Here is a 115,343-nt window from a genome sequence, read left to right as displayed (position 1 = left end):
CTCCTGTTAGTCCTGCCTGCGCTCGCCATTGATTGGGTCTATCGTCGTTGGAACGAAAAACCTTTCTCCCTCTGGCTCTTGGCGGGCGCGCTCGCCGCAGTCTATCTCGCAATAATCCTGCCCGTGCAATGGAACTTCTCCGCCTTCCTCATCAGCCCGGCAGCGGAAAATTCTTTCTTCTCCGGCAACCGCCAGTGGACCTACTACAGCACAGCGGGTGATTGGAAATATCAGTTCTGGGATTTGGACAAACACTCGATCACATTGGTCGTCCTCATCAAATGCTTCGCCCTCGCCTACCTCTCTACCCGCATGGGCCTCGGCGTGGGCGGATGGATGACCAAGGTTCGCCGCTGAAACAATCGCCATGCTGAAGTCCTTACGCGCATTCCTGCTTATAGTTTCGTTGGGCTGGTTGGCGATTAGCAACGCCTCCGCCCACGTCGGCAGCCCAAATCTTTTCTACGAAGGCACCGCCGCTGGTGTGCCCGTGCGCGTGATTATCAAGCCACCTGGCGTCATCCCCGGCCTCGCCGAAGTGACCGTGCGCACCGAAGGCGCGAGCGTGCAAAAAGTCACCATGACGCCCGTGTATTGGGAGACCGGCAAAAAAGGCTCTCCCGCCCCTGAAGATGTTCCCCTTGTCCGCGGTGAAACGAACCTTTACTCCTCCGGTGTGTGGTTCATGAAGCTCGGTGCCTACAGCATGCACATCGGCATCGAGACCGCGAATGGCAAAGGCGAAGTCGTCGTGCCCGTGAACTCCCTTGCCACCGTGCGCAATCCCATGCCCTCCGGACTCGGCATCGCGCTCATCTGCCTTGGTCTCTTTCTCTTCGCCAGCTTCATCACCATCATCGGTGCCGCCGCAGCGGAGAGCACACACACTCCTGGCGAAGCCCTCACCCAGCTGCTCCTGCGCAAGCGTCGCATCTGGACCATCGGTGCCGCCATATTCATGATCGCCGCCGTCGCCAAAGGCAAACAGTGGTGGGCCTCCGAAGACAGCGAGTATTATGCGAAGCGCATCTCCCGCACCTGGCCTTCCAAGGCCGATGTGAAACTGCAAGACGATCGTCCCGTCCTCAATTTCTCCTTCGAAGTCCCGGACAGTCATAAGCGCGAATGGTCCCCGCTCATCCTCGATCACGGCAAGTGGAGCCACTTCTTCCTCGTGCGCGAACCGAAGCAGGACGTCCTTGTCCATCTGCACCCTTACAAGCAAGGAGATCGTAAACTCGCCGCCGTGTTGCCGCCCTTGCCTGAGGGCACTTATCACCTCTACGCCGATCTCTCGCACGAGAACGGCCTCTACCGTACACTTCACACCGAGGTAAAAATCCCCGCTGCACCTGAGGAATGGTCCAAACGCTGGACCCGCGCGAGCGGCAATCCCAACGACCCTTTCTGCAGCACCATCATCAGCACGAACACCACGGACGTCACCCGCCGCGATCTCGATATGGACGACGCTTGGCACATCGAAGCGAGCGCGCCATCAGCATCGGCCAGCGAAGCCGCCACCATGAACGGCCTCAAATTGAAATGGGATCGCCCCGCCAAGCTGATTGTGAATCAAGATGTCTCCCTCCGCTTCAACCTGCGCGATACCCAAGACCAGCCCGCCGCCTTGGAACCCTACCTCGGCATGAACGGTCACCTCGTCGTGCGTTGCACCGATGGCAGCGTCTTCATCCATGTGCATCCCGTGGGAAACATCTCCATGGCCAGCCAGGCCATCCTCACCGCCCGTAGTGAAAATCCGAAAGGAAAGAAGGAAGAATTGCTCACCGCCTCCACGAATTACCTGCACAAAGCCAACACCACCCTCGGCAACGAAGTGAGCTTCCCCTACGCTTTTCCCCAAGCAGGCACTTATCGCCTCTGGGTGCAATTCAAACACCAAGGCCAGATCCTCACCGGAAGTTATCTCGCGGAAGTGACCGAGAAGTGATTGGAGCGCGAGTCTCCGACTCGCAGCAACTCCCCTAAGCAAAGTTGGACGTAAAAAAGTTCACCGACACTGCGCGCCTAAATCCCGGCCTACCCTGCCCTCATTCGCCTGACCCCATTCGGTTGAAAATCTTTCCCAAAAAACTACGGCACAAACCGCAGATGGAAAAACCGCTTCGCCTCCGTCGCACTGAAATCCTTCAGCATCTCTCCCACTGCCATCGCAGAAGCACCTGACACCATGCTCCATGAACCGCTGTTCAACGTGGTGCTCTCCCAGAGCGAAGCGTTGTAGAAATATGCCGGATACGTCACCCGCACTTGATTGCTCTGGTGTGAGATCCTCAAGCGCATCTCCGGTGGGGCGAGCAACATCGTAAACGCATTCAAGCTCGCATGCCCTGTCGCCAACGTCTGGCCGTTATGCTTCAAGCTCGTTGTCGAAAGACCGGCCAGCGCCAGCCCATCCCCTGAAGTTGCCACCATATCCAACAACCCCGTGTACCCTGCGCTAGATACCGTCGCTACTCCCGCAAGTTCGCCGCTGTCCAGATAACTCGCCACGAACACAGACGGCTGGCCATCCGGCGGAGAAACCGTGGTGCTGCCCAAATTCACGTCACCAGAAAAATTCGCCGCCACCTGCAACACGCCGCGTTTGCTCTCCGCCAATCCTCCCAGCAGCACGCCGTTGACCGCCAGTCTTGAAGTATAGGCCCCGCTCTCACTGATTCGTGCGAGGCGCATCCCATCCGCTATCAAAGGCAGGCTCTGCGAACCGCTGGCATCCGTGATCTGGCCCTGCCCATCGGAATCTTCTGACACATTCATTCCCAGCAGATATCCTCCCGCAGTGCTGCTCACCAAGCTGATGGCCTCGTCGAAATCCGAACCGCCCCCCGTGATCACCCATTGCAGAGCACCCGCGGAATCGTAAGCAGCCACAAAAACATCATAAGAGCCGTTGCTGTTACGCATAGTGGGGAAAAATGCCAGCCCGGAAAACTTTCCCGCCACGATCCTTTGCCCGCTGGATTGCACGACCATCCGTTCAGGTTGAATGCTTGCCGAAGAAACCACATACGTTTCGGCCTGCGGGACACCATCCGCATTCGCCCGGATCAAGAACATGTTCTCACTCCCGCTGGCAGGCTGGAATGAAGTCTCTCCCCAGGCCGCTGTTGAATTATAGCGCCCGCACGCATGAATGCCGTCTGCCGCCACCTTGATATCCATCACAGACTCCTGTCCTGTCCCACCGATTTGCCTCACCCATACAAACGTCCCGTCCCCCTCATAGCAGGCGATAAAACCATCACTGGCCGCTACTGCCGTAAGGTTTGTGCTGCCAAAAACCGCGCTTCCCTCAAACTGTCCGCCCACATAAACCCTGCCTGAGACAGCATCCACCGCCACACACTCGGCACGTTCCGTGGATGTCCCGCCCATCCTCAACAACCAGGCCGTGCTGCCATCCGGTAAAAGTTTCGTCAGAAAAACATCCACCAGCCCGCCATTGTTTGAAGTGATGCTCCCCGATGATCCCGAGATGCTTCCAATGAATGTCCCCGCGAAATAAGCTGACCCGCCTGGCCCAGCCGCAACCGCTTGTGAAGAATCTACTCCCGTTCCGGCGAACAAACTGCTGGCTTGCAGAGTATAAAACGAAGTATCCGCCGCTTTAAGTCCTGGCAACATCAGCAAAAAAAGCAGCACCATCACTCCCCCTATCCAGCCTGGCAGAGATTTCATTCCGGCTTTGAATGACATGTCGCCTTTCATCTGCACCTTGAACATAGTGGTCAATGCGGTGATTGGCCACAGATTCCTGCTACTGCTGTCCCGCGAATGACAACGCCTCATCCAGCCACGTATCGTATTTCAGCACATTCGCACGCTGCTTGAACGCATGACGCTGGGCGTTTCCCTGAGCCTGTTTCCACGCCGTCTTCGCCAGCACTTCCGCCCCGGGCGATCCATTTTTCGCCGCCGAACGTACGATGTCCCGGAAGGAATGCCGCAGATGCTTTCGCAACAGCTCGTCATCAAAACTCACAAACGCCTGCGCCCAGCCCGGATCACCCTGACGGCCCGCGCGACCGAACAACTGCCGGTCCACGCGCTCGGATTCATGGCGCTCTGTGGCGATGACGTGCAACCCGCCCCGCTCCGCCATGCCCGGTCCCAAGCGGATGTCCGTGCCGCGACCCGCCATGTTCGTGGCGATGGTGATCTCGCCCTTTTCACCCGCGCGCGAGATGATCGCCGCTTCCTCCGCGTGGCGGGATGCGTTCAAAACCTTGTGCGGCACGCCTGCTTCAAAGAGCTTGTGCGAGAGCAGTTCGCTGTTCTTCACGCTGCGAGTACCCACCAGCACCGGGCAGCCCAGTTCCTTGATGCGCTTGATCTCCGCCACCACGGCATCCCACTTCTCCTCTTCCGTAGCGAAGATGCGGTCAGGCATATGCACCCGTTTGCACGGCCTGTGCGTGGGGATGCGCACCACCGGCAGATGATAGATGCGCCAGAATTCATCTGCTGCTTCCCAAGCGGTACCCGTCATGCCCGAGAGCTTCGGGAACAGACGGAAGAAGCGTTGAAAGCTCATGCGTGCCATCGTCTCCGATGGATCGCTCATGGGAATGCCTTCCTTCGCCTCGATCGCCTGGTGCAGACCTTCGCGCCAACTGCGGTTCGGCATCGCGCGGCCCGTGAACTCATCCACGATGGAGACTTTACCCTCGGTGATGATGTATTGCTTGTTCAGATGGAACAGCTCCCGCGCGACCAGAGCCTGTTTGAGAAGTTCTTCACGGCGCAGCTTGCCGCGCCAGAAGGGCGGAAGGATGCCGGATTCTTGTTCAACGCGCTCCACCCCTTCCTCAGTGAAATCGATATCGCCGTAACGCGCATCCACTTTGTAGTGAACCTCCGCCTTGAGCTTTGATGCCAATCCGGCCGCCAGCTCCACCGCCTGCTTCAGGGCTTCATTCACTCGTGGTGAGGAGATGAGCAGCGGCGTCACCGCTTCATCGATCAATACGCTGTCCGCCTCGTCCACGATGGCTGTGTGCAGACCGCGCAAGACCAATCCGGCTTCCGGGGCGCGCAAGGGATTCATCACCTGCCGGATCATCCAGCGTTCGGGATTATGCTGGTCCTTCAGGCGCAAACGATCGCGGAGAAAATCAGCCAGCAATTCCTTGCTCGTCACATAGACGACATCCGCAGCGTAGGCTTTCTGCCGTTCGGATGGATTGAGCTTTGCGGTGACGGGCGCGACTTTCAGGCCGCACATGCGATAGAGAGCCTCCATGCCGCCGGCATCGCGTTCCACCAGGTAATCATTCACCGTGATGACGTGACAGGGCCGTCCCAGCCATCCGGCGAGCACTGCTGCCAGACCCGCCGTCAGCGTCTTGCCCTCACCGGTCGCCATCTCCGTCAGGCAACCATCATTAAGGGCAAGCGCCCCGGCGATCTGCTCCACATACGGATTCAGTTTCGTGCAGCGCTTGGCTGCTTCCCGCACCGAGGCCATGGCTTCCACCAAGTTCTCCGCCATCGCATCGCCACCGCGCCGGAAGATTTCTTTGTACTTCAGCAGGGCTGCTTTGAGATCCTCATCGGAAAACGCCGCATACTTCTCCGCCAGCCGATCCACTTCTCCCGCCTTGGCGAGCAGTTCCTCCGCCGTTTTGCCCCTCCGCTTCCACGAACCCATCCAGCCATGGACCAGCGCGTCCAGCCCTTCGTGAAACTTGCGGGCTGGCGGCGGCGCGATGCGCCGGTAGATGTCACTGGGCGTTTTCAAAACTGAAAGCGCTTTTGCAGCAATTGGCCGAGGCGCCGTATCCAGCGCGGCACCAGGGGCTCATTCTCCAGTTTAAACCGGATCTTGCCCGTCTGGCCGTGCAGTAGCGCGATCTCCGGAGTCTCGGAGAATTCACCTGTCACGGCGAAGAACGGTTCAGCCGCCATGCGGCCGGAACGTTCCTGCGTGTTGATGGCCACATCACCGCCACCCTGCCACCCGAGGGCCGGAGTCGGCAGATTCATTTGTTCGCCCGGGATGGCGCGGAGCTTGCCCACACCCAACGGCATTTCCGCAGTGCCGGGCAGCCGCACTTCAGCCTGAGGAATTTCCGGACGGAAAATACGGTCCACATCCTCTTGCAAGACTGTGACGGAGAACTCGAAGGATTTCGGATTCACCAGCAGTCCCAGCGGGGAACCGCGCTTGACCATGCGTTGCTGGATGTCCTCCACACCGGGAGCCACCCATATGCCATCGTGACGCGCACGCACGGTGAGATTCTGCTGTTCCTTGCGGATACGCTCGACGAACTTGTTCATCGAGTCGAGCCGCTTCTTCAACGCCTCCACCGCCGTCAGATCACGTTGCATCGCATTGCGTATGCGGGCTTCCACTTCCTGCTGTTTGGCCTGGGCTTGCGCCAGTTGGATGTCCAGTTCCGGGTTTTCCAGACGGATGATCGGCTGGCCTTTCTTGATCGGCTGGCCTGGTTTCGCGAGCACTTCCACGACTTCACCCGGCGCTTCGGCGATGATCTGGCTCCATTCCTTGGCCTGCACCACGCCTGAGGCGCGGAAGTAATGCGGGAACGGGATCACCGCCAGCAACAGGATGAGCACTGCCGCCGTGACCGCAACCACACCGACGGCCTGCGCGCGCGTCCGCTCCAGTTTCGGGCTGCTCGCCAGATACTTGATGAATTTGTAAGTCGGCACCACCAGCCAGGTGAAGAGGCATACCGCCGCCATGATCAGGCCCAACAGCAACCATTTATCCGCCAGGAACCAGACGATGCCTGCGAAGACGATGGTGCGATAGATCAATGAGCTGATACCGTAAAGTGTCAGCCAGCCTGCCTCACTCCTGGTGTGGGCCTGGCTTTGTGCCGTCTTGATGCCGAATGCATGACGCTCCACACCATAGATCAACTGCATCATGGAACGCTGGTTCAGGTTCGGGATCTCCAGCAGATCGGACATGATATAGTAACCGTCAAAACGCATCAGGGGGTTCAGATTGAACAGCAGCGTGGAGACGGAGGCGATGAACATCATGTTGAACGCCACACTGTTGATGATATCGCCTTTCTGCGTGTTCGCCCAAACCATCGCCGCGATGGCCGCCACGAACAGTTCCACGATCATGCCCGCACATCCTACCAGCACACGTTGCTTGCGGCTGCGGAAACCCCAGCTCGCGGTGGCATCCACGAACGGCACCGGCGTGAAGATCATGAGCATCACACCCATGACATGTACTTCACCGCCGAACTTCCGGCAGAAATAAGCGTGGCCGAATTCATGGATGGTCTTGATGATGACCATGCCCAGGTACAGCCAAAGAATATTGGAAGGTGCGAGCACGCCTTGCGTGTGGTCCAGCAGCGCAGTGGAATTGTCCATCGCCGTCTTCACCCCGAGTCCCACCACCACGAGCCATAAGAGAATGCCGATCGGGCCGATCAACCAATTCACATACGGCAGGGTCTTGACGAGAAAACGGTCTGGGTCCAGGAGCGGGAAGCGCATGAACATGATGTTCAGCCACTTCAACCCTAACTCTTGTTGCTGACGCTTGCGTTGTCTTTGGAAAAGCTGCTCGGCATCCGGCGCCAGTTCATATTGAAGCAGGTTCGCGTGATAAAGCTGCGCGAGCAGTTGTACCACCGCTTCCTGCCCGGGGGCCGTATCGGGGAAACGATCGAGGCACTCCTGCCAGACTTCCTCCACCGTCTTGTCCGGGCACAGGCGCGAGACAAACTCATAAGCCTCCGGACGCAACCGGAAGAACTGGTTGGCCAGCGGGTTTTGCAACACGATCCAGCGCTCCCCGCGGAACTGCTGGCGCTGCACCTGTACACCGGGGCGGAGCTGGATCTTCTGACCAGCCACCCGGTGCCACGATTCACTGAATGTGCGTCCTTGTTCCATGCTGTTTTCAGCTTACCACCAGAACCACATCCTCAAGAAATCCACTGTGCGATGAGTGATGATCCACATCAGGCTGCGATTTCCCACGTTCAATTTGCAAACACCGCTCATGCCCGGTCTCCACCACTCTTCCGGAGCTCCTTCAAACTGGCAGCGTACGAGGAATACGTTTTTACCATCCTTCGGCGTGGCCGCCGGTTCCAGGCGTTCCACTTTGATGGGAAACCGTTTGTGTGGCTGGCTCACGAACGCGATCTCGCCCGTCTCCTTGTTCAGTATCTCGTGCACATCACGCTCATTCACCTCGGCCTCCACGTAGAGTTTGTCCGTACGGGCCAGACGGAACATGGCTTCTCCCAGCTCCACCGGTGCGCCGAGGCGGTTGCGCAAGTCGCCTTCCACCACGACCGCATCAAATGGTGCCTTGATCTCCGAACGTGCGAGGCGGTATTTCACCAGGCTCAACCGCGCCTTGGCCTCTTCATATTGGGACAGCGCCACGCGCATCTCCGCCAGTTGACCACCCGCGCGGGCCTTCTCCGATTCGCGATGGTAGCGGCTCATCTCCGCGGCAGCGCTCGCTTCCTCCAGCAACAAATCGTCGCGATTCAGACGCAAGATGACCTGTCCCGCCTTCACGGTGTCACCAGGCCTCACCAGCACGTCTTCCAGATAACCGTTGAATGGCGCGGCGACATATCGGACCTCTTCGCTGCGGAGGATGTAATTTGCCTCCACCCGATAGTTCGGCCGCACCAGGAACAGGATCACCAGCACGAGCGCGATGGCGATTCCCGTCGCCTTCATCCACGTATGCTCCGGCCCCATGAACCCGGCCAGCTTCTCCCGCACATCTTCCGCAAGTCGCGCACCCATCCAGCGGTCGCGGCGCTTCAGATCCGCGAGCCGGTTCACCACTTGATCCGCCACCAGCCGCAACTGCTGCAACTCCGTGAGCGCAAATTCGCCTTCCGCACGCTCCAGAGTAAGAACGCCTGCGACTTTGCCCGCCTGCCGTAACGGAATGGAGCAGACCGCGCTGCTGCCGTTCTCCTTCGCAAAGGCACTATGATCCCGGTTCACCAAAGCGTAGTGCTCGGGTGATGGCCACAATATCTCGTCATCCTGGTCCAGGGCCTCTTCCATCGTCTTCTCGATGGCGACCACGGCTTCCATCTTCGGGTCAAACCGCTCCGTGCGGCTGATGGCTTGCAGTTTGATGAAACCGTTTTCGAACCATCCCAGGCTCACGCGCTGGCATTGGAGACGCGAGGCCAGGCTGTTGCACAGGGCCAGCGCCGCCGCCGTATAGCGTGTCTGTGCATTCACCTCCGCCAACGTATCCAGCACGATAGCGAGCTTCTCGGCATCCGCGCGGGATTGGCGCGTCTGGCCCAGTTCCTGATAGGATTTGGGGATATCCGCCACTAGCTGCAAGCGCATGGCCACAGAATCCAGCTCGGCCACTGAAACATTCGGCAGGAACAGGGCCACCAGGCAGACATCCTGGGCAGAAGCCAGCACCAAACGCACCGCCACACCGGCGGGAAAAGTCGGGCCGGGTTTGGCATCCGCAGCCAGCACCCGTTTGGAGACGCCTGCCGCGCCGCATTCATCCGCCATCGAAAGCAAGGCATTGCGGAACAGGGCCAAGCCTGCGGCAGAAGCCTCCGGCAAGGACCATTCGGACAACTGTTTCCAACGTCCGTCCGTGCTGTCCTTGCGGATCAAGACCGCTCGCGCAGCTCCGCCCATCTCGCCGCAGAGCTTCAGGTACGCAGGCCAAAACTCCTGTGGGGTTCCGCTGAACTGCCGCAGCTTCGCGGCTTCATCTGCGAAGGTGGACGGCGCTGGCGCAGGATTGATTGAACTCATGTTATTGCGCGTTGATTTGCATCGTGCCCGCCACGCCCGGTTTGATCTGGCCGTTGGCATTCTCGCACAACACTTTGACCCGCAGCAATCCGCTCGCCGCATCCACCACGGGTGAAACGAAGCTGACCTTGCCCGTCACCGGCACCATCTTGCTGCCTGCCTCGATCTGGAGCTGTACCGTGTCTCCGTTTTTCAGATTGTAACCTGCCTTGGCATCCACATTGGCCACGAAATAAAATTGGCGCGTGTCCACTACGCGCATGAGCGGCTCCTGTGCTTTGCAATCCTCACCCACTTCGCGATAAATATCCACGGCATAGCCCGTCAGAGGTGATATGATCGAACGATCTTTCAGCAATTGAGCCGCCATCTCCGCCTCCAGCGCCTCGCGATCCTCGGTTACTTTCAAGCGCTCCGCTTCTGCTACAGAGAGTTGATATTCCAGCTCCTTCTTGTCCAGATCGTCTTTGCTGACGGATTTGGTCGCGGCAAACAGCTTGCGGGTGGATTCCAAGTCTGTCTTTGACGTCTTCACCCGCGCTTCCGCACCCTGCAACTCTGCCTTGCTTTCGGCGATCATCTTGCGGCGTTTGACTTCCAGCTCTTCCTGTTTGCTCTTCAATCCGATGAGCACCTGCCCCGCCTTGATCGGCTCCCCCTCCTTCACCAGCCGCTTCTCCACCGTCCCCGCTACCGGTGCGCTCAGCAGCACATCCAGAAACGGTTCGGTGACGCCGGACACGGTTGTTTGGGCTTGTGCGGTCACACAAACGGCGCACGCCAGCAGGACGGCAAAAATTCCCGCCCTTACTTTGGCTTCACAGTTTTGATTCGGCAGATACATGGCTTTGGAAAATAGCTGATTGAAGGGGCAGAAGTCGCAACTCAGGGGGTTCGGATGATCGGCGGACGACGTTTGTCATACTCCATCTGCATCGTCTTGAGAAACTCATTGTACTTTTCAGTCGTGATGGCGCCATTCACCAGCACGGAGGTGCTCTCCTGCAATTGTTGCTGGGTGAAATCCAAGTTACGCTCCTTCAGCATCGTGCCTGTGATGATGTCCAGCTCCAGCAGCGCTTTTTGATAGCGCACCTGCGTCTCCAATGCCGCCAGACGTGCGCGGAACACATCCTCCTCCGCATCCAACACCTCCCGGCTGTCCACCTTGCCGGCGTCCAGGCGGGCGACTTGCGTGTTGAAGACCTCCTCGTTCGCCTTCAATGCCTGCCCGTAAAGCTCCACGCTGCTCCGATGGCTCTCCACCGTGAAAACAGAAGATCGCAATGTGTTGGCCAGATTGATGCCCATGCCGTTCAAGGCACGCGCCGTGGCTTCGCGACGCAACTCCGCCGCCCTCAATTCATGACGGCTCTTCACCCCACCACCTAATGGCACACGAAATTCCACGCCCAGCGACCAGCTCGGGAAATCCTGATCCTGCGCTGCATTCCACGAATCACCCGGATTCTTCGCCAACCCGCTGAAACCATAACCACCCTTGAGGTCCAAGTTAGGCATGCGTTGATTTTTGGCCACCTTCACCCGCAGTCCTTCCAGTTCCGCCTGCTTCACCAAAGACGCATACGCCGGGTTCTGCTCAAAGGCCGCCTGCGTCATCTTCATCACGTCATAATCCTGCTTGGCAAGATTGGGGACATCGGCGGCGACCATGTTTAACGCCATGGACGACCACGAATCCGAAAGCAACGTCGCCGCTTTGCTGCGCGCAGTCTGCAAACGCTGCTGCGCTTCATTCACGATCGCGATACGCTCCGATATCGCCGCTTCAGACACCTTCATCTCGATCTCAGCACCTTTGCCGAGTTCAAAACGCTTCTTGTTGTCCGCATGAAGTGTTTCCGCTATCCGCAACGACTCCTTCGCCACCGCAAGCTGCTGCTGCGTCTGATAGAGATCCCAATAGGCGGCTTCCGCCTGTCCGATGATCTCCATGATGTTCTTGCGGTAATCTTGAAAGGAGATCTCCGAGGTGATCGCCGCCGCACGGATGCCAGCGGTCGTGACCGTCACACCGCCGTTCTTGAGCAACGGCTGAGTCAGCGTTAATCCCACGGTCGTGATCCATTCACCATGCGGATTCGCTGCCGCGTTCACATTGTTCTCAAACGTCTGCAACGTATAACCCAACCGGACCTTTGCACCCGTCGGCGCTGTAGACTCAATCCCGCTCGTAAAGGTCTTGTTACGCTCGTTGTAAACGCTCGGACCACCGCCGAAGATGCCGCCCAAGTTACGCCGTTGCTCCTCCGTGTTAGCACGCCTGCGGTCCACTGCATCCGCACCCATCACCAGCTCAGGCTCGAAAAGTCCTTTCTCGGCCTTGTACCGTTCATCCGCGATGGCAGACTCCAAGATACGGATCTGCAATGATTCGTTTCTCACCCAAACTTGCTTGAGAAAATCCTCCAGCTTCACCGGCACCCCTGCCACCTCGTTCGTTGCCGCATTAAGCGGAAGGCAGCAAAGAACGGGGGTGCAGGCGATAATGGCTTTTCTGATCAGCGATTTAAGGCAATACGCTTTCTCGTGACTAAGCGACTTAAAGGTCATGTGTCTCGTGCGAAAATATAAGCGCACAGTAAAGACATCCCGTCCTAGGTCAAGATAGCTAAGCAACAATACGGCAAACTTCTTACAACAGATTTTGCCATATCCCCATATCGTCTAATAATTGCCCTGCTCTTCCTCGCATTTAGCATAACGCCGCCCTCTCCCTTTGCACCTTTTGTTACAAACCATGCATTTTTCACTTCGCCAGCCACTGTACCGCATCGATCACCACAAACCCATCCGTCCCCTCATTCGTCACCACTACCGCACCCGTCTCCGCGAACTCAAATTCCCCCAGCGAGATGAACGCTCCCTCGATCGTCGGTGCCTGCTTCTGATTCACCGTGATCGTCTTTTTCCCGCCCGCATATTCCACCGTCACCGGTACTTTGCTCGAGCGATTCCCATTCACCGGATACGCGAACCGCACCTCGTACTTGCCCGCCTTCGGCAACTTCGCCTCGAACCGCGCGCTGAACTTCCCATCCTTCGCATTGCCATCGTGCTGATAACCGTGCCCCACGAACGTCTTGCCCGCTGCGCTATCCGTCCAATGCCCCGTCGTCTTCGCCTGCGCATCATCCACCACGATGCCACCCAGCTTCGCCGCTTCCAGACCACCCTTGCCTTCGGGTGCATTGCTCGCACCTTCCGGCGATTTGTATTCCAGGATCTGCCCCTGCTTCAGCAACAGCTCGCGCAACTTCGCATACGGCACATCTTGCACTGCCAAGTTCCCATCGATCGCCAGCACCGCCGCCGTCGCCGCCGATTCCGCCAAGATCATGAACACCGGTTCCATGCGGATGGACCCGAAGGCGATGTGCGAGCTCGACACGCACACCGGCACGAACAAATTGTCCGCCTGCCCCTTTTTCGGCACCAATGAACCATACGCGATCTCATACGGCCCCTTCGTCGCCACACCGATGTCACCTTCGTTCTGCACAAAACCTTCCGGCGTGATGTAACGCTGCACGTTGTGCGAATCGATCGTGTAGGAACCCATGCCCACCGATTCCGGTGTCGGACGCTTTTTCAGCAATTCATTCTCCGTCATCACATACTTGCCGATCATCCGGCGCGCCTCGCGGATGTAGAGCTGGAACGACCAGTTGCCGTTGTCCTTGAACTCATCCTTTGGCAAGCCCCACTTCTTCATCGCCGCCTGCACGTCCTTTGGTACTCGCGGATCATTCGCGATGAAATACAGCCAGCCCTTCTGATAAGTTTCATGCTCCTTGATGATCTCCTTGCGCTTCTCATACGAAGCTTCTGGATAATCATAGTTCATTCCGATGTTATCCGTGCTCATCGGCCCGTGATTGTTCGTATCCGTCTTCTTGTTCGGAATGTCATCAAACTTGCCGAACGTCTCCTTCCAACCCGCCGCATACACGCGCAACAGCAATTCATACTGGTTCGGGTCATAACCCTCCGGCTTCGGGAACGGAATCATGTTCTCCGGATGATCTGTCAGGCACATGCGGAAGCAGTAAGCCTGCACGCGCTTGTCACCCGCACCGAAAGGCCCCGGCGGCTCCTTGCTCACACGCGGGATCACGCCGCTCTTCGGATCACCAGGCACCACATAGGGGCTGATGCCGTCCTTCAACACACCGAAATGATGGCGATGATGCAACACACCCGTCTGGATGCCATTCCACTTCTCATCATAAACACTCGTCGCCTCGCGCCCCACGTGATACTCCACACCCGCCGCCGCCATCAGATCGCCTTCATACGTCGTATCAATGAACATCTTCCCCGTGTAAGTCTTCCCGCTCAACGTCGTGATGGACTTGATTCGGTTGCCCTCTTTCTTCACACCCTTCGCCCGATCCAACCACTCATCGCGATCCACCTTGATCTCGTAATCCTTGATGAAACTCTCGAACACCTTCTCCGCCGCATGCGGTTCAAATATCCACATCGTCCGCTCTGCGCCGTCAATGGCTGGCGTGCCTTGGCCCTTACCACCGTATTGCTCCTTCTTCTGCCACTTCCACGCATCCGCCTGGTCGTAATGCTTCCAGATGCGATGATAAAATTCGCGCGACAACCCGCCGATCACCGCCTTGTTACCCGTATCCGTGAAACCCAAGCCGCCGCTGGAGAGACCGCCCAAGTGCTTGTCCGGCGAGACGATGATCGTCGTCTTCCCCATCTTCTTCGCCTGCACCGCCGCGATCACGGCTGCGGACGTGCCGCCATACACCACCACATCATACTCCGCAGCCTGCGCCTTCACGCAAAACGCCGTCGCCAAAGCCAAAGAAGCTACAATTCGGAACAAGTGCATAAACGCTTTATACTTTTTGCCAGAAGCCCATGTCGAGCCAGCAATCCACCCGCCAGCACACGACACCCGGCCCAAGCCAAACAATTGATTCAATAACCAAGTCTCAGTACCAACCTTTTGGACACTATATCTTTTCATAATCGTTCTCGTCGTCGTCCTCGTCCTCGAAACCTGTAGCAGCCGACATAAGTCGGCTCTAACATCCCCCCTCTCGATGTTCAGAGTTCGATGTTGGATGTTCGATGTTTCCCCTCCTCATTCTTCATTCCCGTGGGACACGCCTGCTCAACCGCCCGCCGCATCTGCCCAAACCACCAGTTGGCTTGACTCACCTTCCGATACCGCCGCGACACCGGCCTGCATCCCGTTTCCAACTTCAATTCACTCTGTTCCGTCAGCTTCATAATGAACCTTTCTGCGTCCACTATGCCGAGGGGGGTAGGACATTGACTGTCCTACCCCCCTCCTTTTCTAAAAATATTTTCAAACCACCTAACCTGCTTTAAATCAGCCACTTAAAACAAAAACACTCCTCAGAACTACAAATTTCCTCTCCCCAATTCGCGCCAATTAGCGAAATTCGCGTCAACCCTCGCCACAACGACCGTAAGCCCACCCCCCAGTTACCCATCACGAATTTCGCATCCACATCCTGTTCATCTTGTAAATCCTGTCAAAAGTCTTCCCCTTTACGCCTCCCTCCTCAATCACCCGTTTCCCACCTCGGCACATGCACATAAGTGCCGATGTATTCTACCAATTCTCCTCGCACCCCGCTCCTCTGAACGCAGCCGAGGTCACGAAGCTCTAACCCCACCTTTGGAGTGCGGAGGCTCGACTCCGCTTCTCGCCCCGTGCCCGGAGGTCGGGGTCCGCCCGACGCGGCTTGACGCGTCGTCTCCCTCATAAGTCACAAAACCTGAATGACGAAACATGGTACCCCGTGCTGCCGGATTCCAGCCGGCAGTCCGCGACGCCCGCCGCAGCCTGTTCGCCCGCCTCGAACAATACAATCGCGAGACAACATCCAGACCGCCAAAAGGCTGGTAAGGATCGGTTCCACCCGGTCCCAAACCAAGGCCTTCACCACCGCCCTATCGCTATTTAACATGTCTCCCAAACTCCATAATACGATATCGCTTCTCGGCCTCACTTTAGTCTCGGCTTTCTCGCTCTTTAGTTTTGCCATTTGACCCGCGCCCCGCTTCCTTCGATATTGCCCTAAATGAGTGTTCCCTGTTCCCCATCGCTTGATCGCAAATTTCAACCATGACAACTTCATTTCCCTAACCAGTGAACCAAGACGAGCCTCAATCAACAAAACCGGCACTGTCCCTCGCCGAAGCGGTGAAACGTTTTCGCGCCTGGGCCGCTGAGGACCATGAAGGCGAAGGTATCGGCGAATGGGAGTGTGATTACGAACACTGGTCGGAAATCTATGACGCGTTCAACCCGGCATTAGATGCTCCCCTATCGCCCGGAGCTATTGAAGATATTCTTTACGCAATAGCTCGCGACAATGAGGTTGAAGTTCTCCGAGAACGCTTGACCACCCGTCCCGAGATTTTGATCGCCTTGGCTCCCGCCGCGCTTGTTTACTCCGAGTTTCATGCCCGCTGGCAAATTGCAGTCAGTCTAGGTGAGGTTGGCAGTCCAGCCGCCTTGGAGATACTTCGCAAATTTATTGATGATCCCCAAGAATATGTTCGCCGCCGTGCACTGATAGCTTACGCCCCTCATCGTTCCGCTGAATCCGAACCGATCGCTTGGGCATGGCTTTCCTCAGAAGAACCATACTCCCGCTTGGCTGCCTTGCATGTTTTACGCGACGTTCATTCGTCACGATGGCCCGATGCAGTTGAGATGCTACAAGGCGATCCATGCGAATTTGTCCGTCAAAGAGCGATCGAGTTCGCTGCCTATCTGGACGAAAAGCACGGTCGCGCACCCGGCGAAGTGTATCCGGATACTACACTGGGCATCTATGACGTCATCTTTTGGGAAGGTGATGGCCAGCCGGACTCCATCTACACTGTGGTTGCTCCCACCTATCTTGAAGCAGTGAAATTGGCCGAGCACCATCGTTCCGAACACACCTTGCCCGGCTCTGACGTTTCACTTCAGGCCAATACCGTTAGTTTGCTCGGCCCGTCGGCCCTGGGAGATGTGCCCAAAATTCTTCACGGCCCCATTCGTGAAACCGGCTACACCCACGGCGACACTTGGCTTTTCAATACAGAGACAAGCAAATGGTTGCGGCAAGAGGACAATCGTAAACCGCAGCAGCAACACGCTCATGGCGCAGCAACGAATGATTCCAGTTCATCTAAAGAAGATATTCACATCACCCAATCCCTCGCCCAGCTCACCGGCGTCGATTGGGGCGCTCCCCCGCCGAGCGTCAGTTCCGTAGTCCAAGAGCGGCACACTCTTCGTCGCACTCCGTTGCAGGAGTTATCCTTGGATGCCCTCAAACGCTTGCTCGCGCTCGATTTCGAAGAAGACCACCTCCACCTCATCCCTTATTGCCTGCAAAGAATCGATAAAGCCCTGAACGCCCAAGACGACGACTACCTGCGCTATTGCAATCTGTTACTCGCCGTGCTGGCGAATGAAAAATACGACTGGCTCGCAAAACCCGAGTTGGTCCATCAAACCAGAAATTTGGTCAATCGTGCCTGTCACGAGCTCTATCGCGACAGTGATGCTGCTGAAGGAACTAATGATTCGCTAGCATACTACCGTGTGCTGCAAGCCAACATACAGATGCAAGCAGCCCTCTACGAAAAACTGGCCCGGTTCGAACAACGATTTTCCAAAATCGGCCAATGAGCGCCCTCGCCTCCATCCGAGCCAAAGACATGGTCGCCCACATCTTTGGTCATACACTCGGCGAAATCCGCAAAGAACGCTCCCACCTTGGACTGCCCGCCGAATTTGAATTTCTCTGTCTTATAAAAGGCCACTCAGCCTCCTCCAAGACCACCGATCAAATCAGGCTGGGCTTCATCGCCGGACAATCCATCACCTCGCTTAAAGAACTCCTGCCTGCCCCCGGACACAAACGCCCGCACGCTGGAAAAACCATCGCCCTCGTCCAACACCAAGAACCGCTACAACAAATTTTCGAAGCCCTCTTCACCCGCGGCGAACACGACACTACTTGGAGTGGCTACCACCGTCCCGATGCCACTCTGCTCGACATCTACAACGTCCACTGCCAGCGATAACGACTCACCCATTCCCTAGATATTGGCCGTATGGAAAAAGCTCGGCAGTCATCATGCTGGCCAGTTTGACAAGCAAACCCTTCTATGTCCTACTAAATATGTAACCCAAGGCGTTTATGCAAAAACTTTGGCTCATCCTCTTCCTTATGAGTGGCATCTTCACCTGGGCCTTTCTATTCGCCGCGATGATCGGCTTTCAAGTCAGCTTGAATGACGAGAATGACCAAAGTCCAAAATTAAAAACATGGCGCGTTTTTGACGCCCTCTACCTCGGGTCTTTCGGCTCAGCGATTGTTGGTGCTATCAAGAATTGGAAGACACTTCATGAAAGCCGCCAGGCCGCCATCTCGGGCTTCGTGTCACTGGCTTTGACCCTTCTCTTCTTCTTCCTCTGTTGTAAAGCCTCGTAAAACTGATCTTGGACAGTCCCCCGCTTAGAGCGTTTCAAGAAATACTGAGGCCGATTGGAGCGAGGATTTTTGGGTCAGGGCGAGGCTTTGGCGAAGGAGCAGGTTCCAAAGACCCTGTGACTGAGCCGAAACGAAGCCCTGCCCCAAAAAGACCGCTCGCTCCGCTCCCTAGACAATCGGCTACAGTATTTCTTGAACCGCTCTAGTCACTCGATACTCTGCGCTTTCATCTCCCGCTCCGTCTTGAGCCGCAATTGCCCGCACGCCGCGTCGATGTCATGCCCCTTCTCACGCCGTAGCGTCGCGATGACATCCTGCTCCTCCAACGCCGCGAGAAAAGCTTCCTGCACATCCTCTTCCGGCCGTATCCACTCCAAGCCATCCACCTTGTTGTAAGGGATGAGATTCACCTTCGCGTGCAGGCGCTTGGCGAGAGCCGCGAGCGGCCTCGTCTCGCTCAGCATGTCGTTCACACCGGCGATGAGGATATACTCCAGCGTGATCATCTTGCTCTTGCGCTGCTGGTAGTAATCACACGCTGCGGCCAGTTCTGCCACCGGATATTTCTTATTCACCGGCATGATGCGGTTGCGCACCTCATCCGTCGCCCCATGCAAGGAAATGGCTAAACGAAATTGCTCCGGCTCATCCGCCAGCTTGCGGATCTGCGGTGCCAAACCACTCGTCGAGATCGTGATCTTCCGCGCACCAATACCCCCGCCCCACGACGCATTGAGCAAACGTAACGCCTTCAGCAAATTATCGTAATTCGAGAGCGGCTCGCCCATGCCCATGATCACGAGATTATTCACCACACGCTCGGCCTTCGGCGTTCCATCTACCTGCTCCATCTCCTCCGGCTGATCATCATGCCACCGCTCCGTCGCGATGATCTGTTCAACGATCTCATCCGGTCTCAAGTTGCGCTTCCACCCTTCCAACCCGCTCGCGCAGAACTTGCACCCATACGCACAACCTACCTGCGTGGACACACACAACGTATGCCGGTCACTCCGCTCGCCGTAGAGCGAAGGATTCGCCGGGATGAGCACACTCTCGATGAGCGCCCCATCCTGCAATTGCCACAAAAACTTCTGCGTCGTATCCCGCGAACCCTGCTTGCGCGATATCTTATGCGTGTTCAGCGTGAACACCTCCGCCAACTTAGCCCGCAAGGTCTTCGGCAGATTCGACATCGCATCCCACGATGGCGCGCGCCGCACATACAGCCAGTTCAGCAACTGATCCACGCGATACGCCGGTTCACCCATCTCGGTGAACTTCGCCGCAATCTCATCGCGCGTCAGCGCCTTGATATCTGTCTTAACGTCTTTCACGAAAATTTTTAATACTGCTCAACTTTCAATTGCTCACCACAAATCTTGGACATGGCCGAGAAATGCTGGTCGCGGCAGCACAAGGGCAAAGATTCCCTGATTGCCACCACCGCTACAAACAAATCATTTCGAGGTATGTTGAGCCCTTTGGACTTAAAGCGGGCTTCCAGCTCTGCTGCAGCCACCCAATCTGCCGTTCTGAATGGCAAATGATGACTAAACTTCAATGCAGCATCCAAATCTGACCGTTCATTACTGCGAACTCCACAAAGCAGTTCGAACTGGATAGGGCAAGTATAGGCGATGAGGTCGTCCTGCAGCCATTGGCCCATCAAGTTTTTGATCTGGGCATCACCTTTTCGGCGCAGAAACTCCACCCACAAGGACGTATCAACGAGTTTCATAACGATCCTGCGCTTCCAACTCCTCATTGGTGGCCGAATAATCCGTTTTTCCCGCCAACACTTTGGCTACAAATCGACGGCGTTCTTGGGATTTCAAGTAATCAGCGAGGGCTTGACTGACCGCCGGAGACTTCTTTTTCTGACCAGTATACTGCTGAATCCTTTTCATTTCAGAATCATCAATATCAACAGTTATTCGCATACTCTAACTCTACCAAATGATGATTATTTATCAACTATTTTCATCATTTTATCGACTCCCCTTAAACACCTTGAACAAATAATACAACGACGGCAACAAAATCACCGACCCCACCCCCAACGCGATCACTAATAACTTCAAAGTGATCTGCGGAGCCGCCGCATTCGTGATCGTCACATCTGGATAGATCAGATGCGGATACTGCGCCAGACACCACCCAGCGAGAATCGTCGTCACCTGCCCAATTGCCGCCACACGCGCCAGTTTAAAAGACCGCTTCCACAACGCCCCTAACGCCACCAACGCACACCCACTCGTCACCACCAGCAGCCACGGAGCCCACCAATTCGTCAATCCCCGATACATCTCCGGCGCTTCACCTCGCGAAGTGAAGAACACCACGGCTGCGATCGGCGCCAACGCCAACTCCGCCCAAATCGCCCGCAACCGGAAATCATTCTGCACCTCCGGTTCAGCCGCCGCATCCAACGTCAGATACACCGCCGCCAGAAACGCGAACAGTACCAGTGCAAACACCCCGCATGCCCATGCGAACGGCGATAGCCAACCCGCGAAGAACCCCGTCAGCACCAAACTCTTCTCCACGCGGATATCGCCCGTTGCCAATGCGCCCAACGTCATCCCCTGCACCACTGGCGTGACCAGACTCGATATCCCGAACACCAAGCTCCAGCGATGCTGCACGGAATCGCGCTTGGAATCATATTTGCGAAACACAAATGCCGTCCCACGCAATACAATCCCTATCAGCATAATCGTAAGCGGGATGTGCAGCGCCGTCATCATCGCTGCAAACGCCCGAGGCCACGCGGTGAACAGCAACACCACGATCAGAATGAGCCACACATGATTCGCCTCCCAGATTGGCGCGATAGCATCCGCCACGATCTGTCTCTGCCGCTTCGCCCTCGGTCCACGCGCCAGCAGATCCCACACGCCCCCACCGAAATCCGCCCCACCCATCAACGCATAAATGATGAGCGAGACTAGCGTGACACCCGCGATGACGATTTCCAGACTCACACATCACCTCGCTTCTCTGGGGCCGTCTCCAGGAACTGCCGCTTCAGCAGGAACACCAGCACGATGGAGAGGAAAATGTAAACGATGGTGAAGGTCGTGAACGGCACCACCAGATTCGGCATCGGCGTCACCGCCTCGCTCGTCTTCATAATACCGTAGATGATCCACGGCTGCCGCCCGAATTCCGTCACGAACCACCCCGCCTCAAGTGCGATGAATCCCAACGGCGCACACCACACAAATGACTTCAACAATCGTGGACTGATCCATTCACTCCGCCGTTTCCAATAAGCCATTCCCGCCCACATCGCCAATCCCAGCATCACCATCCCCGCGCCCACCATCACATCAAAGCTCCAGTGCACCAGCTTCACATTCGGCCATTCCTCCCGCGGGATTTGATCTAAACCCGGCACCACCGTATCCGCCTTATGACCGATCAAGATGCTCAACGCATTGGGTATCTCCACGCCATATTTCGTCGTTTTTGTCTCATCATCCGGAATGCCGCCGATGACAAAAGGCGCATGACTCCGCGTCTCATAATGCGCCTCCATCGCCGCCAGTTTCATCGGCTGATACTTAGCCACCCGCCGCGCCGCCAGATCACCAGTCAACACTTGCAACGGTATCGAAACACACGCAAGCGCCGCTGCGATGCCAAAAGCCGCCCGGTGAAACTCACTCTGTTTATTGCGCAAGAGGAAGTAAGCGTGAATCCCTGCCACCAGAAACCCCGTCGCCACCATCGCGGCAAACGTCATGTGCAGCACTTCATGCAATGCCGCCGGATTCAGCATCGCTGCGATTGGATCGATGTCCGAGAACTCACCGTTCTCATACGTGAATCCCACTGGCGTGTTCATCCACGCATTCGCCGTCACCACAAAGACGCCGGACATCACCCCACTGATCGCCACCATCACACCGGAAAGCCAATGCGCGATGGGCGACATCTTTTTCCATCCATAAAGAAACAGCCCGAGAAAAATCGCCTCCGTGAAAAACGCGAATCCCTCCAGAGAAAACGGCATCCCGATGATCGGTCCCGCATGTTCCATGAACTTTGGCCACAGCAACCCCAATTCAAACGAAAGCACCGTTCCCGATACCGCGCCCACCGCGAATAAGATCGCGGTCCCTTTCGCCCAACGATGCGCCAGATCCAGATACACCGGCTTCTTCGTCCGCAGATAAAACCCTTCCGCCATCGCCATCATGATAGGCATCGCGATACCCACGGCCGCGAACAGGATATGAAACGCCAGCGACATCCCCATTTGTGCCCGGGCGAATTGAAGATCAGTCATGGAAACGCCTTCGGTTGTGCGGAAAGCGTGAAGCTTTCCTGTGAACAAGCTCGCGCAACCGCGCCAACCGGTCAATCACCCCACCGCAAGTACAACCTCCCCTGCAATATCGAAGCAACGAAACTAATAATCCGAAACGCGCCCTAAATCACCATTCCGCCGAATTCAAACTTTCTAACACTACCTCCACAACCAATTCTGCCGCTCCATCCAGCGAAGCATCAGCAATCGATTGCCGCCACTTGGATTGATAGGATGTCGGCCCTTTGGCTCGATTCCTAACCTCATGGATCAGCTTCTTCCCTACCGTCTGTAGCGAAGGCGGTTTGTACGCTTTCAACAACCTTTGCACCTCCCCACCATCGAACCAATAACCATCACACGTCGTGCAGCGGTCGATCTCGATGCCCCGGACGATCTTCGGTTCCAACGGCGTCTGGCACTGCACCGTGCAGAAGCGGTGCGCGGTTTTAGCGGGAGGCTTGGCCGCGACTTCACTCGACACCGGAGCAGCGGTCTTCGCCTGCTCCAGCGCCAAAGTCATAAGCTGTTCCCGTGCCACCCAAACGCCACGGCAACGTGGACAGCCCAAGACCTGCACACGCGCCAGCGGCACTTTGATCAACGTCTGCCCGTCTGCGGGACACGTCGCCATAAATTTACTTCTGGATGTAATACTTGTTCGCGTAGTCCTGCACCATGCGCCACGTGCCATACTTCGGCACCAGTGTGACCATCGCTCGGCGGATGCGTTGGATCCACTGGCGCGGGATGCCATTCGCATCGCGATTGTAGAAGCTGGGGATGACCTCTTCCGTCAACGCCTTGTAGAGGTTCGCACTGTCCTGCTTGTCCTGTTCCTCGATGTTGTCCGGGTGCGAATCATCACCGATGGAGAAGCCGTTCGTGCCATCGTAGCCTTCGCGCCACCAGCCATCCATGATACTCAGATTCAGCACGCCATGGCAGCCGCACTTCTGACCGCTCGTGCCGGAGGCTTCCAACGGACGACGCGGATTGTTCAGCCACACATCGCAACCAGACACCATCTGGCGCGCCACGTGGATGTCGTAATTCTCGATGAACACCAGATGCCCAGTCAGATCCGAGTGCTTGCTCAGGTGGATCACCTTTTGGATGAAACGCTTGCCTTCGTCATCACGCGGATGCGCCTTGCCTGCGAAGATGAACTGCACCGGACGTTCCTTGTCCTTCACCAGTTTCACGACGCTCTCGTATTGATCGAAGATCAGCGGCGCACGCTTGTAAGTCGCGAAGCGGCGGGCAAAACCGATTGTCAACGCGCTCGGGTTCAGCAACTGGTCCAGCGTGATGAAATCATTCTGCGCAAAGCTGCGCCCCTGGATGAGCAACCGACGACGTGCGAACTCCACCAACTCACGGCGCAGCTTGAAACGTAACGCCCACAATTCTTCATCCGAGACAAATTCCGGATCCGCCATGCGCGCCCAGAACTCCGGCTTGTCCACCTCGTTCTCGAGATGCAGCGCCGGGTTCTTGGTCCAGAACGCCGTTTCTTCACCGGCGGGAACCACCGGCTTGTTCGCCGCCAACTTGCGACGCCAGAAGCGCCGCACTGTGCCCTTCATCCAGCCGAGCGTATGCACGCCGTTCGTGATGTGACCGATCGGCACATCGGCCACCTTGCCGTTCGGATACATGCAGTGCCACATCTCGCGGCTCACCTGCCCGTGCAGTTCGCTCACGCCATTCGCCGCGCGGGAACCGCGCAAGGCCAGAACCGTCATGCAGAAAAGCTCGTTCGCATCTGCCGGATTCACGCGGCCCAAGCCCATGAATTGCTCACCGGAAAGACCGAGGCTCTGCGTCACTTTCAAGAGCGCGTAATTCACCAGGTCACGGCTGAAACGATCATGCCCAGCCGGCACCGGCGTATGCGTCGTAAAGATACATTCCTGCTTCGTGGATTGCAGTGCCTGCTCGAACTTCATACCTGACGCCATCTTCTCCCGCGCCAGTTCCAGCACGAGGAACGCCGCATGACCTTCGTTCATGTGGAAGGTCGAAGGCTGAATACCCAGCGCACGCATCAGGCGCACACCGCCGATGCCCAGGAGGATTTCCTGCAAGATACGCGTTGTGCTATCACCACCGTAAACCCGCAGAGTAAGATCGCGATAATGCTGCTCGTTCTCCGGCAGATTCGTATCCAGCAGATAGACCGGTACGCGACCCACATTCACGCGCCAAGCGCGGAAAGACACTTGCGAGGTCGCCATCCAGACCGTGCAGATGAGCGGTTCACCCTTCGCATTCAAGACCGGTTCCAGCGGAAGATTTTTCGGATTCAGCAGCGTGTAATATTCCGTCTGCCAGTTCTCATGATTGATCGCCTGCTGGAAGTAACCTTCGCGATAGAACAGGCTGATGCCCACGAAGCCCAAACCGAGATCGCTCACCGACTTCGTATGATCACCCGCCAAGATACCCAAGCCACCGGCCGCGATCGGCAACGTTTCATGGAAACCAAACTCCGCAGAGAAATACGCCACCGGATTCTTCTGGAGCTTCGGCCCATGCTGCGCGCCCCACGTTTCCTTGTCTTCCAAGTAGCTCTTGAACGTCTCCAGCACCTCATGCACACGACGCGCGAATTCATGATCCTGCAGGCGCATGCGTAACTCGTAGTCCGAAACCTCATGCATCACCGCCACGGCATTGTGATACAGGTTTTGCCAGGCACGCGGAGACAGCTCCTGAAACACTTCCTGCGCTTCCTGGTTCCAAGTCCACCAGAGGTTATGTGAAAGTTTGTGCAGTCCCTCGACCATCTCCGTGATTTCAGTGCTGGAAAAACATGTTTTGCTCATAGCGATATGTGTCTGCTTGGTCCCACCTGATCCGCCGCTGGCGAACTGTGGGTAACGCTAGTCTCCCGGACTGCCATGGGCAATCTCCAACTTCATGCACCCTGCAATTCCCGAGGTCCTTCGCCCCTCTAGTTAGCCCAGCTTTGGGACATCCGCAAATGACGAGCCAGAAAAGAATTGGGGACATTTTCATCGCTCAGTGGGTAATCCAACCCATTCCCATATTTCTAGTTTGTCAGCCGTCGCAGAAAGGGATAACCTCTCCCCTGCCTTGCCTTTAGTGACCCGTTGTTGTGCGTACTATACTTTCCATCATCGCCCTGTGCTTGCTTGGCATTTCTGCTTCAGCGCAAACCGGCAGCCGCCCTTTGTCACTGGACCTTTCCAAGACTAACTCCGTTGCCCCGACCAATACTCCGGCAAAGCCCACCTTGAAGGAGATCTCGGACGGAGTTTTCGAGCTGGGTATCGTGCGCCTGAACAAGCAGGCCAAGACCGTTTCTTTCCCGGCGGTGGTGAACATGCGAGGTGAGGACATCGTGGAATACTGGCTCGTGAACACTGGTGGCAAGATCCATGAGAGCGTTCTAAAGACTGATGCGGAGCCTTACCACATCCATCTCGCCATGCTGCTCATCGGAGCCAAAGGCCGCCCAAATCTCACACCCGTCCAACGCGTTGAAGACAAGACCACGGCAGGCGATACCATCGCCTTGTGGTTCGAGTATAAGGATGAAAAAGGCGAGAAGGTGAAAAAGCGCGCTGAAGAAACCGTTCACGATAAATCCACAAAAGCCACCATGACGAAAGGTGATTGGACCTACAACGGTTCATGGATCTTCAATGGTGCCTTCGTCGCCCAGCGTGAACTCTCCATCGTCTCTAACATCCACGACCACGATGCCCTCATCAACAATCCTCGCCCCAAGCGTGAGGACGATGACAACTGGCTCGCAGAGACCAAAAATCTTCCCACGAACGGAACTCCCGTCACCGTCACCATTGAATTGATCAAGCCGTATGCTAAACCTGATAAATATGAAACCAAGCCGTAAGCCTTTGCTCATCCTCACAGCAGCGATGTCATTGCTGCTGCCCGCATTCGCGTTCAGCCAGCAAATCCCAGACAAGACCAAGGACGTCTCGCTCGCGCAAGAAGTCCAGCGCGCCATTGATCGCGGTCTGGAATACCTCGCCAAACAGCAAACGCCTGAAGGTCATTGGGCACCCGCTGAACATCCGGCCATTACCGCCCTCGCCGTCACCGCCATTCAAGGCGATCCCTCCGGCGCTCGCACCAAGGCCGATGCCGCCAAGCTCAAACTCGCCTACGATTTCATTCTCAAGAACGCCAAGGAAGACGGCAGCATTCATGCGAACAAGCTCATCACTTACAACACCTCCCTCTCCTTGATGGCCTTGGTGCTCGCCAAAGACCCGGAGTATCGCCCCGCCATCGAGAAGGCGCGCAATTACCTCATCGCCGCGCAATTCGACCTGAATGAAAAGGGCAAGATCGATTCTCCGCATGACGGCGGTTACAGCTACGGCCATGTGTTTGAAAAGGCGGACATGAGCCAGACCCTTGTGGCCTTGCAAGCCATCTACTACTCCAAGGCCATCGTCAAAGACGGTGAAAAAAATAATGTGAAAGACCTGAACTGGGAAGCCGCACTGAGCTTCATCCAGAACTGCCAGGACTTGCCGAAGAAAGGCGAAACGGCTGCTCCCGAGAACAATGGAGCCGGTGGATTCGTCTACAGCCCCGGCGAATCCAAGGCCCCGGGCATCACCAATGCCGTGACCGGCAAGGTGACCCTCCGCACCTATGGCAGCATGACCTACGCGGGCGTGCTCAGCTACATCTACGCCGATCTGAAAAAGAACGACCCGCGTGTGACGAGCGCTGTGGACTGGCTGGAGAACAACTACACGCTGAAAGAAAATCCGGGCATGGGCGCACAAGGGCTCTACTACTACTACCACCTCATGGCCAAGGCGCTGAACACCTATGGCATCGATGAACTCAAGACGAAGGACGGCCAGACTGTCAACTGGCGCAAAGATCTCGCCCTGCATTTAATGAACATGCAGCAATCAGATGGCTCCTGGGTGAACAAGGAAAATGCCCGTTGGTGGGAAAAAGAACCGACGCTGGTCACGGCTTATACCGTGATCGCGCTGGAGTTCGTCCAACGCGGACTGTAAGCCTCGGCCAACGCCGTTCAGATTTTCACCAGACGGATGAGGCCCAACACCGGCTTCATCCGTTTTTTTCATCACCTTTCGCTAAAAAAAATTTCTCGCAATCCGAAAGGCGGGACGACAGTTTTGTCCCCATGCAGCCCACTGAAGGAGGAGACACCTCGGCACCACTTGCCCCCGGCCAGCTTGTAGGGCATGGCCGTTATGAATTGCTCCGCATGCTGGACAAGGGCGGCATGAGCAGTGTCTGGCTGGCAGCAGATTCCCGTCTCCATGAAAAAGTGGCCCTGAAGTTCCTCCCCTACGAGATTGTGAAGGACATGGCCGCCTTCCGGGAGATGCAGAAGGAAACGACCAAGAGCCGCAAACTTTCCCATCCGAACATCGTCCGCATCTACGACCTGCATGAATCGCCTGATGAAACTCCCTTCATCTCCATGGAGTATATCGAAGGCGAAAACCTTCACAACCTGCGTCACCAGCAGCCACACGGAATCTTCACTTGGGAACAGATCAAACCTTTGGTGAAGCAACTATGCGATGCGCTCACCTACGCCCATAACGAAGGCCTCATTCATCGTGACTTGAAGCCTGCCAACCTCATGGTGGATGCGAAAGGCCGTTTGAAATTGGCGGATTTCGGCATTTCCATGACGGCTGATGAATCCCGCACAGGCAGCAAAGTGAAAACCATCACCGGCACCCCCGGCTACATGAGCCCGCAGCAACTGAGCGGACAGCCTGCGCACATCACGGATGACATCCATGCCCTGGGAGCGACGCTTTATGAATTGCTCAGCGGACGTCTGCCTTTCTCCACCGGCGATATCAATGCACGGGTAATCAACGCCACGGCCAAGCCGCTCAATGAAACCCTCTGGCAACAAGGCCTCACGAATGAGGTACCGCCCGAAGCCAGCACGCTCATCATGGCCTGTCTGGCCAATGACGCTGCCCAGCGTCCCGCCAGCGCCAAAGAAATAGTGGAACGGCTGGACCTGAAAAACATCGATGAAGCAGACGCGTCCTTCACCCCATCTGAAAACACCTCAGAAGAATCTGACGGTATTGTAACTGTAAAAAAGAATCGGTTGATTCCTGCGATCGCCGTCATCCTCGTGCTCGTCATCGCGGGTGTCGCGGCCTTTGCCCTTCGCCCGAAACCGGCTCCTGTCGCGGAAAACCAACGAACCGTTGAGGAACCGATCGCTCCACCCCCTGCTCCACCAACTACCAACAGTGTCTCCACGAATCCAGCCACCGCCCGCATGGTCAAAGACATGCCCGGCAGCCTGGATGAATCTTTCAATCCAAAGGCGGCCCTCAATGCCATCGTTTACACTTCCGCCCGTCAGCCGGATGGAAAGTATCTCGTGGCCGGTCGTTTCACCAAATTAGGCGAGGCAAATCATAATCGCATCGCCCGCTTCAATGCCGACGGCTCAGTGGATGAAACGTTCCAACCCGGACTGGGCAAGACCGATGACGAGATCCATATCATCACCTTGCAACCGGATGGAAAGATTTTGGTCGGTGGAGCTTTCGAAGTGTTCAATGGGCAAACACACACTCATATCGTCCGGTTGAATGCCGATGGCAGCATCGATAAAAGTTTTGTCACTCAGATCCCGTCCTTTCACGTCAGCGCCATCCATGTTTTGCCGGACGGGAAGCTATTCATTGCCGGACGTTTTACCAAAGTGCGTCCCGGAGAACACATCCGCAACCGTCTCGCACGCCTCAATCCGAATGGCACTGTGGACGAAAGTTTCAATCCCCTGCCCGGCTCCAATGATGACATCGACCGGATCGTGATACAAAAGGACGGGCGCATCCTCATCGCCGGAACGTTCACCAAGATCCATGGCGTCAGTCGCAATCGCATCGCCCGCCTCATGCCCAATGGCAGCCTGGATACTTCCTTCAATGTGGGCACGGGATTGAATTCCAATGTGCTGGCTCTGGAACTGCAACCGGATGGCAAGGTGTTGGTAGGCGGCCGCTTCACCAGCTTTAACGACGCTCCGGCAAACTACATCGTCCGGCTGAACCCCAATGGCAGCCGGGATAACAGCTTCAATGTCGGCACAGGGGCCAATGCGTTCATTCCGGTCATCAAGATGGAAGGAGCCAGCCGGATCTGGGTGGGTGGAAACTTCACTGTTTTCAATGGTCAAGCTTGGGGACGGCTGATCCGGTTAAAGCTCGATGGCAGTATCGACTCCGATTTCGCCAATGGAGGCGGCGCCAATGGTCAAGTCCGCACCCTGACATATACCGCCAGTGAAGGCATGTTCGCAGCCGGAAGCTTCACCACCTTTGATGGCATGCCGCGTCCATATCTCATGCGGCTGCACACCGGCGTCCTGACCACCAGCAAAGACTGATTTTATTGGGGCTTCTCTTCCTTCGTCTCCACCCAGCGGGCGAATAGCCAGAGCAGATCGGCCAGACGGTTCAGGTAGATGATGATCTCATCATTCTGCAAAGCCCCCAGTTCATGCAAGGCACACACACGACGCTCCGCCCGGCGACAAGTCGTCCGTGCGACATCCAATGCTGCTGAATGAACCGTAGCGCCCGGCGTTGCCCAGCCTTTGAAAGAAACTTTCTGCGCTTCGATTTCTTTCACCAGAGCATCCAGCTTCGCCGTCATCGCCGGTGTCACCAGAAGAAAACCGTCTTTCACATAACGCGGCAGGTCGTCCACTCCCGTGGCCAGTTCGCCCATCAACGTCACGAGGTCTTTCTGGATCGCGAGCAAGTTCTCCTTCACGAAATCGTGTGAGGCCGTCGCCCGTGCCATGCCAAGAGCGGTGTTCAGCTCATCCACGCAACCGTAAGCCTCCACACGCGGATGGCTCTTGGGCACACGGCGATTGTACATCAAACCCGTCGTGCCCTTGTCCCCAGTCTTCGTTGCGATGCTCATCGGAACGGAATCAACACGATGTCACGGGATTCTACAATGCCGAAAAAGCCGCGTGATACTTCACCATGCCGTGATGCCTAGCCATCGAACCACTTTGCAACTCCAACACCATGAACGCCTCATCAGGAACTTCGAACGGGCAAAGGATTCCGTGCGGCTTGGCGGTGACGAAACCGAAGCGCGGGTAGTAATCATGATGGCCCAAGACGATAACTATCTCCCAACCAAGCCGACGCGCTTCATCCAAACCAGCCTTGATCAGGCGTGAGCCGATGCCACGTCTTTGATGCGCAGGCAATATACCAACCGGTGCCAGCGCCAATCCGCGCGTCGTGCCGTCCTCGACGATGATCTCCAACGGACTGAAAGCGATGTGACCGATGACAGCCCCGCCCTCCTCTGCCACCAAGGAAACGGTTAGCGCATCCGCAGCACGTAAAGCATCCACCAATCGCGCTTCACCCGGGCCACCGAAGGCAGCGACGTGCAAGCGATGGATTTCCGGGATGTCCTGCGGTTTCTCTGGCCGGATGTGCAGTGACATGATTCAGGGCTTGGTAGGCGTTTTCACCCCGCTGATCTTAAGATTGCGCACCTTCACGGACTTGCCTGCGGCCAGCCAGCTTTGCGCTTTCGCCCCGGCCAGAAATTCGTGCTCGGCCTTCAATTCATTGCCATCGAGATTCGCGGCCATCTTGTTCTCCTTCCATTCCACCCGCAGCTTGTGCCATTCATTCGGCTTCACGGTCAGCGGCAGTTTCGCGATGGTATGAGATGGTGCCACGGAATCTTCCGCGATGCTCAATCCCCCGGCATTCACCACCACACGACCGATATGTTTGGAACCATCGCAGCCCACCAGAAAATTGCCGGGACCATCCAGGAAGAACTCCACCTCAATCACTGCCTCTTGCAACCCCACCTTGTGATGCAACACCGGGATGTGCTTTTCCTCCGGCAGATCGAGCACCGTCATCACGCCATCGCTCACCGTCCACTTCCCTTTCGCCACGCTGAAAGGTTTCTCCAGATCTTCCTTGAAAGTCGGGGCCGCGATTACTGCTACCTTCTCCGTGACCAGCAACGGCTTGGCATCTTGAGCGAAAGCAGAAACAGACAGCACGAAGCCGAAGAACGCAGCAATGGTCTGGGTAGATTTCATGATGCGATGAGCATATTGGCATTGCCGTTCCATGCAATCCATGAAGTGCAGCGAGCCATTTTCCCCTGTTGAAATTCTCCCTGTGAGGCCTACAGTCGCATCCATGAAATCACTCGTCGCCCTTGCTCTCGCCACTGTTGCTGCTTCCTCTGCATTCGCCGCTGAACCGTCCGGTTATTACAGCAAGGCGATCTTCTCCGATGATTTCTCGGCGAATGCGTTCGGCAAACAATGGGGCCATTACAAGAGCGGCAGCGTGGTGAAAGATGGCGTGTTGATGGGCATCACCCCGGAAAACTCCGACCACTCCGCCGTGGACAGCATCAAATTCCCCGGCGAGCGCGATCTCGAAGTGTCCGTGAAGTTCCGCTTCGTGAGCGAGAAGGCGAAGAGCTTTAACGTCTGGTTCGATGACAAGGATTACAAAGGCTCTCATGCTGGCCACATCTGCAGCGTCACGGTGAATCCCAAGGCCGTGACCATCGCTGATGCCAAGACCGGCAATTTCAAGAACGAGATCTACACCAAGCGCAAAGCCGATCCGAAATCCCTCTCTGACGGCGAGAAGAAGATGCTTGCGACCAAGACAAAGAACATCCCCACCGCAACCAGCCTGAAAGAATGGCACACCCTCGTCATCCAGACCAAGGGTGATGAAGTCTCCGTAAGTATCGATGGCAAGGCCGTAGGCACCTTCAAATCCGAAGGCGTCACCCACGAGACCAAGTCCCTCGTCAGCCTGACCACAAATCCAGTGGATGTTCACTATGATGATTTCAGCATCAAGGCTTCAGCCAAAAAGTGAACGGTCTACTTGACAGTTCTTCATAGCCAGGCGGCAGGGTATCCCCCTGTCGCCTTGGCCCTATCCAAAAAGCGGACAAAAAATGCCTTCTGCGATTTGCTCATGAGTTATTTCGGGTCTATCCCTTCCCGATTGGATAGGATAGATTATGGGACACCCGTTGAATATACTCCTGGCTGAGGACAATGCAGATGACATTTTCTTCATGCGTCAGGCTTTTAAGCAAACTGGCGTTTCCAGCCGTCTGCACAGTGTTTGTGACGGCCTGGAGGCCAAGGCGTATCTGCTGGGCGAATCGGCCTTTGCCGACCGTGACGCCTACCCTTTTCCAGACATCCTCCTGCTCGACCTGAACATGCCTCGCATGAATGGCTTCGAGGTCTTGGAATGGCTCCGGGACGAACCCAGTTGTGAAGGACTTTTTGTTTATGTCCTCACCGCTTCCTGCCGGGAAGAGGATATCCGGCGCGTTTACAGTCTTCACGCCAACTGTTACGTGATGAAACCGAACCGTTTGGAGGAATTGGTGGACTTCGTAAGAGTCATGCATGAATGGCATCGTTTCGCGTGCCTCGCCCGTCCTCGCTTCCAAGCCAAAGCAGTATTTTACAGATAAGATTTGAGATATGAGGGCCATCCGGCAGACACAATCCAAGGGACTTTACATCGCCATCGCCCTCTCATTGGGCACGGTTGCGGTGGCGGATTACTTCACCGCTTTGGGCATCGCAGTATGGATTTTTTACCTGCTGCCGCTGGTCCTTACACTTTTCCTGTGGCGGCCCCAGGTGCCTTATATGGTTGCCGCCATCGCCACCACCCTGTTGGGCCTCAGCCTCCTGACGGATGAACCCGGCATTTCCAAGAACGTGGCCATGCTGAACCGCGCCTTTGGTCTGCTCACCATCTGGGTCACCGCCATCATCGGCAACCAGTTCATCCGCATCCGCCTGACCGTCCGCAAAGATCAATGGCTCCAGACGGCACAGAACGAATTGAGTGTATGCATGAGCGGCGATCAAAATCTTCAGCAACTGGGTGATAGCATCCTCAAATTCCTCGCTGAATATACCGAGGCCAAGGCGGGAGCCATCTTCATCCAGGATGATAGCGCATTCAAACGCTTTGGTTCCTACGCACTTCCTGCCGACGCCAAACTTCCGGACAAGTTTGCGTTCGGCGAAGGTCTTTTGGGGCAGGCCGCGAAAGACGCCAAAACATTCATCGTCCATGATGTGCCGACCGGCTACCTGGCCGTCGGTTCAGGCTTGGGCCAGACACCGCCCCGCCATCTGCTCATCGCAGCCGCATCTATCGACCACAATGTAAACACCGTGATCGAACTGGGCTATTTCGAATGGCCGGATGATGCCAATGTGGAATTGCTGACCCGCCTCAGCGAATCCATCGCGGTCGCCGTGCGTTCGGCAAAGTTTCGCACCCGCTTGCAGGAACTTCTGGAGGAAACGCAACGTCAGGCCGAAGAGCTGCAAGCTCAGAGCGAAGAACTCCGGGTCTCCAACGAAGAACTCGAAGAACAAGGCCGCGCGCTCAAGGAATCACAAGCCCGGCTGGAACAGCAACAGGCCGAGTTGGAACAGACCAACGCACATCTGGAGGAACAGACGCAACTGCTGGAGAAGCAGAAAGACGATCTCGGAGTGGCAAAGGATGAACTGGAGAAACGTTCCCACGAGGTGGAGCAGGCCAGCCGTTACAAGTCCGAGTTCCTCGCGAACATGTCCCATGAATTGCGCACGCCGCTCAATTCCTCGCTGATCCTCGCCAAGCTGCTGGCGGACAACAAATCTGCCAACCTTACGGCGGAACAGGTGAAGTTCGCGCAAACGATCCACTCCGCTGGCAACGACTTGCTCGCCCTCATCAACGATGTGCTGGACCTCTCGAAGATCGAGTCCGGCAAAATGGAGATCAATCTGGAGCAAGTCTCCATCTCCCGCATGTTGGAGAATCTGCGCAACACCTTCCAGCCTCTCGCCGGTCAGAAAGGCCTGACCTTCCGCGTGAATGCCTCAGCCGATGTGCCGGAAGAGGTCGAGACGGATTCACAACGTTTCGAACAGGTGCTGAAAAACTTGCTCGCCAATGCCATCAAATTCACCGAGCGCGGTGAAGTCACACTGGAACTCACTCGCGAAGGCGGCAACCAGATCAGCTTTGCCGTTCGCGATACCGGCATCGGCATCCCCAAGCACCAGCAGCAGATCATCTTTGAACCGTTCTGCCAGGCGGATGGCACCACGAATCGCAAATATGGTGGAACCGGCCTGGGCCTTTCTATCTCACGTGAGATCGTTTCATTGCTGGGTGGTCGCATCACCGTGAAGAGCGAGCCCGGCAGCGGCAGCACCTTCACCGTTCAGCTGCCGGTGAAGTTCTCCAGCGAGCCGCTGAAGCTGGCGGAAGAATCCCCTACTCCAGCTTCCAAACCAAAAGCTTCTACAGAAAGCACGGCTCCTGCTTATCATCCGCCTCATCACGCTCCAGCAGCCATTCCTCGTCGCGCCCGGACTTTTGAGGATGACCGCGAAAAACTCAGCGGTGATCGCCGCATCATCCTGGTGGTGGAAGATGACGAATCCTTTGCCCGCATCGTTTACGATCTCGCCCGGGAACTTGGCTTCCACTGCCTCGTTGCCGTGGCCGCCGAAGAAGCCGTGGCCTTGGCCCTGCAATACAATCCCAGCGCCGTGGTGCTGGATGTGGGCCTGCCGGATCATTCAGGACTGTCCGTCTTGGACCGCTTGAAGAACGATAACCGCACGCGTCACATCCCGGTCCATGTCGTCTCTGCAGCCGATTATGTGCAGACCGCCTTCTCACTGGGCGCCGTAGGTTATCTGCTCAAGCCCGTCAAACGCGAACAGCTCGTCGAAGCTTTCGACAAGCTGGAGATCAAACTCTCGCAGAAATTGCGGCGCGTTCTTGTGGTGGAAGACGATGCGGTGCAACTCGACAGTGTCAGGAAACTGCTCGCCTCTGCTGACGTGGAAACCGTTGGCGCTCAGACCGCCTCGGATTGCCTTGAGCGCCTGAAGAGCGAGACATTCGATTGCATGGTGCTCGACCTGAGCCTGCCCGATCAATCCGGCCTGGCACTGCTAGAAACTCTGAGCAAAGAGGACTCCTATTCGTTCCCGCCGGTCATCGTTTATACCGGACGCGAACTGTCTTCTGAAGAAGAACAGAAACTCCGCCGCTACTCGAAATCCATCATCATCAAGGGTGCGAAATCGCCTGAACGCCTGCTGGATGAAGTCACCCTCTTCCTGCATCAGGTCGTGGAAGAGTTGCCGCCGGAGAAGCAGAAGATGCTCCAACAGGCCCGCAGCCGTGATGCCGCGCTGGAAGGCAAACGCATCATGATCGTGGAAGATGACGTACGAAATATTTTCGCCCTGACAAGTCTCCTGGAACCGCATGGCGTGAAACTGCTCATCGCCCGGAATGGACGCGAGGCCATCGAGACCTTGGAGAAAGTGATGCCCGAGAAGGGAGTGGATCTCGTATTGATGGATGTGATGATGCCGGAGATGGATGGCCTGACCGCGATGCGGGAGATCCGCAAGCGCCCGGAATGGAAGAAGCTCCCGATCATCTCGCTCACCGCCAAGGCCATGAAAAACGACCAGGAGCAATGCCTTGAGGCTGGTGCGAACGATTACATGGCCAAGCCGCTGGATGTGGATAAACTGCTCTCACTCGTGCGTGTGTGGATGCCGCGATGAAACCGACGAAGTCTCCATCCACAGAAGATATCGAGCTGCACCTGCTTCTCGAAGCGATCTTCCACAAGTACCATTACGACTTTCGCGGATATGCTCACGCTTCGTTGAAACGCCGGCTGGTGCAGGCGCTTGACCGCTTTGGCTACGCCTCTTTCTCCGCGATGCAGGAGAAGGTGCTTCATGACCCTGCCCTCTTCCCGCAACTGCTGCCGTTCCTGACCGTGCAGGTCAGCGAGATGTTCCGTGACCCCACTTATTTCAAGGCACTGCGCGAGACTGTGGTGCCGCTCCTGGCCACTTATCCTTCGCTAAAAGTTTGGGTGGCCGGTTGCAGCAGTGGCGAGGAATTGCTCTCTCTGGCGATCCTCTTCCGCGAGGAAGGGCTGGAGAACAGGACAATGTTCTACGCCACAGACATCAACAATGACGCGCTGAAAAAAGCGGACAGCGGCGTGTATGAACTGGACCGCATCCCAGCTTTCACACTGAATCACCGCCGCTCCGGCGGCCGCGGTTCGCTCTCTCAATATTACACAGCGGCCTACGGTGCGGCCGTGTTCGACAAAAGCCTCCGCGTGCGCACCGTCTACTCTGATCACAGCCTGGTGACCGATGCCGTTTTCGCCGAGGTACACCTTGTCTCCTGTCGCAACGTGTTGATTTATTTTGACCGCAACTTGCAGGATCGCGCCATCGGCCTGTTCAAGGATGCCTTGATCCGAAAAGGTTTTCTCGGTCTGGGCGCGCGGGAGAACTTGCGTTTCTCTTCACATCATGAAGCTTTTTCTGAACTGAACCGTGATGAGCGAATCTATCAAAAAAAGTGAGCCGACCGAAGTGATGCCAGACGATGACGCATCCTTGGAAGCCGTCGTCATCGGTGCTTCAGCGGGAGCAGTGGACGCGCTTTCCAAGTTGCTGCCTTTATTTCCTGCGGATTTCCCAGCGCCCATCATCATCGTCATACATCTTCCGCCCGATCAGAAAAGCGCGATGCCTGCGCTGTTCGCCGCGAAATGCCAGTTGACCGTGAAGGAGGCGGAGGACAAAGAACCAACGATGCCCGGCACGGTTTACTTCGCACCGCCGAATTATCATGTCCTCCTCGAACAAGATGGCTCTCTTTCTCTCTCCAGTGATGAACCGCTGAATTTTTCGCGCCCTTCCATCGATGTGCTGTTTGAATCCGCAGCCGATGCCCATGGGGCACGATTGGCGGGCATCATCCTGAGCGGAGCCAATAGCGATGGTGCCAAAGGCTTGCGGGCCATCGTTGATGCGGGTGGATCGGCACTCGTGCAATCGCCTCAACTGGCTGAGGCGTTTGTCATGCCTACATCTGCCTTGGAAGCGTGTCCGGAAGCTCAAAGTTTGAGTCTGCCGGAGATCTTCGAAACTCTCCAAAACTTGTGCCACGTAAAAAATAGCGATGCCCGTTAAGAACGTAAAATTTCTATTGGTTGATGACCTGGAGGGAAACCTCCTCGCTCTCGCAGCCCTGCTGGAGCAGGACGGCTTGGAGCTTCTCTCCGCCAAATCCGGCCCGGAAGCCTTGGAACTGTTGCTCGTGCATGAAGTCGCCCTGGTATTTCTGGATGTGCAAATGCCGGGTATGAGCGGTTTTGAACTCGCTGAACTGATGCGCGGAACGGCGCGGACACGCCATATTCCCATCATCTTCGTAACCGCTGGCGCCACGGACCATCAACGCCGTTTCCGGGGCTATGAACTTGGGGCTGTGGATTTTCTCTTCAAGCCGATCGACCCCCAGATCCTTCAAGCCAAGGCGGATGTTTTCTTTGAACTCGCCCGGCAAAGAAATGAATTGCAGCTAGCCGCTGAAAAACACGCCCGTCTCGCACGGGAAATCAAAGTTAGCGAGGAGAGATACCGCGCCGTGGTCGAGACGCAATCGGAGATGATCTGCCGGTTCAATGCCGAGGGCATCATCCGATTTGTAAATCCCGCTTTCACCAAATGGTGCAGTAAAGACCAAGGCCCGGCGATCGGCCAGCGCCTGTGGGATTTCTTTCCGGAAACGGATATCCAGACTGCCGAGGAAGCCTTGCAAAGCCTGATCGCCGAATTGCCCGAGACGCGCTTTGAGGCCCGCTTCAAATCCGGTGTGGGCATGCGCTGGATTCTCTGGACCGTTCGCGCCATTGAGTTTGATGCGTCAGGCCGATGGACGGACGCGCAAGCCACCGGCGTGGACATCTCTGAGCGCAAAGCGGCGGAGAATGCGTTGCGCGAAAGCGAGGAGCGGTTTCGCCTGATGGCGAATGCCGCGCCCGTGCTGATCTGGCTCAGCGGACCGGATAAATCATGGAGCTGGTTCAATCAGGCGTGGCTCACTTTTGCCGGACGCACATTGCCCCAGGACATCGGCACCGGCTGGTGCGAGAACGTCCACCCCGAGGACCGGGAACATTGCCTCAAGTCACATCTTGCAGCCTTGGAGGGCCGTCAACCCTTCACCGCGGAATATCGTTTGAAACGCCATGATGGTGAATACCGCTGGTTGCTGGTCACGGCAGTTCCCCGCCAAGATTCAGATGGGCAGTTCAACGGTTTCATCGGTTCCTGCATCGATGTCACGGACCGCAAGAACAATGCAGCGAAGCTGGAACAGGCGGTCACCGAACGCACCCATGAATTGCGCCAGGCCAATGAACAACTGGAAGCATTCGCCTATTCCATCGCGCATGACCTGCGCGCACCCTTGCGCGCCATCTACGGCTATTCCCAGTTGCTCAACAAAGAACACTCCGCTGCGCTGAACAATGAGGCGCTGTATCTGCTCAGCCGTATCCAGGGATCCTCGGAGTTCATGGACCGGCTGCTGCTGGACCTGCTCGCTTTCGGCCGCGTGTCCCAGACGGCGATGAGCCTGAAAAAAATCCCGATCGAAGCGGCGTGGGATAGCGCCCTGCTGCAATGCGCCAGCCAGATCGAGCAGACGAAAGCATGGATCGAAACCATTCGTCCCCTGCCCTCCGTGCTGGCCCACGAAGCGACCTTGTCACAATGCTTCGCCAACCTGCTGGGCAATGCCCTCAAATTCATGACCCCGGGAGTCACGCCTACTATCCGTTTTTGGACAACAGAACAGGGTGATACCGTGCGCATCTGGATCGCGGATAACGGCATCGGCATCCCGTCCGATCAGCAGGAACGGATCTTCCGCGTCTTTGAACGGATGAATGGAGAGCAATACCCGGGAACCGGCATCGGTCTGGCGATCGTGCGCAAAGGCGTCGAGCGAATGGGGGGACAAATGGGTTTGGAATCTCAACCCAACCAAGGCAGCCGCTTCTGGATCGAGCTCGCGAAGGGTGTGTGAAAAGACAACGAATCGATCGGATGCGTTGTTAGTTTTGTTGTCAGCAGGCGCAGAAACTTGTGCGATTTTTGCGGGAGTCTTTGATCCAGAAGGATGGTGCGCGCTGCAGGTTTCGAACCTGCGACCCCTACCGTGTGAAGGTAATGCTCTACCACTGAGCTAAGCACGCAACCATATACTCGCACCGGCGAACCAGCGTCGAGTGGCGAGAACAGTAGGTACCCGCCTCAGTCAAAGCAAGATACTTTTTAGGGGAAATTTCATCCTATGAAGCCGGCTATACGGACCTCGATATCATACAAGAACCAATGCAGGTATGACTTCAACTTTACAAGTCTTGACCTGAATGGCCCCCAACAGTATCCCGTCCAAGATTCGCCAAACAATCGACCCACCATGAAACCAATCCTCAAAAAAGCGCTTTGCCTGGCGTCTGTGCTGCCCTGTCTGATGGCTTCCGCCGACTGGCCGCAGTGGCGTGGACCGAACCGGGCGGGCATCGTGACCGAAACTTCGCGCACGTTGACCGCACTGCCACCCTCCACCACCCCCATCTGGCGGCTTGATGTGGGCAATGGCCAGGCCTCCCCGGTCATCGCCGGGAAAACGCTCGTGTATCTGGATGAGCAAAACAAACAGGAGGTGGCGAACGCCGTGGATATCACCACCGGCAAGAAACTCTGGTCGGTGCCTTTTGCCGAATCGGTCGATTTCCGCAACACCTATGGTCCCGGCCCGCGCTGCACACCGATGATCGATGGCGACAAGGCCTACGTGCAGTCCTGCAACGGCGAGTTCAGTTGTCTCTCGCTCAAGGATGGCAAGACGGTGTGGAAGATCAGTTTTGCCAAGGATTTCGGGGCAACTTTCTTCCTGAACCAGAACGATCCGGCCGCCAAGGAAACCGCCGCGCGCCGCCATGGAAACAATGGTTCCGGTGTCATCGATGGCAATCGCCTGTTCCTCCCGGTGGGCAGTCCGGAAGGCGGGGCGCTTGTTTGCTTCGACAAGAACACGGGCAAGGTGCTCTGGAAGGCCGGTCAGGATAACGCCGCTTATGCTTCGCTCGTAGTGGCGACACTGTCAGGCGTGAAACAGGTGATTTGGTTCAGTGCGGATGCCCTGCTCGGTGCCGATATCGCCACCGGCAAAGTCCTCTGGCGCACTCCCCTCAAGAGCGGTGCCAAGCGCCACATAGTTACTCCTATCATAGATGGGGATACGGTCACGGTTGCCTCTCACACCATCGGCCTCATCAAATTCCGCATCTCAAAGGGAGCCAACGGGTTGCAGGCAACTGAGGAGTGGAAAAATCCGACCCTGAAGATCAACATCGCCACTCCGGTATTGGTGAATGGCTATCTGTATGGGCTTGGGCCGGGCAGCAAGACTGAGTTTCTGTGCATTGATTTCAAGACCGGTGAAGTGAAATGGAATCAACCGGGCTTTGGCGATTACGCCTCCGTCATGGCTTTCCTAGATAAACTACTAGTGATGAGTGATACGGGCGAGTTACGCCTTTTAAAGGTCGATCCGACGAAGTACGACGAACTTGGGCGGCTACAAGCCTGCGGTAAAACTTGGAGTTACCCGGCTTACTCAGACGGCAAGCTATACGTGCGCGACGGCACAAAACTCTTTGCGGTAGAGCTAGTTAAGTAAAACGAGCGGAATTGCGGCACTTAAACAAGCGGGGCCAAAAAAAGTTTTTATATATTTTTGAAATAATTTTTACGACTGAATGAATAAGCGTCATTGAAGGGCGTCTGAATGTGTTGACACCGCCTGGTTTGAAACCGGGCAAACAATGGTCGTAACCTATTATGGTCATGGCCCGTCGAATCTAAGGAGCTAGTGTGCATATAGGGTTGGCAGCACACAGCGAAAAAATGAAAAACAGGCAGAGTTGCGAGTTGCAATAGGCCGAGAATAAAGTTTTATACTGTCCCAAGCCCTAATCAACACAACCATAGGTAAATATGAGCAACCAAAACCTAGGCGGCTGGTGCAACAGCCGTGACCATATCTGGCGTCCCAACCGTCGCGAATTCCTCTTCGTCGGCTTGCTGGGTACCTTTGGTCTGACTCTGCCGAACGCAGTGAAGGCAGCGGCCAAGCAAGGCCAAAAACTTGGCGGCAAAGCCGGCCAGGCCAAGTCCGTCATCCAGATTTACCTCCCCGGTGGCATGGCCCATCAGGAATCTTGGGACCCGAAGATCGGTTCGCCGATCGAATACCGCGGCCCCTTGGGCACGGTGAAGACGAAGATCGAGGGCGAATATTTCAGCGAACACCTGAAGAACACCGCGGCCATCGCGGACAAACTAACGGTCATCCGCTCGATGACCCATGGCGAAGCCGCCCACGAGCGTGGCACGCACAACATGTTCACGGGTTACCGCCCCAGTCCCGCCCTGCAATTCCCGAGCTTCGGCTCCGTGGTGTCGCATGAGTTGGGTTCCCGCGAGAACCTGCCGCCGTATGTGGCCGTGCCCAGCGTCTCGAATCCTTATGCAGGCACCGGTTACCTCGGTTCCGCTTACGGTCCGTTCAGCCTCGGCAGCGATCCGGCCAATGGCAATTTCGCCGTCCGTGATCTCACCTTGCCGAAGGGCGTCACGGATGAACGCTTCGCCCAACGCCGGACGATGCGTGAGGCGGTGGACGCGCACTTCAGTTCGCTTGAGAAGTCCGATGCCCTCTCCGGCATGGATTCCTTCTATCAACGCGCTTACGCGATGATCTCGTCCGACAAGGCACGCGACGCCTTCAACATCGATAAGGAAAATGCGAAACTGCGTGATGAATATGGCCGAAACACGGCTGGCCAGCGCATGCTACTCGCCCGCCGCCTGGTGGAATCGGGTGTCCGTTTCGTGTCCCTCACCTACGGTGGTTGGGATCACCATGACAACATCAAGAACGCGATGGACCGCACGATGCCGCAGTTCGACCAGGCATTCGCCCGCCTCATCCGTGATCTCGATGAACGCGGCATGCTGGACTCCACGCTGGTGATGGTCACCTCGGAATTTGGCCGTACGCCGATGATCAACAAAACCGCCGGTCGCGATCACTGGCCGAAAGTGTTCAGCATCGCGATGGCCGGTGGCGGCATCAAGCGCGGCATGGTTTACGGCTCCTCTGACCCGACGGGCGCTGAACCGGATGAGAATCCGGTGTCCGTCGAGAGCTACGCCAAGACGGTTTATCACCAGATCGGCATCGACGCCGAGAAGGAACTCATGGCCCCCGGCGCCCGTCCGATCGAGATCGTGGACGGCGGCGAGGTGCTGCACGACCTCATCGCGTGATGTTGACAGTTTTTTCCAGAGCTGGCTTGGTGCGAAGCGCATCAAGCCAGCTTTTTCCCAAGTCCTCCCACAGGACATTTCAGTTGAGTTTTATCAGTTAGCCGTATCCCGTATCCGGATCATGAAGCGTTGCCTGACATTCCTGACCGCCACCCTCCTTGCCACGGGTTCTCTCACCGCCAAGGAAGCCAAGCTGGTGGACGTGAAGATTTATCCGCCGGACATCAACCTGAGCACCAAGCGCGACCGCCAGTCGTTCCTCGTGCATGCCATGTACGACAATGGCACCACGCGCGACGTGACCGGCAAGGCGAAGATCAGCCTCGCCAATCCGGCGCTCGGCAAGATCGAAAATTTCACGGTGCATCCCGTGGCGGATGGTGAGACGGAATTGAAGGTCAGTTTCGAGGGCCAGAAGCTCACGGTGCCGGTCAAGATCTCCAAGGCGCAGGAAGAACGCCCCATCAGCTTTGCGCTGGATGTGATGCCGGTGTTCATGAAGGCGGGTTGTAATGCGGGTGGTTGCCATGGCGCAGCTCGCGGCAAGGACGGCTTCCGTCTCTCCCTCTTCGGCTACAATGCTGAAGGTGACTATGATTATCTCACCCGTGAGATCATCGGTCGCCGCATCAACCTCGCCATCCCGGAGGACAGTCTCCTGCTGACCAAAGGCGCTGGCCAGGTGCAACACACCGGCGGCAAACTTTTCGAGCCGGACAGTGAATTGTATCAGACCGTGCTCCGCTGGATTCAAGCCGGTGCACCGAAGGACCCGAAAGACATCCCGACGCCCGTCAGCGCGGAAATCTTCCCCACGCAAGCCGTTTTGGAAGGTTCTAACACCGCCCAGCGCGTCGTTGTCCGCGCCAAGTATTCCGATGGCACTGATCGCGATGTCACCTCCCTCGCAGCTTTCTCCAGCAATAACGATGTCTCGGTGAAGGTGACTCCGCTGGGCCAACTCACCGCAGGTGAACGAGGTGAAGCCTTCATCATGGCTCGCTTTGAGACGTTCACGGTCGGCTCGCAGGTGATAGTCGTCCCGAAAGGTCAGGACTTCAAATTTCCGGAGATCGAGGCGAAGAATTACATCGACGAGCTGGTTTACAACAAGCTGAAGAAGATCCGCGTGGAACCCTCCGCACAAGTGGCGGACAACAAATTCCTCCGTCGCCTCTATCTAGATGTTATCGGCCGCCTGCCAACGGTGCAGGAATTGAAAGAATTTGAATCGGACATCAGCACCGGCAAGCGCGAACGGGTCATCGATGAACTCATCGCCAAGCCCGACTTCGCCGACATGTGGGTGATGAAGTGGGGTGAACTCCTTCGCGTCCGCAGCGTGCAGGATAACGGCGAATACTTCTCCGAGAAGAACACGATGGCCTATTACAACTGGCTCCGTGACCAGATTCTTAGCAACGTCCCCGTGGACGCTATGGTGAAATCGATCGTCTCGGCCAACGGCTCCACCTTCAACAATCCGCCCGCCAACTATTACAAGCTGGAGACGGATGTGATGAAGATGTCTGAGGATGTCGCCCAGGTGTTCATGGGCATGCGCATCCAGTGCGCCCAGTGCCACAATCATCCATTCGACCGCTGGACGATGAATGACTACTACGGCTTCGCCTCCTTCTTCTCGCAAGTCGGCCGCAAACGCGGCGAAGACCCGCGCGATACCATCGTGTTCAATCGCGGCGGCGGTGAGATCAATCACCCGGTCACCAAGCGTCCCGTGCCGCCCACCTTCCTGGGTGGTGGTCCGGCCGATGTGCAGGGCAAAGACCGCCGGGCGGTGCTGGCCGAATGGCTCGCCTCGCCGAAGAATCCTTACTTCGCGCGCAATCTGGTGAACATCGTCTGGGCACACTTCTACGGTCGCGGCATCATCGACCCCGTGGATGATGTCCGCATCAGCAACCCGGCCTCGAACCCGGAATTGCTGGAAGAACTGGCCAAGCGCTTCACGGCGTCTAACTACGACTTCAAGTCTTTGGTCCGTGACATAGCCAACTCCCGCACCTATCAGCTCGCCACGCAGGCGAATGAAAGCAATGCGAGCGATACGATCAACTTCGCCAAAGGCAGCATCCGCCGCATGCGCGCTGAGATCCTGCTGGATGCCATCAACCAAGTCACCGAGACGCAAGAGCGCTTCAACAAGACGCCGAAAGGCATGAACGCGGTGCAGATCGCGGACGGCAATGTGACCAGCTACTTCCTCACGACCTTTGGCCGCGCCACCCGTGAGACCGTGTGCTCCTGCGAAGTGAAGATGGAGCCCAACCTCTCCCAAGCGCTGCACTTGCTCAACGGGGATACCGTGAACAACAAGGTGCAAAATGGCGGCGTGGTGAAAAAACTTGTCGCCGCGGGCAAACAGCCGAACGAGATCGTGGAAGACCTATACCTCCGCACACTCTCCCGCAAGCCGACGGCCGGTGAGCTCGAAAAACTCGAGCCTTTCCTCGTCCAGAAGGAAAAGCAGGAAGACGCGCTTAACGACCTCTTCTGGTCATTGCTGAACTCGAAAGAGTTCATGTTCAACCATTGATTCAAGCTGTCGAGTTATGGTGAAACATTGGAAACGCATCGTATTGAGCGGCCTCGGTATCGCCGCATTGCACACCGGGCTGAACACCGAAGCCAGCGCGCAGGAGAAGGTCAATTATCAGGACCACATCGTTCCCATCTTCCGCAACAATTGCTTCAAGTGTCATAGTCAGGACACCTCCAAAGGTGACTTGGATCTCAGCACGTTTGGCGCGGCTCTCAAAGGCGGCAGCTCCGGCTCCGGCCTCTCCAGCGGCGATCCCGATGGCAGCAAGCTCTTCAAGGTGGTTGCTCATACCGAAGAGCCGAAAATGCCGCCGAACAGCAAGATCACGGACAAAGAACTCGAGCTGATCAAGAAATGGATCGCCGGCGGTCTTTTGGAAAATTCCGGCAGCAAAGCCATCGCTTCCTCCGCTCCCAAGGTGGACATGACGGTGGACCTCACCAAGCTCGGCAAACCCGACGGTCCCCCTGCCCTGCCTCAGGACTGGTTGCTGGAACCCTCTGTCCGCACCGATCGCACAACTGCCGTGCTCGGCGTTGCTTCGAGCCCTTGGGCACCGGTCGTCGCACTCACCGGCCAGCATCAAGTATTGGTTTATAACACGGATACGCTGGAACTTTCCGGCGTCGTCAAATTTCCCAGCGGTCATCCCGTACAGGTGCGGTTCAGCCGCAACGGCAAGATGCTCCTCGCCGCAGGCGGTGAAGGTGCCAAGATCGGTCTCGCCACCGTGTGGGATGTGGTGACGGGTGATAAGATCATCACGGTCGGTGAAGAGTTCGATACCGTCCTTGCCTCCGATCTCAGCGCCGACCAGAAATGGATCGCGCTCGGTGGTCCGAGCAAGCTCGTCAAAATTTATTCCACGGCGGATGGTCAGCAGAAGTATAGTCTGAAGAAGCACACGGATTGGGTAACGGCCGCTGAATTTAGCCCGAACGGCAAATATCTTGCCACTGGCGATCGCGTCGGTGGCATCCTCGTTTGGGAACCTGCTACCGGCACGCAGCTTTACTCCATGCGCGGCCATCGCGGTTCTATCACGCAGCTGAGCTGGCGCGCTGACTCTGGCCTGCTCCTCTCCGCCAGCGAAGATGGCACTGCCCGCACTTGGAAAGTAGAAGACGAGCAACAGGTCCGCAGCATCAATGCGCACAATGGTGGCGTGCTTTCCGGCAGCTTCGATCAGACTGGCAACATCATCACCGCCGGTCGCGATAAACAGGTCGCCATCTGGGATGCGAACGGCACCAAGAAGAAATCCTTCGCCGTCACCAACGATATCCCCGTCCGCGCTGCCCTCACTCATGACAGCAAACGCGCTGTGGCCAGCGATTGGGCCGGTAACATCTATGTCTGGAACGCCGAGGATGGCAAACTGCTTGGCGAACTCAGCGCGAATCCGCCCACCTTGGAACAACGCTTCGAGACGGTACAGAAAGAGATCGAAGCCACGCAAGTTTCGTTGACCAAGCTCAATGCGGACTTGGCCACTGCGAAAGAAGAACTCGCCGCTGTCGAAGGCCAGCAAGCTGACAAAGTGAAACTGGACGCCGCTAAGAAAAAGATCGCGGACACAGAAGCTGCCATCCAAGTTGCTACCGCGCAGATCGATTCCAAGAAAACCAAGCTCACCGAGATTCAAGCGGCCCAGTTCAACGTCAAGGTTTACGCAGCTAAAGATGCTTACGCCGTCAAGGAAGCGGATCACCAGAAGTTGCTCGGCTCCATTGAAGACGCGAAAGGCATCGTCGCCAGTGCGGACAAAGATATCGCCAAAGCCAAGAAACAGGCCGTCAATGTCACTGACCGTTGGGATGGCCTGAAGAACATCGCGAAGTTCGACAAGCGTTTCGCCGATGAAGCCGCCGCCACTCTCAAGGATGCTCAGAAAGCCGCGGGCAAAATCGAAGCCAAGGTAAAGAAAGCCGAAGCCTCTCTCGCCAAGGCCAAACTGGAAGCCCAAGAAACCTTGAAGAAAGAGATCGAGACGCTGCGCAAAGAACTCGAACCGTTGCAAAAGAAAGTCACTGAAAGCCAGGCTGCCGTGACCAAGTGCAACGAAGAGATCGAAGCCACCAAGACCAAACTCGTGGCCATCGAGAAGGAGGCCTCGGAAGCAGACAAGAAGATCAAAAATCTGATCGCCCAATCCAAGAAAGCTCAGAGCGAAGTAGGCACTGCTGAAAGTCGCGTGGAGAAATCCAAGAAAGACCTCGATGCGGAGAAGCTCAAAGTGGATTCACTCGCCGCCGAGTATAAAAAGCTGAAACCGCAAGCTCCTGTCCAAGCCGCCAAGAGCTAATCAACGTAGCTGCCGAGGTAACGAGGCAGAACTAACCTAAAAAAAATCTCCAAACCGGCAGTCTCTAACGGCTGCCGTTTTTCTTTTTACCACGCACTCTTCAATGCTTCCGCCAATGGCCCCAACACCATCTCTGGTGCACAGCCCAAAACAATCGTAAGCACCGCCAACAAGCACAGCACCACCAACGTCACCACACCGGGCTTCAGTTCCACTACCGTTTCATTCCCCGGCACCACCCAAGCCTGCTTGAGCACTTGCAGATAGTAGTAGAGCGAGATCGCACTCGTCGCGATGGCCAACGCCACCAGCCAGAGGAGGCCAAGCGAAGGTGCCTTCACCGCCGTCGCCGAAAGGAATACGTGGAATTTACCGACGAAACCCGCCAGCGGCGGAATCCCCGCCAGTGACAAAACGAAGATCATCAGGCACACCGCCATCAACGGCGACTGCTTCGCCATTCCCGCCAGGTTCGCCAGTGAATCCCCTCCCCGCTGCCGCTCTACCAATACCGCCACACCGAACGCCCCGATCGTCGCCACGCCATACGTGAATGCATAATAAATCACCGCCTGCAATCCTGTCTCCTTCACCGCCAGCACACCCAGCAGCATGTATCCCGCATGTGCAACCGCTGAGAACGCCAGCAATCGCCGCAGACTGCTTTGCGCCAGTGCTGCAAGATTTCCCAGCACCATGGAAAACGCCGCGATGCCCGCCAGCAACGGCATCCATCCCACCGTATAACTCCGCCACGCCGCATCGCCTTCCACTCCCGTGAAGCCCGCATACATCAACCGCGCGACCACCACAAAACTCGCCAGCTTGGAACCCGAAGCGATGAGCGCAGCCGCCGGTCCCGGTGCGCTTTGATACACCGCTGGCGCCCACAGATGGAACGGCACCGCCGCCACCTTGAAGCCCAGTCCCACCATCACCATGACCATCGCCACCAGTAGCACCGGATCATTCGCTTTATCCGCCAGCCCTTTGCCCACTTCCGAAATCAAAGTGCTGCCCGTCAAACCGTAGAGCAGACTGAAACCGAAAAGCATAAACGCCGCCGCCATACCGCCGTAGAGGAAATATTGCAGCGCTGCATGAATGCCCTCGCGATTCCGTTTATCGAACGCCACCAGTGAATACAGCGACAAGCTCACCAGTTCCAACGCCACGAACAGCAGCAACAGATCACCCGCGCTCACCAGCAGCATCATGCCCACCGTCGCGAACAAGATAAGTGCCACGCACTCGCCCACATGCTCTGTGAACTCACCATCCACGAACAAAGCCACCGTCAACAGCGTCAGCAACAATAGCCCGACCTTAACCCACAGCGTCAAATGGCTGACAATAAATGAACCACCCAGATACACCGCTGGCTCCGTGCTCGTCGTCATCCAAAAGATTGCCGCCAGCGCAGCGAAACCCGTGAAGCCCGCCCCAAAGCCGAATCGCACCCGCTTGGATTCCTCCCGCAAAACCATCAGGTCCACCCCCAAGACCGCCAATGCTGCCGCCACCAATAGCAGCTCGGGAATGAGCCCCATCACCAAATGCAGATAATTCACCGGCATCATTCCAACCGTCCTTTTCGCAACGCTTCAAAGAGCGGTGATGCCAAAGCTGGCTGAATCAAATTCAGAAGAACCTTAGGATATAAGCCGACGATCAAGGTCGTCGCCAACAGTATGAGCGCCCCTGCCCGTTCCGGCACCGTGATTGGCTTCATCTCTTCATGATGCTTTTCTGCAATCGGCTCTGCGTCCGAGAAGAAAGCCGTCTGCAATGCGCGCAACGTGAATGCCACACCGACCACAATCCCCACACCAGCCACCACCGCTTTAGTCGGATCCAACGCCCAAGCTCCGATCAATACCGAGAACTCCGCCACAAACCCACTGAAGCCCGGCAGCCCCATCGATGCCAGACTCGCCAGCACAAATGTCCCCGCTGCGAAGGGTAAGGCATTGCTGAGATTCATCACCTGCAGCGCATTTAAGTCCCGCGTATGCGCCCGCTCATACACCATCCGTCCCACCACGCCGAACAGCAGTCCCGCGATGATGCCGTGCGAGAACATTTGCAAAATCGCTCCCGTCAAGCCGATCGCATTCATGCTCACCAGTCCCAAGATCACAAACCCCATGTGGCTCACGCTCGAGTAAGCGATGACAAATTTGAAATCCTTCTGCACCAGCGCTACCGAAGCACCATACACGATCCCAATCACCGCCAGCCAACCCAGCACATTCTGCCAAGCGAGCAATCCTTCCGGAAAAAGACAAACACCTGCACGCAATGCCCCATACGCACCGAGCTTCATAATCACACCTGCCAGCAACATAGAAGCCGCCGTCGGAGCCGCCACGTGACCTGTTGGTGCCCACGTGTGAAACGGCCAAATACCCGCCAAAATCGCAAACCCAAAAAACATCAGCGGAAATACCCAATGCTGGAACGAGGCTGCGAACTGGATTTGCCCCAATACCTCCAAGCTCGCCGTCTGTCCGCCCGCCATTACCAGCGTCGCAACAATTCCCACCAGCACAAGCGCACTGCCCACGAACGAATACAGCACCAACTTCATCGCCGCATACTCGCGATTCTGTCCGCCCCAGATCGCCACGAGAAAATACTTCGGCACAATCGCCAGTTCGTAGAACACAAAAAACAGAAACAGATCGAAGCTAAGGAACACACCATACACCGCCCCGATGAGTAACAGATAGAACGCAAAGAATTCTTCCAAACGATGCGTCACGTTCCAGGAAAACAGCACACCCGTCACTGCCGCGATGCCCGTCAGCAACACCATCACCACACTGATACCATCCGCCGCCAGATGATATTCTGCACCGAAAGCCGGAATCCACTTGAGCTTCGTCAGCGTCACCACATCCGCACTCGCATCACACTGCACCGCTGCGGCTAGCCCGATGAATAAACCCACCAGTCCAGTCCCCAGCGCAGCGAACCGGATATGCCGCAGATTACCCGCTGGCAGCAGCGCCACGAGCAACGCTCCGAGAAAGCTCACGTAGATGGTCCAGGGCAGTGCGCTCATATCACCTCGCCAGCCCTTCTACCAAACGCGTCACCGTTGGATTGATCAAGCCCATCAGCAGTTGCGGATACACACCCAAAATCAGCACCAGCAGCAACGCCGGCAGCACCGTGAACCGCTCACGAATATCCAAATCACGCCAGCCAACATGTGTGGACGGCAACGGTCCGTAGAAAATTTGTTGATACATCCGCAGCAGGAAGATTGCTGTGATGAGCAGACCCGGCGTAGCCAACACCGCCGCCCACGCCGCCAGACCGAACGTCCCCTTGAAGATTAAGAATTCGCCCACAAACCCGCTCAATCCCGGTAAGCCCAAAGAAGCAAACGTCGCCACACCCATCAACCCACAGAACACGGGCATCGCCGCTCGCAATCCGCCAAACCGTGACAGATTCGTTTCCCCTGCTCCACGTTCTTCGAGATAACTCACGAAACAGAACAACAACGCCGCCGTGATGCCGTGATTGAACATCTGCAAAACCGTTCCGCCCAAAGCCGCCGAAGCCTCCACCGTCCAGCCGTGACCATTCACACTGCTCGCCGTCGCGAATATTCCCAGCAGACAGTAGCCCAGATGGTTGATGGAAGAATACGCCAGCAGCTTCTTCAAATCCGTCTGCGCCGAAGCCGCGAGTGCTGACATCACGATCGTCGCTATGGCCAGCCACAGCAGCCAGTTCTGCACGAACGCGATTTGCTCCTGAAAGATCGGCAGGAAGATGCGCAGAAAACCATACACGCCCATCTTGGACATCGCACCCGTGAGCAGCATCGTCACGGCGGCCGGGGCTGTGGAGTAAGTCCTCGGCAACCAGCCATGAAATGGCATCAATGGCACCTTCACCGCCAATCCAAGGAAAACCCCGAACGCGATCACCAGTCCGAGCTGTTCCTTCTTCAATTCATACCAGCCAAGATTCAAACTCATCCGCGAGAGCAGTTCTCCACTCTTCGCCAGCTCGGCCAACTTGATGAAATCAAACGTCCCAACTGCCAGATACATCCCCAGAAACGCGAGCAGCAGCGTCACACTACCGACCATTGTGTAAACAAAGAACTGGATCGCCGCTTTTCCGCGTTCAGGCCCACCCCACAATTTCACCAGGAAGAACGCTGGAACCAAACTCAACTCCCAGAACAGAAACCAGTGAATGAAGTTCAGCGCCGTGAACGTCCCGAATAAGCCCCCTTGCAGGAACAAGATGAGCGCGAAGAACATAGACGTGCGCTCCTCCAACTTCCACGCCGCCAACATGCTCATCGGCACCAACAACGCGGTAAGCAAGAGCAACACCAGGCTGAGTCCATCTACACCGACAAAATATTCCACGCCCAGCGACGGCATCCACGCATGCCGCTCCACCATCTGTAACTCACCACTAGTGGAATCAAACTGGCTGCCGATGAACAATGCGAGTGCCAACGTAAGCAGGCTCACCCCGAACGCCAGATGCCGCGTAAACGCCCGCTGGTGTTTCTCCAATCCCAAAAGCACACATCCGCCGAACAGCGGCAGCAACATCAGCAAGGTCAATGGGGAGAAGCCGTTCATGATTTGCTGCACCCCCATGACAGCAGCAGGACGAGAATCGTCAGCGCGATGCCCAATCCACGCAAAGCCCGTTGGATATTTCCCCGATGCGCGAGTTCCACCTTATCGCCCGATTCCTGCAACTTCGCACAACTCGCATTGAACCCGCCATTGATCACGATCTCGTCGATGATGCGATTCACCCAGCCTAGCACTTGCGATCCAATGCTCATTACCACCATCACGCCCTGCCATACTTGCTTCTCCAGCCAATCGCATCCCTGCGCCCAAGCCTTCTGCCACGCGATCACCGTCGCTTCATACAGTTCATCAATGAGCAACCGTTTCTCCAACGCCGGATAGACATTCGGCAGCAATCCGTGCAGTGGATCTGCTTTGCTCGTATCAATTGCCTTTCGTCCGTAGTAACCCCATCCGGCTGCGACACCGATACCGCAGATGACGATGGATGTCAGAATCGTTGGCCAGGCATGGAGCAATTTGCCACCATCAAAAACCACTTCATGCCCATGCACAAACGATTCAAACCAAGGCCACGCTGGTGTCCCGAGAAACCCGATTAGAGTCGCGCAGACGGCCAACACAATCAGCGGCACCGTCATCACCGCCGGACTCTCATGCGGCTCATGTGTCTTGGTTTCGTGCCCATGAGCAGAAGCCGCTCTATTCGAGCCGAAGAACACATACGCCATTTGCCTCGTCATGTAGAACGCCGTCAGAAACGCGCCCACCAGCACGAGATAGTATGGAATCTCCGAAGCAGGCCACTGATGCGCCTTGTGCATGATCTCATCCTTACTCCAGAAGCCAGCGAACGGGATCACGCCCGCCAGCGAGATCATACCTATCCCATAAGCGTAAAACGTCACCGGCATGAATTTCCGCAAGCCGCCCATCTTACGAATGTCCTGTTCCTCATTACATCCATGAATCACGGAACCCGAACCAAGGAACAGCAACGCCTTGAAGAACGCATGCGTGATAAGATGAAACATTCCCACCGCCACACCACCCACGCCCAAGCCTACAAACATCAAGCCCAGTTGCGACACCGTAGAGTATGCGAGGATGCGTTTGATATCATTCTGTGCCATCGCGATGAATGCCGCAAAGACTGCCGTTATCGCTCCCACCCACGTGATCACTTGCAGCGCCGCCGTGTCATTCGCTGGTCCGTCAGGGGTTACGGCCAGCAGCGGATACACCCGTGCCATGAGGAACACGCCTGCCGCCACCATCGTCGCCGCATGGATGAGCGCGCTCACCGGCGTCGGACCTTCCATCGCATCCGGCAACCACACGTGCAACGGTACCTGACCGCTCTTGCCCACCGCTCCACAGAAAAGCAGCAGTGAAATCACCGTGCTCACCGCTATACCGCCAAAGGCCATTTGTCCCACGAGCTTCGTCAGTGCTGATTGCTCCAAACACCCGGCCCCATTGTCATAGCAAAGCAGCGTCCCTGTCTCGCGATACAGCCAGAGCAACCCGAGAAACAGGCCGATGTCGCCAATGCGCGTCGTGATAAACGCCTTCTTCGCCGCCGCCGCTGCTGACGGCTTTTGATACCAGAACCCGATGAGCAGATAGGACGCGAGGCCCACCAGTTCCCAACACATGAAAAGCAGCAACAGATTATTCGCGATTACCAAACCCAGCATCGCTGCCGCAAAAAGTGACAGGAAACAGAAAAAGCGCGTGAACCGTTCATCATGCGCCATGTAGCCGATGCTGAAGATGAAGATGAGCGTGCCGACGAACGTCACCATCACCAGCATCATCGCGCTCAAAGGATCAAGCACCCAGCCGAGCTGCATCTGCGTTTCACCGAATTCCAACCACAGAAAATTGTGCACCACCGGCACACCATGTTGCCCCAGTACTGCGATGAACGCTTTCACCGACAAGAGGAAAGCTCCCACCATTCCCGCCACCGCCACACCCGAGGCCAACCCACGTTGCCCTTTCCCCACAAACGTGGTGATCACCGCTGCCAACAGCGGCAGCGCGGGGATCAACCAAAGCATGGAGGCGGCGTTATCCATCTATTTCTTATCCTCCTTCGCCACATCCGTATTCCGATAATGCCGATAGAGCGCGATAATCAGTGCCAACCCCACCGCCGCCTCCGCCGCCGCGATAGCGATGGAGAAGATTGCGAACATCACCCCTTGGTTGCCATCCGGATTCGGCGAGTAACGCCAGAAAGCAATGAAGTTCAGGTTCGCCGCATTCAACATTAACTCAATGCCCACCAGCACCATGATCGCATTGCGCCGGATCAATGCTCCTGCCAAGCCGATGCAGAAGAGCATCGCCGCTACGATGAGGTAATAATGCAGCGGGATCATCCGTGCTTGTCCTCCGATGTATGCGCAGACTCCTCAGCAGACTTCGACTTGTCCGCAACCTTGCGCTCTTCCATCGCGATCACCACCGCACCGATAGTCGCCGCCGTCAGCAAGAGTCCGATGGCTTCCAGCGGCAGCACATAACGCGTCATCAATTCCTCACCAATGCGCTTCACCGTCAGCATCGGTGCTGCCAGTTGCACGCGATCAAAACGTCCACTGGAAAGCAACGCGCCCACAATCGTTCCAAACGCCAGTAAGGCGATCCCCACGCCCGCCACCTTACTCTGCAAGAGACTTTGATTCGGCTCCTCAGTGGCACTGCGCGTGAGCAACAAGGCGAACACGATGAGAATCGCCACCGCGCCGATATAAACGAGTAGTTGCACGAAGGCCACGAACTCGGCACTCAGCATCAGATACATCGCACCGAGTCCGGCGAACGTCACCACCAACGCCAGCGCGCAATGCACCAGATGACGCAACGACATCACCGCCACCGCTCCACCGAGCGTGACCGTCGCTATGATGACAAAGGCCAGTTCCATCAGTTCAATTCTCCGCGTAACGATATTCCCGCGGCGCCACCCCGCGTGCCGCCGTCAGACCGCGTCCCAGTAGCACATAAGCCGCCACCAACATTCCCGCACAAATGATCCAACGCATAAAGCCCGGCTCGATAAACCGCCAGATGCCCGCCACGAAGATGTTGATGAGCGTAAGCGGCAGCATGAATTTCCAGGCGAAGTTCATGAGCTGGTCTTGGCGCAGGCGTGGCAACGTCCCGCGCAGCCAGATGAATAGCACGATGAAGCCCATGAGCTTCGCAAAGAACCAGCACCACGAAGGTATCCACTCCAGGAACGGCAACGGCGCATGCCAGCCACCAAGGAACAGTGTGATAGCCAAACCGCTCACCGCGAACAGTCCGAGGTATTCTCCAAGGAAAAAGAGCGCGAACTTGAATCCCGAATATTCCACGAAATAACCCGCGATGATCTCGGACTCGCCTTCTGGAATATCAAACGGCGAACGATTCGACTCTGCCGTAGCCGCTGTCACGAAGAGCAGGAACCCCGCGAAACCCCACGGCGTGAACACATACCAGTTCGGCAGCCAACCATAGTAGCCCGCTTGTGCATCCACGATGGATGTCGTGGAGAGCGAGCCCACGGCCATCACCACCGTGACCGCCGAAAGAATGAGCGGGATCTCATAGCTGATCATCTGCCCGATGGCACGCATCGCTCCCAGCAACGAATATTTATTCCGGCTCGACCAACCGGCCATGAACACCGCCAGTTCTGTTGACGCACCGACCGCGAAGAAGAACAGCAGCCCAGCATCCAGATCAATGGCTACCATGTTCCGTCCAACCGGTAACACCGCGTATGAAAGAATCACCGGAATCACGATCACCACGGGCGCAAGGAAGTGTACTAACTTATCCGCCGCACGCGGCACGACATCTTCCTTGATGAGTGCTTTGATACCATCCGCGGCGGGTTGCAGGATGCCGAACGGGCCCACGCGATTTGGTCCCAAGCGGTTTTGGATACGTCCCAATCCTTTGCGTTCCAGAATCGTCGTCAACGCGAACAAGCCCGGAAACACGCTGAGAATCGGCATGATGGAGAGCAAGATGGAGACGAGCGGCTGGGCACCTGCGGGGAACTTGCCGACGACGAAAGCCTTCGTCAGAACGAAGACCTGGTCTGGATCGCTGATGATTGAGTTGATCAGTTCGCCAATATCCATGCCCGTGATCCCTTATGCGCCCGTGGGCGGAGCCGCCGGTGGAGCCGGTGGCGTTGCCGCCGCTTTCGCTTTTGCTTCCGCTGCCGCTTTGGCCTTCGCCTCGGCATCTGCCTTGGCCTTGGCTTCAGCCTGTTCCTTCGCCGCTACGCGTGCCGCGTCGATCTCGCCAGCGTCCTTCGGATGCAGCTTGCGGAAATAATCATTCGGCTTGGCCAGATCCATTTTGTGCAGGAGCAGACCGCCGAACCGGTCGTCATTCGATAGCTCATATTCCTGATCCATCTTGATGGCATCGAACGGACAGACCTCCACACAGATCTGGCAGCTCATGCAGACGGAGATATCGATATCAAACGTGGCCGGATAAATCTGCGCCTTACCGACAAAGTCTGGCTTCTTGTCCTTACTCTTCTCGATGTAGATGCATTTCGGCGGACATTCCTTCTCGCAGATCTGGCACGCCACACAGCGCAAGCCCGCTTGCGGATCATTGCCATCGAACACCAAGAACGGAAACTGCCGCGCATTCTCTTTCGGCGCGATGCGTTGCTCCGGATACTCGACCGTCGTGAGGCGATCTTTGGACACATAGCTCCCGGCGAAGTTTCTCGCCGTTTCCACCATGCCTTTCAATATGCCTTCGCCGAGCATTCGGTTTTAAACGTTACAAGTTTCTAACTCTGGAAAATGTTGCGCCATCTCCGCCACTTGAAAGTCGAGCAACAGACCAAACACCACTTCCCCAACGGGAGGAAATTCATCACCCAATATCGGCCTTACCCCTTGGGCAAACTCGGCCAAGGACAGGTTGCCAAAGCCGGTTGCCAGCACCGTAAACGCCACTCGCTTAGCCCCATAACCCGCCGCCATCTTCAACGCTTTGCGCGTGATATCCGTGATTATCTGCGGGCTGCTCTTATACCAGCCATCGATGGCCACCGCATGCAGCACCGCTTTGTAAGGCAATTCAGCACCGGAATACGCGATCACTTCGCCACACTTCGCCGCCCGTGGGCTACGCCCGTGAATGACCGCATGCAAAGTCTTCTGCATCTCATTTCCATAGCGCCCTAACAATTCCGCACCGACACCGCCAGATAAGTTCAGACTCACGTTGGCCGAACAGACGAGCACATCTGCCGGTTCGTCGAGCAAGTTAGTCTGTTTGAGTAGCCAACGCATATTATTACCGATCCACCTCACCGAGCACGATATCCACACTACCCAAGATGATCACCACATCCGCCACCGTATGACCGAGGCACATGTCCTCAAGAATCGTCAAATTGATGAAACTCGGCGGACGTATGCGGTAGCGATACGGATTCGGCGTGCCATCACTGATCAGATAAAAACCCAGTTCGCCCTTCGGCGCTTCGATGCGTCCATAAGCCTCGCCTGCCTTCGGTTTGAAGCCACGCAACTTCGCCTTCGGATCAATGATCGGCCCTTCAGGAATGGCTTTCAACGCCTGCTGCAAAATCCCCAGTGATTCCCGCATCTCCAGCAACCGGATCATCAGTCGATCATAAACATCACCATGTTCGCCAAGCGGCACACGGAAATTGAAGCGGTCGTAGATGCCGTATTTATCCACCTTGCGGATGTCGTAGTTCACCCCGCTCGCCCGCAGCATCGGGCCAGTGATGCCCGCACTAATCGCCAGAGCCTTGGGCAGCACCCCCACATTTTGACTGCGCGCCATGAGGATTTCATTCCCCATGAGCAAGCGTTCGTATTCATCCAGAAAACGCGGATACTCATCCACCACCTTCTGCGCCTGCTCCAGCCAGCCCGTCGGCAGATCACAGCGGCAACCTCCGAAGCGCATGTAATTGCACATCATGCGCGCCCCGCTCAGCGACTCGAACAGATCGAGAATCTTCTCGCGTTCACGGAAGGCATACATGAGGGGCGTGCCGAGCGCGCCCATGTCCTGCACTAAAAAGCCCAGCAAACACGTGTGATTCACCAATCGCGTCAGCTCCGCCGTGATGAGGCGGATATACTCCGCACGCTCCGGCACTTGCAGCCCAGCCAGCTTCTCGACAGACAACGCGTAAGCCCAGTTATTCGTCATCGAGCAAAAGTAATCGAGCCGGTCTGTGTAAGGCATCGAGGCTAGGTAACTCGCCCCCTCCGCGATCTTCTCATGATTACGATGCAGATAACCGAACACTGGCTTGAGCTTCACCACCCGCTCACCATCCAGCACCACATCCATGCGGAAAACGCCGTGCGTGGACGGATGATGCGGCCCCATGGACACTTCCAGCAGATCGCCGACACCAGCCTCAATCGTGGCCTCGGCAGTCTTGTCACTATTGGTCAGCGTAGCTTCCATTGAATAAGTTCAACCAGGATTGCCAAAATCATCCGAATCAATCTGCGGGATCCCACGCGCCGCATGCCAAAACCGGACTATCTCAACCCGTTCACCAACTATCCGGAACACGATCCGATAACTGCGAAAAATGATTTCCCGAAAAGGCATCCCCACTTCCGGAACCACCCGGCCTCTGAGCGGAAGTGCTTCCAAGCTCAAAGCCTTGCCAACCAGCTTCACACCAAAGGCCTCTGCGATTTGCGGAGATGCTTGCAAGGCGATATGGCGGACAATCGATTCAATGTCTCTGACCGCTTGTGGCGAAAAGACTACTTTGTAGAGTTCGCCCATGCGGGTATGCGCTTCAGTATCTCATCTGCCGAGACAGACTCGCCCCGATCCAGTTCCATCGCTCCCTGCCTGATTCCAGCCACAAACTCGATCTCATCCGAGATCTCCTGCAAGGACGCCTCGTCCGGCAGTTTCCGGATGATCTCCATCGCTATTTCTTTGCTGCTCATACAGATAATTTAGGCTTCTTATATGCAATGTCTATGCCGTTCAACTGCCAGGATAATGCTCCTTCGCCTTCTCCAGCACCTCATCGTGTGGCGTCGGCTCGTACTCGTAATCATCCGGCTCCACGTAATCTTTCCGCATCGGATGATCCTTGAACCCATCCCACATCAAGATGCGGCGTAAATCCGGATGCCCGATGAACTCGATGCCGTAAAGATCGTAAATCTCGCGCTCCTGAAACTCACAACTGCGCCAGACCGATGTCAGCGATGGCAGTTTCGCTTCACCCGCACGATTCCTAGTACGCATCCGCAAGATCAGCGGCCCATGCCGTTTCTCCATCGAATACAGATGATAGACCGTTTCCAGATAGCCGGGCTTTTTAGTCACTTGCTCGACCTCTTTCTCCACACCATCCACCACCTGCTTGACCTTCACTTTCAGCTCGGTATCCAGCCAATCAACCCCCGTCGCATTGGAGCAATAGTCAAAACGCAGTTCCGCATCATCGCGCAAAAATAAGGCGATCGCGAGACCATGCGCACCCTCCACCAAGAGCGACGGCTGGGCGGCAGGCGAGTCATTCGGCACCAGCGTCACTTGTGCGCCCGCCACGCTGGCTTCGATTCGCAGCCTTATGGACTCTAGGTCGATCACGATTTCAAATCATTAGCCGTTTCTCGTCACCACTGGTGTCTCCCACACCATCTCATTCTTCGGCGGCACCAGATCGTGTTCGCCAAATTGCGGCACCGGAAATTCACTCGGCGCATCGGGATTCAGATGACGCGGACGCGCCTTCCCGCTCATAGCCTGCTCATCGATCTTCCGCTGCAACGTCATGAACGCATGCAAAAGCGCCTCGGGTCGCGGCGGGCATCCAGGAATGTGCACATCCACCGGAATATAACGGTCAATCCCCTTCAGCACATTGTAACCCTGCTTGAAAGGGCCACCGGAAATCGCGCACGCACCCATCGCGATGACGTATTTCGGCTCCGGCATCTGGTTGTAGAGCCGCACCACTTGCGGCGCCATCTTCTTGGTCACCGTCCCGGCCACGATCATAAGATCTGCCTGACGTGGTGATGGACGAAACACCTCCGCACCGAATCGCGCCAAATCATACCGCGCCATGGAGGCCGCGATCATCTCGATCGCGCAGCACGCGAGACCGAATTGCAACGGCCACACGGAACTGCGACGCCCCCAATTGTAGAGGTCGCTCAAGGTCGTGGTGAACACGCCCTGTTTGCTCAATTCATTACGCAGCCCTTCATCCATGATGCGTCATTTCCAAGTCAGCACACCCTTCTTCCACGCCCACACCAATCCCTCTGCCAGCAACAGCAGAAAGAACATGATGGCGATAAACGCCCCCGCCGAAAGCCCCGTGAACGCCACCGCAAAGGGCAGCAGAAAAACCGTCTCCACATCGAAGATCAGGAACAAGATGCCGTAGAGGTAATACTCGGACTTGAACTGCACCCACGCATCGCCCTTGGATTCCAGACCGCATTCATAAGTCGCGTTCTTATCCGGACCGGGCTTCGGTGGAGAAAACTTCTTCGCCCACAGCTTCGCGAGCGCGAGCGGGATGAGTGGAAAGACGATGGCTACGCCCAGCAAAACGACCAGAAACAGATAAGGATGGTATGCAACCGCTAGCATTGGTGCTTACGCCACAGGTGGAATCCTGCGAAGAAGCTAACGGCGCAACGGGCCGACGTCAAGGAACTGACATCACTTTACTCAAACGCGCGAATCCGCGCAGTACCCCAATGTGCTGCCGGATTCCAGCCGGCAGTAAAGGGTCTTTCACCAGACAACGCCCGGTTCAAATAACCCAGCCCGACCCGTTCTCCGCCAGGCGCGGCAGGCCAACAAACTTCCTCTTATTGGGGCAATGCCGAGATGCCCCCCCGCACCTTAATTCGAGTCGTTATTAGGCCGTCGCAGCCCCACTGCATGCGCGATGTCATCAAACTCCTCGCGACTGACGGATTCCAACGTCTTGCCGCGAGTCTTCAGCTTCTCATTGATCTTGATGGCCTTCTCCGTCATCTCCTCGTGCGTATCCTTGCTCCCGCCCACGAGGGTAAAATTATCTCCCTTGGTCACGCGCTTGTGACCATCCGTATCCAAACCCACGCCAAGCATCATCGCCTTGGCTTTGCTGTTCTTTTTGGGCGCCTTCGCCATGTGGTCAACGTAAGGGTGTAGCGGTGAAGTCGCAAGGAACAATCGTTTAGCCATCTACTAATTCACGGATTTTGACTGAGGCCACCTTTAATAAAGGAGTGCCATGTGCGAATATTACCGTATCAAACGGCATCTCGATCAACTTAAGCAACGAGGTCTTCAGCATAGCCTGATCACGGCAATACTTCTTCGGTAGCACATCAAAACCATACTTCGGCAGATTGAAGACCGCATCACCTAACACAACCAAAGAACGCTCGCGCCAGCACAAAGCCACCTCGCCCCCTGCTCCACCGGGCAAAGGAACAATCTCCCATGAGTTCCACCTTACAGTCCCAGCTTCCCAACGATTCACATTCTCCAAAACAAGCTTCGCCTCCGCCGACGCCCACACAGGCGCGTTCGTTTCTTTTCGCCACTCGTCCGCGCTGCGTTCGTGATTCTCGTTCGTCAGCACAATGGCGGCCACATGATGATCGGAAAGCAGCCTTTGCTTCGCGGACACGGTTAGCCCAATAGGATCAAAAATGAAAAGCTGTCCATCCACGAGAACCGCATGCGAAGTCAACTCAACCTTATGCTCCGGCGAAAAACATTCCCAACGAAACACCCCGGGCAATATCTCCTGCACCTCTGTAGCCACAATGCCCATATCATTTAAAGCCTGTCAGACACTTCGGTATGGGATTGGAAGTAAAAGCTCCGAATGAACATCACCCTCGCCCCTCAATGGGGAGAGGGCCGGGGTGAGGGGTGAGCCGTAGCACAAAAGCGTTATTTTCTTCAGCCCGGAATTACTCAATAAAAGCTCGGCTCCCCTGTGCTTCGATTCACTCCTCACCCGGTTCCGCTTCGTGCGGAACCGACCTCTCCTCATTAAGAGGAGAGGAAACATTTCACACAGCCCACCAGTTATTGTCCTGAAACATTTCATGAAAACCTCTAGGTAGGTATCCCCGGCACCGTCAGCGGCTGCCCATTATTTCGGCTGTTCAACGAAAGCAGATACGGCACCGCCCGCTTTGCCCACTCATCCGGCGAAGGATAAGATTCCGCCGAACCACCAAAGCAACTGCGCAACATCTCCGTATTGATGATACCGGGATTTAACGCGACCGCCGCCAGACCTTCCGGCAATTCCTGCGCAAGCGCTTGCGTCAGCCCTTCAATCGCCCATTTCGTCGCACAATACGGCGCGACCTCCGGCGACGTGGAACGTCCCCAACCAGAACTCCAATTCACGATCACACCCTTTCCCCGCTCCATCATCTCCGGCACGAAATGCCGGATGACATTCGCCACGCCTTTGATGTTGATATCGATGACCTCGGAAAACTCCTGGGCAGAAACACCCCAAAGCGGCGCACTGCGATTGATGATGGCCGCATTATTGAGCAAAAGATCCGGCGCACCCGCATGATCCACACAGCGCGCCACCCATCTTTTTACCGCCCCATCATCGGTCACATCCACGATGTCAAAAAGATGCGGCGGGCCATAGGCATTAGTCAACGCGTCCACCTGCTCGGCTGACCGGCCACAACCCAACACCGTATGCCCCTGCCAGATGAATTCATCCACCATCGCCCGGCCCAATCCGCGCGTTGCTCCCGTGATCACCACCACTTTGCGTTCTGTTTTCGCCATACTTAAGGGGTGTGATTAAAATCGGGCGAGCGTTGGTGAGCCGCGACGAATCACGCGACCCGTGCTGCCGGATTCCAGCCGGCAGTCCGCGACGTCCGCCGGAGCCAGTCAGGTTACCCTCACCCGTTTTAAATCACACCCTTACTTAAGCACAATGTTCGTTTCAAATGCCCTTTCTGCAATTATATTCCAACCGTGAGCGTCATCACCCTGACCACAGATTTCAGCACCAGCGATTGGTTCGTCAGCACCATGAAAGGTGTCATTCTCAGCATCGAACCACGCACACACATAGTCGATATCACCCATGAAATCGCCCCGGGCGATATTCGCGCCGGTGCCTTTGCGCTGATGGCTGCCACACCTTATTTCCCGAAGAATAGCATCCACGTCGCCGTAGTTGACCCCGGCGTAGGCAGTGAACGTCGCGCCATCGCCATACAAACAGATAAAGCGACCTTCATCGGCCCTGACAATGGTTTGCTCACCTGGGCTCTCAGAGATCACAACATCCGTAGCGCCCGCCAAATCACGAACGAAAAGTATTTCCAAAAACCCGTGAGCCGCACCTTTCATGGCAGAGACATTTTCTCACCCGTCGCCGCCCATCTGGCCGCTGGCAAGAAATTCTCGACCCTTGGACCAAAAATAGAATCTTGGGGGGAACTGCCATGGCCCACTCCCAAGCGCTCGGCACAAACCATCCAAGGAGAAATCCTCCACATCGACAGATTCGGCAATGCCATCACGAACATCGCGCACAACTCCCTGACTGAAGAAGAATGGCAACGAGCCGATATCCGCATCAAAAAACATTCACTCGGCGCTCCAAAAGCAAGTTATTCCGAAGCAAAACGCGGTACTGTGCTAGCCATCTTAAGCTCCACCGGTTTCCTAGAAATCGCCATCAATGGCGGCTCCGTAGCAAAGCACCTGAAACTGCAAGTCGGCAACAAATTGAGCGTGTTTTTTTAGAAGCTGCTATAAATTTCGAACAGAAAAACGGGTAGAAAAAGTTCGAAGATACTACACCCTCGCCCCTCGGAGGGGAGAGGGCCGGGGTGAGGGGTGCCCGCATTTCCATCAACAAACACAGCCTAATCCTGCAAATCGTCAATCTACATCACTCCCTCGGATTAAAACTCGAAGCCTTCGCCAGCTTCTCCCAAAGCTCCTTCTCCGCATCACTCACTTTCGTAGGCAGCTTGATCTGGACAACCACAAACAGATCACCTTGCCCACCTTCTTTCGGCAGCCCTTTCCCACGTATGCGAAGTTTCTGTCCGCTATTGGTGCCAGCCGGAATCTTGATCGAAACATTCCCGTGTAACGTAGGCACATCCGCACTGGTTCCCAGCACCGCTTCCCACGGTGCGAGATCCAACTCATACGTCAGATCAGAATCTTGCACAGAAAAGTCCGGATGCCGCGCGAGTCTGACTTGCAGAAATAAATCACCCGCTGGTCCCTGCCCATGGCCTGCCTCACCCTTCCCCGCCAGACGCAGCTTCTGCCCTTCACGCACACCCGCAGGAATCTTCACCTGATAATTATCCAGCTTGCCGATCATCCCTTCGCCACGGCATTGCGGACACCCATGCTGCCCTACCGCACCAGTACCGTGGCACTGCGGGCAGGTGATATTGCGTCGCACATTCACTGTGCGCACCGAGCCGCGCACCGCTTCCTCCAGCGTGACCATGATGTCCGCCTCCAGATCGCTTCCTCGTAATGGACCGCCATCACCAGCGAATCCGCCACTGCTCTGAAAACCGCTGCGACCACCGCCCTGTCCTGCACCGCTAAAAAATTGCTCAAAGAAATCACTGAACCCGGTGCCACCGAAGTGAAATTCAAAATCTTCCGGGCTCCCCTGCTCCCCGCTGCTGCTGCGCCGACGTTGACGCCGCTGACCATTGCCTCCCCATCCCGGCGGCGGACGAAAATCTGCACCCTGTTTCCAGTTGGCTCCCAGCTCGTCGTACTTCTTGCGCTTCTCGGGATCACTCAGCACTTCGTAGGCCTCATTGATCTCCTTGAATTTGTCCTCGGCGTTCTTCTTGTCCTTGGCCACATCGGGATGATACTCCCGCGCCAATTTACGGAACGCCTTGCGGATGTCGTCATCCGACGCCGTCCGTACCACACCTAAAACTTGATAGTAGTCCTTATACTGCACAGCCATATCCCTTTTCCCGTTGCCAAATCACTGCCTATCACTACTCCAACCTTACCGCAATTACAGCTAAAAGAAAGTAATGGGTCCGCTTGCAACTGGCGCATCAGCGCACTGTCCTCAAAATGCCGATGGCACAGGAAAGCAGAACAACGCTCCATCTCCCTCGCCCCTTGGAGGGGAGAGGGCCGGGGTGAGGGGTGCCGGGCTTCCTCCCGTCCTTTTCTTCCGCCTCTGTAGGGAAGTGCCGAGATACGCCCGTTTGCGGTCCGACGAAGCATTCAGCCCCGTGCTCCGAAAGCTTTTTGAGTAAAGTTGCTTTCGTCGAAACATAAAGCCACTAGAGTGACCAACTACCAAAAGAAAGCGGCGGTGTCATGGACACCGCCGCACTCGCACCCATCGCACACCAAATTCCCCACAAGTTACTTCTTGCTCTCATCCACCACCATGAAGGTCGTGGTATCACGGAACCAGACATGGAGCAGGATCTTCTTGGCCGTGATCTCTTCACTCAGCTTCACCGCCTCATCAGCAGTCTTCACTGCCTTCTGGTCGATGCTCATGATGACGGACCCTGCACGAAGTCCGGCCTTATAGGCTGGCGATTCTTCATCCACATTCGTCACCAAGGCACCCTGAATGTTGGTAGGAATACCCATTTGACGACGGGTCTGGGTGTCCAGATCACCGACCTCGACACCTTCCAAAGCATCCTCACGAACAGCCGGAGCCGCCTTGCCGCCTGAGTTCCTGGCCAGCACTTCATCTGCCGGAAACTCGGCAAGCGTCACATCAATCGTCTTGTCTTTGCCTTCGCGTACCAATTTCACCGGCACCTTCGTGCCGGGATTGGTCTGCGAGGCCCACAAGCGGAGCTGATCATCGTCTTCCACTTTCTTGCCGTTGAAGTCCAAGATCACATCACCCGCCTTCAAACCAGCCTTGGCAGCCGGAGAGTTTGGCATCACTTGCGCGACGATAGCGCCATTCTGTGATTTCAAATTAAACGCCTTGGCCAGATCGGAGGAAACCGGCTGCAAACGCAGCCCCATATAACCACGCACCACGCGACCACCCTCAATCAATCGTTCCATCACGTAGCGGGCCATGTTCACCGGCACCGCAAAACCGATGCCTTGATTACCACCGCTACGGCTAAAGATCGCCGTCGGAATACCGACCAGACGGCCTTCCGCATCTACTAGCGCACCACCGGAGTTACCCGGATTGATCGAAGCATCCGTTTGGATAAAATCTTCGTAACCCGTGATACCCAAGCCACGACGTTGTGTCGCACTGACAATACCCATCGTCACCGTTTGGCCGACACCGAAAGGATTGCCCACAGCGAGCACCACATCACCCACTTCCAGCGTATCACTGCTGGTCATCGTGACCGCCGGAAGACCTTTCGCATCAATCTTCAAGATGGCGATATCCGTCTTATCGTCCTTGCCGATGACTTGTGCCGTATACTCATCCTTGCCGTTATAGAGAGCCACTTTGATCTCATCCGCACCATCCACCACGTGATTGTTCGTCAAGATGTAACCATTCTCCGAAACGATCACACCAGAGCCCAAACCCGTCTCCTCATGCTGGCGGGGACGACGGCTGTTCTGCTGCTCTTCCTGGTCATTGAAAAAGTCGCGGAACATCGGGTGATCAAAGAGCGGATTGCGCCGTTGATTGTTCACCTTCACCGTTTTCGTGGAGTAAACGCTCACCACGCTCGGAGTCACCTTTTTGACCACCGGAGCAAAGGTCAACATGTTCGGCCCAGTTCTGGTGATGGACTTCTCTTGGATGTTGAACTTGGGGACTTCGTTCTTTTTCGGTGCAGCTTTTTCCTGCGTCACACCTTCATGCACGGCAAATACGAGGATACCGCCTACGAGGGCTGCCGTCAGACCCGCGAGCGACATGCGTAAGTATTTCATAAATCTATCAGTTTCAGTTGGCCGGGATCGTTCCCGTTTGGTGGCTATCGAACTATTCTGACAGCCATTTGCCTTCGTATCAATGGACATAATACCCCATGAATTCGTTCAATCGAAACCGATTTCCGTGATTCTACGTATCTCCCCCACAGGTCTGTGCGTACCCTGTTAATGCCACCCGAAACACTCATGCCTCAGGAAAGCCAACAACCCTCCAGCTCCCTCTCTTCCAGCCTGAGCATTACCCATAAGTGGTCACCAGCGTCCAGCCAGCGGGAACTTCCTTATTAAGGTGGGGCAAAGCTGCCGCTTTGCCCTGACTTTGGCCTTCACCGCCGACCTCTCAAATGAAACCGGCCCCCGAAAAACACAGCTCTCCCTGTCCTCTGTCTTGTTCATTCACGCTTTATAGACTTGTGGGTAATGCTCAGCTTCCAGCGGTAGCAGGAGGAGAGGGCTGGGGAGAGGAGGCGCTCATTTAAATTTGAACCTGGAAATTCCGTCCGCCAATGACTGCCATATCCATTCTGCAGGCGACAAATGTTCTCCCTCTCCTCTATAGACAGGCCGAGCTTCGGCGGAGAGGGCCGGGGTGAGGAGTGAGCGCGCCAACGGTTTTTCGAATTGGGAGCAGTGCCCCAATACACCCACACTGCCATTGGGGGCCGACCAAAAACCTTGGACATCCCCCGCCCTTCCGTGTTCTATACGAGGCTCTATTTATTGATTGGATGAGTATGGACGAGACAAATTCGTTGATTGAACAGCGCAAGGCCAAGCTGGCCTCGCTCCGCAGCAAGAACATCGACCCGTTCCGTAACAAGTTTACGCCCACGGAGAAATGCGCTGAAGCCCGCGCGAACTACACGGAAGGCCGCCCGGTGGAACTGGCCGGACGCATCACCGCGCATCGCGACATGGGCAAATCCATGTTCATCGACATCAAAGACCAGAGCGGTCGCATCCAGGTCTACGCGCAAAAGAACGTCATCGGCGAAGAACAGTTCGACGTGTTCCGCCATCTCGACCTCGCGGACTTCATCGGTGTGAAGGGCACCCTTTTCACCACCAAGACCGGTGAGATTTCTGTGAAGCTCGAAGCCTTCACCATCCTCGCCAAGTCCCTCCGCCCTCCTCCGGCCAAGTGGCATGGCTTGGAAGACATGGAAGTGCGCTACCGCCAGCGCTATCTCGACCTCATCGCCAACGACGATGTGAAGAAAGTCTTCCTGCAACGCAGCGCCATCATCCATGAGATCCGCGGCTTCTTCCATTCCCGCGGCTATGTGGAAGTGGAAACGCCCGCGATGCAACCCATCCCCGGTGGTGCTGCCGCGCAACCGTTCAAGACGTTCCACAATGCGCTCGGCTGCGAGTTCTACCTGCGCATCGCACTGGAACTGTATCACAAGCGCCTGCTCGTGGGCGGTATTGATCGCCTGTTCGAGATCGGCAAGAACTTCCGTAACGAAGGTCTCTCCCGCCGTCACAATCCGGAGTTCACGATGCTGGAAGCTTACTGCGCTTTCGGCGATTACGAGACGATGATGGAGACGGTGGAATCGCTCATCAAGGGCATCGCCGAAAAAGTCTTGGGCACACTGGTGATCGAGCACAAGGACGCAGAGGGCAAGGTCATCAAAACTATCGACCTGACGCACTGGCGCCGCGCGAAATACAAAGACCTCGTGCGCGAAGTCGCTGGCAACGACTGGTTCGATGTAACTCCCGCTGAACGCCGTCGCCGTGCGGTCGAAGACCTGAAACTCGCAGGCGATATCGCCGCCGGTTACGAAGATTTCGAAGTGACCGGCGCGGTGTTCGAGAAACTGATCGAGCCCAAGCTCATCAATCCAACTTTCGTGACGCATCTACCGAAGGAACTCGTTCCCCTCGCCAAGCTCACGCCAGACGACCCGACGACGGTCGAAGTCTTCGAGTGCTGCATCAACGGCCAGGAAATCTCTCCGGGTTACACCGAGCAGAATGACCCGATCCAACAGCGTGAAACGCTGGAGCATCAGGCCGGTGGCGAACAACAGAAGCTGGACGAGGACTTCCTCGTGGCGCTGGAGCACGGCATGCCGCCCGCAGGCGGCATCGGCATCGGCATCGACCGCCTCTGCATGATGCTGCTCGGCCAGGAAAGCATCCGCGACGTGATCCTGTTCCCGCAATTGAAGCCGAAACAGTAGTTCATATTTAAACACAAAACCCTCGTCTGCATTACGCAAACGAGGGTTTTGCTTTTTATATTTTTCGTCGCGCTCCGCTTACTTCCGCTTCTCATCCGCATCAATGAAATCCACGAACGTCTTGATATCATCACGATGTGACAGTCCGGCGGATTCCTTACGCTGCTTCAGGCGCTCCTGCATAGCGGCATCGTCCGCCTTGGGATAGTTCAGCATACCATCAGCGTGGGCCTTCTTATCTGCATCCGTCTTCTGTACGTTCTTGGTCACCCAATCAGCCACTTCCCCATCCGTGACTGTGCCCCTCACCACTTCGATAAATTGTTCATGAACCAGTCCGGCTGCTTTCAACCACGCACTATCAAAGCCTTTGCCGAAGTTAGGCTGATAATCCGCATGCAGCTTCCCTGCGAGGTGAAGACGCACCTTGTCGAGGTAACGCGGTAGATGCATCCAGCCGCTCATCGTTTCACGCGGGCTACGGGGGTAAATGATATCGCTCATGGTTATGATAAAAGAGAAAGCTAACGAAGTGATCAATCCATCACAGGTGCCAAGATTCGTTTGCGAATGTCATCCTGTTCCTTGAGTCCGATTTTCTTTTCAGCGCAGATGGAAGATAGCGCCTGCCCCAACAAACGGTCGGTGACAGCATCATCAGCCGCCAAACGACGCGCCAGCCGTTTATCCCTGGCAGAGACAACGCCTCGTTGACCGCGCAAGAGTATCCGCGCAGCAATCCGAGATTTTACCCAACTGGCATCACGCACATGCAACCAATACCTTTTTACCCTCACATTAGCAAGCCAGCGTCATGATTTCAGGCTTACTTAAGCTTCTCATCCTCGCTTGACAAAATTACGTGCATAATACACCTATTGTATTGTGCAAAGAACGCCAGAGGCCGTGGCCATCAACAATCTGAATCATCCGCTGGGCTTCATCGTGAACCGCACCGCCTATGTCCTGCGCCTGCGGATGCTGGAACGGCTGCGGCGCGAGGGCTACAAGCTCACGCCCGAGGAGTGCGCCATTCTCCACCATCTCTGGCAGCAGGACGGCCAGACGCAAAGCGAGCTCGCCAGCTCCACCATCCGAGAACGCACCACGACCACGCGCATTCTCGATGGGTTAGTCCGGAAAGGTTTAGTGGAGCGCCGTGGACATCCCGATGACCGGCGTAAGGTCTGTGCTTGGCTCACTAAGAAAGGCCAGCAACTGCGTGAACGCCTCCTCCCCGTCGCCCTGCAAATGGCCAAACATGGCACGGCGGGCCTGTCTCCCAAGGATATCGAGACCACCATGCGCACGCTCTCGCACATCCAGAACAATTTGCTGAACCTCGACGTCAACGCGATGAAAGATTGATGGAGGTATTTATGAAACGATTCACTTTTCTTCCCCTGCTCGCACTCTTGCTCGCCATCGGTTGCAAGCCCAAGTCAGACGGTTCGTGGCAAGGCTACATCGAAGGCGAATACGTCTATGTCGCTGCGCCCGTGGGCGGCACACTCACCACGCTTAACGTGAAGCGCGGCGACACTGTGAAAAGCGCGCAATCGTTGTTCACCTTGGAGAGCGCCGCCGAATCCGCTGCGGTGCAAGAAGCCGAGCAGAAGCTCGCCCAAGCGAAAGCCAAACGGGATAACGTGCTGAAAGGTCGTCGTCCAACTGAGGTCGCCTCCATCGAAGCAAAGCTGGGGCAGAATAAAGTCGCCACCGAACTGGCCGAGCGCGAATACGAACGCTACAACAAACTCTACCTAGCAGACCGTCGTGCCGTCTCCTTGGAACAAGTGGATCAAGCGCGCACCAAGATCGCGTCCTTGCAGGCCGAGGCAAAAGCCCTCGAGGCGGACATCGCCACCGCGAAGCTCGGTGCTCGTGAAGATGAGATCAAAGCAGCGGAACTGGAAGTGACGATGCTCGAAGCGGCTTTGACGAAAGCCCGCTGGCCCTTGCAGCAAAAGCAACAGGCATCGCCCGTTGAAGGAGTCGTTCACGATACCTTGTATCGTCAGGGTGAGTTTGTGACAGCGGCCAATCCGGTGGTTTCGCTTTTACCACCGCAGAACATCAAGGTGCGCTTCTTCGTGCCGCAAGAGAAACTGCCGAGCCTTAAGACTGGTAGTTCCGTGCAAGTCACCCTCGACGGCTCGGATAAAGTTTATTCCGCCACGGTGAATTACATCTCCACCCAAGCGGAGTTCACACCACCCGTCATTTACAGCCAGCAAACGCGTTCCAAGCTGGTGTTCATGATCGAGGCACAGTTCTCCCCTGCTGACAGCGCGACGCTGCATCCCGGTCAGCCGGTGGATGTGAAACCGACGTCTTAATCTCACCTCGCTTTGCAAACACACGAACAGCTCGCCACCGATGCTCCTCCGCCCAACACGGAGCTGGTGATCGACGTGTCTGGCATTACGAAGCGTTTCGGCGCACAGACGGTGGTGAACAGCATCGGCATGCAGGTGCGGCGCGGCGAGATCTACGGCTTCCTCGGACCGAACGGCAGCGGCAAGACGACCTTTCTCCGCATGCTCTGTGGCCTGCTCAAGCCAGATGCCGGGCAAGGCACGTGCCTCGGTTACGACATCCTCAATCAGTCCGACGAGATCAAAAAGCACGTCGGCTACATGACGCAAAAGTTCAGTTATTACGAAGACCTGAACTTGGAAGAAAACCTCGATTTCATCGCGCGCATCTATCAGGTGCCGAATCGCAAGCAAGCGGTTGCGGACAGCTTGCACAAGCTGGGCCTGCACGCCCGCCGCAAGCAACTCGCCGGGCAACTCTCGGGCGGTTGGAAACAACGTCTCGCCCTCGCAGCCTCACTCATTCACACGCCGCAGTTGCTCCTGCTGGATGAACCCACGGCGGGTGTGGATCCAAAAGCCCGTCGCGATTTCTGGGAAGAGATTCATCAACTGGCCGCCGATGGCCTCACGGTGATGATCACCACGCACTACATGGATGAGGCGGAGCGTTGCCATCGCATCGCCTACATCGCTTACGGAAACTTGCTCACGAATGGCACCGTGGCGGAAGTGGTCGCCGGTGCGAAACTCAGCGTTTGGGAAGTGACTGGGCCCAACCTCCCTGCCCTGGCCAATCAATTGCGTCATAAAAAAGGCATCGAACAAGTCGTCGCCTTTGGCAACACGTTGCACGTGAGCGGACCACAGGGAGATGAATTGAAGAACGCCATCCAGCCTTGGATGAAAGCGCCTTATCACTGGACCCAGATCGAATCCAGCTTGGAGGATGTGTTCATCAACCTGATGGGGCATTCGCAGGATAACTTCAAATGAACTCCTCGAGCTTTTCATTCAAGCGCCTCTGGGCGGTGGTGGTGAAGGAGTTCATCCAGATGCGGCGCGATCGCCTCACCTTCGGCATGATGGTGGGCATTCCGATGATCCAGCTCATGCTCTTCGGTTTCGCGATCAATTCCGATCCCAAGCATCTGCCCACCGCCGTGGTCGTCCAGGATCACAGCCAGTTCTCGCGCACGTTCATCTGGGGATTGAAGAACAGTCGTTACTTCGATCTGGTCACGGTAGCGGAGTCAGAGCGCGAAGTGCAGTTCCTCCTCGATGAAGGCGAAGTGCAATTCGTCATCCATATTCCCCCGGATTTCTCGCGCGACCTGTTACGCGGTGATCGGCCCAAGCTGCTCTTGCAAGCGGATGCGACGGATCCAGCGGCCACCGGCAATGCCATCTCCGCGATCAACCTGCTCACTGCGTCGGTGTTTGATCGTGATCTGAAAGGACCGCTGCAAAAGCTGCGTGATCGCCCCGGTCCCGCTGAATTGCAGATCCATCGCCTCTACAATCAGGAGGGCAAAACCCAGTATAACATCGTGCCCGGCCTGATGGGCGTGGTGCTCACCATGACGATGATCGTCATCACCGCACTGGCCATCACACGCGAACGCGAACGCGGCACGATGGAAAATCTTCTGGCCACTCCGGCACGGCCCGCCGAGGTGATGTTCGGAAAAATCATCCCCTACATCATGGTAGGTTATATCCAGACGGGGTTGATCCTCACTGCGGCGAAGTTGCTTTTCAAAGTGCCGATGCTCGGCAGCATTCCCCTGCTCCTCGGCTTGATGCTCATCTTCATCGCCGCGAATCTCGCCGTCGGCATCACCTTCTCGACGATCGCGAAGAACCAGCTTCAAGCGATGCAGATGTCCTTCTTCTTCTTCCTGCCGTCCATCCTGCTTTCGGGATTCATGTTTCCGTTCCGTGGCATGCCAGAGTGGGCACAACACATCGGTTCAGCCCTGCCACTCACGCATTTCCTCCGCCTCGTTCGTGGCATCTTACTGAAGGGGAACGGGCTCTATGAAGCCGCCACGCATGTCTGGCCCATCGCCTTGTTCTTGCTCATCGTCATGACCATCGGCGTCAAACGCTACCGCCAGACGCTGGATTAAGATTTTTGCGGCAAAATTGGCCATTCTCCGCCTTGTGTTACGCAAAAGTGACATTATGGCAAAAAAAGTTCATTCAATTCTTGAACGTCTGGGCAGATTGAGTATTCTATAACTCCAAGAAAGCCATTCAGCGACAGTTCCAGCCGTGTGTCTGCCTTATTCTGCACGGAAACTCCTCTTGGCACTGATTAAGCTGATGGTCAAAGCGAGAAAGGAAATAGTCTGCTATGAGCAAATCGACCGAACTCTTGTCGGAAGCAGTGCGTAACCCTAAACATCCATTCCGCCAACTTGCCAACCAGCCTGACAAGGCGCACAAAAACCGATACGAGAGACGGAAGATCAAACAGTTCCTCTATCAGGGGGACTGGGTTGAGGAACAACCTTCTTAAACTTTAACCTTAACAAAGAAAAGATAGGCCGCGCTTTAAAGCGCGGTCTATTTTTTGCCCTGCTTCCGGTCTTTTTGACACTCTGGGCAAATGCCGAAAAACTCAAGTTTATGCGTCACCGCTTGGTAGCCATGACGTTTGGCGATCGTCTCCTCCAGTTCACGCTGAAAGCATTCATCGATCTCCACCACATCCGAACACCCCGTGCAGATGAGGTGATGGTGATGACCGTCATCCCCTTCATGAACGAGTTCAAAGCGGGCCGTGCCATCTCCGAAATCGAAACGCTTCACCAAGCCCATCTCTTCCAGCATATGCATGGACCGGTAGATGGTGGCCAGATCGCACATCCCTTTTGGGAGACCCGCCTGTATCTCCTTGTTCGTCATCGGGTGCGGATGCTGCCGCAGGAGTTCCAAGATGGCCTGTCGAGGACCGGTGATCTTGCGTGCATTCTCACGCAGACGGGCCGTCAACTCGGAAAGATTCGCCTGCGGCTGTTCGCAACAGTGGGTGTGCTTGTGTTTATGATGTGGCTGGCTGCACTTGCTCATGTCGGCAATGCGGGATTTGCTTTCTGTCTTCTGGTGAACAAACGTACCACCAGCGTCAGCAAAAACAAGGTAATGCACGACATCGCGATCGTCGCCCCGCAAGGTGCATTGAAATGATAGGACAAGGCGATGCCACCCAATCCGCCGATCAAACCGATGCACAGGCTGTAAACGATCTGTTGCCGGAGATTACGGCTGATATTCCGCGCCGCTGCCGGCGGGATCACGATCAGCGAAGTCACCAGCATGATGCCCAGCAATTGGATGCTCACCGCCACTGTGATCGTGAGCGCCAGCACGAAAAGATAATTGGCACGGCGCACATTCACTCCGCACACATGAGCCAGATCTTCATGGGCAGACATGAGTGCCAACACATTCAGGTTCATGAACACGCCTGCGGCCACTATCACGAAAAGAATGCCAGACACCGTCACATCGCGGTCTTCGATCGCGAGGATGTCACCGAACAGATAGCTGTGCACCTGCCCCACGTAGCCGCCTTTCACCAGACTCAGGATGAAAATACCTAATGAAATCGAGCCAGCGAGCAAGAGCGCCATCACCGTATCCGTCATCAACTCCGTGTTCTCCTTCAGCCAGATGATTGCCACAGCCACAAGCAGGCCGAATCCTATCACCGGAATGGTCAGCTCTGTCATTCCCATCCAGATGCCGATGGCGACACCGGTCAATGCACCGTGCGCGATCGTTTCACTGAAAAAAGACATCCTGCGGGCCGTGACGAACACGCCTAGCAATGCGCACAGCGGACACAGGAACAGTGCCGCCAAAAAAGCGCGGATCATGAACGCTTCATTGAACATGATGATGGTGATGATAAGGCGAGACGTGGATGCCGTAGGCCTGTTTCAATGATTCCGCATTCATCACGTCTTCCGGCGAGCCTTCGCAGCAGATCGTGCCGTTCAGCGCATACACCCAGCTCGCATGGCGATACACCATGGAGAGATCGTGCGATACGAGCACTACGGTCATGCCGTGATGCTTGTGCACTTTGGTGATGAGGTCGTAAAAAGTATCTTCACCCGGAGAGTCCACCCCGGCCGTCGGTTCATCAAGAAGCAACAGTTCAGGTGCTTTGAGCAAACTGAATGCGATCAGCACGCGTTGCAATTGCCCGCCAGAGAGAGCAGCGATAGGACGGTCTAAAAGCGGTTCCACTCCGATTTCCGCCATGGTGGTGCGCAAGGCATCATCCGACCATTTGCGCGAGTGCCAGAACCAGTTGCGGTTCTGTGCGAGACGCAGGCTGAGAAACTCCCGCACGCTGAGAATGAAACTGCGTTCCAACGCGAGCTTCTGCGGGACGTAAGCGATACGAGGCATCGCCTTTTCGAGACGATTCTCCCCTAAAATCTTTACCTGTCCTTGATCTGGCTGCTGCAGCCCGAGCAGACAGCGTAACAACGTTGTTTTGCCGGAACCATTCGGGCCGATGAGTGCGACGACTGAACCGCGTGGCACCGTCATGTTCACTCCCTTCAAGATGGGCTGGCCGCCGAAAGACACACGCAGATCTTTCACCTCGATGGCTGGTGCGGCATCTTTGCTCGGACCGTGTGAATGACACTCGCAAGAGGCCATACTGTTTATTTCAAATAACGCTGCAACGTCCCGGCATTGCGGCGCATTCCTTCCTCATACGTGCCAGGTTTAAAATCACCTGTCTCCAGCGTATCCAGCGTGCCTAGAGGCACACCAGAATCCGCAGCGATGCGTTCAGCGATCTTCTTGGGAAACTGCGGTTCGGCAAAAAGCACCTTCGTCTTGCTCTTGCGCATCACTTCCAGAAGTTTGCTGAGGTAGCGCGGTGAAGGTTGCACTTCGGGAACTTCTTCCACCACACCAGCGAGCTTCAGACCATAGCGCTTCACCATGTATGGAAACGCATTGTGAAACGTAACAAAGGCGCTGCCCTTCACCGGTGTGAGCATGGCGGCGATATCGGCATCCAATTTCTCCAGCCTGGCGATGTAGGCTTTCGCATTCACTGCGTAGTTCGCCGCGTTCTTGGGATCGGCCTTGCTGAGGGCGGCTTCCACATTCTTCACGCAATGGATCGCCAGTTGCGGATCAAGCCAGATATGGGGATTAGGGCCATGCGAATGATCATGGTCATCCTTGCCCCCCAGCGAGATGCCGTGTTCATCACGGATCAGTTGCTCTTTCTTCAAACCCGCAGCAAGTTCCGAGACTTTGCCTGCTTTCTTGCTGCCGCTGGATTCAATGGCTTTGTTCAGCCAGCCTTCCATGTTCAAGCCGCTGATCAGGATGACATCAGCATCCGTCAGCTTGCGGATATCGCGCGGAGTGAATTGATAATCATGCGGACCTGCTCCAGGCGGCAGGAAATTCTCCACCGCAGCGTGTTCGCCAGCTACATTCGCAGCGAAGCAATAGACCGGTAGAAAACTGGTGAGAACTTTCAGCTTTTCAGCGGCATGAGATGCCGGGACAACGGCCAGCAGCCACAATAATAGCAGCCACAGCCCTCCTCCGCCTTGCTTGTTTTTCAGGATCACGTGGTCACCTTATCACCCCGCAAACGATTACGCAAATCATTTGCAATTCGAAAATAAAAGACAGACCTCCGAACATGTTCGGAGGTCTGCGGGCGGACCCAAATTACTTCATCAAGAGGGCCTGACGGGCGCGCTTGATGGCGCTGGTCAGACGGCGCTGATACTGGGCGGAAAGCCCCGTATACTTGCGCGGCAGGATGCGGCCCTGATCGGTCACGAACTGGCGCAGCAGCGTCACGTTCTTGAAATCGATGGCGTCAATCGTGAATTCGATCTTCGGCTTCGGGCGCTGGATGCGGGTGGACGTACCCGAACGGCGGCTCGAGGACTTCTCTTTGTTATTCTTGCGTGCCATATAGACTACTTGATCTCTTTGTGAACGGTGTGACGGCGCAGGGCGGGATTGTACTTCTTCAGCTCAATCTTCTCCGTCTGGAGCTTCTTGTTGCGCGTCGTGGTATAGCGCGAAGGAGATTTTCCTTCCTTGCGGGCCTCAGTGCATTCGATAGTAACGATTTCGCGGGGCATAAATTATTCCTTTTCCTTGGCGGGCTTTTCTTCCTCGCCATCATCATCATCCACATCCGGGCCGCCGGAGCTGTCCACCGTGCCCAGAGAGCCGAGACGCTTCTGGCGCAAGGCACCCTCTTTTTCAAGCTGGGCTTGGGCTTCCACCGTGAAGCGCGTCCAAGGAATCGCCTCAAGGCGCGCCTTGGGAATCGGCTTCCCGGTCAGTTCGCAGACACCATAAGTGCCCTTTTCGATGCGGCGCAAGGCTTCCTCGATCTCATAGATCGCGTCCTGATCGGACGAAAGGAGGCTCAGCGCAAAATCACGATCAAAGTTGTCCGTACCTGCATCACCCATGTGCAGACTGTAGCTGGTGACCGTCTCGGCGGACTCCTTGGCCAGACCATTCATCTGAGCCAGCAAACGCTCACGCAGCTCCAGCAACGTATCGTAGAACTTCTGCCATTCCGGCTTGATCTTGGCTGTCCCGGAAACCGCGAAGCCAGGCTTGGGCGCCTTGCCTTTCGGAGTAGGAGCAAACCCCAGAATGGAAGCTGCTGTAGCGGTACCCACAGCATGGCCTTTGCCTTGGACAGCAGGTTTGGCCGCACCTTTCTTGGCCGGCGGTACAGGCGCTTTCGTTACGGGAGCCGGCTTGGCTCCGTTGCTTTTCCCGTTGGACTTATGTGCAGTCACGTCTTGCTAAACGGTTATACGCGGTTGTTTTTCCAGACCAAAATCAGCCCGTTTTTCTACAAAAACGAACAATCCAGCCCGTTTGAGAGTGCGTGAATGTAGCAAAGCAAATCAAATGCGCCACAAAAAACGTAAGAAAAATTTAAGGGGTAAAACCGCTTGATTTCAGGAGGTTTTAGGGCCTGTTTTCGGGAGTTGACCCCCCTCGGCAGCAGCTTCCTTGGCCAGTTGCTGCTCCAGCTCGGCCAACTGGGGCTTCACCTGGCCCTCATAGCAATCGGGACAGATGCTGTGGCTGAAATCAGTGCCGGTCTGGGCATGCAAGTATGTTTCTATGCCCTGCCAGTAATCCCTGTCATCACGGACCTTTTTACAATAGGAGCAGATCGGCAGGAGCTTCCTCAATTCGCCGACTTCCTTCATGAAGCCCAAAATGCGTTCCGCCACCCGCAGGCGCAGGACCAGCTCCTCGGGCCGCAATGGCTTGGTGAGAAAATCATCCACTCCCGCCTGCATGGCGATCTTGTGATTCTCCCGGCCGGTGCGGGCCGTGAGCATGATGAAATAACAATAAGAGCGTGCCCGCTTCCGGGCTCGGATCCTCTGGCAAAACTCCACTCCATCCAGCTCCGGCATCATCCAGTCACTGACTACGACCTCAAAAGGCTGGAGGATAAATGCCCGCCATGCTTCCGCACCCGTAGCGGCAGCCACGACCTCGTGACCGTTGCTTTCCAAAGTCATCTTCAAAACCCGCATGGAAATCGGGTCATCTTCTGCAATCAGTATTTTCACACGGAATATATCGCAGTCATTCCACAAGCTGTCCGGTTAGTCCAGTCCCGTTCGGAAAAAACCTGACAAATACCGTTCAACCATTAAGCGGAACTTGCTTTTATCCCTTACTGGATAGCCGCATTTGGCCGGACAGCAAATTCAAGCTCCCCTATCGACAGGAAGATTTCGAGCAAAATGCAACAGCATTTCTAAGGAAGACGGTTCAACTGTGGACGCCAAAGATGGATCAACGCCTTCACCCCTAGCTCGAGGAAATGGAACGGCTTCGCAATCAAATCGTTGCCCCCGCTTAGCATCGACTGCGCCTTGCTCTGAAAGTCGGTCAAGCTGGACACGAACACTACTGGGGTCTTGGCGTAATCAGGCATCGCACGGATCTGCTTGCAGAGCTCAAAACCGTTCATGCCGGGCATGTCGATATCCAGGAAAAACAAATCAAACGGCATGCCCGACAACATGGACAGCGCGGATCGCGAGTCATCCATGTCGATGCATTTCAAGCCTACCTTCTCCAAGGCAAAGACCACAGCGCGGCGGGACAATGGCTCATCATCCACCACCAGCACACCCTCCACCGGAATCTCGCCATCCCCCCCGCCCTGCTTGCGCAACAACTCATCCAGAAAATCGATGCCTTGCACCACCGTCCGCTGGCTGGAGGCAGTCAGCAAATCAGGACGATCGACCAGCTCCTTAAGCAACGCCTCCAAGGCCGCAGCCATCCGGGCAAAGCGGGTCATCTCAGCCACCGCCGCCTTGGCCGCCAGGCTGCGGGTCTGCAAATAAAGCTCGCTGGTGAAATGATGCACGGATTCCGGCCTGGTGGCACGCAGCAGCTCCTGCAGCTTTTGACGCAGTTTGGCGATCAGGCCGGGGGCATCATCTGCAAATGAAACCAGGGAATTAACCTGTTTGTAGAGTTCCGCTCCGGCAGGAAAGGCGATGACCGGATTCAAGGGGGAGACCGGACTCGACTCGGCGGGTGCCACGGGCGAAGAACCGGAAGCAGGCTCGGCCAATTTCAGCTTCAACCCGGCGGAGGCACCCTCCTCTGCCACCTTGCGGATGATGTCCACCAACACACGCGGAGTACATTCCGATTTGGTGACACATCGGGTAGCTCCCGCTGCCCAGGCATCTTTCACACGATTTGCCAGATAGGCATTCGTGAGCACGATGATCGGCAATTTTCTGTTGGCCGGTTCGGCTCTTAACTGTTTGATGACTTCAATGCCGTCAAGTTTGGGCAGGCCCAAATCCAGCACGATGACGTCGGGCTTAAATGTCCCGGCCTGCTTGAAGCCCTCTTCCCCATCCGCAGCCACAACCACTTCAAAACCTTCCGAGGAAAGTTTGGAACGGTAAATGGTGGACACCACCTGATCATCTTCGACCATCAAGATTTTCTTCATGCAAATCCCCTGAAACTAGCCTGCAGGCAGGGTTGCCAGATAATCCCGCAACTCCGCTTGCACAAGATTGAAGCTGGTTTCCAATTCGTCAAGCAATGGCGTGATCTGATCCAACGCCCCCTCGGCAGCGAGATGTTCCACACGCTTGAACAAGGGTGTCATCACCAGGATGCCGCAGGTGGCGCTGGCACCGGCGCAACTGTGGGCCGTGCGCTGGACATCATTGGCGATACGGCTGGCATGCTGGGCTTTCAAGCGTTCCATCTGTTCACGCGTCTGCTGCAGGTAAAGATCCACCAACTCCTGGGCCGCCTCGCGGTTGCCTTCCGAGAAATCGTTCAGCCGGTCCACATCGAGGAGTTTGGCCGGCGGCGCAGACGGAACAGCATGAGCGGATTTCGCAAGCGCTTTTGCAGTTTGAGCCGATGTTTTTCCATCGCAAATCTGCCGCCCCCATCTCTCCAGGGAAGCGTAGAGCAACTCGGCCCGCACCGGTTTGGCTATGTAGTCATCCATTCCGGAATCGAGGCATTTTTCACGGTCACCTTTCATGGCGTTCGCAGTCATGGCGATGATGACATGCCGGCCCGGATTGAGAAAACGGCCGGCTTCCACTTCAAAAGCCCTCACCTGCCGGCTCGCTTCCAGCCCGTCCATCTCGGGCATCTGGACGTCCATGAATATCACATCGTAATGCTTGTTGGCCAGCGCCTGCAAAACCTCCAGCCCGTTATTCGCCACATCCGCCAGGTAACCGACTTGTTCAAGCAATCGCAGGGCGACTTTTTGATTGATCGAATTGTCATCCGCCACCAGCACATGCAAGGGCAACCGTTTCGCGAGCAATGCCTCTGCTTCAACAGCCACCGACCTTTCCGCCATCAAAGGCGACGGGTTCAGCAGCTTCAGCAACGCGGACTGAAACTGCACCGGCTTGAGCGGCTTGCTCAGACACAGATCAAACATATCCAGCTCTGCTGCCAGCATGTCGGAACGCAGCCCCAGCGAGGTCATCAGCAACTTTGGGGTTTTGATCTGGCGGCGCTCGAGCTCTCGCGCGAGCATCACGCCATCCATGAAGGGCATCTGCAGATCGAGAATGAGCGCATCATAATTCCGGCCTTGCGCAAGAATGTTCAAAGCCTCTTCCCCGCCCTCCACCGCATGCACTTTCATGCCCCAGCGCTGGCCGGCCAGTTCAATGACCCGCCGGTTGGTCGGATTGTCATCCACCACCAAAAGCGATCGACCGCGCAACCGGTCCAGTTCTGCCTGCGCCGGTTCCGGTTCCAGTTCCGCGAGTTCTGCCGGTATCAGACAATGAAAAACCGAGCCTCGATTCACTTCGCTCTCCACCCACATCGCCCCCCCCATTAAGCGGGTAAGCTGTCGAGAGATGGCAAGACCAAGTCCCGTACCACCAAACTGCCGGGTGGTGGAAGCATCCACCTGGCTGAAGGATTTGAACAAGCGATGCAACTTGTCTGATGGAATACCGATGCCGGTATCTCTGACGCGCACGTGCAATCCGGGTGTACCGTCTTCACAGTTACGAGCGGCCAGCTCAACGACCACCTCGCCCTTGCGTGTGAACTTCACCGCATTGCTGATCAAGTTGGCCAGTATCTGACGGAATCGAGTCACATCTCCCAGGATGCAAGGCGGCGTGTCCAGTTCCATCACACAGGCCAGCTCCAGCCCCTTGTCGAAAGCACCTGTGCAAAATAGATCCAAAGTATCGTCAACCGCCTGCCGGACATCGAAAGGATTCCGTTCAAGCTCCAGATTGCCGGACTCGATCTTGGAAAAGTCCAGGATGTCGTTGATTATCGTCAGCAAGGTGTCGCCACTGGTACGGATCGTCTCCACCAATTCCTTCTGTTCCGCATTCAACGGGCTCTCCAGCAGCAAACCGGTCATAGCGATCACACCATTCATCGGGGTGCGGATCTCATGGCTCATATTCGCGAGGAACTCAGATTTCGCCCGGGCCGCATCCTCAGCCTGGCGCCGCGATTCATCCAAAGCCTTGATGGTCTGCGTCAGCTCGTCCTGCAGGTGTTTGGCTTTCAAGGTCGCTTTGACCCGTGCCCTCAATTCAGCGATCTCAAACGGTTTGGTGATGTAATCGGATGCCCCCAGGTTGATGCCCTTGACCTTGTCTTCCACACTGTTCCAGGCGGTCAGGATGATGACTGGAATGGGAGCCGTGTCCGGATTTGCCTTGAGACGCTGGAGAACATTGAAGCCATCGTCATCCGGCAGGCCGATGTCCAGCAGGATCAATTCGGCCCGCCGGGTGACGCTGGAATTCAATCCATCTGCGGCAGTCATCACCTGGAACACAGAAAGCTGTTCACCACGGAGCGCGTCGACAATCGTGTTGCCGACCAGCCGGTCGTCATCGACCACCAGCACATTATATTTGTTTTCAGTCATCCATCAGCCCTTCCAACGGAGCGGCTTGGGTTGCCTAACTATCAACGTTCTTTCTCCTGTTGCAACAGTTCCGTGACCGCCTGCAATTCCGCCTCAAGAGCGGCCACCCGGGTCTCCGGCTGCTGCAGTTCACCGGCTTTGGCTTCCTTCTCGAGTTGAGCCGCGAGTTTGGAAAGCCGGCGTACGCCCAGATTACTCGCACTGCCTTTAAGACTGTGCGAGGCATGCTGGACGGCTTTCAGATCACCAGCCCGCCAGCCATGCTGGATGCGGTGCAGGCGTTCCGGCGCATCGATCAAAAACAGGTCCACAAGCTCAGCGAGCGGATCAGGCTGCCCCGGTTCCCGTAATGCCCGCAATCCGTTAAGCACCGTGATGTCCAGCCTGTCCTCAGCGGCTTCAGGCAGTCCAGATGCTTTCAGCTCTGATTGTTGCACCATCTCACCGACACAGGGCGCCACCCTCTCCAACACCGCCGCAAGCTCTTCCAGCTGCACGGGTTTGGAAACGTAATCATCCATGCCGGAGGCCAGGCAATCTGCCCGGTCCCCATCCAGAGCGTTGGCAGTCATGGCCACGATACGGATTGGTTGCCCTGATTTTAAAGAACCGGGCTGTTCCCGTTCGATGCGACGAATTTCCCGCGCTGCCGTATACCCATCCATCTCCGGCATCTGGCAATCCATCAAAATCACCTCATAGGGCACCTGGCGCAAAGCGGCCACAGCCTCCAGGCCGTTGGCCACCGTATCCGCCTCGTAGCCCAGTTTGCGCAATTGCAGCAAGGCGACCTTCTGGTTCACCATGTTGTCTTCCGCAAGGAGTATCTTGGTGCTCTTCCGCACGACTGGCCCTGACGCCAAATCCACCGGGGCAGCAGCTTTCAACCGTTCTTGGGAGACATCCGCATCTTCGTAACCCGCCATCACCTTGGCAATGGTATCAAATAGGCGCGATTGCTTCACAGGCTTCACAAAGCACGAAGCGATACCCGCTGCATGCAGTGTCTTCGCATCCAAGCGATGCCCCAGCGAGGTCAGCATCAGCATCTTTGGAACACGACGACCCAATCGTTTGACCACCGTGCGGGCCAGCATCAGGCCATCCATCTCCGGCATCTGCATATCAAGCAAAATCAAATCGACCGCCTTGCCCTCTTTCGATTGTGAATCAATCACCTTCAACGCTTCCATGCCGCTGGCCGCGCTCTGGCTGTTCATGCGCCAGGCCCGCGTCTGATGCTCGAAGATTTGCCGGTTCGTAGCATTGTCGTCTACGATCAGCACGTTCAAGCCCGTAAGATCGGCGCGCTCGCCCAGAGGTCGCCACGCATTCTCGCCCTGTTTTTCCAGCGGCAGTTCAAACCAGAACGTCGATCCTTGCCCAGGAGCGCTGTCCACGCTGATGCTACCGCCCATCAGATTCACGAGTTGCTTGGAGATCGCGAGGCCAAGTCCTGTGCCGCCATATTTGCGCGTGGTGGAACCATCCGCCTGAGTGAATGCCTGGAACATCTCCTCCTGAACTCCTTTGGGAATGCCGATGCCAGTGTCCCTGACTTCGAAGCGCAAGCGGACCTTTTCCGCAGTCTCCTCCAACAGGGCGACACGGACGACCACCTCGCCCTTTTCCGTGAACTTGACGGCGTTACCGACCAGATTGATCAATATCTGGCGCAGACGGCCCGGATCGCCTCGCAGATGAGTAGGGATCTCATCCGGAACATGGGAGATCATCTCCAAGCCCTGGTCCTGCGCCTTCTGTGCGAGCAATTCCACGGTACTTTCCACGACCTCGCGCAGGTCGAGATCGATGTTTTCCAATATCAGCTTGCCCGCCTCGATCTTCGAGAAGTCAAGGATGTCATTGATGATGGTGAGCAATGCATCGGCGCTGGTACGGATAGTTTCAGTGAAATCCCGCTGTTCCGTGCTGAGCTTGGTATCCAGCAACAAACCGGTCATGCCGATGATGCCATTCATCGGAGTCCGGATCTCGTGGCTCATTGTCGCAAGGAACTCAGACTTCAAGCGCGCCGTATCGAGTGCCGCATCGCGGGCTGAAGCCAGCTCCTGCTCCGTCCGCTTAAGCGTGGTGATATCGCGGGAAATGCCGATGATGCCGGTCACCTGACCATGCCGGTTCTTGATGGGGACCTTGGTGACAGAGGCCCAAATCTCCTCCCCATTCACAGCTACTTGCTGCTCCACCTTGTTGATCATGGGCTGACCAGTAAGGATGATCCGCTGCTCGTCCTCGAAGAACTGCTGCGCCAGTTCCGGCGGATGGAAATCAAAGTCTGTTTTGCCCACGACTGCCGCCGGGTCTTTGAGCCCCAACCGTTGCGCCATGGCAAGACTGCATCGCAGGAAACGGCAGCTCGTGTCCTTGAAGTAAACACGGTCCGGAACGTTATCCAGCAACGCACGCAAGAGATCGCGCTCAAAGGCCAGATCATCCTCGATACGCCGCTTCTCGGTCACATCCCAGAATATGCCCTGCACTCCGCTGACGTTACCTTGGGCATCGTATACAGGGATTTTCATCACCTGCATGTACGCCTTCTGGTTGTCTGCGGTCAGGTATTCTTCCACCGTCTCAAATGTTCCGCCCTCGCGCATCAGGCGACGATCATCTTCCTGATATTTCCGCGCGAGCTCAGCCGGAAAGAAATCAAAGTCCGTCTTACCCAACACATCCTCTTGCGCCTGTTCGAGGATGCGGCAGAAGCGCTGGTTCGCAAAGATGAACCGTTCTTGAAGGTCTTTGCGGAAAATGTATTGCGGCAGGCTCTCCACCAGAGAATGATAAAGAATCTCAGAATTCTTCAACTTCTCCTCAGCCCCCTTGCGCCGGGAGATGTCCGTCACGGTGCCTTCGTAATAATCCAGCTCACCATTGGCCTTGCGCACGGCTCGCGCATTCTCCGATATCCAGATGATACTGCGGTCCTTGCGATATATCTGTGCCTCGAAATGAGAGATGACATCATTCTCCCGCATCAGGCGGACGAATTCATCGCGCCGGTTCGGGTCGACGTAAATCTGGTGCGAGATATCTTTGACCGAGTTGATCAAGTCTTCAGGTGACTGGTAGCCGTAGATATCTGCCAACCGCTGGTTCACCGCGAGGTAATGGCCATCTTTAGTAGTCTGATAGATGCCCACCGCCATGTTCTCAAAGATGCCGCGATATTTAGCTTCGGTCTGAAGCAAAGCCACCTCGGTCTGCTGGTGACGCTTGACCTCATGCTCGATCTCCTTCACGTGGCGACGCAGCTCCAAGTGCGTGATGACCTGCCGCGCCAAAGTCTTCAACGCTTCCTTCTGCTGGGAAGTCACCGTGCCGGGGACGTGATCCATCACACTTAGGGCACCTACCGCATAACCATCCGGGGTGATAAGCGGAGCCCCAGCATAAAAACGGATACGATACGGGGGAGACGCGATCAGACCACCCCGAAAGCAATCATCCTCCCGGGTATCGGAGACGATATAAACCTCTTTTTGCAGGATTGCCCGGGCGCAGAACGCGTCTTCACGGGAAGTTTCCTTAAGATCCAGCCCGACACAGGATTTGAACCACTGACGGTTCCCGTCGATAAAAGTGATGGCCGCCACGGGCCTCCCACATATCTGGGCAGCCAGTTGGGCGATATCATCCATGGAGGAATCCGGACCAGTATCCAGAATGGAGTACCGGTTAAGCGCCTGGAGGCGCTCGGCTTCATCTGGTGGCTGGAGCAACATCTTCACACCTGCATTCAGCATCCGCAATCAAGCATCCGGGTTAGTCTTCCCGGCCAAAGGTCGCAGCCATCAGGGCCGATGGCAAGCCAGACTTCCCGGCCTTTAGCCCTCCCAATATCGGCTAATTCTCATAAATATTTAACCTGATTATCAGAAAGAAGTGTTTGCGTAAGACCCTGAACCGGCGCATATAAGGACTAGATGCAACGGCTCATCGAGGCAATTCCGCCAGCCGCGGTAACCGGAAGCCCGACTGCTCCTGTACCGCGGCCCTTGGCATTGGACCCTTCCCTATTGCGTCTGGCGTTCCGCTGGATGCTCTTGGCCCGTGCCTTGGATGATAAAACTGCCGCCCTTTACCGGTCTGGACTCGTTCCCGGTGGCGCCTTTCTGTCCAAAGGCCAGGAAGCCCTCAGTGTGGCTTTGGCCATGCAACTTCTCCCCGGTGATATCTACGCCCCTTTGATCCGTGATACCGCCGGTCGTCTCGCTTTCGGTGAATCCCTGCAAGATGCCCTACGCTCCTGCATCGGTTCCCCCCTTGGCCCCATGCGCGGCCGGGATGGTAATGTCCATCGTGGCCGCCCCAAGGACGGTTACCTGCCCATGATCAGCCATTTGGGTGCCATCCCCTCCGTGGTGAATGGCGCGCTCATGGCCCGGCGTATGCAGGGCAAGGAAATGGGCCTCGGTGCCACATGTATCGGCGATGGCGGCACCTCCACCGGTGCTTTCCACGAAGCCATGAACCAGGCAGCGGTAGAACGGTTGCCCGTGATCATCGTGGTGGCGGATAATCAATACGCTTACTCCACCCATCGTTCCCGCCAATTCGCTTGCGATAGCTTGCTGGACCGCGCGATCGGCTATGGCGTGGATGGTCATTCCGTCGATGGCACGGATCTCGCCGCTTGCATGCAAGTCATGGATCGCGCCGCGAAACGTGCTCGTGAAGGCTGCGGCCCGCAACTCGTGGTCGCCAATCTCCTGCGCCTCTGCGGTCACGGTGAACATGATGATGCGAGTTATGTGGACGGCACCTTGAAAGAATCGCATGTGGGTCGCGATTGCCTGAAGGTCGCCGCGCACTGGCTCATCGCCAACAAACTGGCCACCGATGAGGATATGACCCAGTGGAATACGGAGATCGCGGCGGAACTGGAAAAAGCCGTGGATGAAATCCTGCGTGATCCGGCTCCTGATCCTTCGCTTGAAAATTGGCACGCCCTGGCCACCGCTGCTTTGCGGGAAAACGCTTCCTGACCTGTCGTGAGCATCACTTACCTCGAAGCTATTCGCGAAGCCCAAGCCCGTGCCTTGAGCGAGAATCCGAACGTCTATATCTACGGTCAGGACGTTGGTGATTTTGGTGGCGCATTCAAAGCCACCAAAGGTCTGGCGCAACAATTTCCCGGACGCGTAATCGACGCCCCGATCAGTGAAGATGCGATTGTCGGCTCCGCCATCGGTGCAGCGCTGCAAGGCATGCGGCCAATCATCGAGATGCAGTTCGCCGACTTCTCGACGGTGGGCCTGAACCAGATCGTCAATCAAGCGGCTACCTACTACTGGCGCACGAACGTCCCCTGCCCCATCACCATCCGCCTGCCCTGCGGTGGCACGAGTGGCAGCGGCCCTTTCCACAGCCAGAGCCTCGAAGCGATCTACGCGCACTTCCCAGGCTTGGTCGTGCTCACGCCTGCCACGGTGGAAGATGCTTACAGTCTTTTGCTTGATGCTGTCGCGATTGATGACCCCGTCATCTTCTGCGAGCACAAATTCCTTTATTACCATCTCAAAGCGGAGAAGCTGCCGACGGAAGCTCTGCCTGTAGGCAAAGCTCGCATCGCACGTGCAGGTCGTGATCTAACGCTGGTGACTTACAGCGCGATGCTGCACGAATCTCTTGCGGCGGCGGATGAATTGGCGACCGAAGGTTACAAGGTGGAAATCGTGGATCTGCGCTCCATCAAGCCACTGGATACGGATACCGTAATGGCATCCGTCGCACGCACCGGCCGTTTGTTGTGTGTAGGTGAAGCCTGGCCTTGGGGTGGTGTCACCGCAGAAGTTATTTCTCGTGTGGTCAGCGAAGGTTTTGATCTTTTGGATGCGCCTCCGCAACGGTTGAACGCAAAGGACACGCCGATTCCTTTTCACCCACGTCTCTGGGCCGCCCATCGTCCCACTGCCCAAAGCATCACGGCTGCTGCCCGCAACGTCTTGAATTACTAATGCCGCATACCATACCCATCGTCATGCCGCAGCTCGGCGAATCCATCGCCGAGGCCACTGTCATTCGCTGGCTCGTGAAGCCAGGTGATACCGTCACCGCCGGTCAGGAAGTGATGGAAGTGGAGACTAGCAAGGCCACTCTCACGGTTACTTCGCCTGTCGCGGGCAAAATCAAAACGATCACTGCTACCGAAGGTGAAACATACGCGGTAGGAAACATTCTCGGCGAACTCAGCAGTGACGTCGCCCCATTAAAACCAGCGGCGGACAAACCTCATTTCGGCGGAGATGGCGCAACTATCACCACTTCGTCCTCAAACACCGTTGAACCCGTCCTCAAAGGTTTGCCCGTGCCCGTTGGCGCCAGTGGTGCCAGTTATCTTTCACCACGTTTGAAAGCACGCATGGCTGAACTCGGGCTGCACGCGGCGGACCTCGCAGGATTGGCAGGCAGTGGCGCGCACGGTCGCGTGACGGTGGAAGATTTTGAAGCGTTTGTCACCAAACTTGAACAGAACCGGCTCACGCCCGCTTCCTCCATGCGTATCGCCGTGGCGGATGCCATGCGTCGTAGCTGGACGCGTCCGATCGCGACCGTGGGCATGCCCGTGAAACTGGACCCCGTGCTCGCGCATCGCGCCACACAGAATCCGAAACCTGGTCCCGCACTCTATGCCTTGCGCGCGCTTGCACTTGGCTTGGGTGAGAACAGCGCTCCGGCAGGACGGCTCATCGGTTCACGCATCGCACACCCAGGCTCTATCGATATAGGTTTCGCAGTGGAAGCAGAAGATGGTGTGCTCGTGCCCGTCATCCGCGATGCCAATCGCAAATCTCTCCGCGAACTGACGAATCGCTACAACGAACTCGTCACCCTTGCCCGTGAACGTCGCCTGCCAGCGGATGCCACAGGTGGTTCTATCGCCACGATCACGAACTTCGGCACATTTGGTCTGACTTGGGCCACACCGATTCCGCTGCCGGAACAAACGCTAGTGCTCGGCCTCGGCGCAGGCCGCAAGGTCCCCTTCTGGGATGAGGACAAGCAGCAGTTCATACCTGTGATGGAAGCGAACCTCACCTTGAGCTTCGACCATCGTGTGATGGATGGCGGTGCTGCCGGACGTCTGCTGGGCCGGGTGGCCATGCTGATGACCCTGCCGGACGCGTTGTAGTCGAATCCCCTTCCCTTAGATTGATAAGCGGGCCAGCGGAAGCTATACTTGCCTTATGGGTCTTTACGCCATCGGCGACATTCACGGCTATCATCAGCCGCTGGATGCCTTGGCCCAGAAGCTCGCCTTCAACAGCAACGACACCATCGTGACCATTGGCGATTACGTAGATCGCGGCCCACAATCCAAACAGGTCATCGATTTCCTCATCAGCTTAAGCAAGCGCAGTAATCTCATCCCGTTGCGCGGAAATCATGAGGTGATGATGTTGCAAGCGCGCGAAAGCCTCACGGGTTACAAGGACTGGCTGGCGTGTGGCGGCATGGAGACGTTGGAGTCCTACCTGTCCGAAAATCTTCAGGGCATCAGCAACGAACATTGGGAATTCCTCTCCGACACCCTGCCCTACTACGAAACGGAGAAGAATTTTTTCGTCCACGCCAATGCTTATGCGGACCATCTTCTCGATGAACAGCCGGACTACATGCTGTATTGGGAAAAGTTCGATTATCAACCGCCTCATCGCTCCGGCAAACGCATGATCTGTGGTCACACTCCGCAGAAGAACGGCGTTCCACTCGATATCGGTCACGCAGTCTGCCTAGACACGTGGGTCTACAATCCCGCTGGCTGGCTCACGTGTCTGGACGTGAACACAGGCGCTTATTGGCAGGCGAATCAGGAAGGCAAGTTACGCGAAGCGATGTTGGAAACGGCTTAAGACTTACTTCAGTTTTTCCATCAAAGGTTGCAGTTCTTTCGCCAAACGATCGGCGATCATCTCATAGCCCTTGTCATTAGGATGTATCTGGTCCGACATGTAACGCGGATCGGTGAACAGGCCTTCCAAGATGTCAGAGATGTAGAGCACGCGTTTGCGTTCGGCCAACTCCTCGAAACCTTCCTCGTTCTTGTCCCGCAACGTCGCACTACGTACACCGATAAGCACCACAAAAGAACCTTCCGCATGAAAGGCGCTGATGATATCCGAGAGATTCTTGAACATCGTCTCGCGCGGAATCTTTTGCAGACCGTCATTGCCCCCCAGACAAAGCAGGACGACGCGTGGCGCCTTGCGTGCGGCAGCATCGACGCGTCCCATGGCCTGTCCCGTGGTTTGCCCCGAGATGCCTTGGTTCTCGATCCTTACACCCAGTTTTTGGGCGAGGAGCGTCGGGTAATCCTTCCCCCTGGATGCACCATAGCCGTAGGTGAGGCTGTCGCCGAAAGCAATCCAATCACCCGTGGCTGTAGGCGGATAGTTACGATGCTCCCTTTTTCCCGAACAACTCGTTACCAGGATAGATATGAGGAGCGCGCAAAGAAATGATGACACTCGGACCAGATTCACGCGGCGACCTTGACGTAAAAATCATCTTCCTTCAACGCCTCAATGGCCCCACCCAAATGTGCCAAAAAAAGTTCGAGAATAACTTTGGCCTTGGGAGCATCCAATGTGATATATAAAGCATCCAGACAGCCATGAACTACCAAGCTGCAAACCAACTGTCCGACCGTTCTTCTGCCAAACGTATCACCCGTCGCCATTTTGTGACATCGCAATTGTTGTTACTGGCCGGAATATGCAGCACCTTACCCAGCGCCATGAACGCCGAAGATAAAAAACAGGAAACCAAGGATGAAACCGCCGGATGGGCTTACACCGAAAAGGCCACATTGGGCGGCGGCTGTTTCTGGTGCACGGAAGCGGTGTATGAACGGTTTGCCGGAGTCAAAAGCGTTGTTTCGGGATATGCTGGCGGCCAAGTGCCCAATCCCACCTATAAACAAGTCTGCACAGGCGATACCGGTCATGCGGAAGTCATTCAGATCGAATTTGATCCGAAGAAAATCAGCTACGCGCAAATCTTGGAAATCTTTTGGGCCGCACATGATCCCACGACCTTGAACCGTCAAGGTGCTGACACCGGCACCCAGTACCGCTCCACCATCATGTACCACAGTGAAGCGCAGAAAAAAGCGGCCGAAGAATCCAAGAAGAAGGCCCAGGCCAACTTCAAGACTCCTATAGTGACGGAAATCGTCCCTATCAGCATCTTCTACAAAGCTGAGGATTACCACCAAGATTACTTCAAGAATAACCCCACCCAAGGTTATTGCGCGGCAGTCATCAGCCCCAAACTTCGCAGTCTTGAGAAAAAAGGGATTATCCCTATCAAGTAAAATAGCCCTGAAAACTTCCTGATCCCGCTCCAACCCCCTTAATTCGAGCATTTTGCATTCTTTGGAGCTGTAAATTTTGCTTTGTTAAGCATTTGTAAAAATGGCCCAAATTCTGCTCATGCTCGTCCAGTAACTAGACACAATAAATTAGGCGAACCGCTTAATCATCATAACCTCCACAATACCAATATCTTTTGCTGACAATGATGAACTTTTCTCGTTTGGCTGTGTTGTTGAGCAGTCTTCTGCTCGTAGAATCAGTCGCCAACGCACAAAATTGGCAAAAGCTAACTTCGGGAACTCCTTCTGATGGCTCTGCGGCAATCTCTATCGGTGCGGGCACGGGCAACACCCTCTTTGCCGGTTATGGCAATAACAAAGGCGTGTTCCGTTCCGATAACAACGGTCTTTCATGGACCGCGATGAACTCCGGGCTGGCAGATGGGGCCAGCGCCATTCTCACGCCTAAGGCCTTTCTCAAAACATCTACCGGACGCATCATCCGTTCAGGTGACACGGCCAGCTGGAACAATGGCGTCGGCAGTCCGGTGTTCTACTCGGATAACAACGGTGCTTCGTGGACTCAGGCTGCCTTCCCGTTTAACACTCCCTCCAAGAATATTGCAGGAACCATCGTGGGTTTCGGCGGCATGGTGGAACACAACGGCGCGATTTTCGCTTCCGACATGCTTTCTCACGGTGTTTGGAAATCCACGGACAATGGCGCGACTTGGACGGCTGCCAGCACAGGCATTCCCAGCATCCCCTTCTTCGCGATGCAGTTTGCGTACAATGTCGCTACGGATGGCACGGCCGTATACGCCGCCACTCCTCATTGGGGAATCTGGCGGTCGGTGGACAATGGGGCGACATGGCAGATGGATAATGCGGGCATTCCCGGCTTCAACGAAGCACTCATCGGTCGGACTTGGATTTCCTACGATATCAAAGTCACGGCAGACGGAACGGTTTTTGCCGTAGTGGATAATGTTGTCTGGCGGCGCGATACGGCCAAAGGCCGTTGGGAAGCGGTTTCCACGGGTGCTGTGACTGGACTGGCCCGGCGTCTGGCGGTCCACGGGAATAATGTTTACGTGTCCACCACAGGACCTCTCACCTATGAAACGACTGATAAAGGTGCTACTTGGCGCGGCATCGCGGTGACCGGACTGCCGTCAGAGAGTTCTGATATTTTGAGCGACAGTTTTTATGCTCACAATGGGGCATTGTATTTTGCCGCGACCGACGGGCTTTACCGCACGGACCTTTCTGCCACAACGTATTTGAACATCACCCCGGTCATCACCCAAGCCCCAAAAGGCGGCGGTGTGAACGAAGGAAAGAGCTTCACCTTCACAGTAGGCGTGGCTGGCACCGGCCCCTTTTCCTATGTGTGGAAAAACGGTTCGACCCAGGTCGGAACGGGCTCCAGTTATACAATCAATAGCGCGGTGAGCGGGGATGCAGGCTCCTACACGGTCGAGATCACTGGTCCGGGCGGCACGACCACGAGCACAGCGGTCACGCTGGTGTATGCACCGAATGCTCCAGGCGCAGTGGATTACACTTACCTTCCGGGTCAAGTCACCACGACCATTGGCATCACCTATGTCAAAGCGGCCAACCAAGCCCAGGATGGCTCGGTGTATATCGGTGGCAACTTCGACAGGGTGCAGGGTTTTGATCGCATCCGTCTGGCGAAGACGGATTACTATGGCAATGTGGATCAGCAATTCGTGACCGGCACAGGGTTGTTTGCGGGCACTGGTCCGACGGAAGAGGTCTTCACCACGGTGCCCCTGCCCAATGGTGATGTGCTGGTCGGTGGTGGCAATGAAAGCGGCAGCGACCGTTTCTGGCGCCGCTATAAACCGGATGGAACGGTCGATTACACCTATCCTTGGCCGATCGAGATCAACGGCGGAATTTTCAAAGCCAAGCTCCTCCCCTCCGGCAAAGTCCTGGTGGCCGGCAAACTTTCCAACGGCATCGTGCGCCTGAATGCAGACGGCAGCACTGACACCTCATGGCAATTGCAGAACTTCAACGGCGAAGTCAGGGATTTCGCGATTCAAGCAGATGGAAAAATCATTCTAGTCGGTGAATTCACCAACGTCGGTGGCGGCAATCGCATCGCGCGTCTCAATGCCGACGGCAGCGTGGATGGCTCCTTCAATCCCGGCACGGGTGCCAGCGCAAAAGTCTATGCGGTGGCGGTGGATGCGAGCGACCGCATCTACATTGGCGGCAACTTCCTCCAATACAGTGGCACTACTCGTAACCGCCTTGCCCGCTTGGATAAAAACGGTGTTCTCGATACGACCTTCGATCCAGTCGGCGGCCTCAATGACCATGTGCGTGACATCGCGATCACGCCTTCTGGCCATGTTTACATCGGCGGTGAATTCACCACCTATAACAGCGTAAGCCGACTCTACTTCGCCCGGGTGACCTCCACCGGTGTTTTGGACAGCACTTTCCCGGACCTTCAACTCAACAATGGTGGGTTCGTCTATTCCATCGAAGCGCAGCCGGATGGTCACCTCCTGGTTGGGGGTGCCTTCACGACGGTCGGCAGCGCTTATGTCGGCTATGTGATCCGCCTGCTTGGGGTGCAGGAGAATATCGCCATCGTTGGGCAGCCGGTCGAGCAACGCGTGGATCAGGATGCCAATGCGACCTTCAAGGTCTTCGCAACCTCCACCTCTGCATTGACCTATCAATGGCGCAAGAACGGCACTCCTTTGAGCAACGGCGGCAAAGTCTCCGGGGCCACAACGGCGACCTTGACATTGACCGGTGTGACGGTGGCGGATGAGGATGTTTATGATGTGATCGTCTCCAACGGATCGCAAAACCTCACCAGCACCGGAGCTCAACTGCTGGTGAACTACATCCCGGTGATCGAGATCGAGCCAGTCGGCGGTGAGGCACCGCGCGGAAACTCATTTACCTTCACCGTCAAGGCGCGCGGCAAAGGCACACTGACTTATCAATGGAAGAAGGGAGCGGATAACATCCCGAACTCGAACAGCCCTACATTGAAGATCAGCCCGGTGACAGCGGCGGATGCCGGCACCTATTCCGTGGTCGTCAGCATCGTCGGCCTGGGCAGTGATACCAGCGCGAACGCCACCATCACGGTGGTGGAGAAGCCCGGTTTGCTGGAGAATATTTTCGTCGTGCCCGGCAATGGTCCGGACACGGCACCGGTCTTGCATGTGGGCCATTCCCCGGACGGAAAGGTTTATGCCTCCGGTTATTTCGGCGAGTGGAGCGGTGACGACCTGCGTGATAGCGTTGTGCGGTTGAACGCCGACGGTTCCACGGACACGGGATTCACCATCAGCACGGGCGGCTATTACCGGTTCGCGGTACTGGGGGATGGCAGGCTGATCGTGGCCGACAGCTTGGGTGTGAAGCGCCTGAACACCAATGGCACGGTGGACGGCACCTTCAATGCAGGCACCGGCCCGAATGATGAGGTGCTGGACTTCCTCGCCCTGCCGGACGGCAAGATCATCCTGACAGGTGAATTCACCAGCATTGGCGGACAAAGCCGCAGCGGAATCGTGCGATTGAACTCCGACGGCAGCATCGATAACACGTTTTATGCCGGGACAGGTTTCATCAACGGCGCGTTCGGTCCAGCAGTCCATTCTGTGGTGGTCCAGCCGGATGGCAAATTGCTCGTAGGCGGTGCGTTCACCAAATATCAGGGCACGACCGTCTCTAAAATCGTGCGTTTGAATCTTAACGGCACCCTGGACACCACCTTCACGCCTCCGAGCATCGACAACGTGGTTTACTCCCTGGCCCTGCAGCCGGACGGCAAAATCATTGCCGGTGGCGCGTTCCAGACTGTGGGGGGACAGACCCGCAAGTATCTGGCTCGGTTCAATGCGGACGGCAATGTGGACACTGGCTTCGTCATCGACAGCCAGTTCAACAGCCACATCAATGATGTGCTGCTTCTGCCCGGCGGCAAGATCGTGGTGGGTGGTGCGTTCACCACTTTCTCAGGCAGCCTGGCCAGTGGTGTCATGCGGCTTAATGCAGATGGCTCAGGCGATCTTGCGTTCCAAGCCAACACCGGGTTCGGTGCGCGTCTTGATCCTGAAGTCACCGACTTGGCCTTGCTGCCGGATGGCAAGATCGCCGTCGTGGGCGATTTCTATGATTTTGACCGGCAGTACCGCAAGTATGTGGCCAAGCTGTTGAACGAGATGCCGGCCCTGGCATTTGTCCAGACACCTAGCAGCACCGCTCCGGCTTTGGGCAGCACGTTAGTGCTGCGCGCGTCGGCCATCGGCACTTCGGCGGTTTCCTATCAATGGTATAAGGGCAGTTCCCCGCTCAGCGACACTGGCAATATCTCCGGTTCGCAGACAGCCACGCTTACCATCACGGGTGTGACGGTCGGCAATGCGGGTGACTATCATGTGGTCATCACGAATCTGTCCGGTTCACAACCCAGCCCGGCATTCAACGTCACCCCGATCACGGCACCGATGATTTTGGTGCAACCTGCGACCACCAATGTGGTGACGACACAGACAATCACTCTGGGTGTCACGGCACTGGGCAACGGCACTTTGACCTATCAATGGTATAAGGGCAGTTCTCCCGTGAGCAATGGCGGGAACATCAGCGGGGCACAGACGGCGACTTTGACCATCGTGAACGCCGTGGTGGGAGACTCCGGCAGCTATTATGTCAAAGTGACAGATTCTTTGGGCAATACAGATTCCTCCGCCGCCCTGGTGAGCGTCATCATACAGCCGGGTTCGGTGAACACAGTATGGGGAGTGCCCGCATTCTCATCCAGTTTGGACAACATCTTGATGTTGCCGGATGGCAAAATGGTGGTCAGTGGTGGATTCACGACTGCTGGCGGACTCAACCGTCACCAAATTGCCATCCTGAATGCAGATGGCACAGTTAATATAACCTTCGCACCGACCACCGCCATTCCATCGGGCATCTCCAGTCCCACTCTCGGCAGCCGACGTCTCGCGGTTCTTCCTGACGGAAGGATTCTGATGTCGCTGCACAACGGATCGTCTGGTGGCATTTATCTCTACGATAACACCGGCGTTGGAACATATATAACCAGTGTTTCCGGAACTTTTAATGACATCATTGCAGAGCCGGATGGCAGCTTCATAGTCGTCGGCGGAAGTAGCATCAACTCTGGCTTTATACGGAAGTATCGCTTTAACGGCACCTTTTGGGCTATCGACAATACGTTCACTCCTCCCAGTCCGAACTCCTATGCCCACCGAATCATCCGTTTGAACAATGGGAAGTATATGGTGGGCGGTTACTTCAACCAAGTGAACGGCCAGACCGCGTTCGTCGCCATCCGTCTGAATGCCAACGGCAGTTGGGATCGGACCTTCAACATCTCCAACTCGCATAACAGCGAAATCTATGCCATGGCTGAAGAATTAGATGGCAGCGTCTTGATCCGTGGCTCGTTTACCTACATCGGCGGTGTCAACCCGCATTACGGCTTCGCCCGTTATTTTGCCGATGGCACCATCGACACGACCTTCAACCCGAATTTGCCGGGCCAAAGCCGGGCTAACGCACGCGACCTTGAGCTCCAAAGTGATGGCAAGATTTTGGCCTTCGGTCGCGGCAATCCGGGTATCGTACGCCTAAACCCGGACGGCACCACAGACTCCACGTTCGATCCAGGCACAGGCATTGGAAATTCAAACCAATACATCTACGCCGGCGCATTGGCAGCGAACGGGGAATTGATCATCGCAGGCGATTTTGGCAACTATAACGCTTCCGTTCCGACCAAAGGCAAAATCGCCAAGGTGAATAACGACCCGGTGCATCTGGCCTTCCTGACGCATCCGGTCTCCAATACCATCGATCAAGACCAAAACGCCCAGTTCGCGGCGACCACTTACGGCAGTTCTACCATCAGCTATCAGTGGTTGAAGAACGGCCAACCGTTGAGCAATGGTGGCACAGTTTCCGGCGCGACCACGGCGACGCTGAGCATCACCGGTGCTCAACCCGCCGATGACGCGCTCTATTCCCTGCGCATCACCAACCTTGCAGGCGAAGCCTTCAGCAAGCCGGCCTCACTCACTGTGCTGGGAGCACCGCTCATCCAGATCAATCTCTCCTCCAGCACGAATGTCATCGCGGGCAGCAATGTGGTGTTCGCGCCGAAGATAAAAGCCATCTCCACCGCGACCTACACCTGGCGCAAGAATGGCAACGTCGTCAGCAATGGCGGCACCATCAGCGGGGCAAGCACCGCAGCTCTGGCCATCAACGGCGTGCAAGCCGCTGATGCAGGGACATATCAACTGACGATCCAGAGCAGCCTCGGCGACACGATGACTGTTGCGATGGCCGTGACCGTCACAATACCAGCGGCGGGCCGGGATACATCTTTCCGTCAGCCGTCGGGAGCCAACCACTACGTATATGATCTGGCCCTTTTGCCAGATGGAGGAGCCTTGGTGGGCGGCCAGTTCACTAGTATCGCGGGTGTGAACAGCAATTATTTTGCGCGTTTGGATGCGAACGGAACGAATGTGGTCACGCCGGGCTTGGCCAAGTTCAACAGCATTGTCAATTACATCTGGCCATTGCCTTCCGGCAAATACCTGGTGGGCGGCAGCTTTACTGCGGTGAATGATAATAGCGCTTACCAACGACTTGTGCGTTTGAATGCGGATGGCTCTCTGGACACCACCTTCCAGTGTCCGTTGAACACGACCATCAATGCCGCCATCGGCCTGGAAGATGGCTCCGTTATCATTGGTGGTGCATTCAACACGACCTATAATTCGGTAACATACCAATATCTTGCAAAGCTGAATGCCAACGGCATACCTGTCCCGACCTTCGCTGCCAAAGTGAACGGTGATGTGAACGCCTTGATCTTGCAAGCGGATGGCAAATTCGTGGCCGCAGGTAATTTTGCCGGCGCACACAACGGCACCTCATACCTGACGGCCCACGCACGCATGGCCCGCTTCAATGCCAATGAGACATTGGACACGAGCTATGCTCCTCTGCCAAATGCAACAGTTTCCAGACTCCAACTTCTGGAGGACGGAAGGATATTCGCCTTGGGCAGCTTCACGGCCATCGGCGGGCAATCACGCCGTTATCTGGCACGCCTGAACACGGATGGCACGGCGGACTCGAACTTCATTCCGCCGGCCAATTTGAGCGCAACACCGACTTCCTTCGCCGTGCAACAGAACGGCAAGGTGATCATCAGCGGTGGCTTCACCGTGGTGGTGACCGGACAGACTCATTACCAACTCGCCCGGCTGAACGCCACGGGCACTTTGGATACAAGTTTCGATTCCGGCACGGAGCTGTATTATAACAACAACAATCTCAATTACGCTTTGAGCATCAAGGTGGCACCGGATGGGAAGATCTGGCTGGCTGGCCAGTTCAATGCCTACGACGGTGTGACGGTTTCTTATCTGACGCGTCTCTTCGGTGAGACGCCGGATCTGTCATTCATACAGCACCCGCTCTCTCAAACGGTCAATCGCGGTACCACGGTGACTTTCACCGCTTCCGCGCTAGGCACCTCTTCGGTCAGCTATCAGTGGCAGAAGAACGGTGACGATCTGACGGGTGAAACGGGGGCGACGCTCACGCTGAACTCAGTGCCGGATTCGGCTTCGGGTGTCTATCGTGTCATCATCTCGAATGCCTCTGGCTCCAAGCCGAGCAATCCGGCCACGTTGACGGTGCTGGGTAACATCATCATCAGCCAGCAACCGCAGAGCATTGTGAAGAATCTGGCGCAGTCGGCGACATTCAGTGTCACTGCTGCCGGCGCCCTGCCCGTCACCTACCAATGGCGCAAGAACGGCAACAACATCTCCGGCGCCACGGGCGCGAGTTATACGATCAACGCCGTGAGCGCCAACGACGCGGCCATGTATGATGTGGTGATCAACAATGTCTACGGTCCTGTGATCAGCGCGGGAGCGGGTCTTTCCATGTCAGTCCCTACTGCTGCGGGTGGAACACAAGGCACGTTGGACACCAGCTTCACCCCGGCCACCATGTCAGGCCAGAGCGGCGTACCCGTGCGCAGCATCGACATCGATGCCCAAGGCCGGGTCTATGTCAGCGGCTCATTCACCTCCTATAACAGCCAGACGCGCAACAAGTTCATGCGTCTCAATCAAGACCTGACGTTGGATGCGAGTTTCTCGCCGAGCTTCAATGGCAACGCCAATGTGACGCGTTTCCTGCCAGATGGCGGATTCCTGATCGGTGGTCATTTCAGCTTTGTGAACAGCATTGGCGTCTACGGTCTGGCCCGCTTCAACAGCGCAGACGTTCTCCAAACTGGCCCCACACCGACATCCTTCACTACCATCGGTGAGAACAACTCCTATGGTAACGGCATCTCAGTGAATCCGGACGGTTCATATTTCCTGGCGGGAAGTTTTACCACCATTGATACCGTCAGCCGTTCTTACATCGCCAAGATCAAGGCGGATCATACGCTGGATACTGCGTTCGTGCCTTCTTCCTATCCCAACACGACCATGCGCAGCGCGGTCAGGGCACCAGATGGCAGCGTGATTGCCTCCGGCCTGTTGGGCAGCACGGGAGATGGCGGCACGCATGTGGGTCTGGTCCGTTATCAGGCCAATGGCACCTTGGATACCAGCTTCACCACCCAGGTGAATGCGGCGGCCAGCGGACCCGTCAACATCGGCTTCCAGTCCACGGGCAAGATCATCGTCATCGGTTTCTTTAACGCAGTGAAAGACAGCCCATCTGGCACAAGCCATACGCGCTATGGCATCGCCCGTCTTAATGCGGACGGAACAGTGGATACAACCTTCAATGCGGTCTTGGACAGCTACGCGAACGTGCATGACATGGTCATCCAATCCGATGACAAGATCGTCATCGTGGGTCACTTTGTGACCGTGAACGGCACCACTCGGCAACGCGTGGCCCGCTTGAACGCTGATGGCACGACGGATACATCTTTCGGCACCACTACCGGAGCAAGCGACGTCGTTTACACTGTCGCCCAACTGCCGACTGGTGATTTTCTTATCGGCGGCTATTTCACCAGCTATGGTGGCTCTAGCAGATCATACATTGCACGTATTTATGGTCCTCCTCCGACGGCTCCGGCTTTGGAGATCGTGCAAGACCCGGCCAGCCAGACGGCGCAAACGGGCCAGACGGTCACCTTCTCGGTGGCGGCAGTGGGCCAGGCGCCCTTCTCCTTCAGCTGGCGCAAGGGCACAACGCCACTGGGCGTGACGACTCCGCAACTGGTGCTGAACGACATCGATGCGGATGATGCGGGTGAATACAATGTAGTGGTGACGGCCGGAAACGGTTCTGTGACCAGCGCGAATGCGGTCCTTACGGTGGCTGAACCGCTCACCTTCACATCGTGGATGGCCGAGAACGGGCTCATAGCGGGCGGCAATCTAGGACCCGATGATGATGCCGATGGTGACGGTGTGAAAAACATCGTGGAGTACGTCTTCGGCAGCAATCCGGGCCAGTCCGGCAGCAAACCTGTGATCGAGAAGATCGTGGTGAATGAAAGCGGGACTGATTACTACGCCATCCGCGCCATGGTGCTGGATGGGGTGGAAGATGTGGAGGTGGTGGTGACCGCCTCAAGCAACATCGCCTTCTCTTCGACCATTCCTACGGCCGCCACGGAGACGGATATGGGCGCGACAAAACAGGTGACAGTCCGCTCCACAGTCCCGAAGAGCAGCGGCAACGTCTTCTTCCGGATCGTGATCAGGGATGTGGTGATAGAACCTTGATGAGTGATTTACCCGCCTGTCCGTTAAAGGCGGGGTGGTTGGGGAACCGAGAGGCGCACAGATGAAAGTCTGTGCGCCTTTCAATTTTTTCTGAGCCCGTTTTCCAACCAATGCGGATAAAGAAAAAGCGCGACCGTTGCAGGCCGCGCTTTCCGTAAAGATGACTTGAAGGTCGATTACAAGGCCGCTTCGTAGTTCTTGGATACTTCGCTCCAGTTCACCACGCTCCAGAAGGCCTTGAGGTAATCCGGGCGGCGGTTCTGGTACTTCAGGTAGTAGGCGTGTTCCCACACGTCGCAGCCGAGGACCGGCTTGCCTTCGCAACCGGCGACTGCCTTGCCCATGAGCGGGTTGTCCTGGTTGGCGGTGGAGACGACCTCCAGCTTGCCACTGTTCACCACGAGCCAGGCCCAGCCGCTGCCGAAGCGGGTGGTGCCAGCGGCTTCAAACTTCTCTTTGAAAGCATCGAAGCTGCCGAAGGTGGCGTTGATCGCGTCAGCGAGCTTGCCCGTCGGAGCGCCGCCCGCGCCGGGGCCCATGAGCTTCCAGAAGAAGCTGTGGTTCCAGTGACCGCCGCCGTTGTTACGGACGGGTCCGCGGATGTTCTCGGGAACGTTCGCGATGTCTTTGACGAGTTCATCGATGGACTTGGATTCCACCGGGGAACCGGCGAGAGCCTTGTTCAGGTTCGTCACGTAAGCATTGTGATGCTTGCCGTGATGGATCTCCATCGTCTGCGTGTCGATGTGGGGTTCCAGTGCGTCTTTGGCGTAGGGAAGTGCCGGTAATTCGTGAGCCATATTCGTGTTGGTTAATGTTCGATTTATCCGATGAAACTTCACCGGTTCGTGTGTCGAATGGGGGACAAGGTAGCAAAGGAATGGCCCAGATACAAGGCAGGGAATGACGAATGACCAAATCCGAATGTCGAAGGAATGGAAATAAGCTCCAAATCCCAAGCTCAAAGCTCCAAAGAATCTCCAATAACCAAGCAACAAATCACGTTGCGTGACTACGGCACAATACAGGTAAATAGCCTTATCGCTCTGGGGAATTATTCCGCCAGATCGATGAAGTTTTTCAGGAGCTGAAGGCCCGCTTTCTGGCTCTTCTCCGGATGGAACTGCGTGGCATACACGTTATCGCGCCAGACGGATGAGGTGAAATCCAGACCGTAATCCGTAGTGGTCGCCACGATGGAGGGATCGACCGGCTGCGGATAAAAGCTGTGGACGAAATAGAAATGGCTGCCGTCAGCAATGCCCTTGTAGAGCGGACAATCGGCACGCTTCTGCCAGACCTGATTCCAGCCGATCTGCGGGATCTTGATGCCCGCGTTCTCTGGAAACTTCACGACTTTGCCGCCAAAGACATTCAGGCCGAGGGCACAACTGTTGAATTCTTCGCTCTTCTCGAACAAGGCTTGGTAGCCCACGCAGATACCGAGGAAAGGTCGACCGGATTTAATAAAATCGCGGGAGCATTGGAGCATCGCCTGGCCTTGGAGGGCATTGATGCAATCATCGAAAGCGCCGACACCGGGTAGCACCATGGCGTGAGCGTCCTTCGTCTCCTCCGGCTTCGTGACGATCTGCACGTCTGCACCGAGGAACTTCAGGGCCTTATACACGCTGCGGAGATTACCCGCGCCATAGTCGATCAACGCAATCACGTCCCTAGCATACTGGCGGGCAGCGGTATTTCAACCGGCGAAATGCTTGGTTGAATCCCCTGCCCCCTGCCCCTTATGCTCCGCGCGATTCCTGTCATGCGTCGCCTGGTAAAGATTTGTTGTGGTGGTGGCTATTCCGTCGTTTCCCGACGGCAGGAGTTCATTTTCCAATCCATTTTCCATCGTGGCTAACGAAAACCAATCTCCCGCCATCGAGGTGCAACCGGCACCCACGCACATCGGCGGCATCGTCAAGCAACTCGGGCCCGGCCTCATCATCAGCGCCGTCATCGTAGGTTCCGGCGAACTCATCGTGACTCCCAAGCTGGGTGCCGAGGAAGGCTTCAAGCTGCTTTGGTTCATCATCCTTGGTTGTTTGCTGAAGGTGTTCGTGCAGATCGAGCTGGGGCGCTACGCCATCACGCGTGGACGTACCACTTTGGAAGCGTTGAATACCTTGCCTGGACCGCGCTTCATGGCGTCTTGGGTCTTGTGGCTTTGGCTGGGCATGTATCTGTGTCTGGTGCCGCAAGTGGCCGGGATGGTGGGTGGAGTGGCGACTTCCTTTAAGCTGGGCGGGGCGAATGTACCGATCCCTTTGCTGGCCATACTGATCGGTGGCAGTTGCGCTGTGCTTCTGGTCGTCGGACGCTATAAGCTGGTGGAGACGGGGTCCACAGTCATGGTCGCTATCTTCACACTGACCACGATGGTGGCAGTGGGTGCGTTGCAGTTCACGGACTTCGCGGTGACGAGCGGCCAGCTCGCAAGCGGGTTCACCTTCCAGATGCCGGATTCGCTCATAACGGCTTTTGGAGCGTTCGGCATCATCGGTGTGGGTGCCTCCGAGCTGATCTACTATCCCTACTGGTGCCTGGAAAAAGGTTACGCCAAGCACACCGGGCCGGATGATGGCACGGAAGCGTGGAAGGAACGCGCGAAAGGCTGGCTGCGCGTGATGCGCATCGATGCCTGGGTCTCCTTCGCCATCTATACCACGGCGACCATCGCCTTCTACCTGCTGGGCGCGGCCATCCTTCATGCCAAGCAGATGAAGGTGGAGAGCGGCCAGATGATTGAAACGCTCTCCCATATGTATCGCTCGGCTTTTGGTGAATGGAGTTTTTGGCTCTTCTTGGTCGGTGCTGTGGTGGTGCTCTACTCGACCGTGTTCGGCGCAACCGCTTCCAACGCCCGTCTGCTGGCAGACGCCCTGAGCATTTTCGGCATCCACAAGTATCGCGACCCGGAACATCGCGTGCGCTGGATCAAGATCTCCTGTGTCATCCTGCCGGTGGCGTTCACCAGCGTGTTCTTGATTTTCGGCAATCCCGTGAGACTCGTCTTCTGGGGAGCGGTCGCGCAGGGACTGATGCTGCCCTTTCTGGCTGGTGCGGCGCTCTATTTCCACTTCACCAACCAGCACAAGGACTTGCGGGCGAAACCACTCTCGCTCGCCTGCTTGAGCCTGGCTGCGATCCTCATGGCAGCACTGGGCATCTATCAGGTGACGGATGCGGTGAAGAAGGAACTGGATAGCCGCAAGGCGCCGGCTGCGGAAACTGTCGCACCGACCAAGCAGCCTTGAATCTCATCAGGACTGGGCACCTATTTCCGTTCCAGCAAGGCCCGCACCTCTTCCACTTTCATGCCCTTGGTGGGCAACGGCCAGCCTAGTGTATCACCGTTAGGCTTAAAACCGCCACCATCAGCATCCACGAAGATGGGGTTGTGATAGGCGCACGGACGTATCTTCGCCTGGCTGCTCGTGCCGTAGCCGACGGAGATATCCGAGCTTTCGCCCATCGCCACAACGATCAGGTGGCTGTCTTCGCTCAAGGCCACATCCAACATCTGGTCAAACTTCACGATGCCGTCGGCGAACATCTTGGGATGTGATTTCCGCGTGAAGTTCAGCTTCGGTTCCTGACGTCCGTTCACCAGCACTTGCACGCGATCGATGTCGATCCAATCAGTGCATTGCACCTTCACCTTCAGCTTGATGGAGCCCGTCGCCCGTGTTTCGCCACCAGGCTGGATGCCGTCTTCCGTCGTCACTTGCAGGAATGGCCCGGTGGTCAGGTAGCTGCATCCGGCTTTCGCGTGACGCGCGATCTCTTCGTGATCGATCTCGCTGGGTTTATCTGAAGCACTGGGAAAATACATGCGCCAGCCGCCTACGCCGTTTCCATAGATAGAGTGAGCATCGCATACGGCCATGCCCCAGTAGCGATGCCCGCGATTGAGCATCTGCAACCAGATGAACTCGCGCTGATAGGTCACGGATTCTTTACCCGTGCGGTCGCGGCTGATACGGAATGGACCCCCATTAAGGATTTGTGAGTCAGAATAATTCTGCGTCTCCACACCATCAATTAAACGCTCCAGGCCGAGGAAACCGCCGTCCGCGCGACCATCACCATCGCGGTCGATGAAGTTCGCCACCATGTCCGGGTGATTGATCTGCACCCAGCGATGCGGGTTCTGCCCTTGGAAATCGCGCAAGGTCACTGCGGTGATACGTGGATCGGGGTTCCATTGAGGCGCGCCATTGTCCTGGATGTTCCACTTGGGCATGAGCGGGAACATGTTGAAATGCGCCGCACCGCCGGTGAGTTCCATGCCGCTGACAGTCTGGATCTCTTCTTTCAAGCCCAGCTTGTCGATATGCGGCCGCCAGTCGTAGAGGCGGTTGTGTTCCGTGGTTGGAGCAAACTCGATGTGTTCGGCGGCGAGATTGATGATGCGGTCATCCGTGCCGGTGGTGTTATCACCACTGGGCGTAGAGTGATTGTGGAAGTCGGCACTGATCCAGCCTTTGGAATCCACCAATCTTTTCAACACACCTTTGACGGTGTGTTGTTTGCCCGCTTCCAGCTTCACGGTTTCAGCGAGATGGCTGAACTCGATGCCGTGCGTGACCACCACTTTGTATTCGCCGGGCGGCACTGGCACGGTGAATTGTCCCTTCTCGGAATGATATTGGTCCACGCAACCGTAGGCGCGATTGGCGGGGCCGAGGTCGGGATTCTTCGTGCCATTCACGCCTAAGAATTGGGCTTTGCAGGGGATGCTCTTGCCGGACTCATCCTTGATGTCGAACGTGAAGGAAGATTCGGCGGAAAGCACGGGATCGAAAGCCGCAATCGCTTTGGCTTCCACTTTTATTCTGCCCTTCACGGTATCACGACCGATACCCGTGGCGCTTACCTCATAGTCTCCGGGACGCAGTGAAACGTGATACATCCCTTGTGCATTCGGATAGGCAGCGATGGGTTTGCCATCGACTACCACTTCCACTTTGCCGGTTGTAATGGGTTTTCCAGCAGTGTCTTTGATGGTTCCGCTCAAAGTTCCTACCAGGCCCTTTTGCCCCATCACTACGCCCATGGCTTCCAACGGTGAATGCCCCACCGCGAGAAACCGTGCGAAGGAGATTTCCTGCCCTGGCTTCAATTCCACTTCCTTTGCAGGAATCTTTAGGCCATCAACCTCAATCCAAGCATAAGCGTAACCGGCCTTGTCTGCAGGGTCTTCTGCATCTGCCCAAGAGATACCTCGCTCGGTGCCGCTGCGGGCAAACTTAGTCCAGCGATCATCCGGCGTGCCTTTCACCACTTTGTCACTTTCATTGCGAAAGGTGGTGACGATGAGGACGCCCTGCCAGCCATCGCGCAGACGATATTCATGACGTTTATAAAGCCCTTTATTATTCGCGGCAGTCACTACAGTTTCAATCGCCGCTTCGCCGACTTTTCCCGTATTCGCCACACGCACGTAAGAGGCGATGCCCTGCTGCTGTGAAGGCGAGAAGATGACGAGTTGATCGTTGTTCTCACCTTTAAGCGTCAGATCGTAAAGACATCCGGGCGTGATGCCATTCTCGCCATAGAACGTGCTCATGTTCGCGCGACGGAAGAGCGCGTTGTGAGAGATAACAGCTTCAACCTTATCATTGCGCAGGACGAAATCGCCGATGATACCGTCCGCTTCCTTGCCCTTGGGAAGTTTGGCAACGTCGTCCGGGCCGATTTCAAACGCTTCAGCGGCCTGAAGTGATGAACCAGCAAAATTAAGGCCCAATAGAATTCCGACACCGAAGGATAGCAGATGCTTGCTGTGCATGGTGACAAGTCGCGTTAGATGATGAATGCTGGCGCGACAATACTCCTATGCCCGACGGTGACAAGCGGTAGTTCAGTGGCGAAACGGCAACAACTAGGCCAACGACCACTTTTCCAGAACGCGTTGAAATACGCGATGTATTGGCGAGCGTTTATCGGACAAAGTGGAAATATCCTTCACCGAAATGCGGGGCAAACAATGCACGCCTTTATCCGGATAAAATTCCATCAATAACCGCGCATTAGTTTGTGATGAAGCATCAGGCTTAGGCACGGCAGACAACACAATTTGCGCGGAGGCTTGATAGCGCTTCGGCAACGCATCCAGCACCAGGAGGGCTTGGTTCACAGCTCCCAACTTATCCGCCACTACGATCAGGGGTTTCGCTTTCAAACCGGTGAGCAATGCACGGGAATCAAAACCTTCTCCCAAGGGGCTCAGCAGCCCCCCTGCTCCTTCAACGACCGTGAGAGCGCGCTTTTCACGGATGCTTTGGATGTGTTTTAAAACAGCTTCAGGTTTGATCTGCTTGCGCTCCAATCGTGCTGCAACCAAGGGAGACAGTGGTTGCGTGAAATGCCAGGGGTTCACTTCATCCAAGGTTTGCTGGTTGCGCGCCGCCTTCAGCAGTTGCTCCGCATCCTCGCGACCGCCGGAGCAAATGGGTTTGCAGACGCCGACGTTCACGCCCTTCTCTTTCAAGAAGCGTGCAAGCAAACCGCTCACCACGGTCTTGCCCACGCCCGTATCGCTGCCCGTCACAAAGATGATTTCCCTGCGCATGTGAGGGCATTCAAGCAGACTTCTGCTCAAGAGGCGAGTTCCTTGGGAATTTTCGTTTCGTCCGGTTCCAAGCCACGTTACCTTGTCCCCGATATGGCGAAGACGATCAGTGTGGCCACGGAGCATTCCGGTGGCAGTGAAAATTGGCAGAAGCCGTGGGTGCAGATGAAATACTTCAGTTTTCATCCGTGCATCTTCCCGGCCATGATCAAGCGGGTCTCGCCGGATGCCCAGCCTGGCGGCCTGGTGCATGTGTATGACAAGGAAGGCAAGCCCTTCGGCATGGGCCTCTACAATGCCAAGGCGCGCGTGCCTTTGCGGGTCTTTCATCATAGCGCGCAATTCACCGGTGAAGAGATTTTCAACACATTGCTGGAGCGGGCGCTGGACCTGCGCCTGAACACGCTCAATCTGCCGGAGCGCACGGATTCATTTCGCGTGATCCATTCGGATGGCGACGGTTTGAGCGGCTTGATCATCGACAAGTTCAATGATGTCTTGAGCATCGAGGTCCACAGTCTTGGTATCTTCAAGCGGTTGCCAGAGTGGTTGCCCATGTTGCATCAGCGCCTTGGCACGAAGCGCACGATCATCGAAGTGGATGAACTCGTGGCCTCGTATGAACGTATCAAGCCGCGCGATATCAAGACGGATGAGGTGCGTTCCGTGCGCATCTTGGAGAACGGTGTGAAGTATGAGGTGAACTTCGTTGAAGGCCACAAGACAGGGTTCTTCTGCGATCAACGCGAGAACCGCCGCAAGCTGGCCTCAATGGTCAAAGGCAAACGGGTGCTGGATCTGTGCAGTTACACTGGCGGGTTCTCCATCTCGGCAAAGCTCGCAGGAGCAGCGGAAGTCACGGGCGTGGATCTTGATGAAAAGGCCATCGAACAAGCCAAGCGCAACGCGAATATCAACAATGCAAAGGTGGAATGGGTGCATTGTGATGCCTTCTCCTACGCCCGCCAAATGCAGCGTAACGGAGAACAATGGGATGTGGTGATCCTCGACCCGCCGAAATTCATTCTCAGCCGTGAAGAAGCCTTTGAAGGTGAGCGCAAATACGAGGACTTAAACCGTCTCGGCATTCTTATCACGAAGCCCGGCGGCTTGCTCGTGACGTGTTCCTGCTCAGGGTTACTTTCGTTCGGTCACTTCGAAGAGATCGCCACCAAGGTGGCGCATCGTGAAGGCAAACGCCTGCAGATCATCGAGCGCACGGAAGCGGGTGGCGATCATCCGCTGATGTCGAATTGCCCGGAAAGCCAGTATTTGAAACTGATCTGGGCGCGGGTGTTTTAAGCCCGCCAGATCGCCTCATCGCGTTCCAGCATCGCAAGCAATTGCACATCCGCGGCGGGAAACTCGTAATCTCGCAATTGCTTTTGAGTGACCCATACAAGTGCGTGGCAATGAATCGGCTGAGGTTCTCCCGCAATCAAAGTGCAGCGATAGAATTTCAGATGCACTGATTTCTCCGGGTAGGTGTGGGATATTTCATCGAGCAAAGCCCCGACTGCCACTTCCACTCCGAGCTCCTCTTGCAGTTCTCTCCGGAGACATTGCTCAAACGTCTCCGCTGGTTCGCGTTTGCCACCAGGAAATTCCCACAATCCGCCAAGATGATCCTGTGGACGCCGTTGGGTGATGAGCAACTGGCCGTCTCGGAACACGAGTCCGGCCGCCACTTCGATCACCTTCATAGCGTTTCGCCTTAGCGCCCGATGCTCTTGTAGACGAAGCCCAAGCGCTCCATCTCCTGCACATCGAAAAGATTGCGTCCGTCGAACAAGATCGGATGCGTCATGCCCTTCTTCGCGCGTTCGAGATCGAGCTGCTTGAACTCGCTCCACTCGGTTGCGATCACAAGCGCATCGCAGCCTTCGGCCACGGCGTTCATGTCATCCACATACACCACGTCTTGTGGCAGGAGTGACTTCGCCTTCTCCATCGCCTTAGGATCGTGAACGCGCAGTTTCGCGCCTTCCTTGATCAAACGCTGGCAAAGATCAATCGCCGGGGACATCCGCACATCATCCGTGTTCTGCTTAAAGGCCAAACCTAGCACACCGATCTTTTTATCACGCAATACCCACAGCGTATCCGTGATCTTGCGCACGAAACGCTCCATCTGCTGCGCGTTGATGTTCTGCACTTCCTTGAGCAGATCGAACGGATAACCCAACTCCTCCGCGATCTTGATGAACGCGCTCAGATCTTTCGGGAAGCAGCTGCCGCCGAAGCCGAGCGAGGCGTTCAGGAATTTGCGTCCGATACGCGTGTCCATGCCGATGCCGTTCGCCACTTCCTCGACGTTCGCGCCGGACTTCTCGCAGATCACCGAGATCGCGTTGATGTAGGAAATCTTCAGCGCGAGGAACGAATTCGCCGCGTGCTTGATAAGCTCGGCGGAGTTGATGTCCGTGACAATGATTGGTGCTTTGAACGGCTGATAGATGGCCTTCATCGCGGACACCGGACGCTCTGAGCGAACGCCGACGACAACACGATCCGGCTTCATCAGATCTTCCACTGCGAAACCTTCGCGCAGGAATTCCGGGTTGCTCACCACGTCGAATTCCACCTTCGCCTTGCAGTAACGCTTTATCGTCTCGGCGACCTTCTCACCTGTCTTCACCGGCACCGTGCTCTTGTCCACCACGATCTTGTAGGAGGTCATCGCCGCTGCAATATCACGGGCAACGCGCTCGATGAAACTCAGGTCCACCGAACCATCCGGATTCGGCGGCGTAGGTACGGCGATGAATACCACGTCGGATTTCTCCACGCCTTCAGCGGTACTGTTCGTGAATTGCAGATGGCCGCTGGCCACATGGCGTTTCACCATCTCTTCCAGACCCGGCTCATAGATGGGAATGCCACCCGCCTTGAGCTTAGCCACCTTGGCATCGTCATTATCCACGCAGATGACGTGATGGCCGACTTCGGCGAAGCACGCACCCGTCACCAACCCCACATAACCGGTTCCAATGATACAAAGTTTCATGCAGTCGATACGTCTTTTAACAAGACAGGCCGCAAACTCGTTGCGGCCTGCCGAAAATTGCTACGCCAAGTTCACACTTAATTCTTCGGCACAGCGGGTGTCGAAACAGGGGCGGGAGCTGGTGCCGTCACCGCCAGTTCTGGATGCGCTGCCAGCAAGCGTTCTTTCCGGCTGTTCGCTTCATTGCTCCAGCCTCCAGGCTGGGTGCCTGGACGCACAGTGCCAACTTCCTCATACAGCTTCAACGCTTGTGCCGCCTGACCTTTCTGCTCATGCACTGACGCCAATCCAAGTTTCGCCTGCGTCGCTTCAGACTGGGTCGCATAGGAGGTGATCACCCGCTGATACGCTTCCGCAGCTTTGTCCAATTGTTTTTGAGCTTCCAGACTCGCGGCCACACCGAGTTCTGCCGTCGCCTTTGCCTCGCTCGCAGGATACTGCGCACTGAACTCCTCAAACTTTTGCTGCGCTTCCGCAAACTTGTCAGCCTCGAACAACGCCACCGCGCCATGCAAGATGGCCCGCTCTGCTGCAGCAGTGCCGGCAAAGTCTGCTGCCACCTTGAAAAAATCCTCCGGCTTCGGTTCGGCTGCTTTGCCTCCGGGCGCAGGTTGGGGCAGATTCAATTCCACCATCGCCAGTGCTGTGGAGGCCGCGTTCTCCTTCTTTTTCTGGTTCGCCGTATAAGCATAACCGACCGTGCCCAAGATCGCTCCGGCCAAGATGACAATGCCGATCTGCTTCTTGTACACTTCCACGAACGTCTCCAACTGCAAGGAGATGTCTGGTGCGGCAGGGGCCGCTGCGGCCTGTTGCTGCTGCTGCTGCGACACCGGCTCTGTTTTTTCCGAACTCATAATTTAGAACGCGCACTGTTTCTTTCCATGCCTCAAAAGGCAAGCCTGAAATCCCTCCATCCGGAACGCCATCCACCTTGAATCATCGCGCCTTTTCCTCCGCTTTTCCAGGCCCCAAATGCTTCACTTCGTCCGGATGCCCGAAAACCACCCACTTTCCTCGCGCAACCCCTTGGAAAGCCGCACGATACCTTTCTCCCTCCGCCCTATCTCCGGTCACATCCCGGATCAATATCCGATAGATCTGTTCCGGGTATTTGCGCGCCAATTCCCCATAGATTTCCGGATCATGCTCTCCCGAATCCCCCACCAGCATGAACTTCCGCTTGGGAAACCGCTCCAGCAACTTTCCAATCTCTCCCGGCTTGAACCCACCAGAACCTTTCAGGAACTCTACCCCGCTTCCATCCTTCAACCGGAACTGCCGCAGTTGAAATGTCCCCGCCGGATACCCATTCGCCGCACGAAACCTCTCCAAGTCGGGATACAACTGCCATGGACTCGCCGACACATAATGAAACACTGCCCCCTGCCCGGCCCATTCCGTATACATCTTAGCCATCCCTTCCGCCGCCATGAATTCCTTGCATAACGTGTTCCGCAACATGGCCTCGCGATCCCGCACCTCCGTCACCTTGATCGTATCATCAATGTCCGACACGACCGTCCACCCCTCCTCGCCGATGATATGCACCGCACCTTGGATGACACGCTTGTCCGCTACAGCCAGCTCCAACGTCACCACATTTGTGCCCGCAATCGATGGCACATTTGTTTGTCCCGCTGATTTCTTCAATCCGTTCAGCAGCCACCAGTCCACCACCACATCGCCCTTCGCATGCCCGTTAGCATCCGTCTTTCCCAAATCGATTGTCAGACCGTTGAATCCGATGCTCAGATTCTTTCCCCGCTCGTTATCCACCAGAAACCAGCCCGTGCGTTTCTTGAAAAAACCTTTCTCCTCCGCGCTCAGCTCCTCCAGCTTCATCCCAAGCAGCTTTTGCAACATCGCTGTGGATGCCCGTCTCGGCTCCTTCTCATACACCCATGCATGAAATTCGACGAACCACCCGTCACCCGTCGGATTCTTCCATCCCAGTGCCGGGAACAGGATCACCTCCTCATCCTTCTTCAGCTTGGTCGGCGTCTCGTCCCCCTTAGATAAATTCAGCACCAGAAAGCACAGGACTATGGCCAAGCATGACTTCATAATTTTTGCGCCTTCAGATAACATAGCAGAATTCATCCAGATCATACCCGTCTTCCCCGATACTCGCGAGCCGATAAAAACATCCTCGGCGTCCTCGCCTCAAGCAACGCTGCGATGGCAATGGGACAGGCGCCCTCGCCCGTTCACCCCAATCCGCAGCCGCCGACATCAGTCGGCCCTAACCTTTAACTCTCAATATCCGATGTTTCCCAACCCCTCCAATCAACTCTCACCCACCCACTATCAACTATTCATAAGCCCGTAGTGCAACTACCGTTCCCCTGAGTCGCCTTCCCATCTCGTCCGGTCAATGCTCCCTCTTCTCGATGGCATCCTGTCCTGCGGCACTCTAGCCACCAGTCCACACCTCCCAGATCCGACTCTCGCCAGCCACTCCACAAAGAAACGCAGTAACCCAATCATGGTAGGGCATCGTTGCCGCGATGCCCTGACTCTTTTCGTCAAGGCACCGTGATAACCACAACCCACCATCGCCGAAGCCCGAGACCTCTTCTCCCTCTCCCTTCAACAGGGAGAGGGCTGGGGTGAGGGTTGAGCACGCTAAGCGCTATCAAAACGCCCAGCAGCTTTCCCCGCCCCCTAAAGGGAAGTCGAACCTCGACCGACCTGCATTTCCTTAAAAGGAAATTATTTCAAAGAGCAATGAAACCATCCGACCCCTGTTAATGTATCTGGCCTATGGCTCCTCCTCACAGGGAGGCCAGACTCTGATGCTGTCCTAAACCCGGCTGGTTCCGCAGTGGGTACGGCAGTCGATTTTTCGATTGGAAGTCGAACTTCGACCGACTTTGGGATTCCCCGGTGAGACATAAATAATCCTACGCCCACCGACGTCCCGTTCCCCCTCCAGCTTACGAGCCCCGATCCAGCACCCGATACACCCTCAGATCCTGAAACAGGTTAGGGCGGTGGTGCTCCGCCGCCTGACCTTTTTCGCCAAGGCATCGTGATAACCACACCCCACCACCGCCGAAACCCACAACTCTCATTCCCCTCTCTTCCAACGATAGTTGGAGGAGAGGGCCAGGGAGAGGAGGCACTTAACTACCTCTTCTCCCTTGATGGGAAGCCGAACTTCGGCTGATTCCATAAGGCTGTCACCTCCCCGCCAACGCAGGACACATCGACAC

93 protein-coding genes and 1 tRNA gene (1 of these 94 cut by a window edge) are annotated in these 115,343 nt (G+C 56.1%); 33 read left to right on the top strand and 61 right to left on the bottom strand.

Annotated features, from left to right (window positions below; all coding sequences use genetic code 11):
• Together VGH19_11920 and VGH19_11915 are read left to right on the top strand one after the other, a co-directional pair.
• A protein-coding gene (locus VGH19_11920) for a hypothetical protein (protein HEY1172070.1) crosses the window boundary here: on the top strand, positions 1–357 show its 3' portion. Its footprint begins 849 nt before the window's first position; only the last 357 of its 1,206 coding nucleotides appear in the window; its start codon lies beyond the left edge, outside the window; the stop codon is at positions 355–357.
• Positions 358–367: 10 nt separating this feature from the next.
• Entirely contained in the window at positions 368–1,954 is a 1,587-nt protein-coding gene (locus VGH19_11915; protein ID HEY1172069.1) for a hypothetical protein, read from the top strand.
• Positions 1,955–2,097: 143 nt separating this feature from the next.
• Here the strand turns inward: VGH19_11915 and VGH19_11910 are convergent, their stop codons facing one another.
• The 8 genes from VGH19_11910 to VGH19_11875 form a co-directional block, all read right to left on the bottom strand.
• Entirely contained in the window at positions 2,098–3,705 is a 1,608-nt protein-coding gene (locus tag VGH19_11910) for a hypothetical protein (GenBank protein ID HEY1172068.1), read from the bottom strand.
• A gap of 79 nt (positions 3,706–3,784) precedes the next feature.
• Positions 3,785–5,767 (bottom strand): preprotein translocase subunit SecA, encoded by a 1,983-nt coding sequence (locus tag VGH19_11905; GenBank protein HEY1172067.1) that lies wholly within the window; start codon positions 5,765–5,767, stop codon positions 3,785–3,787.
• A complete protein-coding gene (locus VGH19_11900; GenBank protein ID HEY1172066.1) occupies positions 5,764–7,920 on the bottom strand; it encodes a biotin/lipoyl-binding protein in 2,157 nt (718 codons plus the stop codon). The genes VGH19_11905 and VGH19_11900 overlap by 4 nt, the downstream gene beginning before the upstream one ends.
• Before the next feature lie 12 nt (positions 7,921–7,932).
• Positions 7,933–9,795, bottom strand: a complete 1,863-nt coding sequence (locus VGH19_11895) for an HlyD family efflux transporter periplasmic adaptor subunit (GenBank protein ID HEY1172065.1) — start codon at positions 9,793–9,795, stop codon at positions 7,933–7,935.
• A gap of 1 nt (position 9,796) precedes the next feature.
• Positions 9,797–10,639, bottom strand: coding sequence for an efflux RND transporter periplasmic adaptor subunit (locus VGH19_11890; GenBank protein ID HEY1172064.1), 843 nt, complete (start codon positions 10,637–10,639; stop codon positions 9,797–9,799).
• Positions 10,640–10,680: 41 nt separating this feature from the next.
• Positions 10,681–12,369: a TolC family protein gene (locus VGH19_11885; GenBank protein HEY1172063.1), complete on the bottom strand. Its 1,689-nt coding sequence runs from the start codon at positions 12,367–12,369 to the stop codon at positions 10,681–10,683.
• 196 nt (positions 12,370–12,565) lie between these two features.
• Positions 12,566–14,671 carry an FAD-dependent oxidoreductase gene (locus tag VGH19_11880; protein HEY1172062.1) on the bottom strand — a complete coding sequence of 702 codons (2,106 nt, stop codon included), beginning with the start codon at positions 14,669–14,671 and terminating at the stop codon, positions 12,566–12,568.
• Positions 14,672–14,889: 218 nt separating this feature from the next.
• The gene (locus VGH19_11875) at positions 14,890–15,075 is read right to left on the bottom strand and encodes a hypothetical protein (protein HEY1172061.1); all 186 of its coding nucleotides are present in this window, start codon (positions 15,073–15,075) and stop codon (positions 14,890–14,892) included.
• 889 nt (positions 15,076–15,964) lie between these two features.
• On the opposite strand from VGH19_11875, the gene VGH19_11870 reads away from it, so the two are divergent.
• The 3 genes from VGH19_11870 (at position 15,965) to VGH19_11860 (ending at position 18,311) form a co-directional block, all read left to right on the top strand.
• Positions 15,965–17,503 carry a HEAT repeat domain-containing protein gene (locus tag VGH19_11870; protein ID HEY1172060.1) on the top strand — a complete coding sequence of 513 codons (1,539 nt, stop codon included), beginning with the start codon at positions 15,965–15,967 and terminating at the stop codon, positions 17,501–17,503.
• A complete protein-coding gene (locus tag VGH19_11865; protein HEY1172059.1) occupies positions 17,500–17,901 on the top strand; it encodes a hypothetical protein in 402 nt (133 codons plus the stop codon). The genes VGH19_11870 and VGH19_11865 overlap by 4 nt, the downstream gene beginning before the upstream one ends.
• Positions 17,902–18,017: 116 nt before the next feature.
• Complete coding sequence (locus tag VGH19_11860) at positions 18,018–18,311, top strand: hypothetical protein (GenBank protein ID HEY1172058.1); 294 nt, start codon at positions 18,018–18,020, stop codon at positions 18,309–18,311.
• Positions 18,312–18,517: 206 nt separating this feature from the next.
• On the opposite strand, the gene rlmN is transcribed toward VGH19_11860, so the two are convergent.
• The 7 genes from rlmN to glgP all read right to left on the bottom strand — a co-directional run bounded on the left by rlmN (position 18,518) and on the right by glgP (position 25,460).
• The gene (gene rlmN, locus VGH19_11855) at positions 18,518–19,648 is read right to left on the bottom strand and encodes a 23S rRNA (adenine(2503)-C(2))-methyltransferase RlmN (GenBank protein HEY1172057.1); all 1,131 of its coding nucleotides are present in this window, start codon (positions 19,646–19,648) and stop codon (positions 18,518–18,520) included.
• Positions 19,649–19,656: 8 nt separating this feature from the next.
• On the bottom strand, positions 19,657–20,052 hold the full coding sequence (locus VGH19_11850; GenBank protein ID HEY1172056.1) for a PIN domain-containing protein: 396 nt from the start codon (positions 20,050–20,052) through the stop codon (positions 19,657–19,659).
• Positions 20,039–20,254: a type II toxin-antitoxin system VapB family antitoxin gene (locus tag VGH19_11845; protein ID HEY1172055.1), complete on the bottom strand. Its 216-nt coding sequence runs from the start codon at positions 20,252–20,254 to the stop codon at positions 20,039–20,041. The genes VGH19_11850 and VGH19_11845 overlap by 14 nt, the downstream gene beginning before the upstream one ends.
• Before the next feature lie 48 nt (positions 20,255–20,302).
• Positions 20,303–21,298 carry a cytochrome d ubiquinol oxidase subunit II gene (locus tag VGH19_11840; GenBank protein HEY1172054.1) on the bottom strand — a complete coding sequence of 332 codons (996 nt, stop codon included), beginning with the start codon at positions 21,296–21,298 and terminating at the stop codon, positions 20,303–20,305.
• A complete protein-coding gene (locus tag VGH19_11835) occupies positions 21,295–22,608 on the bottom strand; it encodes a cytochrome ubiquinol oxidase subunit I (GenBank protein ID HEY1172053.1) in 1,314 nt (437 codons plus the stop codon). The genes VGH19_11840 and VGH19_11835 overlap by 4 nt, the downstream gene beginning before the upstream one ends.
• A gap of 148 nt (positions 22,609–22,756) precedes the next feature.
• Positions 22,757–23,263: a zf-TFIIB domain-containing protein gene (locus VGH19_11830; GenBank protein ID HEY1172052.1), complete on the bottom strand. Its 507-nt coding sequence runs from the start codon at positions 23,261–23,263 to the stop codon at positions 22,757–22,759.
• A 4-nt stretch (positions 23,264–23,267) separates the two neighbouring features.
• Entirely contained in the window at positions 23,268–25,460 is a 2,193-nt protein-coding gene (gene glgP, locus VGH19_11825; GenBank protein HEY1172051.1) for an alpha-glucan family phosphorylase, read from the bottom strand.
• 293 nt (positions 25,461–25,753) lie between these two features.
• On the opposite strand from glgP, the gene VGH19_11820 reads away from it, so the two are divergent.
• From VGH19_11820 to VGH19_11810, 3 genes are all read left to right on the top strand, one after another.
• Complete coding sequence (locus VGH19_11820) at positions 25,754–26,515, top strand: YdjY domain-containing protein (GenBank protein HEY1172050.1); 762 nt, start codon at positions 25,754–25,756, stop codon at positions 26,513–26,515.
• Complete coding sequence (locus VGH19_11815) at positions 26,499–27,668, top strand: prenyltransferase/squalene oxidase repeat-containing protein (GenBank protein ID HEY1172049.1); 1,170 nt, start codon at positions 26,499–26,501, stop codon at positions 27,666–27,668. The genes VGH19_11820 and VGH19_11815 overlap by 17 nt, the downstream gene beginning before the upstream one ends.
• Before the next feature lie 131 nt (positions 27,669–27,799).
• Entirely contained in the window at positions 27,800–30,052 is a 2,253-nt protein-coding gene (locus tag VGH19_11810) for a protein kinase (protein HEY1172048.1), read from the top strand.
• Positions 30,053–30,054: 2 nt separating this feature from the next.
• Here VGH19_11810 and VGH19_11805 read toward each other — a convergent pair whose 3' ends face one another.
• Genes VGH19_11805 through VGH19_11795 form a run of 3 tightly spaced genes read right to left on the bottom strand, consistent with a single transcriptional unit; the run spans position 30,055 to position 31,759 of the window.
• On the bottom strand, positions 30,055–30,597 hold the full coding sequence (locus VGH19_11805) for a cob(I)yrinic acid a,c-diamide adenosyltransferase (protein HEY1172047.1): 543 nt from the start codon (positions 30,595–30,597) through the stop codon (positions 30,055–30,057).
• 31 nt (positions 30,598–30,628) lie between these two features.
• Positions 30,629–31,141: an N-acetyltransferase gene (locus tag VGH19_11800; GenBank protein ID HEY1172046.1), complete on the bottom strand. Its 513-nt coding sequence runs from the start codon at positions 31,139–31,141 to the stop codon at positions 30,629–30,631.
• Positions 31,142–31,144: 3 nt separating this feature from the next.
• On the bottom strand, positions 31,145–31,759 hold the full coding sequence (locus VGH19_11795) for a hypothetical protein (protein HEY1172045.1): 615 nt from the start codon (positions 31,757–31,759) through the stop codon (positions 31,145–31,147).
• Positions 31,760–31,862: 103 nt separating this feature from the next.
• Between VGH19_11795 and VGH19_11790 the strand changes: the two genes are divergently transcribed.
• The 6 genes from VGH19_11790 to VGH19_11765 all read left to right on the top strand — a co-directional run bounded on the left by VGH19_11790 (position 31,863) and on the right by VGH19_11765 (position 39,656).
• Positions 31,863–32,564, top strand: coding sequence for a hypothetical protein (locus tag VGH19_11790; protein ID HEY1172044.1), 702 nt, complete (start codon positions 31,863–31,865; stop codon positions 32,562–32,564).
• Positions 32,565–32,712: 148 nt separating this feature from the next.
• Complete coding sequence (locus VGH19_11785) at positions 32,713–33,180, top strand: response regulator (GenBank protein HEY1172043.1); 468 nt, start codon at positions 32,713–32,715, stop codon at positions 33,178–33,180.
• A gap of 10 nt (positions 33,181–33,190) precedes the next feature.
• Complete coding sequence (locus VGH19_11780) at positions 33,191–36,313, top strand: response regulator (GenBank protein HEY1172042.1); 3,123 nt, start codon at positions 33,191–33,193, stop codon at positions 36,311–36,313.
• On the top strand, positions 36,310–37,140 hold the full coding sequence (locus tag VGH19_11775) for a CheR family methyltransferase (GenBank protein ID HEY1172041.1): 831 nt from the start codon (positions 36,310–36,312) through the stop codon (positions 37,138–37,140). The genes VGH19_11780 and VGH19_11775 overlap by 4 nt, the downstream gene beginning before the upstream one ends.
• Before the next feature lie 13 nt (positions 37,141–37,153).
• Entirely contained in the window at positions 37,154–37,753 is a 600-nt protein-coding gene (locus VGH19_11770; GenBank protein HEY1172040.1) for a chemotaxis protein CheB, read from the top strand.
• Positions 37,743–39,656, top strand: a complete 1,914-nt coding sequence (locus VGH19_11765) for a PAS domain S-box protein (protein ID HEY1172039.1) — start codon at positions 37,743–37,745, stop codon at positions 39,654–39,656. The genes VGH19_11770 and VGH19_11765 overlap by 11 nt, the downstream gene beginning before the upstream one ends.
• Before the next feature lie 94 nt (positions 39,657–39,750).
• Here the strand turns inward: VGH19_11765 and VGH19_11760 are convergent.
• Positions 39,751–39,825, bottom strand: a tRNA-Val gene (locus tag VGH19_11760).
• Between the two features lie 227 nt (positions 39,826–40,052).
• Between VGH19_11760 and VGH19_11755 the strand changes: the two genes are divergently transcribed.
• From VGH19_11755 to VGH19_11740, 4 genes are all read left to right on the top strand, one after another.
• On the top strand, positions 40,053–41,318 hold the full coding sequence (locus tag VGH19_11755; protein ID HEY1172038.1) for a PQQ-binding-like beta-propeller repeat protein: 1,266 nt from the start codon (positions 40,053–40,055) through the stop codon (positions 41,316–41,318).
• A 317-nt stretch (positions 41,319–41,635) separates the two neighbouring features.
• The gene (locus VGH19_11750; protein ID HEY1172037.1) at positions 41,636–42,970 is read left to right on the top strand and encodes a DUF1501 domain-containing protein; all 1,335 of its coding nucleotides are present in this window, start codon (positions 41,636–41,638) and stop codon (positions 42,968–42,970) included.
• Positions 42,971–43,091: 121 nt separating this feature from the next.
• Entirely contained in the window at positions 43,092–45,527 is a 2,436-nt protein-coding gene (locus VGH19_11745) for a DUF1549 and DUF1553 domain-containing protein (protein ID HEY1172036.1), read from the top strand.
• A gap of 16 nt (positions 45,528–45,543) precedes the next feature.
• Positions 45,544–47,838, top strand: a complete 2,295-nt coding sequence (locus VGH19_11740; protein ID HEY1172035.1) for a c-type cytochrome domain-containing protein — start codon at positions 45,544–45,546, stop codon at positions 47,836–47,838.
• Positions 47,839–47,924: 86 nt separating this feature from the next.
• Here VGH19_11740 and VGH19_11735 read toward each other — a convergent pair whose 3' ends face one another.
• The 18 genes from VGH19_11735 to VGH19_11650 all read right to left on the bottom strand — a co-directional run bounded on the left by VGH19_11735 (position 47,925) and on the right by VGH19_11650 (position 63,263).
• Positions 47,925–49,418, bottom strand: coding sequence for an NADH-quinone oxidoreductase subunit N (locus tag VGH19_11735; protein ID HEY1172034.1), 1,494 nt, complete (start codon positions 49,416–49,418; stop codon positions 47,925–47,927).
• On the bottom strand, positions 49,415–50,905 hold the full coding sequence (locus VGH19_11730) for an NADH-quinone oxidoreductase subunit M (protein HEY1172033.1): 1,491 nt from the start codon (positions 50,903–50,905) through the stop codon (positions 49,415–49,417). The genes VGH19_11735 and VGH19_11730 overlap by 4 nt, the downstream gene beginning before the upstream one ends.
• 1 nt (position 50,906) lies before the next feature.
• On the bottom strand, positions 50,907–52,478 hold the full coding sequence (locus VGH19_11725; GenBank protein ID HEY1172032.1) for an NADH-quinone oxidoreductase subunit M: 1,572 nt from the start codon (positions 52,476–52,478) through the stop codon (positions 50,907–50,909).
• Positions 52,457–54,505, bottom strand: a complete 2,049-nt coding sequence (gene nuoL, locus VGH19_11720) for an NADH-quinone oxidoreductase subunit L (protein ID HEY1172031.1) — start codon at positions 54,503–54,505, stop codon at positions 52,457–52,459. The genes VGH19_11725 and nuoL overlap by 22 nt, the downstream gene beginning before the upstream one ends.
• Positions 54,506–54,811, bottom strand: a complete 306-nt coding sequence (gene nuoK / locus VGH19_11715; GenBank protein ID HEY1172030.1) for an NADH-quinone oxidoreductase subunit NuoK — start codon at positions 54,809–54,811, stop codon at positions 54,506–54,508.
• Positions 54,808–55,359: an NADH-quinone oxidoreductase subunit J gene (locus VGH19_11710; GenBank protein ID HEY1172029.1), complete on the bottom strand. Its 552-nt coding sequence runs from the start codon at positions 55,357–55,359 to the stop codon at positions 54,808–54,810. Before VGH19_11710 ends, nuoK begins: the two co-directional genes overlap by 4 nt.
• 4 nt (positions 55,360–55,363) lie before the next feature.
• The gene (nuoH, locus tag VGH19_11705) at positions 55,364–56,569 is read right to left on the bottom strand and encodes an NADH-quinone oxidoreductase subunit NuoH (protein HEY1172028.1); all 1,206 of its coding nucleotides are present in this window, start codon (positions 56,567–56,569) and stop codon (positions 55,364–55,366) included.
• A 12-nt stretch (positions 56,570–56,581) separates the two neighbouring features.
• Positions 56,582–57,220 carry a 4Fe-4S dicluster domain-containing protein gene (locus tag VGH19_11700; GenBank protein HEY1172027.1) on the bottom strand — a complete coding sequence of 213 codons (639 nt, stop codon included), beginning with the start codon at positions 57,218–57,220 and terminating at the stop codon, positions 56,582–56,584.
• 6 nt (positions 57,221–57,226) lie between these two features.
• On the bottom strand, positions 57,227–57,751 hold the full coding sequence (locus VGH19_11695; protein HEY1172026.1) for a macro domain-containing protein: 525 nt from the start codon (positions 57,749–57,751) through the stop codon (positions 57,227–57,229).
• Between the two features lie 4 nt (positions 57,752–57,755).
• A complete protein-coding gene (locus tag VGH19_11690; GenBank protein ID HEY1172025.1) occupies positions 57,756–58,832 on the bottom strand; it encodes an NADH-quinone oxidoreductase subunit D in 1,077 nt (358 codons plus the stop codon).
• A 90-nt stretch (positions 58,833–58,922) separates the two neighbouring features.
• On the bottom strand, positions 58,923–59,246 hold the full coding sequence (locus tag VGH19_11685; GenBank protein ID HEY1172024.1) for a type II toxin-antitoxin system RelE/ParE family toxin: 324 nt from the start codon (positions 59,244–59,246) through the stop codon (positions 58,923–58,925).
• Positions 59,225–59,416, bottom strand: a complete 192-nt coding sequence (locus VGH19_11680) for a hypothetical protein (protein HEY1172023.1) — start codon at positions 59,414–59,416, stop codon at positions 59,225–59,227. Before VGH19_11680 ends, VGH19_11685 begins: the two co-directional genes overlap by 22 nt.
• 40 nt (positions 59,417–59,456) lie before the next feature.
• The gene (locus tag VGH19_11675) at positions 59,457–60,071 is read right to left on the bottom strand and encodes an NADH-quinone oxidoreductase subunit C (GenBank protein ID HEY1172022.1); all 615 of its coding nucleotides are present in this window, start codon (positions 60,069–60,071) and stop codon (positions 59,457–59,459) included.
• 12 nt (positions 60,072–60,083) lie between these two features.
• On the bottom strand, positions 60,084–60,698 hold the full coding sequence (locus VGH19_11670; GenBank protein HEY1172021.1) for an NADH-quinone oxidoreductase subunit B: 615 nt from the start codon (positions 60,696–60,698) through the stop codon (positions 60,084–60,086).
• Between the two features lie 6 nt (positions 60,699–60,704).
• Positions 60,705–61,085, bottom strand: a complete 381-nt coding sequence (locus VGH19_11665) for an NADH-quinone oxidoreductase subunit A (GenBank protein ID HEY1172020.1) — start codon at positions 61,083–61,085, stop codon at positions 60,705–60,707.
• Positions 61,086–61,343: 258 nt separating this feature from the next.
• Positions 61,344–61,616, bottom strand: coding sequence for a hypothetical protein (locus VGH19_11660; GenBank protein ID HEY1172019.1), 273 nt, complete (start codon positions 61,614–61,616; stop codon positions 61,344–61,346).
• Positions 61,617–61,662: 46 nt separating this feature from the next.
• Positions 61,663–62,268 (bottom strand): MBL fold metallo-hydrolase, encoded by a 606-nt coding sequence (locus VGH19_11655; protein ID HEY1172018.1) that lies wholly within the window; start codon positions 62,266–62,268, stop codon positions 61,663–61,665.
• A gap of 290 nt (positions 62,269–62,558) precedes the next feature.
• A complete protein-coding gene (locus VGH19_11650) occupies positions 62,559–63,263 on the bottom strand; it encodes an SDR family oxidoreductase (protein HEY1172017.1) in 705 nt (234 codons plus the stop codon).
• A 195-nt stretch (positions 63,264–63,458) separates the two neighbouring features.
• Here VGH19_11650 and VGH19_11645 point away from each other — a divergent pair, with 195 nt between their 5' ends.
• Positions 63,459–64,238 carry an SAM-dependent chlorinase/fluorinase gene (locus tag VGH19_11645; protein HEY1172016.1) on the top strand — a complete coding sequence of 260 codons (780 nt, stop codon included), beginning with the start codon at positions 63,459–63,461 and terminating at the stop codon, positions 64,236–64,238.
• 148 nt (positions 64,239–64,386) lie between these two features.
• Here the strand turns inward: VGH19_11645 and VGH19_11640 are convergent, their stop codons facing one another.
• Together VGH19_11640 and VGH19_11635 are read right to left on the bottom strand one after the other, a co-directional pair.
• Positions 64,387–65,448, bottom strand: coding sequence for a DnaJ C-terminal domain-containing protein (locus VGH19_11640; protein HEY1172015.1), 1,062 nt, complete (start codon positions 65,446–65,448; stop codon positions 64,387–64,389).
• 416 nt (positions 65,449–65,864) lie between these two features.
• A complete protein-coding gene (locus VGH19_11635; GenBank protein HEY1172014.1) occupies positions 65,865–67,382 on the bottom strand; it encodes a DegQ family serine endoprotease in 1,518 nt (505 codons plus the stop codon).
• 737 nt (positions 67,383–68,119) lie between these two features.
• Between VGH19_11635 and lysS the strand changes: the two genes are divergently transcribed.
• Positions 68,120–69,577: a lysine--tRNA ligase gene (gene lysS / locus VGH19_11630; GenBank protein HEY1172013.1), complete on the top strand. Its 1,458-nt coding sequence runs from the start codon at positions 68,120–68,122 to the stop codon at positions 69,575–69,577.
• A 78-nt stretch (positions 69,578–69,655) separates the two neighbouring features.
• Here the strand turns inward: lysS and VGH19_11625 are convergent, their stop codons facing one another.
• The gene (locus VGH19_11625; GenBank protein ID HEY1172012.1) at positions 69,656–70,081 is read right to left on the bottom strand and encodes a DUF5069 domain-containing protein; all 426 of its coding nucleotides are present in this window, start codon (positions 70,079–70,081) and stop codon (positions 69,656–69,658) included.
• Positions 70,082–70,113: 32 nt separating this feature from the next.
• Positions 70,114–70,347 carry a hypothetical protein gene (locus VGH19_11620; protein HEY1172011.1) on the bottom strand — a complete coding sequence of 78 codons (234 nt, stop codon included), beginning with the start codon at positions 70,345–70,347 and terminating at the stop codon, positions 70,114–70,116.
• A 115-nt stretch (positions 70,348–70,462) separates the two neighbouring features.
• Here VGH19_11620 and VGH19_11615 point away from each other — a divergent pair, with 115 nt between their 5' ends.
• From VGH19_11615 to VGH19_11595, 5 genes are all read left to right on the top strand, one after another.
• A complete protein-coding gene (locus tag VGH19_11615) occupies positions 70,463–70,945 on the top strand; it encodes a MarR family winged helix-turn-helix transcriptional regulator (protein HEY1172010.1) in 483 nt (160 codons plus the stop codon).
• A gap of 11 nt (positions 70,946–70,956) precedes the next feature.
• Complete coding sequence (locus tag VGH19_11610; protein HEY1172009.1) at positions 70,957–71,916, top strand: HlyD family efflux transporter periplasmic adaptor subunit; 960 nt, start codon at positions 70,957–70,959, stop codon at positions 71,914–71,916.
• Positions 71,917–71,928: 12 nt separating this feature from the next.
• A complete protein-coding gene (locus VGH19_11605) occupies positions 71,929–72,891 on the top strand; it encodes an ABC transporter ATP-binding protein (protein ID HEY1172008.1) in 963 nt (320 codons plus the stop codon).
• Positions 72,888–74,027 (top strand): ABC transporter permease, encoded by a 1,140-nt coding sequence (locus VGH19_11600; protein HEY1172007.1) that lies wholly within the window; start codon positions 72,888–72,890, stop codon positions 74,025–74,027. Before VGH19_11605 ends, VGH19_11600 begins: the two co-directional genes overlap by 4 nt.
• Positions 74,028–74,254: 227 nt before the next feature.
• Positions 74,255–74,419, top strand: a complete 165-nt coding sequence (locus tag VGH19_11595; protein ID HEY1172006.1) for a hypothetical protein — start codon at positions 74,255–74,257, stop codon at positions 74,417–74,419.
• A 47-nt stretch (positions 74,420–74,466) separates the two neighbouring features.
• Here VGH19_11595 and VGH19_11590 read toward each other — a convergent pair whose 3' ends face one another.
• The 11 genes from VGH19_11590 to VGH19_11540 all read right to left on the bottom strand — a co-directional run bounded on the left by VGH19_11590 (position 74,467) and on the right by VGH19_11540 (position 87,144).
• On the bottom strand, positions 74,467–74,973 hold the full coding sequence (locus tag VGH19_11590) for a Fur family transcriptional regulator (GenBank protein ID HEY1172005.1): 507 nt from the start codon (positions 74,971–74,973) through the stop codon (positions 74,467–74,469).
• The gene (locus VGH19_11585; protein HEY1172004.1) at positions 74,970–75,800 is read right to left on the bottom strand and encodes a metal ABC transporter permease; all 831 of its coding nucleotides are present in this window, start codon (positions 75,798–75,800) and stop codon (positions 74,970–74,972) included. Before VGH19_11585 ends, VGH19_11590 begins: the two co-directional genes overlap by 4 nt.
• Positions 75,790–76,581, bottom strand: coding sequence for a metal ABC transporter ATP-binding protein (locus VGH19_11580; GenBank protein ID HEY1172003.1), 792 nt, complete (start codon positions 76,579–76,581; stop codon positions 75,790–75,792). Before VGH19_11580 ends, VGH19_11585 begins: the two co-directional genes overlap by 11 nt.
• Positions 76,582–76,586: 5 nt before the next feature.
• Positions 76,587–77,519, bottom strand: a complete 933-nt coding sequence (locus VGH19_11575) for a metal ABC transporter substrate-binding protein (GenBank protein HEY1172002.1) — start codon at positions 77,517–77,519, stop codon at positions 76,587–76,589.
• Positions 77,520–77,622: 103 nt separating this feature from the next.
• Positions 77,623–77,874 (bottom strand): 30S ribosomal protein S18, encoded by a 252-nt coding sequence (gene rpsR, locus VGH19_11570; GenBank protein HEY1172001.1) that lies wholly within the window; start codon positions 77,872–77,874, stop codon positions 77,623–77,625.
• Between the two features lie 5 nt (positions 77,875–77,879).
• Positions 77,880–78,047: a 50S ribosomal protein L33 gene (rpmG, locus tag VGH19_11565; GenBank protein ID HEY1172000.1), complete on the bottom strand. Its 168-nt coding sequence runs from the start codon at positions 78,045–78,047 to the stop codon at positions 77,880–77,882.
• Positions 78,048–78,050: 3 nt separating this feature from the next.
• Positions 78,051–78,725, bottom strand: coding sequence for a TraR/DksA C4-type zinc finger protein (locus VGH19_11560; protein HEY1171999.1), 675 nt, complete (start codon positions 78,723–78,725; stop codon positions 78,051–78,053).
• Positions 78,726–78,890: 165 nt separating this feature from the next.
• Positions 78,891–79,520, bottom strand: coding sequence for a response regulator (locus tag VGH19_11555; protein HEY1171998.1), 630 nt, complete (start codon positions 79,518–79,520; stop codon positions 78,891–78,893).
• A 191-nt stretch (positions 79,521–79,711) separates the two neighbouring features.
• On the bottom strand, positions 79,712–80,935 hold the full coding sequence (locus VGH19_11550; GenBank protein HEY1171997.1) for a response regulator: 1,224 nt from the start codon (positions 80,933–80,935) through the stop codon (positions 79,712–79,714).
• A 15-nt stretch (positions 80,936–80,950) separates the two neighbouring features.
• Positions 80,951–83,374 (bottom strand): response regulator, encoded by a 2,424-nt coding sequence (locus VGH19_11545; GenBank protein ID HEY1171996.1) that lies wholly within the window; start codon positions 83,372–83,374, stop codon positions 80,951–80,953.
• A gap of 41 nt (positions 83,375–83,415) precedes the next feature.
• Positions 83,416–87,144 carry a PAS domain S-box protein gene (locus VGH19_11540; GenBank protein ID HEY1171995.1) on the bottom strand — a complete coding sequence of 1,243 codons (3,729 nt, stop codon included), beginning with the start codon at positions 87,142–87,144 and terminating at the stop codon, positions 83,416–83,418.
• 252 nt (positions 87,145–87,396) lie between these two features.
• On the opposite strand from VGH19_11540, the gene VGH19_11535 reads away from it, so the two are divergent.
• From VGH19_11535 to VGH19_11520, 4 genes are read left to right on the top strand one after another with little or no spacing between them, the layout of a single operon-like run.
• Complete coding sequence (locus VGH19_11535) at positions 87,397–88,386, top strand: thiamine pyrophosphate-dependent dehydrogenase E1 component subunit alpha (GenBank protein HEY1171994.1); 990 nt, start codon at positions 87,397–87,399, stop codon at positions 88,384–88,386.
• A 6-nt stretch (positions 88,387–88,392) separates the two neighbouring features.
• Positions 88,393–89,358, top strand: a complete 966-nt coding sequence (locus tag VGH19_11530) for an alpha-ketoacid dehydrogenase subunit beta (GenBank protein ID HEY1171993.1) — start codon at positions 88,393–88,395, stop codon at positions 89,356–89,358.
• On the top strand, positions 89,358–90,533 hold the full coding sequence (locus VGH19_11525; GenBank protein ID HEY1171992.1) for a dihydrolipoamide acetyltransferase family protein: 1,176 nt from the start codon (positions 89,358–89,360) through the stop codon (positions 90,531–90,533). Before VGH19_11530 ends, VGH19_11525 begins: the two co-directional genes overlap by 1 nt.
• A 55-nt stretch (positions 90,534–90,588) precedes the next feature.
• Positions 90,589–91,254, top strand: coding sequence for a metallophosphoesterase family protein (locus VGH19_11520; GenBank protein HEY1171991.1), 666 nt, complete (start codon positions 90,589–90,591; stop codon positions 91,252–91,254).
• Between the two features lie 3 nt (positions 91,255–91,257).
• Here VGH19_11520 and VGH19_11515 read toward each other — a convergent pair whose 3' ends face one another.
• On the bottom strand, positions 91,258–91,884 hold the full coding sequence (locus VGH19_11515; GenBank protein ID HEY1171990.1) for a GDSL-type esterase/lipase family protein: 627 nt from the start codon (positions 91,882–91,884) through the stop codon (positions 91,258–91,260).
• A gap of 254 nt (positions 91,885–92,138) precedes the next feature.
• On the opposite strand from VGH19_11515, the gene msrA reads away from it, so the two are divergent.
• Positions 92,139–92,717: a peptide-methionine (S)-S-oxide reductase MsrA gene (gene msrA, locus VGH19_11510; GenBank protein HEY1171989.1), complete on the top strand. Its 579-nt coding sequence runs from the start codon at positions 92,139–92,141 to the stop codon at positions 92,715–92,717.
• A 203-nt stretch (positions 92,718–92,920) separates the two neighbouring features.
• Positions 92,921–102,538 (top strand): immunoglobulin domain-containing protein, encoded by a 9,618-nt coding sequence (locus VGH19_11505; GenBank protein HEY1171988.1) that lies wholly within the window; start codon positions 92,921–92,923, stop codon positions 102,536–102,538.
• Between the two features lie 176 nt (positions 102,539–102,714).
• Here VGH19_11505 and VGH19_11500 read toward each other — a convergent pair whose 3' ends face one another.
• Both VGH19_11500 and hisH read right to left on the bottom strand, forming a co-directional pair.
• On the bottom strand, positions 102,715–103,338 hold the full coding sequence (locus VGH19_11500) for a superoxide dismutase (GenBank protein HEY1171987.1): 624 nt from the start codon (positions 103,336–103,338) through the stop codon (positions 102,715–102,717).
• Positions 103,339–103,592: 254 nt separating this feature from the next.
• On the bottom strand, positions 103,593–104,210 hold the full coding sequence (gene hisH / locus VGH19_11495; GenBank protein ID HEY1171986.1) for an imidazole glycerol phosphate synthase subunit HisH: 618 nt from the start codon (positions 104,208–104,210) through the stop codon (positions 103,593–103,595).
• A gap of 184 nt (positions 104,211–104,394) precedes the next feature.
• Here hisH and VGH19_11490 point away from each other — a divergent pair, with 184 nt between their 5' ends.
• Positions 104,395–105,798 (top strand): Nramp family divalent metal transporter, encoded by a 1,404-nt coding sequence (locus tag VGH19_11490; protein HEY1171985.1) that lies wholly within the window; start codon positions 104,395–104,397, stop codon positions 105,796–105,798.
• Between the two features lie 20 nt (positions 105,799–105,818).
• Here the strand turns inward: VGH19_11490 and VGH19_11485 are convergent, their stop codons facing one another.
• Both VGH19_11485 and bioD read right to left on the bottom strand, forming a co-directional pair.
• Positions 105,819–108,335 (bottom strand): CehA/McbA family metallohydrolase, encoded by a 2,517-nt coding sequence (locus tag VGH19_11485; protein ID HEY1171984.1) that lies wholly within the window; start codon positions 108,333–108,335, stop codon positions 105,819–105,821.
• 93 nt (positions 108,336–108,428) lie between these two features.
• The gene (gene bioD, locus VGH19_11480) at positions 108,429–109,118 is read right to left on the bottom strand and encodes a dethiobiotin synthase (GenBank protein ID HEY1171983.1); all 690 of its coding nucleotides are present in this window, start codon (positions 109,116–109,118) and stop codon (positions 108,429–108,431) included.
• 93 nt (positions 109,119–109,211) lie between these two features.
• On the opposite strand from bioD, the gene VGH19_11475 reads away from it, so the two are divergent.
• Positions 109,212–110,420 (top strand): class I SAM-dependent rRNA methyltransferase, encoded by a 1,209-nt coding sequence (locus VGH19_11475; protein HEY1171982.1) that lies wholly within the window; start codon positions 109,212–109,214, stop codon positions 110,418–110,420.
• Here VGH19_11475 and mutT read toward each other — a convergent pair.
• The 4 genes from mutT to VGH19_11455 all read right to left on the bottom strand — a co-directional run bounded on the left by mutT (position 110,417) and on the right by VGH19_11455 (position 114,192).
• Positions 110,417–110,821 carry an 8-oxo-dGTP diphosphatase MutT gene (gene mutT / locus VGH19_11470; GenBank protein HEY1171981.1) on the bottom strand — a complete coding sequence of 135 codons (405 nt, stop codon included), beginning with the start codon at positions 110,819–110,821 and terminating at the stop codon, positions 110,417–110,419. The genes VGH19_11475 and mutT overlap by 4 nt on opposite strands.
• 11 nt (positions 110,822–110,832) lie before the next feature.
• Positions 110,833–112,125, bottom strand: coding sequence for a UDP-glucose/GDP-mannose dehydrogenase family protein (locus VGH19_11465; protein ID HEY1171980.1), 1,293 nt, complete (start codon positions 112,123–112,125; stop codon positions 110,833–110,835).
• A gap of 77 nt (positions 112,126–112,202) precedes the next feature.
• The gene (locus tag VGH19_11460; protein HEY1171979.1) at positions 112,203–112,982 is read right to left on the bottom strand and encodes a tetratricopeptide repeat protein; all 780 of its coding nucleotides are present in this window, start codon (positions 112,980–112,982) and stop codon (positions 112,203–112,205) included.
• Between the two features lie 82 nt (positions 112,983–113,064).
• Positions 113,065–114,192 (bottom strand): App1 family protein, encoded by a 1,128-nt coding sequence (locus VGH19_11455; protein ID HEY1171978.1) that lies wholly within the window; start codon positions 114,190–114,192, stop codon positions 113,065–113,067.
• Positions 114,193–115,343 lie beyond the last annotated feature (1,151 nt).

This window comes from Verrucomicrobiia bacterium, from assembly GCA_036405135.1.
Lineage (GTDB): Bacteria > Verrucomicrobiota > Verrucomicrobiia > Limisphaerales > JAEYXS01 > JAEYXS01.
The sequence above is the reverse complement of the archived record's forward strand: the minus strand, read 5'-3'. Positions and strand labels throughout refer to the sequence as shown.

Coding starts and splice junctions, on each gene's coding strand:
- VGH19_11805 (HEY1172047.1), bottom strand. CDS start 30,597: ATGAGCATCGCAACGAAGACTGGGGACAAGGGCACGACGGGTTTGATG.
- VGH19_11660 (HEY1172019.1), bottom strand. CDS start 61,616: ATGGCGAAGGCGCCCAAAAAGAACAGCAAAGCCAAGGCGATGATGCTT.
- VGH19_11745 (HEY1172036.1), top strand. CDS start 43,092: ATGAAGCGTTGCCTGACATTCCTGACCGCCACCCTCCTTGCCACGGGT.
- VGH19_11730 (HEY1172033.1), bottom strand. CDS start 50,905: ATGAGCGCACTGCCCTGGACCATCTACGTGAGCTTTCTCGGAGCGTTG.
- VGH19_11580 (HEY1172003.1), bottom strand. CDS start 76,581: ATGGCCTCTTGCGAGTGTCATTCACACGGTCCGAGCAAAGATGCCGCA.
- VGH19_11610 (HEY1172009.1), top strand. CDS start 70,957: ATGAAACGATTCACTTTTCTTCCCCTGCTCGCACTCTTGCTCGCCATC.
- VGH19_11910 (HEY1172068.1), bottom strand. CDS start 3,705: ATGAAATCTCTGCCAGGCTGGATAGGGGGAGTGATGGTGCTGCTTTTT.
- VGH19_11595 (HEY1172006.1), top strand. CDS start 74,255: ATGAGCAAATCGACCGAACTCTTGTCGGAAGCAGTGCGTAACCCTAAA.
- VGH19_11800 (HEY1172046.1), bottom strand. CDS start 31,141: ATGTCACTGCACATCCGGCCAGAGAAACCGCAGGACATCCCGGAAATC.
- VGH19_11755 (HEY1172038.1), top strand. CDS start 40,053: ATGAAACCAATCCTCAAAAAAGCGCTTTGCCTGGCGTCTGTGCTGCCC.
- VGH19_11765 (HEY1172039.1), top strand. CDS start 37,743: ATGCCCGTTAAGAACGTAAAATTTCTATTGGTTGATGACCTGGAGGGA.
- nuoH (HEY1172028.1), bottom strand. CDS start 56,569: ATGGATATTGGCGAACTGATCAACTCAATCATCAGCGATCCAGACCAG.
- VGH19_11860 (HEY1172058.1), top strand. CDS start 18,018: ATGCAAAAACTTTGGCTCATCCTCTTCCTTATGAGTGGCATCTTCACC.
- VGH19_11550 (HEY1171997.1), bottom strand. CDS start 80,935: ATGAAGAAAATCTTGATGGTCGAAGATGATCAGGTGGTGTCCACCATT.
- VGH19_11500 (HEY1171987.1), bottom strand. CDS start 103,338: ATGGCTCACGAATTACCGGCACTTCCCTACGCCAAAGACGCACTGGAA.
- VGH19_11520 (HEY1171991.1), top strand. CDS start 90,589: ATGGGTCTTTACGCCATCGGCGACATTCACGGCTATCATCAGCCGCTG.
- VGH19_11695 (HEY1172026.1), bottom strand. CDS start 57,751: ATGCGTTGGCTACTCAAACAGACTAACTTGCTCGACGAACCGGCAGAT.
- VGH19_11740 (HEY1172035.1), top strand. CDS start 45,544: ATGGTGAAACATTGGAAACGCATCGTATTGAGCGGCCTCGGTATCGCC.
- VGH19_11545 (HEY1171996.1), bottom strand. CDS start 83,374: ATGACTGAAAACAAATATAATGTGCTGGTGGTCGATGACGACCGGCTG.
- VGH19_11785 (HEY1172043.1), top strand. CDS start 32,713: ATGGGACACCCGTTGAATATACTCCTGGCTGAGGACAATGCAGATGAC.
- VGH19_11885 (HEY1172063.1), bottom strand. CDS start 12,369: ATGACCTTTAAGTCGCTTAGTCACGAGAAAGCGTATTGCCTTAAATCG.
- VGH19_11690 (HEY1172025.1), bottom strand. CDS start 58,832: ATGGGGCCGCATCATCCGTCCACGCACGGCGTTTTCCGCATGGATGTG.
- VGH19_11635 (HEY1172014.1), bottom strand. CDS start 67,382: ATGAAATACTTACGCATGTCGCTCGCGGGTCTGACGGCAGCCCTCGTA.
- VGH19_11465 (HEY1171980.1), bottom strand. CDS start 112,125: ATGAAACTTTGTATCATTGGAACCGGTTATGTGGGGTTGGTGACGGGT.
- VGH19_11590 (HEY1172005.1), bottom strand. CDS start 74,973: ATGAGCAAGTGCAGCCAGCCACATCATAAACACAAGCACACCCACTGT.
- VGH19_11795 (HEY1172045.1), bottom strand. CDS start 31,759: ATGAAATCTACCCAGACCATTGCTGCGTTCTTCGGCTTCGTGCTGTCT.
- VGH19_11585 (HEY1172004.1), bottom strand. CDS start 75,800: ATGTTCAATGAAGCGTTCATGATCCGCGCTTTTTTGGCGGCACTGTTC.
- VGH19_11815 (HEY1172049.1), top strand. CDS start 26,499: ATGAAACCAAGCCGTAAGCCTTTGCTCATCCTCACAGCAGCGATGTCA.
- VGH19_11735 (HEY1172034.1), bottom strand. CDS start 49,418: ATGATGCCGGTGAATTATCTGCATTTGGTGATGGGGCTCATTCCCGAG.
- VGH19_11670 (HEY1172021.1), bottom strand. CDS start 60,698: ATGGATGAAGGGCTGCGTAATGAATTGAGCAAACAGGGCGTGTTCACC.
- VGH19_11455 (HEY1171978.1), bottom strand. CDS start 114,192: ATGAAGTCATGCTTGGCCATAGTCCTGTGCTTTCTGGTGCTGAATTTA.
- VGH19_11725 (HEY1172032.1), bottom strand. CDS start 52,478: ATGGGGGTGCAGCAAATCATGAACGGCTTCTCCCCATTGACCTTGCTG.
- rpmG (HEY1172000.1), bottom strand. CDS start 78,047: ATGCCCCGCGAAATCGTTACTATCGAATGCACTGAGGCCCGCAAGGAA.
- VGH19_11775 (HEY1172041.1), top strand. CDS start 36,310: ATGAAACCGACGAAGTCTCCATCCACAGAAGATATCGAGCTGCACCTG.
- bioD (HEY1171983.1), bottom strand. CDS start 109,118: ATGCGCAGGGAAATCATCTTTGTGACGGGCAGCGATACGGGCGTGGGC.
- VGH19_11845 (HEY1172055.1), bottom strand. CDS start 20,254: ATGCGAATAACTGTTGATATTGATGATTCTGAAATGAAAAGGATTCAG.
- VGH19_11505 (HEY1171988.1), top strand. CDS start 92,921: ATGATGAACTTTTCTCGTTTGGCTGTGTTGTTGAGCAGTCTTCTGCTC.
- mutT (HEY1171981.1), bottom strand. CDS start 110,821: ATGAAGGTGATCGAAGTGGCGGCCGGACTCGTGTTCCGAGACGGCCAG.
- VGH19_11865 (HEY1172059.1), top strand. CDS start 17,500: ATGAGCGCCCTCGCCTCCATCCGAGCCAAAGACATGGTCGCCCACATC.
- VGH19_11700 (HEY1172027.1), bottom strand. CDS start 57,220: ATGCTCGGCGAAGGCATATTGAAAGGCATGGTGGAAACGGCGAGAAAC.
- VGH19_11915 (HEY1172069.1), top strand. CDS start 368: ATGCTGAAGTCCTTACGCGCATTCCTGCTTATAGTTTCGTTGGGCTGG.
- VGH19_11710 (HEY1172029.1), bottom strand. CDS start 55,359: ATGGAACTGGCCTTTGTCATCATAGCGACGGTCACGCTCGGTGGAGCG.
- VGH19_11900 (HEY1172066.1), bottom strand. CDS start 7,920: ATGGAACAAGGACGCACATTCAGTGAATCGTGGCACCGGGTGGCTGGT.
- VGH19_11790 (HEY1172044.1), top strand. CDS start 31,863: ATGAAATCACTCGTCGCCCTTGCTCTCGCCACTGTTGCTGCTTCCTCT.
- VGH19_11475 (HEY1171982.1), top strand. CDS start 109,212: ATGGCGAAGACGATCAGTGTGGCCACGGAGCATTCCGGTGGCAGTGAA.
- VGH19_11890 (HEY1172064.1), bottom strand. CDS start 10,639: ATGTATCTGCCGAATCAAAACTGTGAAGCCAAAGTAAGGGCGGGAATT.
- VGH19_11835 (HEY1172053.1), bottom strand. CDS start 22,608: ATGACTGATCTTCAATTCGCCCGGGCACAAATGGGGATGTCGCTGGCG.
- VGH19_11830 (HEY1172052.1), bottom strand. CDS start 23,263: ATGGCGACGTGTCCCGCAGACGGGCAGACGTTGATCAAAGTGCCGCTG.
- VGH19_11850 (HEY1172056.1), bottom strand. CDS start 20,052: ATGAAACTCGTTGATACGTCCTTGTGGGTGGAGTTTCTGCGCCGAAAA.
- VGH19_11750 (HEY1172037.1), top strand. CDS start 41,636: ATGAGCAACCAAAACCTAGGCGGCTGGTGCAACAGCCGTGACCATATC.
- VGH19_11600 (HEY1172007.1), top strand. CDS start 72,888: ATGAACTCCTCGAGCTTTTCATTCAAGCGCCTCTGGGCGGTGGTGGTG.
- VGH19_11770 (HEY1172040.1), top strand. CDS start 37,154: ATGCCAGACGATGACGCATCCTTGGAAGCCGTCGTCATCGGTGCTTCA.
- nuoK (HEY1172030.1), bottom strand. CDS start 54,811: ATGATCCCGCTGCATTATTACCTCATCGTAGCGGCGATGCTCTTCTGC.
- glgP (HEY1172051.1), bottom strand. CDS start 25,460: ATGAGCAAAACATGTTTTTCCAGCACTGAAATCACGGAGATGGTCGAG.
- lysS (HEY1172013.1), top strand. CDS start 68,120: ATGGACGAGACAAATTCGTTGATTGAACAGCGCAAGGCCAAGCTGGCC.
- VGH19_11685 (HEY1172024.1), bottom strand. CDS start 59,246: ATGGGCGAACTCTACAAAGTAGTCTTTTCGCCACAAGCGGTCAGAGAC.
- VGH19_11655 (HEY1172018.1), bottom strand. CDS start 62,268: ATGGGCATTGTGGCTACAGAGGTGCAGGAGATATTGCCCGGGGTGTTT.
- VGH19_11640 (HEY1172015.1), bottom strand. CDS start 65,448: ATGGCTGTGCAGTATAAGGACTACTATCAAGTTTTAGGTGTGGTACGG.
- VGH19_11525 (HEY1171992.1), top strand. CDS start 89,358: ATGCCGCATACCATACCCATCGTCATGCCGCAGCTCGGCGAATCCATC.
- VGH19_11625 (HEY1172012.1), bottom strand. CDS start 70,081: ATGAGCGATATCATTTACCCCCGTAGCCCGCGTGAAACGATGAGCGGC.
- msrA (HEY1171989.1), top strand. CDS start 92,139: ATGAACGCCGAAGATAAAAAACAGGAAACCAAGGATGAAACCGCCGGA.
- nuoL (HEY1172031.1), bottom strand. CDS start 54,505: ATGGATAACGCCGCCTCCATGCTTTGGTTGATCCCCGCGCTGCCGCTG.
- VGH19_11460 (HEY1171979.1), bottom strand. CDS start 112,982: ATGAGTTCGGAAAAAACAGAGCCGGTGTCGCAGCAGCAGCAGCAACAG.
- rpsR (HEY1172001.1), bottom strand. CDS start 77,874: ATGGCACGCAAGAATAACAAAGAGAAGTCCTCGAGCCGCCGTTCGGGT.
- VGH19_11540 (HEY1171995.1), bottom strand. CDS start 87,144: ATGCTGAATGCAGGTGTGAAGATGTTGCTCCAGCCACCAGATGAAGCC.
- VGH19_11780 (HEY1172042.1), top strand. CDS start 33,191: ATGAGGGCCATCCGGCAGACACAATCCAAGGGACTTTACATCGCCATC.
- VGH19_11485 (HEY1171984.1), bottom strand. CDS start 108,335: ATGCACAGCAAGCATCTGCTATCCTTCGGTGTCGGAATTCTATTGGGC.
- VGH19_11875 (HEY1172061.1), bottom strand. CDS start 15,075: ATGAAGCTGACGGAACAGAGTGAATTGAAGTTGGAAACGGGATGCAGG.
- VGH19_11680 (HEY1172023.1), bottom strand. CDS start 59,416: ATGAGCAGCAAAGAAATAGCGATGGAGATCATCCGGAAACTGCCGGAC.
- VGH19_11880 (HEY1172062.1), bottom strand. CDS start 14,671: ATGCACTTGTTCCGAATTGTAGCTTCTTTGGCTTTGGCGACGGCGTTT.
- VGH19_11650 (HEY1172017.1), bottom strand. CDS start 63,263: ATGGCGAAAACAGAACGCAAAGTGGTGGTGATCACGGGAGCAACGCGC.
- VGH19_11665 (HEY1172020.1), bottom strand. CDS start 61,085: ATGCTAGCGGTTGCATACCATCCTTATCTGTTTCTGGTCGTTTTGCTG.
- VGH19_11810 (HEY1172048.1), top strand. CDS start 27,800: ATGCAGCCCACTGAAGGAGGAGACACCTCGGCACCACTTGCCCCCGGC.
- VGH19_11895 (HEY1172065.1), bottom strand. CDS start 9,795: ATGAGTTCAATCAATCCTGCGCCAGCGCCGTCCACCTTCGCAGATGAA.